Origin of the sequence: Herbaspirillum sp. WKF16, from assembly GCF_028993615.1 — a bacterium.
Lineage (GTDB): Bacteria > Pseudomonadota > Gammaproteobacteria > Burkholderiales > Burkholderiaceae_D > Herbaspirillum.
This window is the reverse complement of record NZ_CP118632.1, coordinates 225,649-339,772: the sequence shown is the minus strand read 5'-3', so window position 1 is coordinate 339,772 and position 114,124 is coordinate 225,649. Positions and strand designations below refer to the sequence as shown.

Annotated in this window: 99 protein-coding genes and 1 other RNA gene (2 of these 100 running past the window's edge); 28 read left to right on the top strand and 72 right to left on the bottom strand. The window is 66.3% G+C overall.

Annotation, left to right across the window (positions count from 1 at the left end; genetic code table 11):
- Positions 1-61 carry the 3' portion of a cell division protein ZapD gene (gene zapD / locus Herbaro_RS01515; protein ID WP_275012086.1) on the top strand. It extends 695 nt beyond the left edge of the window, so 61 of the gene's 756 nt are visible here — the last part of the coding sequence; the start codon falls outside the window, past its left edge; the stop codon is at positions 59-61.
- Between the two features lie 9 nt (positions 62-70).
- Positions 71-256, top strand: a complete 186-nt coding sequence (gene yacG, locus Herbaro_RS01510) for a DNA gyrase inhibitor YacG (RefSeq protein ID WP_275012085.1) — start codon at positions 71-73, stop codon at positions 254-256.
- Between the two features lie 114 nt (positions 257-370).
- On the opposite strand, the gene mutT is transcribed toward yacG, so the two are convergent.
- The 7 genes from mutT to Herbaro_RS01475 form a co-directional block, all read right to left on the bottom strand.
- Positions 371-790 carry an 8-oxo-dGTP diphosphatase MutT gene (mutT, locus tag Herbaro_RS01505; protein ID WP_275012084.1) on the bottom strand — a complete coding sequence of 140 codons (420 nt, stop codon included), beginning with the start codon at positions 788-790 and terminating at the stop codon, positions 371-373.
- Positions 790-1,665 carry an ATP-binding protein gene (locus Herbaro_RS01500; protein ID WP_275012083.1) on the bottom strand — a complete coding sequence of 292 codons (876 nt, stop codon included), beginning with the start codon at positions 1,663-1,665 and terminating at the stop codon, positions 790-792. The genes mutT and Herbaro_RS01500 overlap by 1 nt, the downstream gene beginning before the upstream one ends.
- A 287-nt stretch (positions 1,666-1,952) precedes the next feature.
- Complete coding sequence (argJ, locus tag Herbaro_RS01495; protein ID WP_275012082.1) at positions 1,953-3,188, bottom strand: bifunctional glutamate N-acetyltransferase/amino-acid acetyltransferase ArgJ; 1,236 nt, start codon at positions 3,186-3,188, stop codon at positions 1,953-1,955.
- Positions 3,189-3,234: 46 nt separating this feature from the next.
- Positions 3,235-3,981: an SGNH/GDSL hydrolase family protein gene (locus Herbaro_RS01490; RefSeq protein ID WP_275012081.1), complete on the bottom strand. Its 747-nt coding sequence runs from the start codon at positions 3,979-3,981 to the stop codon at positions 3,235-3,237.
- A 6-nt stretch (positions 3,982-3,987) separates the two neighbouring features.
- Positions 3,988-4,749, bottom strand: coding sequence for a DUF2272 domain-containing protein (locus tag Herbaro_RS01485; protein WP_275013936.1), 762 nt, complete (start codon positions 4,747-4,749; stop codon positions 3,988-3,990).
- Positions 4,750-4,911: 162 nt separating this feature from the next.
- Positions 4,912-7,665 carry a preprotein translocase subunit SecA gene (gene secA, locus Herbaro_RS01480; protein ID WP_275012080.1) on the bottom strand — a complete coding sequence of 918 codons (2,754 nt, stop codon included), beginning with the start codon at positions 7,663-7,665 and terminating at the stop codon, positions 4,912-4,914.
- Between the two features lie 229 nt (positions 7,666-7,894).
- On the bottom strand, positions 7,895-8,872 hold the full coding sequence (locus Herbaro_RS01475) for a M23 family metallopeptidase (RefSeq protein WP_275012079.1): 978 nt from the start codon (positions 8,870-8,872) through the stop codon (positions 7,895-7,897).
- A 95-nt stretch (positions 8,873-8,967) separates the two neighbouring features.
- Here Herbaro_RS01475 and Herbaro_RS01470 point away from each other — a divergent pair, with 95 nt between their 5' ends.
- Entirely contained in the window at positions 8,968-9,477 is a 510-nt protein-coding gene (locus Herbaro_RS01470) for a DciA family protein (protein WP_275012078.1), read from the top strand.
- 141 nt (positions 9,478-9,618) lie between these two features.
- On the opposite strand, the gene lpxC is transcribed toward Herbaro_RS01470, so the two are convergent.
- The 17 genes from lpxC to mraZ form a co-directional block, all read right to left on the bottom strand.
- On the bottom strand, positions 9,619-10,554 hold the full coding sequence (lpxC, locus tag Herbaro_RS01465; protein WP_275012077.1) for a UDP-3-O-acyl-N-acetylglucosamine deacetylase: 936 nt from the start codon (positions 10,552-10,554) through the stop codon (positions 9,619-9,621).
- A gap of 174 nt (positions 10,555-10,728) precedes the next feature.
- Entirely contained in the window at positions 10,729-11,232 is a 504-nt protein-coding gene (locus Herbaro_RS01460) for a peroxiredoxin (RefSeq protein WP_275012076.1), read from the bottom strand.
- A 157-nt stretch (positions 11,233-11,389) separates the two neighbouring features.
- Positions 11,390-12,577, bottom strand: a complete 1,188-nt coding sequence (gene ftsZ, locus Herbaro_RS01455) for a cell division protein FtsZ (protein WP_275012075.1) — start codon at positions 12,575-12,577, stop codon at positions 11,390-11,392.
- A gap of 294 nt (positions 12,578-12,871) precedes the next feature.
- Positions 12,872-14,104 (bottom strand): cell division protein FtsA, encoded by a 1,233-nt coding sequence (ftsA, locus tag Herbaro_RS01450; protein ID WP_209606815.1) that lies wholly within the window; start codon positions 14,102-14,104, stop codon positions 12,872-12,874.
- An 11-nt stretch (positions 14,105-14,115) separates the two neighbouring features.
- Positions 14,116-14,886, bottom strand: a complete 771-nt coding sequence (locus Herbaro_RS01445) for a cell division protein FtsQ/DivIB (protein ID WP_275012074.1) — start codon at positions 14,884-14,886, stop codon at positions 14,116-14,118.
- A 25-nt stretch (positions 14,887-14,911) separates the two neighbouring features.
- Entirely contained in the window at positions 14,912-15,916 is a 1,005-nt protein-coding gene (locus tag Herbaro_RS01440) for a D-alanine--D-alanine ligase (protein ID WP_275012073.1), read from the bottom strand.
- Entirely contained in the window at positions 15,913-17,340 is a 1,428-nt protein-coding gene (murC, locus tag Herbaro_RS01435) for a UDP-N-acetylmuramate--L-alanine ligase (protein WP_275012072.1), read from the bottom strand. Before murC ends, Herbaro_RS01440 begins: the two co-directional genes overlap by 4 nt.
- Positions 17,337-18,419 carry an undecaprenyldiphospho-muramoylpentapeptide beta-N-acetylglucosaminyltransferase gene (murG, locus tag Herbaro_RS01430; RefSeq protein ID WP_275012071.1) on the bottom strand — a complete coding sequence of 361 codons (1,083 nt, stop codon included), beginning with the start codon at positions 18,417-18,419 and terminating at the stop codon, positions 17,337-17,339. The genes murC and murG overlap by 4 nt, the downstream gene beginning before the upstream one ends.
- On the bottom strand, positions 18,416-19,681 hold the full coding sequence (gene ftsW, locus Herbaro_RS01425; RefSeq protein WP_275012070.1) for a putative lipid II flippase FtsW: 1,266 nt from the start codon (positions 19,679-19,681) through the stop codon (positions 18,416-18,418). The genes murG and ftsW overlap by 4 nt, the downstream gene beginning before the upstream one ends.
- On the bottom strand, positions 19,678-21,768 hold the full coding sequence (gene murD, locus Herbaro_RS01420) for a UDP-N-acetylmuramoyl-L-alanine--D-glutamate ligase (protein WP_275012069.1): 2,091 nt from the start codon (positions 21,766-21,768) through the stop codon (positions 19,678-19,680). Before murD ends, ftsW begins: the two co-directional genes overlap by 4 nt.
- Positions 21,769-21,872: 104 nt before the next feature.
- Positions 21,873-23,042, bottom strand: a complete 1,170-nt coding sequence (gene mraY / locus Herbaro_RS01415) for a phospho-N-acetylmuramoyl-pentapeptide-transferase (protein WP_275012068.1) — start codon at positions 23,040-23,042, stop codon at positions 21,873-21,875.
- Between the two features lies 1 nt (position 23,043).
- Complete coding sequence (locus tag Herbaro_RS01410; protein ID WP_275012067.1) at positions 23,044-24,507, bottom strand: UDP-N-acetylmuramoyl-tripeptide--D-alanyl-D-alanine ligase; 1,464 nt, start codon at positions 24,505-24,507, stop codon at positions 23,044-23,046.
- On the bottom strand, positions 24,504-26,030 hold the full coding sequence (locus tag Herbaro_RS01405; protein WP_275012066.1) for a UDP-N-acetylmuramoyl-L-alanyl-D-glutamate--2,6-diaminopimelate ligase: 1,527 nt from the start codon (positions 26,028-26,030) through the stop codon (positions 24,504-24,506). The genes Herbaro_RS01410 and Herbaro_RS01405 overlap by 4 nt, the downstream gene beginning before the upstream one ends.
- Positions 26,030-27,808 carry a peptidoglycan D,D-transpeptidase FtsI family protein gene (locus Herbaro_RS01400; RefSeq protein ID WP_275012065.1) on the bottom strand — a complete coding sequence of 593 codons (1,779 nt, stop codon included), beginning with the start codon at positions 27,806-27,808 and terminating at the stop codon, positions 26,030-26,032. The genes Herbaro_RS01405 and Herbaro_RS01400 overlap by 1 nt, the downstream gene beginning before the upstream one ends.
- Positions 27,805-28,077 (bottom strand): cell division protein FtsL, encoded by a 273-nt coding sequence (gene ftsL, locus Herbaro_RS01395; RefSeq protein WP_275012064.1) that lies wholly within the window; start codon positions 28,075-28,077, stop codon positions 27,805-27,807. The genes Herbaro_RS01400 and ftsL overlap by 4 nt, the downstream gene beginning before the upstream one ends.
- A complete protein-coding gene (rsmH, locus tag Herbaro_RS01390) occupies positions 28,074-29,039 on the bottom strand; it encodes a 16S rRNA (cytosine(1402)-N(4))-methyltransferase RsmH (protein WP_275012063.1) in 966 nt (321 codons plus the stop codon). The genes ftsL and rsmH overlap by 4 nt, the downstream gene beginning before the upstream one ends.
- 12 nt (positions 29,040-29,051) lie before the next feature.
- Positions 29,052-29,480 carry a division/cell wall cluster transcriptional repressor MraZ gene (mraZ, locus tag Herbaro_RS01385; protein ID WP_275012062.1) on the bottom strand — a complete coding sequence of 143 codons (429 nt, stop codon included), beginning with the start codon at positions 29,478-29,480 and terminating at the stop codon, positions 29,052-29,054.
- 683 nt (positions 29,481-30,163) lie between these two features.
- Between mraZ and Herbaro_RS01380 the strand changes: the two genes are divergently transcribed.
- From Herbaro_RS01380 to Herbaro_RS01370, 3 genes are all read left to right on the top strand, one after another.
- The gene (locus Herbaro_RS01380) at positions 30,164-30,448 is read left to right on the top strand and encodes an HU family DNA-binding protein (RefSeq protein ID WP_006465510.1); all 285 of its coding nucleotides are present in this window, start codon (positions 30,164-30,166) and stop codon (positions 30,446-30,448) included.
- Positions 30,449-30,781: 333 nt separating this feature from the next.
- The gene (locus tag Herbaro_RS01375; protein ID WP_275012061.1) at positions 30,782-31,258 is read left to right on the top strand and encodes a nuclear transport factor 2 family protein; all 477 of its coding nucleotides are present in this window, start codon (positions 30,782-30,784) and stop codon (positions 31,256-31,258) included.
- Positions 31,258-31,833 carry a TetR/AcrR family transcriptional regulator gene (locus tag Herbaro_RS01370; protein WP_275012060.1) on the top strand — a complete coding sequence of 192 codons (576 nt, stop codon included), beginning with the start codon at positions 31,258-31,260 and terminating at the stop codon, positions 31,831-31,833. Before Herbaro_RS01375 ends, Herbaro_RS01370 begins: the two co-directional genes overlap by 1 nt.
- Before the next feature lie 85 nt (positions 31,834-31,918).
- Here the strand turns inward: Herbaro_RS01370 and Herbaro_RS01365 are convergent, their stop codons facing one another.
- Positions 31,919-33,100, bottom strand: coding sequence for an enoyl-CoA hydratase/isomerase family protein (locus tag Herbaro_RS01365; protein WP_275012059.1), 1,182 nt, complete (start codon positions 33,098-33,100; stop codon positions 31,919-31,921).
- A gap of 105 nt (positions 33,101-33,205) precedes the next feature.
- An RNA gene (gene rnpB / locus Herbaro_RS01360) (RNase P RNA component class A) lies at positions 33,206-33,539 on the bottom strand.
- Between the two features lie 249 nt (positions 33,540-33,788).
- Here rnpB and Herbaro_RS01355 point away from each other — a divergent pair.
- From Herbaro_RS01355 to Herbaro_RS01345, 3 genes are all read left to right on the top strand, one after another.
- Entirely contained in the window at positions 33,789-35,054 is a 1,266-nt protein-coding gene (locus Herbaro_RS01355; protein ID WP_275012058.1) for a D-amino acid dehydrogenase, read from the top strand.
- A gap of 188 nt (positions 35,055-35,242) precedes the next feature.
- The gene (locus Herbaro_RS01350; protein WP_275012057.1) at positions 35,243-35,995 is read left to right on the top strand and encodes an HpcH/HpaI aldolase family protein; all 753 of its coding nucleotides are present in this window, start codon (positions 35,243-35,245) and stop codon (positions 35,993-35,995) included.
- A 191-nt stretch (positions 35,996-36,186) separates the two neighbouring features.
- A complete protein-coding gene (locus Herbaro_RS01345; protein WP_275012056.1) occupies positions 36,187-36,495 on the top strand; it encodes a hypothetical protein in 309 nt (102 codons plus the stop codon).
- A gap of 72 nt (positions 36,496-36,567) precedes the next feature.
- Here Herbaro_RS01345 and Herbaro_RS01340 read toward each other — a convergent pair whose 3' ends face one another.
- From Herbaro_RS01340 to Herbaro_RS01325, 4 genes are all read right to left on the bottom strand, one after another.
- Entirely contained in the window at positions 36,568-37,575 is a 1,008-nt protein-coding gene (locus Herbaro_RS01340) for an aldo/keto reductase (protein WP_275012055.1), read from the bottom strand.
- Between the two features lie 126 nt (positions 37,576-37,701).
- Positions 37,702-38,700, bottom strand: a complete 999-nt coding sequence (locus Herbaro_RS01335; protein WP_275012054.1) for an AraC family transcriptional regulator — start codon at positions 38,698-38,700, stop codon at positions 37,702-37,704.
- A 28-nt stretch (positions 38,701-38,728) separates the two neighbouring features.
- A complete protein-coding gene (locus tag Herbaro_RS01330) occupies positions 38,729-39,298 on the bottom strand; it encodes a hypothetical protein (protein WP_275012053.1) in 570 nt (189 codons plus the stop codon).
- Between the two features lie 22 nt (positions 39,299-39,320).
- Positions 39,321-40,340 (bottom strand): LysR family transcriptional regulator, encoded by a 1,020-nt coding sequence (locus tag Herbaro_RS01325; RefSeq protein ID WP_275012052.1) that lies wholly within the window; start codon positions 40,338-40,340, stop codon positions 39,321-39,323.
- Positions 40,341-40,685: 345 nt separating this feature from the next.
- Between Herbaro_RS01325 and Herbaro_RS01320 the strand changes: the two genes are divergently transcribed.
- The 5 genes from Herbaro_RS01320 to Herbaro_RS01300 all read left to right on the top strand — a co-directional run bounded on the left by Herbaro_RS01320 (position 40,686) and on the right by Herbaro_RS01300 (position 48,289).
- Entirely contained in the window at positions 40,686-41,615 is a 930-nt protein-coding gene (locus Herbaro_RS01320; protein ID WP_275012051.1) for an alpha/beta hydrolase, read from the top strand.
- Positions 41,616-41,625: 10 nt separating this feature from the next.
- Positions 41,626-42,837 (top strand): efflux RND transporter periplasmic adaptor subunit, encoded by a 1,212-nt coding sequence (locus Herbaro_RS01315; RefSeq protein WP_275012050.1) that lies wholly within the window; start codon positions 41,626-41,628, stop codon positions 42,835-42,837.
- A 95-nt stretch (positions 42,838-42,932) separates the two neighbouring features.
- The gene (locus Herbaro_RS01310) at positions 42,933-46,154 is read left to right on the top strand and encodes an efflux RND transporter permease subunit (protein ID WP_275012049.1); all 3,222 of its coding nucleotides are present in this window, start codon (positions 42,933-42,935) and stop codon (positions 46,152-46,154) included.
- 30 nt (positions 46,155-46,184) lie between these two features.
- Positions 46,185-47,687 (top strand): efflux transporter outer membrane subunit, encoded by a 1,503-nt coding sequence (locus Herbaro_RS01305; protein ID WP_275012048.1) that lies wholly within the window; start codon positions 46,185-46,187, stop codon positions 47,685-47,687.
- Between the two features lie 98 nt (positions 47,688-47,785).
- Positions 47,786-48,289 carry a DUF1993 domain-containing protein gene (locus Herbaro_RS01300; RefSeq protein ID WP_275012047.1) on the top strand — a complete coding sequence of 168 codons (504 nt, stop codon included), beginning with the start codon at positions 47,786-47,788 and terminating at the stop codon, positions 48,287-48,289.
- Positions 48,290-48,411: 122 nt separating this feature from the next.
- Here Herbaro_RS01300 and Herbaro_RS01295 read toward each other — a convergent pair whose 3' ends face one another.
- The 3 genes from Herbaro_RS01295 to Herbaro_RS01285 form a co-directional block, all read right to left on the bottom strand.
- Complete coding sequence (locus Herbaro_RS01295; RefSeq protein WP_275012046.1) at positions 48,412-49,896, bottom strand: SulP family inorganic anion transporter; 1,485 nt, start codon at positions 49,894-49,896, stop codon at positions 48,412-48,414.
- 134 nt (positions 49,897-50,030) lie between these two features.
- Positions 50,031-51,596 carry a COG3904 family protein gene (locus tag Herbaro_RS01290; RefSeq protein WP_275012045.1) on the bottom strand — a complete coding sequence of 522 codons (1,566 nt, stop codon included), beginning with the start codon at positions 51,594-51,596 and terminating at the stop codon, positions 50,031-50,033.
- 266 nt (positions 51,597-51,862) lie between these two features.
- The gene (locus Herbaro_RS01285; protein WP_275012044.1) at positions 51,863-53,536 is read right to left on the bottom strand and encodes an HD family phosphohydrolase; all 1,674 of its coding nucleotides are present in this window, start codon (positions 53,534-53,536) and stop codon (positions 51,863-51,865) included.
- 509 nt (positions 53,537-54,045) lie between these two features.
- On the opposite strand from Herbaro_RS01285, the gene Herbaro_RS01280 reads away from it, so the two are divergent.
- Positions 54,046-54,819 (top strand): MBL fold metallo-hydrolase, encoded by a 774-nt coding sequence (locus tag Herbaro_RS01280; RefSeq protein WP_275012043.1) that lies wholly within the window; start codon positions 54,046-54,048, stop codon positions 54,817-54,819.
- Positions 54,820-54,862: 43 nt separating this feature from the next.
- On the opposite strand, the gene Herbaro_RS01275 is transcribed toward Herbaro_RS01280, so the two are convergent.
- From Herbaro_RS01275 to Herbaro_RS01260, 4 genes are all read right to left on the bottom strand, one after another.
- Positions 54,863-55,624 (bottom strand): FecR family protein, encoded by a 762-nt coding sequence (locus Herbaro_RS01275; RefSeq protein WP_275012042.1) that lies wholly within the window; start codon positions 55,622-55,624, stop codon positions 54,863-54,865.
- A gap of 63 nt (positions 55,625-55,687) precedes the next feature.
- On the bottom strand, positions 55,688-60,361 hold the full coding sequence (locus tag Herbaro_RS01270; RefSeq protein ID WP_275012041.1) for a beta strand repeat-containing protein: 4,674 nt from the start codon (positions 60,359-60,361) through the stop codon (positions 55,688-55,690).
- Position 60,362: 1 nt separating this feature from the next.
- Entirely contained in the window at positions 60,363-62,030 is a 1,668-nt protein-coding gene (locus tag Herbaro_RS01265; RefSeq protein WP_275012040.1) for a ShlB/FhaC/HecB family hemolysin secretion/activation protein, read from the bottom strand.
- Between the two features lie 523 nt (positions 62,031-62,553).
- Positions 62,554-64,827: a CHASE2 domain-containing protein gene (locus tag Herbaro_RS01260; RefSeq protein ID WP_275012039.1), complete on the bottom strand. Its 2,274-nt coding sequence runs from the start codon at positions 64,825-64,827 to the stop codon at positions 62,554-62,556.
- A gap of 191 nt (positions 64,828-65,018) precedes the next feature.
- Here Herbaro_RS01260 and Herbaro_RS01255 point away from each other — a divergent pair, with 191 nt between their 5' ends.
- The gene (locus tag Herbaro_RS01255) at positions 65,019-65,861 is read left to right on the top strand and encodes an aldo/keto reductase (protein ID WP_275012038.1); all 843 of its coding nucleotides are present in this window, start codon (positions 65,019-65,021) and stop codon (positions 65,859-65,861) included.
- A gap of 2 nt (positions 65,862-65,863) precedes the next feature.
- Here Herbaro_RS01255 and Herbaro_RS01250 read toward each other — a convergent pair whose 3' ends face one another.
- Positions 65,864-67,120, bottom strand: a complete 1,257-nt coding sequence (locus Herbaro_RS01250; RefSeq protein ID WP_275012037.1) for an Hsp70 family protein — start codon at positions 67,118-67,120, stop codon at positions 65,864-65,866.
- 198 nt (positions 67,121-67,318) lie between these two features.
- Complete coding sequence (locus tag Herbaro_RS01245; protein ID WP_275012036.1) at positions 67,319-68,065, bottom strand: SDR family oxidoreductase; 747 nt, start codon at positions 68,063-68,065, stop codon at positions 67,319-67,321.
- A gap of 151 nt (positions 68,066-68,216) precedes the next feature.
- On the opposite strand from Herbaro_RS01245, the gene Herbaro_RS01240 reads away from it, so the two are divergent.
- The gene (locus tag Herbaro_RS01240) at positions 68,217-69,110 is read left to right on the top strand and encodes a LysR family transcriptional regulator (RefSeq protein ID WP_275012035.1); all 894 of its coding nucleotides are present in this window, start codon (positions 68,217-68,219) and stop codon (positions 69,108-69,110) included.
- A gap of 25 nt (positions 69,111-69,135) precedes the next feature.
- On the opposite strand, the gene Herbaro_RS01235 is transcribed toward Herbaro_RS01240, so the two are convergent.
- Positions 69,136-69,879 carry a CDP-diacylglycerol pyrophosphatase gene (locus Herbaro_RS01235; protein WP_275012034.1) on the bottom strand — a complete coding sequence of 248 codons (744 nt, stop codon included), beginning with the start codon at positions 69,877-69,879 and terminating at the stop codon, positions 69,136-69,138.
- Between the two features lie 120 nt (positions 69,880-69,999).
- On the opposite strand from Herbaro_RS01235, the gene Herbaro_RS01230 reads away from it, so the two are divergent.
- The 3 genes from Herbaro_RS01230 to Herbaro_RS01220 are packed head-to-tail and all read left to right on the top strand — an operon-like array spanning position 70,000 to position 72,106.
- The gene (locus tag Herbaro_RS01230) at positions 70,000-70,662 is read left to right on the top strand and encodes a helix-turn-helix transcriptional regulator (RefSeq protein ID WP_275012033.1); all 663 of its coding nucleotides are present in this window, start codon (positions 70,000-70,002) and stop codon (positions 70,660-70,662) included.
- Positions 70,663-70,719: 57 nt separating this feature from the next.
- Complete coding sequence (locus Herbaro_RS01225) at positions 70,720-71,700, top strand: threo-3-hydroxy-L-aspartate ammonia-lyase (protein ID WP_275012032.1); 981 nt, start codon at positions 70,720-70,722, stop codon at positions 71,698-71,700.
- 49 nt (positions 71,701-71,749) lie between these two features.
- Complete coding sequence (locus tag Herbaro_RS01220) at positions 71,750-72,106, top strand: 5-carboxymethyl-2-hydroxymuconate Delta-isomerase (RefSeq protein ID WP_275012031.1); 357 nt, start codon at positions 71,750-71,752, stop codon at positions 72,104-72,106.
- 90 nt (positions 72,107-72,196) lie between these two features.
- On the opposite strand, the gene Herbaro_RS01215 is transcribed toward Herbaro_RS01220, so the two are convergent.
- Positions 72,197-72,607, bottom strand: coding sequence for a VOC family protein (locus Herbaro_RS01215; RefSeq protein WP_275012030.1), 411 nt, complete (start codon positions 72,605-72,607; stop codon positions 72,197-72,199).
- Between the two features lie 432 nt (positions 72,608-73,039).
- Between Herbaro_RS01215 and Herbaro_RS01210 the strand changes: the two genes are divergently transcribed.
- Positions 73,040-74,116 carry a sensor domain-containing diguanylate cyclase gene (locus tag Herbaro_RS01210; RefSeq protein ID WP_275012029.1) on the top strand — a complete coding sequence of 359 codons (1,077 nt, stop codon included), beginning with the start codon at positions 73,040-73,042 and terminating at the stop codon, positions 74,114-74,116.
- Positions 74,117-74,266: 150 nt separating this feature from the next.
- Positions 74,267-74,464: a hypothetical protein gene (locus Herbaro_RS01205; RefSeq protein ID WP_275012028.1), complete on the top strand. Its 198-nt coding sequence runs from the start codon at positions 74,267-74,269 to the stop codon at positions 74,462-74,464.
- Between the two features lie 16 nt (positions 74,465-74,480).
- Here Herbaro_RS01205 and Herbaro_RS01200 read toward each other — a convergent pair whose 3' ends face one another.
- The 3 genes from Herbaro_RS01200 to Herbaro_RS01190 all read right to left on the bottom strand — a co-directional run bounded on the left by Herbaro_RS01200 (position 74,481) and on the right by Herbaro_RS01190 (position 76,440).
- The gene (locus Herbaro_RS01200) at positions 74,481-75,380 is read right to left on the bottom strand and encodes a DMT family transporter (protein ID WP_275012027.1); all 900 of its coding nucleotides are present in this window, start codon (positions 75,378-75,380) and stop codon (positions 74,481-74,483) included.
- Between the two features lie 88 nt (positions 75,381-75,468).
- Positions 75,469-75,945, bottom strand: coding sequence for an OsmC family protein (locus Herbaro_RS01195; protein ID WP_275012026.1), 477 nt, complete (start codon positions 75,943-75,945; stop codon positions 75,469-75,471).
- A gap of 30 nt (positions 75,946-75,975) precedes the next feature.
- Positions 75,976-76,440 (bottom strand): RidA family protein, encoded by a 465-nt coding sequence (locus Herbaro_RS01190; RefSeq protein WP_275012025.1) that lies wholly within the window; start codon positions 76,438-76,440, stop codon positions 75,976-75,978.
- A 127-nt stretch (positions 76,441-76,567) separates the two neighbouring features.
- Between Herbaro_RS01190 and gcvA the strand changes: the two genes are divergently transcribed.
- On the top strand, positions 76,568-77,473 hold the full coding sequence (gene gcvA, locus Herbaro_RS01185) for a transcriptional regulator GcvA (protein ID WP_275012024.1): 906 nt from the start codon (positions 76,568-76,570) through the stop codon (positions 77,471-77,473).
- A gap of 24 nt (positions 77,474-77,497) precedes the next feature.
- On the opposite strand, the gene Herbaro_RS01180 is transcribed toward gcvA, so the two are convergent.
- The 18 genes from Herbaro_RS01180 to Herbaro_RS01095 all read right to left on the bottom strand — a co-directional run bounded on the left by Herbaro_RS01180 (position 77,498) and on the right by Herbaro_RS01095 (position 97,350).
- Positions 77,498-78,262, bottom strand: a complete 765-nt coding sequence (locus Herbaro_RS01180) for an enoyl-CoA hydratase (RefSeq protein ID WP_275012023.1) — start codon at positions 78,260-78,262, stop codon at positions 77,498-77,500.
- 94 nt (positions 78,263-78,356) lie between these two features.
- Positions 78,357-79,553, bottom strand: a complete 1,197-nt coding sequence (locus Herbaro_RS01175) for an acetyl-CoA C-acyltransferase (RefSeq protein WP_275012022.1) — start codon at positions 79,551-79,553, stop codon at positions 78,357-78,359.
- Positions 79,554-79,580: 27 nt separating this feature from the next.
- The gene (locus tag Herbaro_RS01170) at positions 79,581-79,946 is read right to left on the bottom strand and encodes an endonuclease domain-containing protein (protein ID WP_275012021.1); all 366 of its coding nucleotides are present in this window, start codon (positions 79,944-79,946) and stop codon (positions 79,581-79,583) included.
- A gap of 126 nt (positions 79,947-80,072) precedes the next feature.
- Positions 80,073-82,460 carry a 3-hydroxyacyl-CoA dehydrogenase/enoyl-CoA hydratase family protein gene (locus Herbaro_RS01165; protein WP_275012020.1) on the bottom strand — a complete coding sequence of 796 codons (2,388 nt, stop codon included), beginning with the start codon at positions 82,458-82,460 and terminating at the stop codon, positions 80,073-80,075.
- Positions 82,461-82,668: 208 nt separating this feature from the next.
- Entirely contained in the window at positions 82,669-84,459 is a 1,791-nt protein-coding gene (locus Herbaro_RS01160; protein WP_275012019.1) for an acyl-CoA dehydrogenase C-terminal domain-containing protein, read from the bottom strand.
- 18 nt (positions 84,460-84,477) lie between these two features.
- On the bottom strand, positions 84,478-85,170 hold the full coding sequence (locus Herbaro_RS01155) for a TetR/AcrR family transcriptional regulator (RefSeq protein WP_275012018.1): 693 nt from the start codon (positions 85,168-85,170) through the stop codon (positions 84,478-84,480).
- A 196-nt stretch (positions 85,171-85,366) separates the two neighbouring features.
- Entirely contained in the window at positions 85,367-85,846 is a 480-nt protein-coding gene (locus Herbaro_RS01150) for a hypothetical protein (protein WP_275012017.1), read from the bottom strand.
- Between the two features lie 78 nt (positions 85,847-85,924).
- Positions 85,925-86,299 carry an Hsp15 family ribosome-associated heat shock protein gene (locus Herbaro_RS01145; protein ID WP_275012016.1) on the bottom strand — a complete coding sequence of 125 codons (375 nt, stop codon included), beginning with the start codon at positions 86,297-86,299 and terminating at the stop codon, positions 85,925-85,927.
- 214 nt (positions 86,300-86,513) lie between these two features.
- On the bottom strand, positions 86,514-87,689 hold the full coding sequence (locus Herbaro_RS01140) for an acetyl-CoA C-acetyltransferase (RefSeq protein ID WP_275012015.1): 1,176 nt from the start codon (positions 87,687-87,689) through the stop codon (positions 86,514-86,516).
- A gap of 197 nt (positions 87,690-87,886) precedes the next feature.
- Complete coding sequence (locus tag Herbaro_RS01135) at positions 87,887-89,050, bottom strand: phospholipase D-like domain-containing protein (protein ID WP_275012014.1); 1,164 nt, start codon at positions 89,048-89,050, stop codon at positions 87,887-87,889.
- A 69-nt stretch (positions 89,051-89,119) separates the two neighbouring features.
- A complete protein-coding gene (locus Herbaro_RS01130) occupies positions 89,120-89,917 on the bottom strand; it encodes an endonuclease/exonuclease/phosphatase family protein (RefSeq protein ID WP_275012013.1) in 798 nt (265 codons plus the stop codon).
- A gap of 36 nt (positions 89,918-89,953) precedes the next feature.
- Entirely contained in the window at positions 89,954-90,457 is a 504-nt protein-coding gene (gene nudB / locus Herbaro_RS01125; RefSeq protein ID WP_275012012.1) for a dihydroneopterin triphosphate diphosphatase, read from the bottom strand.
- A gap of 56 nt (positions 90,458-90,513) precedes the next feature.
- Positions 90,514-91,425, bottom strand: a complete 912-nt coding sequence (locus Herbaro_RS01120) for a LysR substrate-binding domain-containing protein (RefSeq protein ID WP_275012011.1) — start codon at positions 91,423-91,425, stop codon at positions 90,514-90,516.
- A gap of 95 nt (positions 91,426-91,520) precedes the next feature.
- On the bottom strand, positions 91,521-92,753 hold the full coding sequence (locus Herbaro_RS01115) for a metal-dependent hydrolase family protein (protein WP_275012010.1): 1,233 nt from the start codon (positions 92,751-92,753) through the stop codon (positions 91,521-91,523).
- An 8-nt stretch (positions 92,754-92,761) separates the two neighbouring features.
- Entirely contained in the window at positions 92,762-94,063 is a 1,302-nt protein-coding gene (locus Herbaro_RS01110; protein ID WP_275012009.1) for an MFS transporter, read from the bottom strand.
- Between the two features lie 368 nt (positions 94,064-94,431).
- Positions 94,432-96,237, bottom strand: coding sequence for an aspartate--tRNA ligase (aspS, locus tag Herbaro_RS01105; RefSeq protein ID WP_275012008.1), 1,806 nt, complete (start codon positions 96,235-96,237; stop codon positions 94,432-94,434).
- Positions 96,238-96,334: 97 nt separating this feature from the next.
- Entirely contained in the window at positions 96,335-96,970 is a 636-nt protein-coding gene (locus Herbaro_RS01100) for a DUF502 domain-containing protein (RefSeq protein WP_275012007.1), read from the bottom strand.
- Between the two features lie 17 nt (positions 96,971-96,987).
- Positions 96,988-97,350, bottom strand: a complete 363-nt coding sequence (locus tag Herbaro_RS01095; protein WP_275012006.1) for an FmdB family zinc ribbon protein — start codon at positions 97,348-97,350, stop codon at positions 96,988-96,990.
- A 308-nt stretch (positions 97,351-97,658) separates the two neighbouring features.
- Here Herbaro_RS01095 and Herbaro_RS01090 point away from each other — a divergent pair, with 308 nt between their 5' ends.
- A complete protein-coding gene (locus Herbaro_RS01090) occupies positions 97,659-97,922 on the top strand; it encodes a type II toxin-antitoxin system RelB family anti-toxin (RefSeq protein ID WP_275012005.1) in 264 nt (87 codons plus the stop codon).
- Positions 97,922-99,265: a type II toxin-antitoxin system HipA family toxin gene (locus Herbaro_RS01085; protein WP_446719296.1), complete on the top strand. Its 1,344-nt coding sequence runs from the start codon at positions 97,922-97,924 to the stop codon at positions 99,263-99,265. The genes Herbaro_RS01090 and Herbaro_RS01085 overlap by 1 nt, the downstream gene beginning before the upstream one ends.
- Before the next feature lie 19 nt (positions 99,266-99,284).
- Here the strand turns inward: Herbaro_RS01085 and otsA are convergent, their stop codons facing one another.
- The 7 genes from otsA to lptM all read right to left on the bottom strand — a co-directional run bounded on the left by otsA (position 99,285) and on the right by lptM (position 108,156).
- A complete protein-coding gene (gene otsA, locus Herbaro_RS01080) occupies positions 99,285-100,673 on the bottom strand; it encodes an alpha,alpha-trehalose-phosphate synthase (UDP-forming) (RefSeq protein WP_275012002.1) in 1,389 nt (462 codons plus the stop codon).
- Entirely contained in the window at positions 100,673-102,562 is a 1,890-nt protein-coding gene (locus Herbaro_RS01075) for a glycoside hydrolase family 15 protein (protein ID WP_275012001.1), read from the bottom strand. Before Herbaro_RS01075 ends, otsA begins: the two co-directional genes overlap by 1 nt.
- Before the next feature lie 75 nt (positions 102,563-102,637).
- Positions 102,638-103,408, bottom strand: coding sequence for a trehalose-phosphatase (otsB, locus tag Herbaro_RS01070; protein ID WP_275012000.1), 771 nt, complete (start codon positions 103,406-103,408; stop codon positions 102,638-102,640).
- A 202-nt stretch (positions 103,409-103,610) separates the two neighbouring features.
- Positions 103,611-105,068: a high affinity choline transporter 1 gene (locus Herbaro_RS01065; RefSeq protein ID WP_275011999.1), complete on the bottom strand. Its 1,458-nt coding sequence runs from the start codon at positions 105,066-105,068 to the stop codon at positions 103,611-103,613.
- A gap of 279 nt (positions 105,069-105,347) precedes the next feature.
- Positions 105,348-106,277 carry a phage tail protein gene (locus tag Herbaro_RS01060; RefSeq protein WP_275011998.1) on the bottom strand — a complete coding sequence of 310 codons (930 nt, stop codon included), beginning with the start codon at positions 106,275-106,277 and terminating at the stop codon, positions 105,348-105,350.
- Positions 106,278-106,575: 298 nt separating this feature from the next.
- A complete protein-coding gene (lysA, locus tag Herbaro_RS01055; protein WP_275011997.1) occupies positions 106,576-107,859 on the bottom strand; it encodes a diaminopimelate decarboxylase in 1,284 nt (427 codons plus the stop codon).
- A gap of 66 nt (positions 107,860-107,925) precedes the next feature.
- Positions 107,926-108,156, bottom strand: coding sequence for an LPS translocon maturation chaperone LptM (gene lptM / locus Herbaro_RS01050; RefSeq protein WP_275011996.1), 231 nt, complete (start codon positions 108,154-108,156; stop codon positions 107,926-107,928).
- 49 nt (positions 108,157-108,205) lie between these two features.
- Here lptM and cyaY point away from each other — a divergent pair, with 49 nt between their 5' ends.
- From cyaY to Herbaro_RS01035, 3 genes are all read left to right on the top strand, one after another.
- On the top strand, positions 108,206-108,538 hold the full coding sequence (gene cyaY / locus Herbaro_RS01045; RefSeq protein ID WP_275011995.1) for an iron donor protein CyaY: 333 nt from the start codon (positions 108,206-108,208) through the stop codon (positions 108,536-108,538).
- Positions 108,539-108,677: 139 nt separating this feature from the next.
- The gene (gene gspG, locus Herbaro_RS01040; RefSeq protein ID WP_275011994.1) at positions 108,678-109,145 is read left to right on the top strand and encodes a type II secretion system major pseudopilin GspG; all 468 of its coding nucleotides are present in this window, start codon (positions 108,678-108,680) and stop codon (positions 109,143-109,145) included.
- Positions 109,146-109,375: 230 nt separating this feature from the next.
- Positions 109,376-111,541, top strand: coding sequence for a TonB-dependent receptor (locus tag Herbaro_RS01035; RefSeq protein ID WP_275011993.1), 2,166 nt, complete (start codon positions 109,376-109,378; stop codon positions 111,539-111,541).
- Between the two features lie 95 nt (positions 111,542-111,636).
- On the opposite strand, the gene hslU is transcribed toward Herbaro_RS01035, so the two are convergent.
- The 3 genes from hslU to putA all read right to left on the bottom strand — a co-directional run.
- Positions 111,637-112,992, bottom strand: a complete 1,356-nt coding sequence (hslU, locus tag Herbaro_RS01030; protein WP_275011992.1) for an ATP-dependent protease ATPase subunit HslU — start codon at positions 112,990-112,992, stop codon at positions 111,637-111,639.
- Positions 112,993-113,085: 93 nt separating this feature from the next.
- A complete protein-coding gene (gene hslV, locus Herbaro_RS01025; protein WP_275011991.1) occupies positions 113,086-113,622 on the bottom strand; it encodes an ATP-dependent protease subunit HslV in 537 nt (178 codons plus the stop codon).
- 300 nt (positions 113,623-113,922) lie between these two features.
- Positions 113,923-114,124 carry the end of a trifunctional transcriptional regulator/proline dehydrogenase/L-glutamate gamma-semialdehyde dehydrogenase gene (putA, locus tag Herbaro_RS01020; protein ID WP_275011990.1) on the bottom strand. 3,491 nt of this gene lie beyond the right edge of the window, so the window shows 202 of its 3,693 coding nt (coding positions 3,492-3,693); its start codon lies beyond the right edge, outside the window — the gene reads right to left on this strand; it ends in the stop codon at positions 113,923-113,925.

The window sequence follows — 114,124 nt, the reverse complement described above, 5'->3', positions numbered from 1 at the left end:
CGAGAAGCCGCGCTCCTTCGAAGGCGAAGTGCCGTTCGAACTGGCGCTGTGCGGGTTCTGAGGAGGAGCGATGGCTACTGTTGTCGACTGCCCGACCTGCGGCGCCAAGGTGGAATGGGCTGAAAAGAACAAGTTCCGCCCGTTCTGCTCCGAACGCTGCAAGCAAATCGACCTCGGCGCCTGGGCCGAGGAAAAGTACACGATTCCGGCAGTCAACCTGCCGCAGGAGATCGAGGACGACAAACCTCTTCAGTGAACCGAAGGCAAACGTCGATAGTCCCTGGTCAACAAAAAAGCCGCATGCAGCGGCTTTTTTATTTCCCTCTCGCCTCGCGCCGCCGTTCGCGGCGGATAGCCTGAACGGGCACGTTCAGCTCTTGTCCCGTTCGCCGTAGCGCAGCTGGTCCAGCCATTCGATCAGCGGGATGGTGGCCGGCAGCAGCGGCTCCACGCCCACGCCGCCCTGCCAGGCGAAGGCCTGGCCTTCCAGGCTTTGCGGCTCGCCGCGCCAGCTGCGGCTGATGTAGAAATGCAGGCGGACATGCGCGTGCGGGTAGACATGCTCGACGCCGCACCAGCCCTCGCCGTCCAGCACCTCGATGCCCAGCTCTTCCTTGAACTCGCGCTGCAGGGCGGCGAAGATGCTCTCGCCGGCCTCCACCTTGCCGCCCGGGAACTCCCAGTAGCCGGCGTAGGGCTTGCCTTCCGGGCGCTGCCCCAGCAGCACGTCGCCGTTGGGCTGCATGAGGATGCCGACGGCGACGTCGATGGGCTTGGCGGCGTCGCTCATCAGGCCTGCGCCTTGCCGGCGTAGTCGCGGGCGAACTGCCAGGCCACGCGGCCCGAGCGCGAGCTGCGCTGCAGCGCCCAGCGCAGGGCGTCGGCGCGGGCGTCGGCGATCTGCTGCTCGTTGCAGCCGAAATGGCGCAGCCAGTGGGCGACGATCTCCAGGAAGTCGTCCTGCTTGAACGGGTAGAAGGTCACCCACAGGCCGAAGCGCTCGGACAGCGAGATCTTTTCTTCCACCGTCTCGCCCGGATGCAGGTCGCCGTCGTCGGTGTGGGTGTAGGTGCTGTTGTCGGACAGGCGCTCCGGCATCAGGTGGCGGCGGTTGGAGGTGGCGTAGATCAGCACGTTGTCGGATTGCGCCGCGATACTGCCGTCCAGCGCCACCTTGAGCGCCTTGTAGCCGCCCTCGCCCTCCTCGAACGAGAGGTCGTCGCAAAACACGATGAAGCGCTCGGGCCGGGCCGAGACCAGCTCGACGATATCCTGCAGGTCGTGCAGGTCGTCCTTGTCGACCTCGATCAGGCGCAGGCCGCGCTCGGCGTACTGGTTCAGGCAGGCCTTGATCAGAGAGGACTTGCCGGTGCCGCGCGCGCCGGTCAGCAGCACGTTATTGGCCGGGCGGCCGTCGACGAACTGCTTGGTGTTCTGGTCGATCTGCTCTTTCTGCGGGCCGATGTTATGCAGGTCGGACAGGCCGATCTGCGAGATATGGCCGACCGGCTGCAGGTAGCCGGCACGCTGGGCGGTGGCGCCGCGCCAGCGGAAGGCGACGCCGGCGCTCCAGTCCGGTTCGCGGTTGGCGGCATTGGGCAGGATGGCTTCGACGCGCGCCAGCAAGGCTTCGGCGCGCTGCAGGAATTGGTCTAACTGGGTCATGATGCGTTCGTGATGGTGGTGAGAGCCCATTGTGGCGCAAGGCCGCAACTGGCTGGGTGAATTAAATTGACCGAGGGCTCCGGGCATTCATGTTGCCACCACCGCCACGGCACAGCGCCCGACAGGGATGGGTCGGGAACTGCAAACCAAGAGTAAACCTGTCCAAACCTCGTGGACGTCGTACGGGTGTCAGGCGGGATGAGATGCAAGGCGCAAACCGCAGCCAGGCTGGCGCCTGGCGAGGATTTGCAACGCGACAGATCGCCCGCCTGACACCCGTACGACGTTCACGAGCGGTAGTCGGCGTTGATGGTGACGTACTCGTGCGACAGGTCGCAAGTCCAGATCGAGGCCTTGGCCGCGCCGCGCGCCAGCTTCACGCGCACCACGATCTCGGCCTTCTTCATCACGCGCTGGCCGTCTTCCTCGCGGTAGTCGGGATTGCGGCCGCCGTCCTTGGCCACCCAGACGTCGTCCAGCCACAGGTTGAGCTTGGACACGTCCAGGTCCTCCACGCCGGCGTAGCCGATGGCGGCCAGGATGCGGCCCAGGTTCGGGTCGGAGGCGAAGAAGGCGGTCTTGACCAGCGGCGAGTGACCGATCGAGTAGGCGATCTGGCGGCACTCCTCGATGCTCTTGCCGTCTTCCACGGCCACTTCGATGAACTTGGTGGCGCCCTCGCCGTCGCGCACGATCTGGTGCGCCAGGTGCTGCGACAGCGCGGTCACGGCGGCCGCCAGCTCCTTGTACTCGGCGCTGTCGGCGCTGGCGATCTCCAGTTCGCCGGCGCCGGTCGCCATCAGGATGAAGGAATCGTTGGTGGAGGTGTCGCCGTCGATGGTGATGCAGTTGAACGAGTGGTCGGCGGCGTCCTTCACCAGCTGGTTCAGCAGCGCCTGCGGCAGCTTGGCGTCGAAGGCCAGGAAGCCCAGCATGGTCGCCATGTTGGGCTTGATCATGCCGGCGCCCTTGCTGATGCCGGTCATCACCACCTGCTTGCCGCCGATGGTGACGGTGCGCGAAGCCGCCTTGGGCTGGGTGTCGGTGGTCATGATGGCTTCGGCGGCGTTGAACCAGTTGTCGGCCTTCAGGTTGCCGATCGCCTGCGGCAGGCCGGCGATGATGCGCTCCACCGGCAGCGGCTCCAGGATCACGCCGGTCGAGAACGGCAGGATCTGCTTCGGGTCGCAGCCCAGTTGCGCGGCCAGCGCGTCGCAGGTGGCGTGGGCGCGCTTCAAGCCCTCTTCGCCGGTGCCGGCGTTGGCGTTGCCGGTATTGATCACCAGCGCGCGGATCGGCTTGTCGGCCGTGAGCGCTGCCAGGTTGGCCTTGCTGATCTGCACCGGCGCGGCGCAGAAGCGGTTCTTGGTGAACACGCCGGCGACGGTCGCCGTGGGCGCCAGCTTGAGCACCAGCAGGTCCTTGCGGTTGGCCTTGCGCACGCCCGCTTCGGCATGGCCGAGTTCGACGCCGGCGACGGCTTTCAGGTCGGAAGAGACGGGAATCGGGGAATTGACGGCCATGGCGAGCTTTCAGCGTAAAAATTCGGAACGCGTATTTTAAACAAATTCAGTCGCGCCCTGATGACATGCGCATGAACTCGGCCTCGATGATCTCGGCCGCCATGCGCGCCCACCGGGCGTACTGGCCGTGGCCGGGATGGAATTTGTCGATCGCCATCTCATGCGGCAGCGCCCATTGCAGCGAGCAGTAGCGCAGCGCCGGATCCTCTGCGATCCAGGCGCGCAGCGCACGGTCGAGCTTGCGCGCGTAGCGGCCCAGGTACCAGCGTAGCGGCTGCGGCGCCGCCGGCAGCGTGTGCAGCGGCGGCAGGCCGGTGAACACGATGTGCGCGACGCCGGCCTGCGCCATCAAACGGCCGGCCAACAGCTTGAGGTTGGCCACATATTGCCGCGGCGGCATCTGCGAGGTGACGTCGTTGGTGCCCAGCGCCACCACCAGCACCGTGGCCGGGCCGATCTCATGCTGCGCCAGCAGCGCCAGCGCTTCCAGCGAATTGACGCCGCTTTGCGCCACCAGCCGCCAGGCCACCGGCCGGCCGCTGCGGGCGGCCAGGTGGCGCGCCAGCGGCAGGGCCAGCGCCTGCTCCTGGTGCGCGACGCCGACGCCGGCGGCCGAAGAGTCGCCCACCACCAGCAGGTTCAGGGCTTCGCTCGCCGTGGGCACAGCGGCCGGCGGCAGCTCCACGCCCAGGCGCGGGCCGGCCGCCTCTGGCAGGCGCAGCGCAGTCTTGCGCAGCCACTTGCCCTGGGCCAGCAGGATCGGTCCGAGCAGGATCTTGGCCAGCACCAGCATGGCGGCTTACGGCAACAGGTTCTTGACCACCACCAGCCATGGACGCTGGGCGATCTGCAGCGCGCGTCCCTGGTCGTCGACCGGGATCAGCGACTCCGACACCGAGTTGAACACGTTGCCGCCGATGGCGCCGGCCCAGCCTTCATTGGCATGCACCTCGACCACCAGGTCGCAATGCCCGGCCAGGCCGGGGCGGATGTCGTCGAGCGTGGCGGCGTTGTTGTTGCCGCGCGGCGCGCAGATCAGGTCGCCCGGCGCGATCGGCTCAGTCGCGGCCGGGCGCAGCACGAACTGGGGCGAGGGACGCGCTTCGCGCTCCTTGAGGAAGCTCAGGTAGTTGAAGTGCGTCTCGCTGGGCGCGAAGTCTTGCGGCGCGACGTTGGAGGACACCATCAGCCAGGAGATGAATGCGGCCGACCAGGCCTGCTGGCAGTCGGCGCCGGTCAGGTTCTTGCCGACCGCGTGCCAGTATTCGGCCACGCGCTGCACCGCCTCGCCCTCGTCCTCCAGCAGGCCCAGGCGCGGCGCGCTCAGGGTCTCGTGCCGCATGTCGATCTGCTGGTTGCCGAAAAAGTCCCACTCGGCCCTGGCCGCGGCCACCAGCGCGGCGCGCGTGGGCGGCGCGATGCTGATGGCCACCGCCGGCACGGTGCCAGCCTCCTCCACCGGCGCCGCCGCGGCGCGCACCGGGGCATAGCCGGGATCGGAAGATTCGCGCCAGCCGGGCATCGGGCTGGAAGCGCAGCCGGCCAGCATGAGAACGCCCATGACCAGGATGGCGCTGACGATCTTCGTGGGGCCGATGAGATTGATGGCGCGGGTGGCGTTGGCGGCTTGCATCTTGTTGTTCTCCAAAAAACTCGCTCGAAAAAAAGCCGCTCACCAGGACAATGGTGAACGGCCTTTTCCTTCAGGCTGCGGGCGGCTGGATCAGGCCAGCTTGCCGTGGCACTGCTTGTACTTCTTGCCGCTGCCGCAAGGGCAAGGGTCGTTGCGGCCGACCTTCGGGAATTCCGAATCGTCCGCCGGCTCGCTCTGCGCGGTGGGCGCCATCAGTTCTTCCGGCGCGGCGTCGGGATTGAAGTCGGCGTGCTGGTAGTTGACGTTGATGGGCGAGCCGCCGGCCATGCTTTCCTCGGCCGCTTCGATTTCCTCGCGGCTCTGGATGCGTACCGTCATCACGACCTTGATCACTTCGTTCTTGATCAGGTCCAGCATCTGGGCGAACAGCTCGAAGGCTTCGCGCTTGTATTCCTGCTTGGGGTTCTTCTGCGCGTAGCCGCGCAGGTGGATGCCCTGGCGCAGGTGATCCAGCGCGGCCAGGTGTTCGCGCCAGTGGTTGTCGATGCTCTGCAGCATGACGCTGCGCTCGAAGCCGGCGAAGGCCTCGGTGCCGACCACGGCGACCTTGGCTTCGTAGGTCTCGCGGGCAGCCGTCAGCACGCGCTCCAGCAAGTCCTCGTCGGACAGGTCGGGCTCGGCTTCCAGCATGGCGTCGAGCGGCACGTCCAGCTGCCATTCGTTCTTCAGCACGGCCTGCAGGCCGGGGATGTCCCACTGCTCTTCCATCGACTCGGCCGGCACGTATTCGCGGAACAGGTCGGTGAACACGCCTTCGCGCAGCGAGGAAATCATCTCGCCCATTTCGGCCGCTTCCAGCAGTTCGTTGCGCTGCTGGTAGATCACCTTGCGCTGGTCGTTGGCGACGTCGTCGTATTCCAGCAGCTGCTTGCGGATGTCGAAGTTGCGGGCTTCGACCTTGCGCTGCGCCGATTCGATCGAGCGGGTCACGATGCCGGCTTCGATCGGTTCGCCTTCGGGCATCTTCAGGCGGTCCATGATGGCGCGCACGCGGTCGCCGGCGAAGATGCGCAGCAGCGCGTCGTCCAGCGACAGGTAGAAGCGCGAGGAGCCGGGGTCGCCCTGGCGCGCGGAACGGCCGCGCAGCTGGTTGTCGACGCGGCGCGACTCATGGCGCTCGGTGCCGATGATGTGCAGGCCGCCGGCGTTGACCACGTGGTCGTGCAGCGATTGCCATTCGTCGCGCAGCTGCCTGGCGCGCGCGGCCTTGTCGTCGTCGCTCAGGGCGGCGTCGGCTTCGATCAGCTGCACCTGCTTGTCGACGTTGCCGCCCAGCACGATGTCGGTGCCGCGGCCGGCCATGTTGGTGGCGATGGTGATCATCTTGGGACGGCCGGCCTGCGCCACGATCTCCGCCTCACGCGCGTGCTGCTTGGCGTTCAAGACGTTGTGCGGCAGCTTGGCCTTGGTCAGGATGCCCGACAGCAGTTCGGAATTCTCGATCGAGGTGGTGCCCACCAGCACCGGCTGGCCGCGCTCATAGCAGTCCTGGATGTCCTTCAGCATCGCCAGGTACTTCTCCTGGGCGGTCTTGTAGACCTGGTCCTGGCGATCCTTGCGGGCGTTCGGGCGGTTCGGCGGGATCACCACGGTTTCCAGCTGGTAGATCTCCTGGAATTCGTAGGCTTCGGTATCGGCCGTGCCGGTCATGCCGGACAGCTTGGCGTACATGCGGAAGTAGTTCTGGAAGGTGATCGAGGCCAGGGTCTGGTTCTCGTTCTGGATCTTCACGCCTTCCTTGGCTTCGACGGCCTGGTGCAGGCCATCGGACCAGCGGCGGCCGGTCATCAGGCGGCCGGTGAATTCGTCGACGATGGTGACTTCGCCGTTCTGCACCACGTAGTGCTGGTCCTTGTGGTACAGCGTGTGCGCGCGCAGGGCGGCGTACAGGTGGTGGATCAGCGTGATGTTGGCGGCGTCGTAGAGCGAGGCGCCTTCCGGCAGCAGGCCCATCTGGGTCAGGATCTCTTCGGCCTTGTCGTGGCCGGCCTCGGTCAGCAGAACCTGGTGGCTCTTCTCGTCCTTGGTGTAGTCGCCGGGGACTTCGACCTTGCCCTTGCCGTCCGGCGTTTCCTCGCCGATCTGCAGCGTCAGCAGCGGCGGCACGGCATTGATCTTGTGGTACAGCTCGGTGTGGTTCTCGGCCTGGCCGGAGATGATCAGCGGGGTGCGCGCCTCGTCGATGAGGATCGAGTCCACTTCATCGACGATGGCGAAGTTCAGGGTGCGCTGCACGCGGTCGTCGGCGTCGAACACCATGTTGTCGCGCAGGTAGTCGAAGCCGAACTCGTTGTTGGTGCCGTAGGTGATGTCGGCGGCGTAGGCTTCCTGCTTGACGTCGTGTTCCATCTGCGACAGGTTCACGCCGGTGGTCAGGCCCAGCCAGCCGTACAGGCGTCCCATGTCGTCGGCATCGCGCTGGGCCAGGTAATCGTTGACGGTCACCACGTGCACGCCCTTGCCCGACAGTGCGTTCAGGTAGGCCGGCAGGGTCGCCATCAGGGTCTTGCCCTCGCCGGTGCGCATCTCGGCGATCTTGCCGAAGTGCAGCGCCATGCCGCCGATCAGCTGCACGTCGAAGTGGCGCATCTTGAGCACGCGGCGGCTGGCTTCGCGGCAGACCGCGAAGGCTTCCGGCAGCACCGCGTCCAGCGTTTCGCCGCCGGCGATGCGCTCTTTGAATTCGGGTGTCTTGGCTTGAAGTTCGGCGTCCGTCAGTTTCTCGACCGACGGTTCCAGCGCGTTAATCTGGCGGACGATTTTTTGATATTGTTTGAGCAACCGCTGGTTACGGCTACCGAAAATCTTGGTCAGGAATGACATGCTTGGATTCTATAAAAGCGCCGATGAAAGATCCGGCAGGCAGACGTCTGGCACCCGGCCGAAAGAACGCCCAATAATAAACCGCCGATTTTAGCACGCAGGCCCCGTGGCATGGCTTTCCCGGGCCTGCGGCAGGCCGCATCGCCTGTAGATCGGGCCCGATTGCAAAGATTCAATAGAAAAACCCGCCTGCAGGCGGGTTTTGCTTGGGGGATCGGCAAGAAAACGCTCAGCGCCCGGCCACGAACACCGGCAACTGCTTGGGCTGGTTGCCGCCGTTGGCGCCCAGCGCCAGGAACTTGCGCGGATCCTGCGCAATACCGCGGATGCGCACCTCGAAGTGCAGGTGGGCGCCGGTCGAGCGGCCGGTCGAGCCGACGTCGGCCACGTGCTGGCCGCGCTTGACGATGTCGCCCACCTTCACGTACAGCTGCGAGGCATGGGCGTAGCGCGTGATGATGTTGTTGCCGTGATCGATCTCCAGCATGTTGCCGAACTGATAATGGTATTCGGAGGCGATCACCACGCCGGCGGCGGCGGCCACGATGCGGGTGCCGACCGGGGCCGGGAAATCCAGGCCTTCATGGAAGGCGTTGTGGCCGCTGAAGGGATCGAGGCGCCAGCCGAAGCTCGAGGAGTTGTAGGCGACGTTGACCGGCTGGTTGGTCGGCAGCAGGCGCGACTTGATCTTGTCGCCCATCAGCGTGGACTCGACCGCATTCAGGTAGTCGGCGCGATGACCGGCATCGACCAGCAACGAATCGAGCATGCGGCGCAGCTCATCCATGCCGACTTCGCGCCCCGGCCCGGCCAGGCTGGATTGCTCGGCGCCGCCGCGGCCGGGCAGCTCCTTGAAGTTGAACTCCTCGGGGCGGATGCCGGCCAGGCCCTGCACCCGTTCGCCCAGGGCGTCCAGGCGCATCATCTGGGCCTGCATCTCGCCGACCTTGACGGCCATCATGCCCAGGTTTTCCTTGAGGAATTTTTCCTTGCGGTCGTCTTCCTGCTGGCTCATGGACATGGCCAGCTTGCGGAACATCGGCGAGGCGTCGGCCTCGCCCGCATGGCGCAGCACCAGGTAGGACACCAGCGCGGAACAAGCCGCCACGGTGACGGCCAGGAGGAACAGCAGGATGATCAGGTGCTTCGAACCCAGCGTGACGGAGCGCGCCTTGGTGAAACGGGGGTGCAACAGGATAATTTGCATCTTTGCTCCTTGGAACCTGTCATGGAGCGGCATCGCCGCGCGAACAGGTCCCTAGACTCCATCCGCCTGGCAGGCGGATGTGATAAGGTTTAAAGATGAAGCACGCATCCACTTTCACCCCTTATCGGCCGGCTCCCACGAGCGCTCAACGCATGGCGAAGAGCACGAAGGGAGCCTCGGATTTCTTGCGGTCGAATACGACGATGGCGGCGCTGCTGCCCGCGCTGTCGCGCATGGCTGCGCTGCAAAAGGCAGTCGCCGCCGGATTGCCCGCGATGTTCGTCGCGTGCGAAATACTGAACTTCGAAACCGGCGCGCTGGTCATGAGCGCGCCCAACGCAGCATTGGCGGCCAGGCTGAAACAACAGCTCCCCAAGCTGCAAGACCGCTTGCAAAAAGACGGATGGCAGGTTAATTCAATACGAATCAAAGTGCAAGTTGGCAAGATTGCGCCACCGCCCGAGCCCAAGCGCATCGTCGAGCTGACCGACAACGCCCTGAGCTCCTTCGCCGAGCTCAGCAGTTCGCTCTCGGCGCATCCCCGCAGCCAGGGCCTGAAGGATGCCATCGACGCCATGATACGGCGTCGCCAGGGCGGCTCATAAGCCGAACAGGGAAGGGAAAGCGGGGTTATTTCCCGGCGGCAAAGCAAACTTCACGCCGTTCTTGTAAAAAATTTACGCTTCAAATGCAAACGCCCCGGCATGCCGGGGCGTTTGCATTTGCCGCTTCCACGGGCGCGGCGCTCAGTTCAGCGCCCACTCCTGCTTGGCTTGCATCACATAGGTCTGCGGCGCGGTTTCCAGCGAGTCGAAGGTCACCACCTCGTAGGAGTCCGGGTTGTTGAGCAGCTCGCGCAGCAACAGGTTGTTCAGGCCGTGGCCGGACTTGTGCGCGTCGTAACTGGCCAGCAGCGGATGGCCGATGATGTAGAGGTCGCCGATGGCGTCCAGGATCTTGTGGCGCACGAACTCATTGTCGTAGCGCAGGCCGTCGGCGTTGAGGATGCGGTACTCGTCCATCACGATCGCGTTCTCGAACGAGCCGCCGCGGGCCAGGCCCATTCCGCGCAGGGTTTCCACGTCCTGCATGAAGCCGAAGGTGCGCGCGCGGGCGATCTCCTTGACGTAGGAGTCGATGCCGAAGTCGACCTCGGCCACCTGGCCGGTGCCGTCCACTGCGGGATGGTTGAACTCGATGAAGAACTTCAGGCGGAAACCGTTGTAGGGCTCCAGGCGCGCCCACTTTTCCTTGTCGCCGGCGCCTTCGCGCACTTCCACGGGCTTCTTCACGCGGATGAATTTCTTGGCGGCGTTCTGCTCCTGCAGGCCGGCCTGCTGCAGCAGGAATACGAAGGAAGAGGCCGAACCGTCCATGATCGGAATTTCTTCCGCGGTCAGGTCGATGTAGAGGTTGTCGATGCCCAGGCCGGCGCAGGCCGACAGCAGGTGCTCGACGGTAGAGACCTTGGCGCCGTCCTTGGTCAGGGTCGAGGCCATGCGGGTGTCGCCCACGCCGGTGGCGACCATGGGCAGCTCGACCACGGGGTCGAGATCGATGCGGCGGAAAATGATGCCGGTGTCCGGCGCGGCCGGACGCAGGGTCAGCTCGACCTTGGTGCCGGAGTGCAAGCCGACGCCGGTGGACTTGACCAGGCTCTTGATTGTGCGTTGTTTCAACATCCGGCCATTATAGCCAAGGCGCGGGAGCGCAGCCGCCCGGGTGTTGCAAATCTGAAGCGAAGGCGCATTGATTTTATCAATGGCGGTCATTGCCTCGCCCGCCGCCATCGAGGCGCATCAGGCGACGCTGGTTCCGGCTTGCGCCGGGAGCCAGCATCTTCGGGGAACGTCGATTTACAGCTGGCCCAGCAGGGTCTCGGCGTTCGACACTTCGAACTTGCCCGGGGCTTCCAGGTTCAGTTGCTTGACCACGCCGTCTTCGAGCAGCATGGAATAGCGCTGCGAGCGGATGCCCATGCCCTTGGCGGTCAGGTCGAATTCCATGCCCAGCTCCTTGGTCAGCGCGGCGCTGCCGTCAGCCAGCATGCGCACCACGCCGGTGGCCTTCTGCTCGCGGCCCCAGGCGCCCATGACGAAGGCGTCGTTGACCGACAGGCACCAGATCTCGTCCACGCCCTTGGCCTTGAACTGGTCGGCCAGCGCGATGTAGCCCGGCACGTGCTTGGCCGAACAGGTCGGGGTGAAGGCGCCGGGCAGCGCGAACAGCGCGATCTTCTTGCCCTTGACCAGCTCGGACACCTTGAAGGCGTTCGGGCCCAGGCTGCAGCCTTCGGTCTCGGTCTCGATGAATTCGGTCAGGGTGCCTTCCGGCAGGCTCTCGCCGATCTTGATGGTCATGGTGTTTCCTCGTCTGGTTGTCAGTATGTGGGTAGGTCCGTGCCTCCGCGCGGGCGAAAAAACGCCGCGCTCGGGGCGCGGCGTTAGTATGCCCTGTTACTCGCCGGGCTGCTGGACATCGGGCAGCCCGGCGAGACGGCGATGGATCCGCCCGCGATCAGTCGGCCTGCTTGCGCAGGAAAGCCGGGATGTCGTAGGTTTCCATGCCGTTCTTTTCCAGCGCGCGCACGGTGTCGGAGGCCGACTCGCGACGCCACACCGCCGGCGCCTTCAGTCCGCCGAAGGCGGCCGCAGGCTGGGCGGCGCCCTGCATCATGGTGCCGGTGCCGGCCATCATCGGCTCGTTGTGGGTGCCGGTGCGCAGGACCGGGGTCTGCACCAGCTGCACGGTCTTGCGGGCGCGGCCCAGGCCGGTGGCCACCACGGTGACGCGGATCTCGTCGCCCATGGTGTCGTCGTAGGCGATGCCCTGGGCGATGGAAGCGTCGGGAGCGGCGAAGGCGCGCACGGTGGCCATCACTTCCTTGATTTCCTTGCCCTTCAGGCTGCGGCTGGCGGTCACGTTGACCAGCACGCCGCGCGCGCCGGACAGGTCGATGCCGTCCAGCAGCGGCGACGCCACGGCCTGCTCGGCCGCCACGCGCGCGCGATCCACGCCGGAAGCGGTCGAGGTGCCCATCATGGCCTTGCCTTGCTCGCCCATGATGGTCTTGACGTCGTTGAAGTCGACGTTGATGTGGCCCGGCACGTTGATGATTTCCGCGATACCGGCGACGGCGTTGTTGAGCACGTCATCGGCGTGGGACAGCCATTCGATCATGCTGTCGTCTTCGTAGATCTCTTCCAGCTTCTCGTTGAGGATGATGATCAGCGAGTCGACGTGCTGGGACAGCTCTTCCAGGCCGGCGTCGGCGATGTCCATGCACTTCTGGCCTTCGTACGAGAACGGCTTGGAAACCACCGCCACGGTCAGCGCGCCCTGTTGCTTGGCGACCTGCGCCACCACGGGAGCGGCGCCGGTGCCGGTGCCGCCGCCCATGCCGGCGGCGATGAAGACCATGTGCGCGCCGCGCAGCGAGTCTTCGATGCGGGAGCGGGTTTCCTCGGCCAGGCGGCGGCCGACTTCCGGCTGCATGCCCGCGCCCAGGCCGGTCTCGCCGATCTGGATGACGTTATGGGCGCGCGATTGCTTGAGCGCCTGCGCGTCGGTGTTGGCGGCGATGAATTCCACGCCGGACACGCCCTTGTTGATCATGTGCTGCACGGCGTTGCCGCCGGCTCCGCCGACGCCGACGACCTTGATGATGGTGCCGAGCGTCGCATTGTCGACCATATCGATTTCCATGATGACTCCTTTAAATATATGTATCTGCAGCTGGCAGTTGATAGGCATCACGCGGTGTGACGACTAGCAACTGATAACTGCCCGTCTATCCAGTTGATTGATGCTGCTTAATTGAGTTACTGCGTTGCCTGATACTGATGCTGCTGCAATTCCAAAAAACCGATCCTGCCAATCCGCTTCCGAATGCCCTCCGGATGAGCGCTGCCGCAATGAAGCCAAAACTCCCAGAACCGTACTGCCGTTGACGCCCATACCGCCAAAACTTTTACATCCTGATGCACTCCGCCGCTTCGTTCAGAAGTTGCCGAGGAACCATTCCTTCATGCGCTGCCAGACCGCCTTCACCGAACCTTCCTGGCGCGTCACGATGTAGCCGCGCAGGTATTGCTTCTTGGCTTCCTGCAGCAGGCCCAGCACCGTGGAGTAGCGCGGGCTGCGCACCACGTCGGCCAGCTGGCCGCTGTATTCCGGCGTGCCCAGGCGCGCCGGCTTGAGGAAGATGTCTTCGGCCAGCTCGGTCATGCCCGGCATCAGCGCCGAGCCGCCGGTGAGGACGATGCCCGAGGACAGCACTTCTTCGTAGCCCGACTCGCGCACCACCTGGTGCACCAGCGCGAACAGCTCTTCCACGCGCGGCTCGATCACCGCCGCCAGCGCCTGGCGCGACAGGGTGCGCGGGTTGCGGTCGCCCAGGCCGGGCACTTCTAGCGTCTCGGTCGGATCGGCCAGGATCTGCTTGGCCACGCCGTAGCGCAGCTTGATTTCCTCGGCTTCCAGCGTCGGCGTGCGCAGCGCCATCGCGATGTCGTTGGTGATCTGGTCGCCGGCGATGGGGATCACCGCGGTATGGCGGATCGCCCCTTCGGTGAACACCGCCACGTCGGTGGTGCCACCGCCGATGTCCACCAGCACCACGCCCAGCTCGCGCTCGTCGGTGGTGAGCACGGCGTCGGCCGAGGCCATCGGCTGCAGGATCAGGTCCGACACTTCCAGGCCGCAGCGGCGCACGCACTTGACGATGTTCTGCACCGCCGAGACCGCGCCGGTCACGATATGCACCTTGACCTCCAGGCGGATGCCGCTCATGCCGATCGGCTCGCGCACGTCTTCCTGGTTGTCGACGATGAATTCCTGGGGCACCGTGTGCAACAGCTGCTGGTCGGTCGGGATGTTGACGGCCTTGGCGGTCTCGATCACGCGCGAGACGTCGGCCGCCGTCACTTCCTTGTCCTTGATGGCGACCATGCCGCTTGAATTGAAGCTGCGGATATGGCTGCCGGCAATGCCGGTATAGACGTTTCTGATCTTGCAGTCGGCCATTAGTTCGGCCTCTTCCAGGGCGCGCTGGATGGATTCGACAGTGGCCTCGATATTGACCACCACGCCCTTCTTCAGCCCCTTGGATTCGGACTGCCCGAGGCCGATCACCTCGTGGCGACCGTCGGCCAGCACTTCGGCCACCACGGCCACCACTTTCGAGGTGCCGATGTCGAGGCCGACGATCAAATTTTTCGCGTCTTTTGTCATATCGTTGTCGCTTATTTCTTCTTTCCGTTCAATGCCGCCAGCACCATTCCATCCGCCTTGAGCGCCATCCCGTTGGGGTAGCGCATGTCGACGCTCTCGATCTTGCCCTGCAACCTCTCCATCAACTGCGGGTACACCGCCACCAGCCGGTCGATCCGTTCCTTGAGCACCGCTTCGCCCTGGTCGCGCCCGAGCTCGACCGTCATGCCGTTGTCCAGCTTCACCGTCCACGCATAGCGGTTGGACAACACCAGCGACTCCGGCTCCAGCTTCAAGGGCGCAAACCACTGGCGGAACTGCACCAGCCGCGTCACCACCTGCTTCTCGCTGCCCTCGGGGCCGTCGAACTCCAGCAGGTCGCCGTCATCCTCGGCCTCGGCCAGGTTGGCGGTGAAGACGTCGCCCTTCTGCGACAACAGCTTGCCGTCCTCACCCCAGGTGCCCAGGGCCTTGTGTTCCTCTACCTTCACCACCAGCCGGTCCGGCCATTCGCGCCTGACCATCGCCCGGCGCACCCACGGCACCGCCTCGAAGGCCGCGCGCACCGCCGACAGGTCGGTGGTGAAGAAATTGCCATGGATGCGCGGCACCGCCGTGGCCCGCACCGTCAACGCATTGACCTTTTCCAGCGGCAACTCGCCCGCGCTTTCGATGCGTATCGTGTGCAGCGTAAACATCGGCCGCTGCGCCACCCACCACAGGCCCGACGCCACCAGGGCCAGCAGCACCAGCGCCAGCAGCGCGCTGCTGATCGCATTTAGCATCTTGACGTCTTGCCACATTCCTTCGTGCTCTCCCTTGCCGCCTTCAGGACTGGTCCGCCTGCGGCGTCCAGTTGCTCGAAGGCGTCATGTCGAGCGCCGCCAGCTGCAGGATCTCGCAGCACAAATCCTCATAACTCATGCCCAGCGCCTTGGCCGCCATCGGCACCAGCGAATGGCCGGTCATGCCGGGCGAGGTGTTGATCTCCAGCAGGTAAGGCTCGGCCTGGCCGTCCGTCTCGCGCAGCATGAAGTCGACCCGGCTCCAGCCTCGGCAACCGACCGCATGGAAGGCCTGCACCGCCAGTTCCTGCAGGCGCTGCGTCAGCTGCTCGTCGATCGGCGCCGGGCACAGGTACTTGGTGTCGTCGGTGAAATACTTGTTCTGGTAGTCATAGTTGCCTTCCGGCGCGCGGATCTCGATCACCGGCAAGGCGCGCGCGGCGCGGCCGCTGCCCAGCACCGGCACGGTCAGCTCGCGGCCGCGGATGAACTCCTCGGCCAGCACCACGTCATCGTACTTCGCGCACAGGTCGAAGCCGGCCTGCACATCCGAATAGCCGTTGACCCGGGCGATGCCGATGGTCGAGCCTTCGTGCGGCGCCTTGAGCATCAGCGGCAAGCCCAGCTCATCGGGCACGGCGCGCAGCTGTTCGCGCGTGGTTCCCTTGGCGTCGAGCACGGCGAAGCGCGGCGTCGGCAGGCCGTGCGCCAGCCAGATGCGCTTGGTCATGACCTTGTCCATGGCAATCGAGGACGCCATCACACCCGGGCCGGTGTAAGGCAAGCCCATCTGCTCCAGCGCGCCTTGCAGCGTGCCGTCCTCGCCGTAGCGGCCGTGCAGCGCGATGAACACGCGGTCGAACTTCTGCGCCTGCAATTCGCCCAGCGTGCGCTGGCCGGGATCGAAGGGATGCGCATCCACGCCGCGGCTGCGCAGCGCCTGCAGCACGCCGGCGCCGGACATGTTGGACACCTCGCGCTCGGCCGAGCGGCCGCCATAGAGCACGCCGACCTTACCGAATGCCTTGATCTGGTCCTGGCTGATCATGCGGCCCCCTGTTCATTCTTCTCGCCGGCCTGCGCGGTCAGGCGGCCAGGCACGGCGGAGATCGAGCCGGCGCCCATGGTCATCACGACGTCGCCGTCGCGCACCACGTTGCGGATGGTCTCGGGCATGTCGGCGATATCGGCCACGAACACCGGTTCGGCCTTGCCGGCCGCGCGCAGCGCGTGCGCCAGCGAACGGCCGTCGGCGGCGACGATGGGCGCCTCGCCGGCGGAATACACCTCGGCCAGCACCAGCACGTCCGGCTGCGACAGCACCTTGACGAAGTCCTCGAACAGGTCGCGCGTGCGGGTGTAGCGGTGCGGCTGGAACGCCAGCACCAGGCGACGCCCCGGATAGGCGCCGCGCGCCGCGGAAATCGTGGCGGCGGTCTCGACCGGGTGGTGACCGTAGTCGTCGACCAGCGTGAAGTGGCCGGCCGGCTTGCCCTCGGCGTCGAACAGCGGCACCTCGCCGTAGCGGGTGAAGCGGCGGCCGACGCCGTTGAATTCGGTCAGCGCCTTCTGGGTGGCGGCGTCGTCCACGTCCAGCTCGCGCGCGATGGCGATGGCCGCGCAGGCGTTCTGCACGTTGTGCATGCCGGGCTGGTTCAGGCTCACCTGCATCGGCGCATAGCCTTCCTGCACCACGGTGAACTGCATGTGGCCGTCGACCGCCCGGGCGTCCACCGCGCGCACCTCGGCATCCTCATGGAAGCCGTAGGTGACGATGGGCTTGGACACCATGGGCATGATCTCGCGCACGTGCGGGTCGTCCAGGCATAGCACCGCCACGCCGTAGAACGGCAGGCGCTGGGTGAACTCGACGAAGGCCTGCTTCAGGCGCGCGAAGTCATGGTTGTAGGTCTCCATGTGGTCGGCGTCGATATTGGTGATCACCTCGATCACCGGCGTCAGGTTGAGGAAGGACGCATCCGACTCGTCGGCCTCGGCCACGATGAACTCGCCCGTGCCCAGCTTGGCGTTGGCGCCGGCCGAGGTCAGCCGGCCGCCGATCACGAAGGTCGGATCCAGCCCGCCCTGGGCCAGCACGCTGGCCACCAGCGAGGTGGTGGTGGTCTTGCCGTGGGTGCCGGCAATCGCGATGCCCTTCTTCAGGCGCATCAGCTCGCCCAGCATCACTGCGCGCGGCACGATGGGGATATGTTTCTTGCGCGCCGCCAGCACCTCGGGATTGTCGCCCTTGACGGCGGTAGAGGTGACGATGGCGTCAGCGCCGTCGATGTTCTCGGCCGCGTGGCCATAGCGGATGCAGGCGCCCAGCTGCGCCAGGCGCTGGGTCGCGGCGTTGCTGCCCAGATCCGAGCCGGACACGCCGTAGCCCAGGTTCAACATGACCTCGGCGATGCCCGACATGCCGGAGCCGCCGATACCGACAAAATGAATATTCTTGACGCGATGCTTCATGGTGTTACCAGTCCTTCCAGCACGCGCGCGATCGCCTCGTTGGCGTCGCGCCGGCCTTGTTCGTATGCCGCCTGCGCCATGTCCTGGCATGCAGCGCGGTCCAGTGTCTGCAGCAAACCCGCCAGCGCCTCGGCCGTGAGTTCGCGTTGCGGCAAATGGATTGCCGCATTGTTTTGCGCCATCCATTTGGCGTTGTCGATCTGGTGCGAGGTGGTCGAGACCGCCAGCGGCACCAGCACGCTGGCCACGCCGGCGGCGGTCAGCTCCGACACCGTGATGGCGCCGGCGCGGCAGATCACGAGATCGGCCTCGGCGTAGCGGCGCGGCATGTCGTCGATGAAGTCCACCACCTCGGCCTGCACCCCGGCCTGCGCATACGACGCCCGCAACGCGTCGATGTGCTGCTTGCCCGACTGGTGCGTAACCAGCGGACGGCGTTCCGGCGCCAATTTGGCCAGCGCCGCCGGGACGTTGTCGTTCAACACCTTGGCGCCCAGGCTGCCGCCCACCACCAGGATCTTCAGCGGGCCGCTGCGCCCGGCATAGCGCTGCGCCGGTCGCGGCAGGGCCGTGATTTCCTTGCGCACCGGGTTGCCGGTCACCTCGGCCTTGCCGGCGGCGCGGCCGAAATCGGCCGGGAAGCCGAACAGCACGCGATCGGCCAACGGCGTCAAGGTCTTGTTCGACAGCAGCAGCGCGGCGTCGGCGTTGACCAGCACCAGCGGCTTGCCGCGCAGGCGCGCCATGGCGCCGCCCGGCACCGTCACGTAGCCGCCCATGCCCAGCACCACGTCCGGACGGCGGCGGCCGAGGATGGCGAAGCAGCTGAAGAAGCTCGCCGCCATGCGCCACACGCCCTTGAGCGTATGCATTGCCCCCTTGCCGCGCAGGCCGGCGAAGACGATGGTGTCCATCTCCACGCCGTGGCGCGGCACCAGCTCGCGCTCCATGCCGTGCGAGGTGCCCAGCCAGCTGACCTGCCAGCCGCGCGCGCGCATGGTGTCGGCAATCGCCAGGCCGGGGAAGATATGGCCGCCGGTGCCGGCCGCCATGATCAGCAGTTTGCGGGGCGCGCTCATAGCCGTCCTCCCCGCATCAGCACCCGGTTCTCGTAATCGATGCGCAGCAGGATCGCCAGGCCGACGCAGTTGAGCAGCACGCCGGAGCCGCCGTAGCTCATCAGCGGCAGCGTCAGGCCCTTGGTCGGCAAGAGGCCCAGGTTCACGCCCATGTTGATGAAGGCCTGCACGCCCAGCCAGATGCCGATGCCCTTGGCCACCAGGCCGGCGAAAGTCAGGTCCAGCGCGATGGCCTGGCGGCCGATCTCGAAGGCATGCTTGACCAGCCAATAGAACAGCAGCACCACCGTCAGCACGCCGGCGAAACCCAGCTCCTCGCCGATCACCGCCAGCAGGAAGTCGGTATGCGCCTCTGGCAGGTAATGCAATTTCTCCACGCTGCTGCCCAGGCCCACGCCGAACAGCTCGCCGCGCCCGAAGGCGATCAGCGAGTGCGACAACTGGTAGGCCTTGCCCAGCGCGTTTTCTTCTTCCCACGGATTGAGGTAGGCGAAGATGCGCTCGCGCCGCCACGGCGACATCACGATCACCAGGGTGAACACGCCGCCCAGCATGGCGCTGATGCCGCCGAACCAGATGCCGTTGATGCCGCCCAGGAACAGGATGCCCATGGCGATGCAGACGATCACGCCGAACGCGCCCAGGTCGGGCTCCAGCAGCAGCAGCAGGCCGACCAGGCCAACCGCTGCGGCCATGGGCGCGAAGCCCTTGATCAGCTTGTGCATCACGGCCTGCTTGCGCACCGTGTAATCGGCTGCGTACAGCACGATGAACAGCTTCATCAGCTCGGACGGCTGCAGGTTGATGATCTTCAGCGACAGCCAGCGCTTGGCGCCGTTGACGCCCTTGCCCACGCCCGGGATCAGCACCAGCAGCAACAGGATCAGCGTGATGGCGAACAGGTAGGGCGCCCACTTCTGCCAGGTCTCGATGCGCACGCGGAAAGCGACCGCGCCGGCGGTGATCGAGATGACGATGAAGATCGCCTGGCGGATCAGGAAATGATAGTTCGAGTAGGACGCGTACTTGGGCGAGTCGGGCAGCGCCACCGATGCCGAGTACACCATCACCATACCGAACAGCATCAGCAGCAGCACCACCCAGATCAGCGGCTGGTCGTACTCCATCATGCGCGAGCGCGGCTCGAAGCCGACACCGCCGCCGCGCACGCCGGCGCCGGCCTTCAGGCGGCCGGCCGCGGCCGGGGCGGCGTCCTTGACGCTGCCCAGCCATCCGCGCAGTGACGACAGTCCGAGCTTCATGCGATCACCTCGCCGCGCGACAACGCCAGTTCACGCACCGCGTCCACGAAGACGTCGGCCCGGTGCGCGTAGTTGCGGAACATGTCGAAGCTGGCGCAGGCAGGCGACAGCAGGACGATCTCGCCGGCTTGCGCCATGTCGCCGGCCTTTTGCACGGCCTCTTCCAGGGTCGCGCAATCGATCAGCTCGACGCCGGCGTCGGCCACCGCCGCGCGGATCACTGGCGCATCGCGCCCGATCAGCAGCACCGCGCGGCCGTATTTGGCGACCGGCAGCGCCAGCGGCGCAAAGTCCTGGCCCTTGCCCTCGCCGCCGGCGATCAGGAGGATGCGGTTGGGACGCCCGCCCAGGCCCAGCCCGTTCAGGGCGGCCACGGTGGCGCCGACGTTGGTGCCCTTGCTGTCGTCGTAGTAATCGACTTCCTGCACCACGCCCACCAGCTCCACCCGGTGCGGCTCGCCGGTGTAGTCGCGCAGGCCGTGCAGCAGCGGCGCCATCGGCAGCCCGGCGGCGCGGCACAGCGCCAGCGCGGCCAGCGCGTTCATGGCGTTGTGGGCGCCGCGGATCTTCAGCGCGTCGGCCGGCATCAGGCGCTTGAGCGTCACCGGCGGCGGCGCCAGTTCCTTTTGCTTGCGGCGGCGTTTTCCTTCCGGCTGTTCGTCGTCTTCATGCACGAAGGCGTTGGCCAGCCACAGCATGCCGTTGTCGTTGACCAGGCCGAAGCTGTCCGGCGCGGCCGGCTCATCCAGCCCGAAGGTGGATTGCGGCGCGGCCGGCGAGGACATCGCCATCACCCGCGCATCGTCGCGGTTGAGCACGCGCACGGTGCCCTCGCCGAAGATGCGCGCCTTGTCGGCGGCATAGGCGTCCATGCTGCCGTGCCAGTCCAGGTGATCCTGGGTGATGTTGAGGACGGTGGCGGCGTCGGCCCGCAGGCTGTGAGTGGTATGCAGCTGGAAGCTGGACAGCTCCAGCACCCACACCTGCGGCATCGAGCCGCGGTAGGTCGGCTCCGGCGGCGGGGGCGGCGGCACGGCGGCCAGCGCGTCTTCCTCGGCGGTGCGCGAGACTTCCATGAAGTCGCCCAGGTTCAGGGTCTCCGGCGCCACGGCTTCGTTGCCGGCGACGTCGGTTTGCAGGCCTGCGTCATCGACGGCATTCGCGGCTTCGGCCGGGATGTGCTCCGCGCCGCCGACTATTTCCGTGGCGACAGTGGCCGGATGTGGTTCCGGCTCGGCTTGCGCCTGGCCTTCCGGCAAATCGGCGTCGCCCGCCGCGACCTGGCTGTGCGCTTGTGCGTCTTGCACGGCGGCGGCGGCGCTCTCCTGCGCCTGCGGCGCATCGGCGTGTTGATCGTTGGCGGCCGGCGCTGCCGCTTCGGGCACAGGCGCGGGCGCCGCAACAGCGACGGCTTGTTCGATGCGGGCAGCGGCGCGCTTGCGCTTGGCCGCTTCGGCAGCTTGCTGTTCGGCCAGCTCGGCCTGGCGCAATGCTTCGGCCTCGGCTTCGGCTTGCGCCTGGGCGGCGGCGATCGCGTCCTGCTCGGCCAGTTCGACCAGGAACACCTTGTCCCTGATCACCGCCTCGCGTAGCACGTCCAGCGCCGCCGGGCTGATGTTGCCGGCGACCCGCACCGACATGCCGGCGCGCTGGCACAACAGGCCGGTCAGGCTGGTCACGGTGGTCTTGCCGTTGGTGCCGGTGATGGCCAGCACCTTGGGCTTGTACAGCGTCTCTTCGCGCAGGCCGGCCAGCGCCTGCGCGAACAGTTCGATCTCGCCCCACAGCGGCAGGCCGCGCTCGGCCATGGCCGGCATCAGCGGCGCCAGTTCGCCCTCAGGCGCCAGGCCGGGGCTGACGGCGACGAAGTCTACGCCATCGAGTAATTCAGGAGTGAACGGACGGCCCAGCACGGCTTGCGCCTGCGGATCGTCGGCGCGCAGGGCGGCCAGGCGCTCGGCCAGCGCCTCCTCTCCGCGCGTATCGGCCACGCGCACGCCGGCGCCGCAGTAGACCAGCCACCGCGCCATTGCCAGGCCGGACTCTCCGAGTCCGAGCACCAGAACGTGTTTGCCCGAGTAATTCATCCTTGTTTCCAACTCACTTCCAAAACTTCCGGTTCAACCAACCGCCAAGGGCGCCGCCTTGCATCGTTCGCGAGGGGCGCCGTGTATTCATTCTCTTGCCTGCCTCAGCGCAGCTTCAGCGTCGACAAGCCCAACAGCACCAGCATCATGGTGATGATCCAGAACCGCACCACCACCTGGGTTTCCTTCCAGCCCTTCTGTTCGTAGTGATGGTGCAGCGGCGCCATCAGCAGCACGCGCCGGCCGGTGCCGAAGCGCTTCTTCGTGTACTTGAAATAGGCCACCTGGATCATCACCGAGAGCGTCTCCACCACGAAGATGCCGCCCATGATGAACAGCACGATCTCCTGGCGCACGATCACGGCGATGGTGCCCAGCGCGCCGCCCAGCGCAAGTGCGCCGACGTCGCCCATGAACACCTGCGCCGGGTAGGCGTTGTACCAGAGGAAGGCCAGGCCGGCGCCGCCCATGGCGCCGCAGAAGATCAGCAGCTCGCCCGCGCCGGGGATATGCGGGATGAACAGGTATTTGGCGTAGCTGGCGTTGCCGGTCAGGTAGGCGAACAGGCCCAGCGCGGCGCCCACCAGCACGGTGGGCATGATGGCCAGGCCGTCCAGGCCGTCGGTCAGGTTGACCGCGTTGCTGGTGCCGACGATGACGAAGTAGGTCAGCGCGATGAAGCCCCACACCCCCAGCGGATAGCTCACGCTCTTGAAGAACGGCACGATCAGGTCGGCCTTGGGCGGCAGGTCGAGGCTGAAGCCGGACTGCACCCAGGCCACGAACAGGTCGAGCACCTTCATGTTGCTCACCTCGGAAACCGAGAACGCCAGGTAGAACGCGGCCACCAGGCCGATCAGCGATTGCCAGAAATATTTTTCGCGCGAGCGCATGCCTTGCGGGTCGCGGTGGACCACCTTGCGGTAGTCGTCGACCCAGCCGACGGCGCCGAAGCCGAGCGTGACGATCAGCACGATCCAGACGAAGCGGTTGGACAGGTCGGCCCACAGCAGGGTCGAGATGCCGATGCCGATCAGGATCAGCACGCCGCCCATGGTCGGGGTGCCGGACTTGATCAGGTGGGTCTGGGGACCGTCGGTGCGCACCGCCTGGCCGACCTTCATGCGCGTCAGCATGCGGATCACGGCCGGACCGGCGATCATGCCGATCAGCAAGGCCGTCAGCGTGGCGAACACCGCGCGGAAGGTGATGAAGCTGAACAGGCGCAAGAAGCCGAAGTCCTGTTGAAAATTCTGAGCGAGCCAGACCAGCATGCTAATGGGTCTCCTGTTGATGTTGCGTGTTGGATTCAACGTTGACCAGATGCTGTACAACTCGCTCCATCTTCATGAAGCGTGAACCTTTTACCAGTACGGTCGCGCCTTGCGGCGCGGCCTGTTCCACCGCGGCATTGAGTGCCGCGATGTCGTCGAAGTACCGGGCCTGGGCCCCGCCTTCGTCCTGCGTCTCGCCATAGGCCTGCACCGCGTGGCGCATCAGTTCGCCCAGGCCGAACAGGCGCGGGATGCCGCGGCTCTTCGCATAAGCGCCGATCTCGCGGTGGAACTGCGGCCCCTGGTCGCCGACCTCGCCCATGTCGCCCAGCACCAGCGCGCGCGGGCCGTCGATGGCGGCCAGCACGTCGATGGCGGCGCGCACCGAGTCGGGGTTGGCGTTGTAGGTGTCGTCGATCACCAGCGCGCCGCTCCTGGCCACCTTGCGCTGCAGGCGGCCATTGACCGGCGCGAAATTCTCCAGCCCGCGCACCACGGCCTCGACCGCGATGCCGGCGCCCAGCGCGCAGGCCGCCGCCGCCAGGGCGTTGCGCACATTGTGTTCGCCCACCGCGGCCAGCTCGACCCTGAACTGCGCCGGCGGCGCCGCGATGCCCTTGACGGTGACCTCCAGCGTGCTGCCGAAGGCGCCGGCCGCATAGGTGGCGCCGACGTCGGCCTGCGGGTTCAAACCGAAGGTAAGGACACGACGCGCTCCGGCTTCCTCGCGCCACAGCGCGGTGAAGTCGTCGTCGGCCGGGAACACTGCCACGCCAGCGGCCGGCAGGTGGCGGATCACCGCGCCGTTCTCGCGCGCCACCGCTTCCACGGTGGCCATGAATTCCTGGTGCTCGCGCTGGGCGTTGTTGACCAGGCCCAGCGTCGGCGCGGCGATACGCGACAAGACAGCGATCTCGCCCGGATGGTTCATGCCCATCTCGATCACCGCGGCCCGATGTGCGGCGCGCAGGCGGAACAAGGTCAGCGGCACGCCGATTTCATTGTTGAAGTTGCCGCGCGTGCCGAGGTAGCCCTCGTCGCCGAAGGCGGCCGCCAGGATCGAGGCGATCATTTCCTTGACGGTGGTCTTGCCGTTGCTGCCGGTCACGCCGATCACCGGCACCTGGTGCAGCGTCCGCCAGCCGTGGGCGATCTGCCCCAGCGCGGCGCGGGCGTCGGGCACCACGATGGCCGGCGCCGCCAGTCCCGGCGGCGCGCGTTCGACCACTACCGCGGCGGCGCCCTGGGCTACCACTGCCTCGAGGAAGTCATGCGCGTCGAAGCGTTCGCCGCGCAGCGCCACGAAGACATTGCCGGGCTTGACGGCGCGGCTGTCGGTGACGACATCATTGAGCTCCAGCACGCCGGCCGGCGCATTGAGCACCGCCGGCACGGCATGGGCCGAGGCCGCGGCCTCGGCTGCGCGGATCCACTCCAGCATCTGCGCGAATTGGAATTTCATCACGCGCCTCCCATCATGGTCGAGCGCGCGGCCAGGGCCAGCGCGACGTGGTCGGCGTCGAGGAAGGGCAGTTTCTTGCCGGCGATCTCCTGGTAGGCCTCATGCCCCTTGCCGGCCAGCAGCACGACGTCGGCGCGGGTGGCATGGCGGATGGTCCAGAGGATGGCGCCGGCGCGGTCTTCCAGCACCACCGGTTCGATGCGGCCGATGCCGGCGCGGATCTGGTCGATGATGGCCTTGGGATCTTCGCTGCGCGGGTTGTCGCTGGTCAGCACCACGTGGTCGGCCTGCTCGGAGACCTGGCCCATCTGCGGCCGCTTGCCCGGGTCGCGGTCGCCGCCGCAGCCGAACACGCACCACAGCTCGCCGCCGCGTTGCGCGGCGACCTGGCGCAGCGTGCCCAGTGTCTTGTCCAGGGCGTCCGGGGTATGCGCGTAATCGATGACGATCAGCGGCACGTCCGGCCCGCCGAACTGCTGCATGCGGCCGGGCGCCGCGGTCAGCGCGCCGGCGGCGGCCACCGCGGCATCCCATGCCACGCCCTTGGCCAGCAGCACGCCCATGATGCCCAGCACATTGCTGACGTTGAAGCGGCCCACCAGTTGCGTCTTGACCTGGCCGCTGCCGAACGGCGAATCGACCTGGAACACGGCGCCGGCCGGGCTGCTGCGGATATTGCTGGCGCGCAGCGTGGGCACGCCGGCGGCCGCGGCGTCGATCTCGTCTTCCAGCGCGTAGCCGATGACCGGCACCTGGCGCGCCTGCAGCAGCGGCAGCAGCCGCACGCCCATGGCGTCGTCCAGGTTGACCACCGCGTGCTTCAGGCCGTCCCACTCGAACAGCTTGCGCTTGGCGGCTTCATAGGCATCCATGTCGCCGTGGTAGTCGAGGTGGTCGCGGGTGAAATTGGTGAACAGCGCGACGTCCACGTGCATGCCGTTCATGCGGCCCTGCGCCAGCCCGATCGACGAGGCTTCGATGGCCAGGCCGGCCACCTTGGCCTTGGCCAGCATGGCCAGGTTGCGCTGCAGGAGCACCGCGTCGGGCGTGGTGTAGCCGGTAACGTCGAAGGCTTGCGCGCGGCCGGCCAGGAAGGTGCCTACGCCCAGCGTGCCGATCACGCCCGCCAGGCCCGCACCCGGCAGGCGCGACAGCGCCGCGCCCAGCCAGTACGAGCAGGAGGTCTTGCCGTTGGTGCCGGTGATGGCGACGGTGAACATGTCGCGGTCGGGCTTGCCGTACCAGGCGGCGGCGATCTCGCCGGCCGTGGCCTTGAGGTCGTCCACCGCGAGGTGGGGCAGCTCCAGCTGGTCCGGCCATGCGAAGCCGGCCGATTCGAACACCACGGCGGCGGCGCCGCGCTCGACCGCGTCGGCGATATAGGAGCGGCCGTCGGCGTCGCCCACGTAGGCGAAGAACACGTCGCCTTGCGTTACGCGGCGCGAGTCGGCGGTCAGCTGGGCCTCGGGCGCTACCGAGCGCAGCCAGTCCAGGATGTCGTCAATGCTTGGAACGCGCCCGGGCATCACATGCTCTCCTCAAGCGGTTCTTTGGGGATGATGATGTTGGTCACGCTCGAGTCCGGCGGCACGTTGAGCGCGCGCAGGGCGTTGGCGGCCACGTTGGCGAACACCGGGCCGGCCACCGGCCCGCCGTAGTGCTGGCCTTGCGGCTCATCGATCATCACCGAGATGATCAGGCGCGGGTCCGACATCGGAGCGATGCCGGAGAACGACGCCACGTACTTGCGCACGTACTTGCCGCCTTCGATCTTGTAGGCCGTGCCGGTCTTGCCGCCCACGCGATAGCCGGGCACCTGGGCCTGCGGCGCGGTGCCGCCGGGGGCGACTACGGTTTCCAGCATGCGGCGCATCTGCAGCGCGGTGTTCTCGGAAATCACGCGCTGGCCGATCGGCGAATCGTTCACCTTGGTGAAGGACAGCGGGATGATGTCGCCGTTGCGGGCGAAGATCAGGTAGGCGTGCGCCAGCTGGATCAGCGACACCGAAATGCCGTGGCCGTAGCTCATCGTGGCCTGCTCGATCGGGCGCCAGGACTTGTACGGCCGCACGCGGCCGGCCACCGCGCCGGGGAAGCCGAACTTGGGCTGCTGGCCGAAACCGACCGTGGTAAACATCTCCCACATCTCTTCGGGCGGCATGCCCAGCGCGATCTTGGCGGTGCCGATGTTGGACGACTTCTCGATGATCTGCGCCACCGTCAGCGGGCCGTGGGCGTGCGAGTCGCCGATGGTGGCAGTGCCGATGGTCATCTTGCCGGGAGCGGTCTGGAACACGGTGGACGGGGTCACGCGGTGGGTGTCCAGCGCCAGCGCCACAGTGAAGGGCTTCAGGGTCGAGCCAGGCTCGAAAGTGTCGGTGACCACGCGGTTGCGCAACTGCGCGCCGGTCAGCACCGAGCGGTCGTTGGGGTTATAGGTCGGCATGTTGGCCAGGGCCAGCACTTCGCCGGTCTTGGCGTCGACCACGATGATGCCGCCGGCCTTGGCCTTGAATTTATCGACCGCCTCCTTCAACTGGGTGAAGGCGATGTACTGGATCTTGCTGTCGATGGACAGCGTCAGGTCGCGGCCGTCGTGCGGATCGCGGATGGACTCGATGTCCTCGACCACGCGGCCCAGCCGGTCCTTGATCACGCGGCGGCTGCCGGTCATGCCGGCCAGCGTCTTCTGGGCGGCCAGCTCCATGCCGTCCTGGCCGGCGTCTTCGATGTTGGTGAAGCCGACCACGTGCGCCATCACCTCGCCTTCGGGATAGAAGCGCTTGTATTCCTTGCGGGTCTCGATGCCGGGGATGCCCAGCTTGGCGATCTTGTCGGTGACGTCCTGCTCGACCTGGCGCTTGAGGTAGACGAAGCTGCGGTCGGAGTCGAGCTTCTTGCGCAGCTCGGCGTCGCTCATCTCCAGCAGGGCGGCCAGTTCGCGCAGCTTGTCCTTGGGCGCGGCCTGCACGTCCTCGGGAATCGCCCAGACCGCCTTGACCGGCACCGACGAGGCCAGCACCTGGCCGTTGCGGTCGGTGATCTTGCCGCGCGTGGCCGGCAGCTCCAGCGTGCGCGCGTAGCGCGACGCGCCCTGCTTTTGCAGGAAATCGGTCGATACGCCCTGCAGCCACAGCGCGCGCGCCACCAGCGCCAGGAAGGCGGCGAACAGCACGAACAGCACGAAGCGCGAGCGCCAGGCCGGCAACTTCACCTGCAGGATGGGATTGGAGGAGAACGCGACGCCCTTGGAAGCCGCAACGCGGCCGCCGGGGACATTGGTGCGCGGGGGCATCCGGGTCATTTGCCCCCCACGGTCAGGTATTGGGTGCGCGCCGCGGTCAGCGGCATCATGCCGAGGTCGCGCCGGGCGAGCTCTTCGATGCGGGCGTTCTTGCCCAGCGTGGATTGATCCAGCTGCAATTGCGCCCAGTCGACGTCAAGCTGGCGCGCCGCGGTCTGGGCGCGCTCCAGTTCGATGAACAGGCTGCGCGCGCGGTACTGCGCGCTCACCACCGAGAGGGCGCAGCCCACCAGCAACATGCTCAGGAAGATGCACAGGCGGCCGGTCATGGGGATGCCCCTTCCGCCGCCAGGAGTTCGAGGCCGCGCATCACCGCCGAGCGGGCGCGCGGGTTGGCCGTCACTTCGGCCTCGCCGGGCATGACCCGCGACAACAGGCGCGCGGGCGCGCGCGGCAGGTCGATCGCACGAATCGGCAGGCGGCGGTCAGGCTGCGGCGCATGGGCTTTGGATGCCATGAACTGCTTGACGATGCGGTCTTCCAGCGAGTGAAAGCTGATCACGACCAATCTCCCGTGCTGCGCCATCTGCCGAAACGCTTTCTCCAGTCCTACTTCGAGTTCTTCAAGCTCTTGATTGACGAAAATCCGTACAGCCTGAAATGTACGAGTGGCCGGGTCTTTGCCTTTCTCGCGGGTTTTGACGGCTTGTGCCACGAGCGCGGCAAGCTGTCGTGTGCTTGAAATTGGCTCGATTGCCCGGCCAGCAACAATCTTCTTTGCAATCTGAACAGCAAACCGTTCTTCCCCATAATCTCGAATCACCTTTGCAATCGTCTGTTCGTCCGCCGTTGCCAGCCAATCCGCTGCCGACACGCCGCGCGTGGTATCCATGCGCATGTCCAGCGGGCCATCCAAGCGAAAACTGAAGCCGCGCGCGGCGTCATCCACCTGCGGCGACGAAATACCCAAATCCATCAATACCCCGTCGACCTCGGCGATGCCGCGTGCGGCAAGCGCCTCGTCCAGCGTGGCGAAGCTGTCGTGGACGATCTCGAAGCGAGCGTCGTCGATCTTCTCCGCCGTGGCGATGGCCAACGGGTCTTTGTCAAATGCGATCAGCCTGCCGCGCGGTCCCAGCTTGGCCAGGATGGCGCGGCTGTGGCCGCCGCGTCCGAACGTACCGTCCAGATACACGCCGTCGGCACGCAGGCCTTCGATGGCCAGCATGTCCACGGCTTCTTCCAACAGCACGGTGCGGTGCTGCAGCTCGGGCACCGGTTGCAGATTCATCTCGACCGACCGTCAGAAGGAAAAATTGCTCAACACATCGGGCATGCCGCCCGCCACGGCCTCGGCTTCGCTTTCGGCCAGCTTGGCGGCATCCCAGATTTCGAAATGGCTGCCCATGCCCAGCAACATCACGTCGCGCTGCAGGCCGACCGCGCCACGCAGCTCCGGCGCCACCAGGATGCGGCCGGCGCTGTCGAGCTCCACGTCCTGGGCATTGCCCAGGAAGATGCGCTGCCACGCGCGGGCCGACATCGGCCAGGCGGCGATCTGGTCGCGGTGCGCCTCCCAGGTCGGGCGCGGGAAGAACAGCAGGCAGCCGTGCGGGTGGCGCGTCAGCGTGGCGCGCCCTTCGCACTGCACAATCAAGGCGTCACGATGCTTGGCCGGAATGGTCATCCGTCCTTTGGCATCGAGATTGAGTGCTGAAGCGCCCTGAAACACTGTGTTTTTTCCTTCGCCTGCGGCGAGTGAGATTGCTGATCGCGTGCTCTTCGATGGCGGTGCAATGCAAACGAATTTGCAAAATTCCCCACAAAAAAACACTTTTTGACACTGCCGCCCACTTTAGAGGATGCACTAATACAGGTCAAGCGGTATACGCAGGGAAAAACCGGGATTTTGCCAATAAAGTCAAAGACTTAGCGCACATCCTTAAAACCGCGTCGCAAGCAGTTTCCTGAAGAAAATGAAGGACTTAGAATTGTCATTGAAAGTGCAACCTGAGATATACACATGTGTTTATCGCCAAATTGCGTAACGGCGCGGATTTGCGCGCGGTCGCCGGGCTTGTCGGGACGGCATGCCCCGGGGTGGAACAGCGGCCGGCGATTTTTGCGAGCCGATGAAATGCGCAGAGGATTTTGCAGCGCAACCTGCGCTCGCCAAATTGTGTAACCGGCGCGTTTTTGCTTTGACTTGGATGCCGACCTACTTTTACTATCCGGTGTTTTGGAAATGTCGATTCAAAAAGCGACCTTTGCAGGCTCGCTCGAAACACATCGATATTTTTCAATCGAGGGGGGATTCAAGCAGGTCAGATCGGCTGAAAACGCAGATAGGGCTTGCTGATCCGCCGCATTACAGTGCTAAAATCTCGGCACCTTAACAGTGAAAGGAATTTTAAAGTGAACAAATCTGAATTGGTTGACGTTATCGCCGCCGACACCGAGATCTCCAAGGCTGCAGCTCAGCGCGCGCTGGACTCCGTCATCGAGAACATCATCAAGGCCGTGACCAAGGGCGATACCGTGCAATTGGTTGGCTTCGGTTCCTTCTCGACCGGCAAGCGCGCTGCCCGCACCGGCCGTAACCCGCAAACCGGCGAAGAAATCAAGATCGCCGCTGCGACCACCGTCAAGTTCTCGGCTGGCAAGGCTTTCAAGGAAGCCGTGAACAAGAAGAAGAAATAATTCATGAATTTGAATGCCATGAACCAGGTTCATGGCATTCAAATGCCGCAGCACCCGCCTCTCCCCTCGGCAGTTCCCTTCCCCGCAGTCCCTCCTCAGCAGTTCCATCGTCATTTCAGCAGTGCATGACCGCACCGGTTCGAGCCCGGCAACGGCACAGTTGCATCCCCAGGCAAGGCATACAGCCCGTCATGCTCCGCAAATGCGCACCCGGCTGCGCACGCCGGCCGAAAACTCGGTAGAATAATTTTTGTACCCATCGGTACAAAATTATGTAAACCCATCCCGGACCAGGGACCGGCGCCGCTCGCCGGCCATTCAAGGAGCCTAGCCATGACCACCGCACAACGCCCGCCGCTGCCGCCATTCACCCGCGAAACCGCGATCCAGAAGGCGCGCGCCGCCGAGGATGCGTGGAACTCCTGCGATCCCCAGCGCGTCTCGCTGGCCTATACCGAGGACAGCCGCTGGCGCAACCGCGCCGACTTCGTCAACGGCCGCGCCGAGATCGTCGGGTTCCTGAGCCGCAAATGGAAGCGCGAGCAGGAGTACCGCCTGATCAAGGAGATCTGGGCCTTCGAGGGCAATCGCATCGCCGTGCGCTTCGCCTATGAATGGCGCGACGACTCCGGCAACTGGTTCCGCTCCTATGGCAACGAGAACTGGGAATTCGATGAGAACGGCCTGATGCGCGCGCGCCATGCCTCGATCAACGACCTGCCGATCGCCGCGTCCGACCGCAAATTCCACTGGGACCGCTCGGCGCCCCGCCCGGCCGACCATCCCGGCCTGTCCGAACTGGGACTCTGATGGCGCCAGCGGCAAACGGCAAGACCGCGGCCGAACGCGCCGCCCTGGTGCCGGTGCTGGCCGAGGTGTTCCGCGCCCACGGCTACGACGGCGCCAGCCTGGCGCGCATCACCGAGGGCACCGGGCTGGGCAAGGGCAGCCTGTACCACTACTTCCCCGGCGGCAAGGAGGAGATGGCGCAGGCGGTGCTGGCCCACATCGACCACTGGTTCGAGCTCAACGTGTTCGCGCCGCTGCGTGACGAGGCCGACCCCGCGGCCGGCGTGGCGCGCATGTTCGACGAGTGCGCCAACTACTTCCTGTCGGGCCGCAAGGTGTGCATCGTCGGCGTGTTCGCGCTCTCGTCCACGCGCGACCGCTTCGCGCTGGCGGTGAAGAACTACTTCACCGCCTGGGCCGGATCGCTGCACGGCGCCCTGCTGCGCGCCGGCCACGCCGAGCTGCCGGCGGCGGAGCTGGCCGAGGACACCGTGGGCGCCATCCAGGGCGCGCTGGTGCTGGCGCGCGCGGTGGACGACCCTGAGGTCTTCATGCGCACGCTGGCGCGGCTGCGCGCGCGGGCGCTGCGCGCCTGAACCGGCCCGTCCGCCCATGCAAAACGCCGCCGCAACGGAGCGCTCCGTTGCGGCGGCGTTTGTCTTGCCGGGCCGGGATTGCGCCTCAGGCGCCGAGGTCGGCCAGCGGGTGCCGCTGCGGGCTCCAGGGATCGTCGAAGAAGCCCTCGACCCATGCCGGCGTCGCCTCGGCCAGGGTGGCCGGCTGCCACTTGGGCTTCTGGTCCTTCTCGATGATCAGCGCCCGGATGCCCTCGACGAAGTCGGGACGCGCCGCGCAGTGCAGCGACACCACGAACTCCAGGCGGAACACCTCGGCCAGCGACAGGTGGCGCACGCGCTTTTGCAGCGCGTAGCCCAGCCAGGCCGAACCGGGCGCGCCGGCGCGCAGCGTGGCCATGGCCTTTTGCAGCCAGGCGTCGTCGGTCTGCAGCGCGAGGATGCCCTCGACGATCTCCGGCAGCGTGGGCTTGCGGCACAGCGCCTCGATCTGGTCGAAGTGCGACAGCAGGTTGGACGGAGCGAACGCGGTGACGCCGTCGTTGGCCGAGGCCAGCTGGGCGCCGGCCAACACGCGGTCCAGCAGTTCGGCGTCGCGCCCGCTGCCCCATTCCTGGGCCAGCAGCGCGTCGATCACCGACTGCTTGGCGGCGTGCGCAATGCGGTAGTCGGCCAGGCCGGCGAAGAGCGCGTCGCCGGCGTTGAGCTGCGCGCCGGTCAGCGCCAGGAACACGCCGGTCTTGCCGGGCATGCGCGCCAGGAACCAGCTGCCGCCGACATCGGGATACAGGCCGATGGTGATCTCCGGCATCGCCAGGCGCGACTTCTCGGTGGCCACGCGATGGCTGCAGCCGGCCATCAGGCCGATGCCGCCGCCCATCACGATGCCGTGGCCCCAGCACAGGATGGGCTTGCCGAAGGTGTGGATCAGGTAGTCCAGCCGGTATTCATGCTCGAAGAATTCCGCCGCGTAGCGGTTGCCGCGGATGTCGCCGCGCTCGGGCGAGGCGTGGTGCTCGCGCATGGTGCGGTACAGCTGCTGCAGGTCGCCGCCGGCGCAGAACGCCTTCTCGCCCTGCGCCTGCAGGATCACCATGGCCACCTCGGGATCGGCCTGCCATTTGCGCAGCTGGGGCGTGAGCAGGTTCACCATCTCCAGCGAGATGGCATGCAGCGTCTTTTCGGAAGCCAGCGTGGCCACGCCGATGCGGCGGCCGTTGGCGCTCTCCAGTTCCTCGAACAGGACCGGCTGGGTGGCGGTGGATGGGGGCGCGGACGCTTGTGTCATGGAGCTCCTGGGTGTCTCTTGCGAGACCCGCAGTCGCCCGCGGGCCGCAGTATTGTTATGGGTGGTGGCCGCATGCGCCGGACGTGGCCGGGCGCATGGGAAATTCAATGAAGCAGGCCGGTAGGCCGGATTCTGTTACGGCGGTTGCCCGCTATGACAGCCATTCCTCTAGGCGCCGGATTGCTCCGGCGCTCAAGCTTTCTACCCGCACGCTCCGCGAGCAACATCATCGCGTGCCTATTTGAAATTGCTCCGGGTGGAGGTTACCGCGTTTCACCGTAACTTAATACGCTCGTCTCTGTGGCCCTATTCCTCGCCTTATGCCGGTTTGCACCGGGGTTCGGCGGACGGCCGTTAACCGTCACCCTGCTCTGTGGAGTCCGGACCTTCCTCCCGCCGCGTCCTTGCGAACGCGGCCAGCGGCTGTCTGGCCTGCATCAGCCGCTATTGTAGCGCAGCATGGCGCGCCGCTCGCCGAATGCCTGCGCAAAACGGTTTTGCGCAGGCGCACAGCGCGCTCGGCCTTCCCACGCCGCGGCAATCATGCCGATTCGGCATGTGACACCCCGGTGAATCTTCGTATAGTCTGCCGCCATAAGGGATGGGAGGCGCAGCGCGTGCTGGCGCCGATCTCAGGCAAACACGGGGAAGGCGCCGCGGCGCGTCCCGACGAATTCGACAGCACACCATGCATATCTGCGTATTGGGCGCCGGCGTGATCGGCGTCACCACCGCCTGGCGCCTGCTGCAGGACGGCCACCAGGTCACCCTGGTCGACGGCCGCGAGCAGCCCGGCGAAGGCACCAGCCTGGGCAACGGCGCCCAGCTGAGCTACTCCTATGTGGCGCCGCTGGCCGACCCCACGGTCTGGTCCAAATGGGCCTACTACATGTTCAGCAGCGAATCGCCGCTGACCTTCAAACCCACCCTGGATGCCACGCAATACCGCTGGCTCTATGCGTTCCTGCGCTGCTGCAACGCCGATCGCGTGCGCCGCACCACCATCGACCTGCTGCAACTGGCCTTCTTCAGCCGCGACCAGTTGAAGCAATGGAACGCCGCGCTGGACCTGCAATTCGACTACCAAAGCTCGGGCAAGCTGGTGATGTACACCGACCCGGCCGGCCTGGACGGCGCGCGCAGGCAGGTGCAATTCCAGTCGCAGTTCGGCTGCGAGCAGCAGGTGCTGGACGCGGCCGCCTGCGTCGCCATCGAGCCGGCGCTGGGCCAGTCGCAACGCGATTGGGCCGGCGGCGTCTACACCCCCGGCGAGCAAGCCGGCGACTGCCCGCAGTTCTGCCGCGCACTGGTGGCGGCGATGCGCGCCAACCCGGCGTTTCGCTTCATCGGCGCCGTGCAGGTGCGCCAGGTGCGCGCCGAAGCCGGCGCCCTGCGCGCCGTGCAGGCCGGGACCGAGTGGATCGACGCCGAGCGCTTCGTGTTGTGCTTCGGCCCCGAGAGCGCGGAGTTCGCCCGCCTGGTCGGCCTGAAGCTGCCGCTGTATCCGCTCAAGGGCTACAGCATCACCGTGCCGCTGCAGGACCAGGCCAGCCGCGCCGCCGCGCCGCAGGTCTCGATCACCGACATCTCGCGCAAGATCGTCTACGCGCGCCTGGGCGAGCGCCTGCGCGTGGCCGGCCGCGTCGAGCTGGTGGGCATGGAGCGCAGCATCCCGCAACGCGCGGTGGACGAACTCAGGAACGGCGTGCGCGAGTTGTTCCCCGGCTGCGCGCTGGCCGAGGACGCCGCGCTCTCGCCATGGGCGGGCTTTCGCCCCGCCACGCCCAGCGGCGTGCCCATCGTCGGCGCTTCGCCGGTCAAGAACCTGCACCTCAACCTCGGCCAGGGCGCGCTGGGCTGGACCCTGGCCTGCGGCAGCGCGGCGCTGGTGGCCGACCAGATCGCCGGACGCAAGAGCGCCATCGAGGACGCCGCCTTCGGTTACGCCGCCTGAAGCGGCGCGGCTGAAGAAGTTTCATGCCCGCCTGAGAAGCTTTCACCGTGAACCGCAATGGCGCACCGCGACTGGCGGCGCGCCATTTTCTTTGGCGCCGGCGCGCTGCAGGCGCCACGGCTTCGGTCTACCATAGGTCGAGCGGCTGCCGGCGCGGCCGCACCAGATCACAACCAATGGAGACTGACATGCGGGAAAACCGGCTGCGCACCCTGTTCGCGCAAAACAAGCTGGCCTTGAGCGGCTGGGTGTCGATGGGCAATTCGCTGCTGGCCGAAGTGGTGGCCAACACCGGCTACGACGCCGTGACGGTGGACCTGCAGCACGGCCTGTTCTCGGTCGAGTCGGCCATCCCCATGCTGCAGGCCATCTCCACCACCGACGCCGTGCCGCTGGTGCGCTGTTCGGAAAACAGCCTGGGCGAGATCAACAAGCTGCTCGACGCCGGCGCCTACGGCGTGATCTGCCCGCTGATCAACACCGCCGCCGATGCCGAGCGCTTCGTGCGGGCCTGCCACTACTCTCCGCGCGGCGGGCGCAGCTACGGCCCGGCGCGCGGCTTCATGTACGGCGGCGGCGACTACTTCACGCATGCCAACCGCACCATCCTGACGCTGGCCATGATCGAGACCAACGAAGGCTTCGCCAACGCCGAGGCGATCCTCGGCGTGCCCGACCTGGACGGCATCTTCATCGGCCCGGCCGACCTCGCCATCGAGATGGGGCTGGCGCCGGACGCCTACGAGACGCGCGAGCTCAACGACGCCATCCGTTCGCTGGTGGCCCTGGCCAGGAAGATGGGCAAGTACGTCGGCATCTTCGCCGGCACCATGGACATGGCCCAGCGCATGAAGGAGTTCGGCATGGACCTGGTGGTGCCCGGCACCGACATCCAGCAACTCAAGGCCGAAGGCGGCCGCCGCATCGCGTCGCTGCGCTGAGCCGGCGGGCGCCATCGGGGATTTGTTGGGATCGATGGCGCCAAACGCCGCAGGAAAGCCTCGAAGCAACACCGAAGGCGATGCGCAGTTAATTTGAGAACAATCCTATATATGCCCGCCCCCTCGCGCCGGATAATCCACCGGATGCGAGGGAAGACGGCCGGGTGGCTGCTTCCCGCCAAGGAACAGCCATGCCCGTCGACACCTCCCCCTTCTTCCGCAACTCCCGCAACTCCCACAATGCGCGCCGGCGCCTTCTGCAGGCCGGCTGCGCGCTGGCGATCATCGTCGGCGCACAGGCGCCGGTCATGGCCGCCGCGCGCCCTGCGTGCCATGGGATGCCTCGCACCGCCGAACTGCGGCAACGCCTTCCCGACACCGCCATGCAGCCAGCCCCGGCCCGCCGCAGCCGCTACCTGCTGCTCAAGCTCTGCGTGGCCGGGCATGCCTGCGCGATGACGCCGGCGGCGAAGCGCAGGCCCATGCGGCCGTCCTCCTGAACCCGCACCCGGGACCGGGTAAAAAAAACCGCGGCATCGGCCGCGGCTTTCTTCACTCCATCGCGTCGGCGGTCAAGCCTTCGCCACGCGCCCGAAGAACGGGTAGTTGGGATCGTTGTAGCCGTGCGTGGACGCATGGCCCGGCGTCACCAGCCCATCCACCAGCGCCTCTTCCTCGGCGCTGATCCTGAGCTCGACGGCGTCGTAGTAGTCCTCCATCTGCGCCAGCGTGCGCGGGCCGGCGATGACGCTGCTGATGGCCGAATTGGCCAGTACCCAGGCCGTGGCGAACTGGCCCAGCTTGACGCCCCGCGCCTCGCAATGCTGCTGCAGCTTCTGCGCGATCAGCAGCGACTCCTCGCGGAATTCGGTTTCCATCATGCGCTTGTCGCCGCGGCCGGCGCGGGTATCCTCGGCCGGCTTGGCGCCCGGCTGGTACTTGCCGGTCAGCACGCCGCGCGCGATCGGGCTGTAGGGCACCACGCCCAGGCCGTAGTTGGCGCAGGCCGGCAGGATCTCCACTTCCGGCTGGCGGTTCAGCAGGTTGTAATAGGGCTGGCACACCAGCGGCAGCGGCACGTTGTTCTTCTCGCACAGGCGCACGATCTCGGCGATGCGCCAGCCGCGGAAATTGGACACGCCGAAGCCGCGGATCTTGCCGGCGCGGATCAGGTCGCCCAGCGACTGCACCGCCTCTTCCAGGTTTTCATCCTGGAAATCGCGGTGCATGTAGAGGATGTCGAGGTAGTCGGTATCCAGGCGACGCAGGATGTTGTCGGTCTCGCGCATGATCCAGCTGCGCGAATAGTGCGACTGGTTGGGCGCGCCGCCCATCGGGTTGCCCAGCTTGCTGGCCAGCACCCAGTCGTGGCGCTGCCCCATGAGCAGCTTGCCGACGATCTCTTCCGACTTGCCCTTGGTGTAGACGTCGGCGGTGTCGATGAAGTTGACGCCGCGCTCGCGCGCCGACGCGACGATGCGGCCGGACTCTTCGATGTCGGTCTGGTCGCCGAACATCATGGAACCCAAACACAATGCAGAAACCTTGAGATTGCTCTTGCCGAGGCGACGATATTGCATGCTGTCTCCGTTGAAATGGATGAGGGAAGGAAAACCCGACGACGCAAGCGCCGGGCTTTTCTCGAATGAAATTGGTGAATGGCGCGACAGGGATTCTAGCGCCGCGCGCCGCAACGCGCTGGCGCCCTACAGGACCGGCGCCTCTTCCTCCAGCCAGCGCCGCTTGTCGCGCAGCGGCGGCGAGCCGAACAGGCGGCTGTATTCGCGGCTGAACTGCGAGGAGCTCTCGTAGCCGACCGTGTGCGCGGCCAGCGCCACGCTCATGTCGGCGGTCAGGATCAGCTTGCGCGCTTCCTGCAGGCGCAGGTTCTTCTGGTATTGCAGCGGGCTCATCGCCGTCACCAGCTTGAAGTGATGGTGCAGCGAGGACACGCTCATGTGCACGTCGCGCGCGATGTCTTCGACCCGCAGCGGCTGGTCGTAGCCGTCGCGCATGAGGCGGATGGCCTTGGCGATGCGGTTCATCTGGCTGTCCTGCAGCACGGTCTGGCGCAGCAGCGCGCCCTGCCCGTTCATCAGCAGGCGGTAGAGGATCTCACGCCGCACCATGGGCGCCAGGATCGGGATGTCGCGCGGCGTCTCGTGCAGCCGCAACAGGCGCAGCACCGCGTCCAGCAGTTCGGCGTCGAGCCGGTTGACATACATGCCGCGCGCGGCGGTATCGGCGGCGATGGCCTGCGGCAGGTGCTCGTCGCCGATCAGCGCGCCGATCTCGCGGGTATCGAGCTCCAGGCGCAAGCCCAGGTAAGGTTCTTCCGGGCTGGAGACGGTCACCTTGCCGACCACCGGCAGGTCGACCGAGGCCACCAGGTAATGCATGGGATCGTATTCGTAGACCTCGTCGCCGATGAACAGGCGCTTGGAGCCCTGGGCGATGACCGCGAACACCGGCTTTTGCACCGCGTGCTTGGGGCCGGTGGGACAGGTGATGCGATAGATGTCGAGGCCCTCGATGGCGGTGGCCAGCGTGCCCTCGACCCCTAGCGTGTAGCGACCGATCAGGTGCAGCAACTCCTGCTGCATGGCGACGAAGCGGGCATCGTCGTGGGCCGGTGGCGTGGCGGCTTGCTGCGGCTCGGCCGCCCCGGCGGCAGGTTCGAAGACGGCATGTTCGTTCAGGTCCATGGAGGCTCCCTTTCAATGAGGCGCCAGCTTAGCGCAACTCGTCGGCTTGCCCGATTCTACGCCAAAAGACTTGCAGGAATAGGCAAAAAATTAGCAGGATTAGGTATGCTCGCGATCCGCCTGGGCGAAAAACCTGCCGCTGCAAGCCGCCAAAAGCATAAACGAAGGGGAGGCGGCTCGGGATCGCGCTGCGGCTGAAAATTGCCTGATTATCGCCAGTTTGCAGAATCAGGCAGAAATCCAGCAGATTCCGGCACGAAAATTTTGCTGCGACCGCGCATAATCCATCCCACGCCAAGAGCGATTGATCCACGATGGATTTCGTGCCGGCGCCGCCATCGATGCGAGCGCCGCAGCCACACCGTCGACCCCGGCCATGACGGCCGCCGCGCAACACCCGCAAGACCGCAGTACCCGCATCCGGCGCAAGGCAGCGCGCCGCTTCTTCAACACCCGATTTCCTATCGATCTTCACCGACATCGCGCCGGCGGGGATGACGCTTTCCGAGTCACGCAGGCCGCCGCGCGCAGCCTGCGCGGAGCAGTGCCGGCGCGAAAAACCTGAAGCGCAGAGAGAAAGGCCAGCGATGAAGTGCACCAGCCTTATTGAAGACCACCCGTCAGAACACGCTCTCGGCGATGTTGTGCTGCTCGACCACGTTGCGCACGGTGGTCGGCTCGTCCTTGGCGACGAAGCGGCATTCGCCCTCGATCATTTCCATGCCCATGGTGCAGGCCTTGTGCAGCGGACAGGTGGAGAACAGTTCGGCCACCCAGTCGACGAAGGCGCGCACCTTGGGCGAGAGATGGCGGTTGTGCAGGTAGACCACCGAGATGGGCAGCGCGGACGGCTTCCATTGCGACAGCACCTCGACCAGGCGGCCTTCCTCGATGTGGCGCATCACCATGTACAGCGGCGCCTGCACCATGCCGAAACCTTGCAGCGCGCATTCCACGTAGGCGTCGCCGTCGTTGACGGAGAGCTTGCCGTCCATCTTGACCTCGCGCGTGACGCCTTCGACCACGAAGTCCCAGTCGATGGTGCGGCCGGTGCGGCTGGAGAAGTAGTGCACCGACTTGTGCTGCTGCAGGTCTTCGATGGTGTGCGGCACGCCGTGGCGCTCCAGGTAGCTGGGCGCCGCACAGGTGACGGTCTGGAAGGTGCCGATGCGGCGCGCCACCATGGACGAATCCTGCAGCTCGCCGATGCGGATCACGCAGTCGACCGCCTCCTGGACCATGTCCACCGGGCGGTCGCCCATGCCCATCACCAGCTCGATGTCGGGGTACTTGGTGTAGAAGTCGCACAAGTTGGGCAGCAGCATCAGGCGGCCGATGGACGCCGGCACGTCGATGCGCAGGCGGCCCTGCGGGCCGCGCGTCACGTTGCTGAAGGACTGCTCGGTCTCGGCGACGTCGGCCAGGATGCGCACGCAGCGCTCATAGTAGGCCGCGCCGTCGGGCGTGAGGCTGATGCGGCGCGTGGTGCGATTCAGCAGGCGCACGCGCAGCAGGCTTTCCAGCCCCTGGATGATGGTGGTGACGGTAGTGCGCGGCAGGGTCAGGTTATCTGCCGCTCGCGTGAAACTGTTGGCGTCCACCACGGCGGTAAACACCTGCATGGCCTGAAAACGGTCCATCGCTCTCTCCTTTCAACCGCGAATCGGGGCGAAACCGATGCGGCAAGCGGGGGCGCATGCAATGCCGGTATGCACAACGCGCCACCCCCGGCGCGCCGGCTTGCCCTGCCTGGATGGTTCAACGCCTATCTCGGCGAAAACCATGGCAATTCCATACAAATTACGCCAACGGTGGGAAAAATCAAGTTTCCCGCTCAGGGCTGGGACCGGCTGGCGAAGGCCCTGACCGACGGCTTCGACCTTGTCTTTTCGGCCCTGTTGGGCCGCATTCTGGCGAATATCGATACCGCGATTGTTCGGAGTTGGCGAACAGTGTTGTTGGATTATATGTGTTTATTTGAGACCGTGCTGTGGCGCACAATCCGCTTCAACTTAGGACAGGTGGCTTCGGCCCAGGCGCTCATCATGCAAGGCTCGCATTCCCTCAACATCCGCAATTTCTTCGTCCCCGGCCCGCTGGGACGCATCCCCGTGCGTCTCTACGATCCGGCGCAGGATGGCGCGCAAGCCGGCCCGAAGCGCCCCCTGGTGCTGTATTTCCACGGCGGCGGCTTCGTCAGCGGCTCGCTGGACGACGCCGATGCGACGGCCGGCTTCATCGCCCGCTATAGCGACAGCGTGGTGCTCTCGGTGGGCTACTCGCTGGCCCCGGCCAAGCCTTTCCCGGCAGCGCCGGAAGACGCTTACGCCGCCGCCGTCTGGGCCTGCAAGAACGCCGCTGAACTGAATGTGGACGTCGACCGCATCGTCGCCGCCGGCGACGATGCCGGCGGCGGCCTGGCGGTCAGCCTGACGCTGATGACGCGCGACCGCTGCCACAAGCCGCTGGCGGCCCAGGTGCTGATCAGCCCGATGCTCGACCCCAGCATGCGCATGGTGGGCGATGCCGCGCGCCTGAAGTCGGACCTGACCGTCGAGAAATGCGCCGCCTTCTATCGCCAGTACCTGCCGCAGACCATGCAGCGCCTGCACCCGTATGCCGCGCCACTGGAAGTGAGCCGGCTGGCGGGCCTGCCGGCCGCCTTCATCGCCACGGCCGAGCGCGACGTGCTGTGCCCGGAGGCCGAGAAGTACGCATCGAGCCTGATCCTGGCCGGCGTGCACACCCAGGTGTCGCGCTTTGCCGGCATCACGCACGGCGCGCTGCGCACGCATATCCCGCTGCTCAAAGAGATCGTGAATTTCCTGCGCTGCCGTTTTGCCCGGAACCATCGCGACGATGACAACAACACCGATTACTCCCCGTTCACCCTTCAACCTACTCCAACACTCTGAGGACAAGAACATGAACAGCCCCACTACCTTACGCAAGCGCTTCGCACTCACCGCCACCGTGCTGGCCGTCATCGCCCTGACGGTCGGCGGCGCCATTTCCGCCGTCGGCATCTCGGCCAGCTCGGACGCCCACGCCGCCCCCGCGCCGCAAGCCGCGCCGGTCGACGTGGCCGAAGTGGTCAGCCGCCAGATCATCGACTGGCAAGCCTATTCCGGCCGCATCGAAGCGGTGGACCGCGTCGAAGTGCGTCCGCTGGTCGGCGGCACGCTGACCCAGGTGCACTTCAAGGACGGCGCCCTGGTCAAGAAGGGCGAGGTGCTGTTCACCATCGACCCGCGCCCCTACGCCGCTGAAGTGGCCCGCACCGAAGCGCAGCTGGCCGGCGCCGAAGCCCGCGCCGGCTACACCTCCACCGACCTGGCGCGCGGCCAGCGCCTGCTGGGCGACAACGCCATCGCCAAGCGCGACTTCGAGGAAAAGCAGAACGCCGCCCGTGAAGCCGCCGCCAACGTGGCCGCCGCCAAGGCCGCCGTGCGCGCCGCCCGCCTGAACCTGGAATACACCCAGATCACCGCGCCGGTGTCGGGCCGCATCTCGCGCGCCGAAGTCACCGTGGGCAACGTGGTCAACCCGGGTTCGGCCAATGCCCCGCTGACCACGCTGGTCTCGGTGGCCAAGGTCTACGCCTCGTTCGATGTCGACGAGCAAAGCTTCCTGAAGTACGTGAACCCGGCGCGCGCCTCCGGCACCACGGTTCCGGTCGACCTGGGCCTGGCCAATGAAGACGGCTACTCGCGCCGCGGCCGCGTCGGCTCGATCGACAACCGCCTCGACACCGCCTCCGGCACCATCCGCGTGCGCGCCGTGTTCGACAACGCCGACGGCCAGCTGATCCCCGGCCTGTACGCCCGCGTGCGACTGGGCGGCGGCGCTCCGCACGACGCCGTGCTGATCGATGAAAAGGCGCTCGGCACCGACCAGGACAAGCGCTTCGTCATGGTGGCCGACAAGGACAACCACGCGAACTATCGCCAGGTCCACGTAGGCGCCGGCCAGGATGGCCTGGTGGTGATCGAAAGCGGTTTGAAGTCGGGTGAACGCGTGGTGGTCAACGGCTTGCAGCGCATCCGTCCGGGCGACGCCATCGCCCCGACCGTGGTGCCGATGCAGCCCGAGGCCAAGAGCGCCGATGCCGGCAAGCCGGCCGACGGCAAGGCCTGATCGCCCCACAGCAGTTCTCGCATTCAGGAAAAACAAGCTGCGGGATGCCCGCCGCCAGGATCGTTGCATCCCCGAAAAGCTGACAAGGAACCCTCATGAACATCTCTAAATTCTTTATCGACCGCCCGATCTTCGCGGGCGTGCTGTCGATACTGCTGCTGTTGGGCGGCGTGCTGGCCATGTTCCAGCTGCCCATTTCGGAATACCCCGAAGTGGTGCCGCCCTCGGTGGTGGTGCGCGCGCAGTATCCCGGCGCCAACCCCAAGGTGATCGCCGAAACCGTGGCCTCCCCGCTGGAAGAGCAGATCAACGGCGTGGAAAACATGCTGTACATGCAGTCGCAGGCCAACAGCGACGGCAACCTGACCATCACCGTCAACTTCCGCCTGGGCGTCGACCCCGACAAGGCCCAGCAGCTGGTGCAGAACCGCGTCTCGCAAGCGCTGCCGCGCCTGCCGGAAGACGTGCAGCGCCTGGGCGTGACGACCCTGAAGTCGTCGCCCACGCTGACCATGGTGGTCCACCTGATCTCGCCCGACAACCGCTACGACACCACCTACCTGCGCAACTACGCGGTCCTGAACGTCAAGGACCGCCTGGCGCGCATCCAGGGCGTGGGTGAAGTGGGCCTGTTCGGCTCGGGCAACTACGCCATGCGCGTCTGGCTGGATCCGAACAAGGTGGCGCAGCGCGGCCTGACCGCCTCCGACGTCATCAAGTCGATTCGCGAACAGAACGTGCAGGTCGCCGCCGGCGTGATCGGCCAGTCGCCCAGCTCGCCCGACACCCCGCTGCAATTGTCGGTGAATGCGCAAGGCCGCCTGAAGACCGAAGCCGAGTTCCGCGACATCATCCTCAAGGCCCAGCCCAACGGCTCCACCACCAAGCTGGGCGACGTCGCCCGCGTGGAGCTGGCCGCGTCCGAATACGGCCTGCGCTCGCTGCTGGACAACAAGCCGGCGGTGGCCATCCCCATCTTCCAGGCGCCCGGCGCCAACGCGCTGGACGTCTCCACCCAGGTGCGCGCGGCGATGAAGGAATTGTCGGCCGACTTCCCCAGCTCGGTGCAATACAGCATCGTGTACGACCCGACCCAGTTCGTGCGCGCTTCCATCGAAGCGGTGGTGCACACCCTGCTGGAAGCCATCGCGCTGGTGGTGATCGTGGTGATCATCTTCCTGCAGACCTGGCGCGCCTCGGTGATTCCGCTCCTGGCGGTGCCGGTCTCCATCATCGGTACGTTCTCGCTGATGCTGGGCTTCGGTTACACCATCAACGCGCTGTCGCTGTTCGGCATGGTGCTGGCGATCGGTATCGTGGTCGATGACGCCATCGTGGTGGTGGAAAACGTGGAGCGCAACATCGGGGCGGGACTCTCGCCGCGCGATGCGACCTACCGCGCCATGCAGGAAGTGTCGGGCCCGATCATCGCCATCGCGCTGACCCTGGTGGCCGTGTTCGTGCCGCTGGCCTTCATGACCGGCCTGACCGGACAGTTCTACAAGCAGTTCGCCATGACGATCGCGATCTCGACCGTGATCTCGGCCTTCAACTCGCTGACCCTGTCGCCGGCGCTGGCCGCCATGCTGCTCAAGGGTCACGGCGACAAGCCGGACTGGCTGACCCGCGTGATGGACCGCTTCCTGGGCGGCTTCTTCATCCGCTTCAACCGCTTCTTCAACCGCGCCTCGGACAAGTACGGCCACGGCGTGACCGGCGTAATCAAGCGCAAGGGTTCGACCATGGGCGTGTACGTGCTGCTGCTGGCCGCCACCCTGGGCATCTCCTACATCGTGCCGGGCGGCTTCGTGCCGGGCCAGGACAAGCAATACCTGGTGGCCTTCGCCCAGCTGCCCAACGGCGCCTCGATCGACCGCAGCGAAGAAGTGATGCGCAAGATGAGCGACATCATGCTGAAGGAACCCGGCGTGCAGAGCGCCATCGCCTTCCCCGGCCTGTCGATCAACGGCTTCACCAACAGCTCCTCGGCCGGCATCGTCTTCGTGGGCCTGAAGCCCTTCGAGGAACGCAAGGGCAAGGAACTGTCGGGCAACGCCATCGCCGCCTCGCTCAACAAAAAGTTCGGCGGCATCAAGGAAGCCTTCACCGCCGTGTTCCCGCCGCCGCCGGTGATGGGCCTGGGCACCCTGGGCGGCTTCAAGATGCAGATCGAAGACCGCGACGCCGTCGGCTATGCCGAGCTGGACAAGGCAGCCAAGGCCTTCATGGCCGCCGCCGCCAAGGAACCGGCGCTGGGCCCGATGTTCTCCAGCTACCAGATCAACGTGCCGCAGCTGGACGTCGACCTGGACCGCGTCAAGGCCAAGCAGCTCGGCATCCCGGTGACCGACGTGTTCAACACCATGCAGATCTACCTGGGTTCGCTGTACGTCAACGACTTCAACCGCTTCGGCCGCGTCTATCAGGTACGCGCCCAGGCTGATGCGCCCTTCCGCGCCAAGGCCGAGGACATCCTGCAGCTGAAGACCCGCAACGACGCCGGCGAAATGGTGCCGCTGTCGTCGGTGGTGAAGGTCAAGCAGACCTTCGGCCCCGAAATGGTGGTGCGCTACAACGGCTACACCGCCGCCGACATCAACGGCGGCCCGGCGCCGGGCTACTCGTCGGACCAGGCGCAAGCCGCGGCCGAACGCGTGGCCGCAGCCACCCTGCCGCGCGGCGTGAAGTTCGAATGGACCGACCTGACCTACCAGAAGATCCTTGCGGGCAATGCCGGCGTGTGGGTGTTCCCGATCAGCGTGCTGCTGGTGTTCCTGGTGCTGGCCGCGCTGTATGAAAGCCTGACCCTGCCGCTGGCGGTGATCCTGATCGTTCCCATGAGCATCCTGGCGGCGCTGGCCGGCGTCTGGCTGACCAAGGGAGACAACAACATCTTCACCCAGATCGGCTTGATGGTGCTGGTGGGCCTGTCGGCGAAGAACGCGATCCTGATCGTGGAATTCGCCCGCGAACTGGAAATGCAGGGCCGCACCGCGGTGCAGGCCGCGATCGAATCCAGCCGCCTGCGCCTGCGTCCGATCCTGATGACCTCGATCGCCTTCATCATGGGCGTGGTACCGCTGGTGACCTCCTCCGGCGCCGGTTCGGAAATGCGCCATGCGATGGGCATCGCGGTGTTCTTCGGCATGCTGGGCGTGACGCTGTTCGGCCTGTTCCTGACCCCGGTGTTCTACGTGCTGCTGCGTACCATCGACCGCCGCGCGCTGCATTCGGCCTCGCATCATGAGGCGCCGATGACCGCCGGCTCGCACGTGCCGCAAGCGGCGCATGCCCCGGGTTCGCAGGACCACCGCTGATCCCCGCCAGACGATTATTGGAGCAAGAAAATGAATGCACTCAACATGAACTCCCTGCTGCGCCCGGTGCGCATCGGTTCGGCCCTGCTGGCGGCGCTGCTGGTGCTGGCAGGCTGCTCGCTGGCGCCGACCTACGAGCGCCCCGCGGTCGACACCCCGGCCGCCTTCAAGGAAGCCGGCCCGCAGGCCGGCGAGAACGGCAGCCAGTGGAAGGCCGCCGCGCCGTCGGAAGACATCGCCCGCGGCGAATGGTGGAAGATCTTCGGCGACGACAGCCTGAACGCGCTGGAAGACCGCGCCCAGCAAGCCAACCAGGACCTGAAGGCGGCCGCCGCGCGCCTGGGCCAGGCGCGCGCCCTGACCAAGGATGCCCGCTCGGGCTACTTCCCGCAGGTGGACGCCGGCCTGGGCGCCACCCGCCAGCGCCCGTCGCCGGCTTCGCAAGGCTTGCCGGCCGACGCCAACACCCAGCCCTCGACGCTGTATCGCGCCCAGGTCAACGTGTCGTATGAGGTCGACCTGTTCGGCCGCGTCGCTTCCAACGTCGACGCCGCCACCGCCGACGCCCAGCGCAGCGAGGCGCTGTTCCACTCGGTGCTCCTGGCGCTTCAGGCCGACGTCGCCCAGCAATACTTCCTGGTGCGCGAGCTGGATGCGGCGCTGGAGCTCTACAGCGGCACGGTGAAGCTGCGCGAGGAATCGCTGCGCCTGGTGCAGCGCCGCTTCGATGCGGGCGACATCAGCGAGGTCGATGTGGCGCGCGCCAAGTCCGAGCTGGCCTCGGCCCAATCGGAAGCGCTCGGCATCACGCGTCAGCGCGCCACCGCCGAACACGCGCTGGCGATCCTGCTGGGCAGCACCCCGGCCGAGTTCTCGCTGCCGGCGCGCGCGCTGACCCGCCTGAGCCTGGCGGTGCCGGCCGGCCTGCCCTCGACGCTGCTGGAGCGCCGCCCCGACATCGCCGCCGCCGAGCGTTCGATGGCGGCGGCCAACGCCCGCATCGGCGTGGCCAAGTCGGCCTTCTTCCCGGCCCTGAACCTGACCGGCGGCCTGGGCTACGAGTCGGCGCAACTGGGCGATTTGTTCAACTGGTCCAGCCGCACCTTCCTGCTGGGCCCGCTGGTGGGCACCGCGCTGTCCATGCCGCTGTTCGATGGCGGCCGCCGCCAGGCCGGCGTCGACCGCGCCCGCGCCAGCTATGAAGAGCAGGTGGCGACCTATCGCGGCACGGTCCTGAACGCCTTCCGCGAAGTGGAAGACAACCTGGCCAACCTGCGCATCCTGGGCGACCAGAGCCGCGCGCAGGACGACGCCGTCGCCGCCTCCGCGCGCGCCGCCAAGCTGTCGCACACGCAGTACCAGGAAGGCGCGGTCAGCTACTTCGCCGTGATCGACGCCGACCGCACCGTGCTGCAGCAGCAGCGCGCCTCGGTCACGCTGGATGGCGAACGCGCCCGCTCCACCGTGAACCTGATCCGCGCGCTGGGCGGCGGCTGGGGCGCGGCGGCGCCGACGCAGCTGTCGTCGAAGTAAGACCGATGCGCCATGCCGCCCTCCCGACGCGATCCGCCGGGAGGGCGGCGGCAAAAACCAAGCAGTCCATCCACGAGATAGAGAAGAGAGAGAACGCCATGTCCATCACCCTGCACCAAGCCAGCATCCCGCTCCTGATCCGCGGCCTGCAAACCCTTTCCACCCTGCTCGATAAGGCCGAACAGCACGCCGACGAGCACCAGCTGGAACCCGCCGAGCTGATCGGCGCGCGCCTGTTCGACGACATGTATCCGCTGTCGGCCCAGATCCAGCGCGCCAGCGATACCGCCAAGGCCACCGCCAGCCGGCTCTCGGCCCTGGCCGCGCCGAACTTCCCCGACGACGAGACCAGCTTCGACGAACTGCAGGCGCGCATCGACAAGACCATCCGCTTTCTCGAGGGCATTCCCGCCGACGCCATCGACGGCCAGGAAACGCGCGAAGTGAAGATGATGCTGCGCGGCGAAGAGCAGCTGATGAGCGGGCAGACCTACCTGACCCACTTCGGCCTGCCCAACTTCATGTTCCATGTGGTGACCGCCTACGGCATCCTGCGCCACAAGGGCGTCAAGCTGGGCAAGCTGGATTATCTCGGCCTGTGATGAATACGCAATGAGAAACGGCCCGCGTCTTGCGATGCGGGCCGTGCGTGAAAAGTGTTTCCCGTGGTACTTGCCCGCCTCCGGCGGGTTTTTTTATGGCCGCGGCCGATAGCGCCGCAGGCTCATGCCGGCTCGACGCCGGCGCGCTGCAGCAGCTCGCGGCAACGCGCGGACAGGCCGGTCACGCGCAGGCCCTTGCCGGCGCGCGCATAGCGCTCGCACAGCGTCTGCACCGCCGCGATCGCCGAGTGGTCGGCCAGCCGCAGGTGGCGGCAATCCAGCACCGCCTGGCGCGGGTCGCCCTGCGGATCGAACAACTCCAGGAAATGCGCGCTGGAAGCGAAGAACAAGGTGCCGTGCGGCAGGTAGGTGCGCACCCGGCCTTCGCCCTCACCGGCGTCGGCGACATCGGCGCGAATCTCGCGCGCATGCTGCCAGGCGAAGTTCAGCGCGGCGATGACGATGCCGCACAGCACCGCCACCGCGAGATCGGTGAAGACCGTGATGACGGTGACGGCGACGATCACGATGGCGTCGTTCTTCGGCACCCGCCCCAGCACCCGCAACGAGCCCCAGGCGAAGGTTTCCTGCGCCACCACGAACATCACCCCGGCCAGGGCTGCCAGCGGAATGCGCTCGATGGCCGGCGACAGGAACAGGATGAAGAGCAGGATCATCACTCCCGCCACCACGCCCGAGACGCGCGAGCGGCCGCCCGAGCCCAGGTTGATCATGGTTTGGCCGATCATGGCGCAGCCGCCCATGCCGCCGAACAGGCCCGACACCACGTTGGCCGCGCCCAGCGCCAGGCATTCGCGGTTGGGCTGGCCGCGGGTGGCGGTGATCTCGTCGGTGAGGTTGAAGGTAAGCAGGGTCTCCAGCAAGCCGACGATGGCCATCAGCAGCGCGTAGGGCGCGATGACCTTGAACGTCTCCAGGTCCAGCGGCACCTTGGGGAATTCGAACATGGGCAGGCCGCCGGCGATCTTCGCCATGTCGCCCAGGGTCGGCGTGTCGATGCCGGCGAGCTGACTCAGCAGGCCGACACCGACGATGGCCGCCAGCGCCGGCGGCACCGCCTTGGTCACGCGCGGCAGCAGCCAGGTCACCAGCATGGTCAGCAGCGTCAGGCCCAGCATGATGGCCAGCGGCGCGCCCCGCAGCCATTGCGGGCCGGCGGCGGTGTCGTGGCGGAAGTGCTCCAGCTGCGCCAGCGCGATCACGATAGCAAGGCCGTTGACGAAGCCCAGCATCACCGGATGCGGCACCATGCGCACCAGCTTGCCCAGCCGCAGCGCGCCGAACAGCAGCATGATCAGGCCCGACAACACCACGGTGGCGAGGAAGTACTGCGCGCCGTGCTGCGTCACCAGCGCCACGATCACCACCGCCATCGAACCGGCGGCGCCCGAGATCATGCCGGGGCGGCCGCCGAAAACGGCGGTGATGGTGCAAATGAAGAAGGCCCCGTACAGGCCCATCAGCGGATTCAACTGCGCCACCAGGGCGAAGGCGATGCACTCGGGCACCAGGGCGAAGGAAGTAGTCAACCCGGCGAGGACGTTCTGGCGCAGGTCGCGCGGGGAGAATGAGGCGGCGATGGTCATGGCGGCGGGGACCCGCTTTGGCAGCGGCTCCGGGCATATTGGGTCTGGCGGGAAGCAAGGCCGGCGGACGCCGGCATGCGGTGAAGCCGCTATTTTACCGCAGCGCAGCAACGCGGACTGCCGCGCCGCGTCCTTTACCCGCGCGAGTACAGCACCCGCAACGCGGTGCGACGCTCGTCGGGATCCAGCTGGTTGACCACGCGCAGGTAGGCGATCGAGGCATCGCAGGCGGCCTCGGGATCGGCTGCGCGGCGCTCGGCCGATGACAGCAGCTTCAGCTGTTCCTGCGACAGCGGCGCCAGCGCGCGGCGGATCACGCGGGTGCGCTCGGCCAGCGTGAAGCGGCCGGCGTTGGCGGGGTCGGCGTCGCGCAGCAGGTGCTGGGTCATGGCCAGTTCGCGATTGGCGAACTCTTGCGGCAAGGCCGCCTGCGGCGCCTCGCGGCCGGACAGCGCGTCATCCCGCGAGCGCGGATACAGCAGCTCGCCGCAGGCCGCGGCGCTGATGCCGCGCAGCGCCACGGCCTGGTCCAGCAGCAGCTGCTGGAATTCGGCCAGCGAGGCATCGGAGGCCACCGGCAGCAGCTTGCGGCTGAGGATGCCGACCTGCTCGCGCCCCACCGCCAGGATCTCGGCGTCGCTGGCATGGGCCTGCGCGCGCGCCCAGGCCAGGTCGATCATGCGCGCGAACTCCGGCGGGTGGAAGCGCGCCATGATGTCGAACAGCGCGCCCTTCTTGAATTCTTCCTCCAGGATATCGCGCGAGACGGCGATGGTGGCCAGCTGCGCAGTCTCGCCGCCGGGCGCCAGGCGGGTCAGCACGCCGGCCTGCAGCAGTTGGCCCAGCTCGGGATACCAGCTCTTGTCGGAGGGCGTGTCGGCGATGCGCTCGACGAAGTCGCGCGGCAGGCCCAGCTTGCCGTAGGTGTCCTGCGTCAGCTTGCGGTCGAAGCTGCGGTTGATGCGGTCATCGCCGCCCACCGTGTAGAGGGTATGGAAACCGATGTGCGCGCGCGGATCCATGGCGCGGTCGCGCCCGGCCATGAAGGCCAGCGTGCAGGAGGACGAGCACTCCTGCTCGACGTAGGTGTTCAGGCCGCGGCGGCCGATCACCTCGCCCACCAGCTTGCCCTCGCGCACCCAGCCGCCGGCCGAGTACAGCACCACGGTGGTCACCGTGGGCGCTGCCTGCAGCGCGCGCTCCAGGCCCTCGGCGGCGCCATCGTTCATGCCGCCCTGCAGCAGGATGGATTTGCCGTCGGCGCGCAGCTGGTAGCTCACCGGCGGCCCCAGCTGCTTGCCGCGCGCGATGTCGAACTGCTCGCGCAGCGAGTGCGAGGCGCGCAGCGAACTGGAGACCAGGCTGATGGCGCCGCACACGATCAGGAACTTGACCACCACCTCGGCCCAGCGCCGTCCGCCGCGCGCCACATGCCGGCTGGCCGACATCCAGCAGCCGCGCACGCCCCAGGTCCAGGCCAGGTAGCTGAAGGCGGCGATGCCCAGCACCCCGGCCACGCCGTAGCGCGCCGGCATGTCGTTGGTCAGGCGCGCCAGCACCGAGATCGAGAAGGCCGGCAGCAGCGACGACAGCAGCACCGTGTGCAACCAGTAGGAACGGCCGAGCGAATAGTCGCCGCGCCAGTGGCGGCTGAAGAAGTTGCCTTTGGATGGGGAGTTGCGGGTTACTGCCTGGGACACGTGATGCGGTTCCTTGCTGGACTGGAGCTGTCGGGTTCGGGTGGCCAGGCGTCAGGATAACCCAGTTGGCGGCGGGGGCACAGTGGCGCCGGTTGATCGCTGAACGCCACTGGGCCCCTGCTTTCGCAGCAACGACAGGTTGCCTTTGATCCGCATCTTCGTCGCCCCTGCGAAAGCAGGGGCCCAGTGGCGTTTGGCGCGCATCGGAGGTGCTTGAACGACAGTCAGGCGATGGCGCGATCGCCTCCGGTCGCATCCCGGCAGCGTCAGGACCAGTCGCCCGGGATCCTCGACAAATCCACCTCGTCGATCTGGCTCGGATGCATGAACTTCTCGGCGTACTTCTCGTAGACGCGGTTCTTGACGAAGATGTCGAACAGGTCCGGATCGATATGGTTGCGCGCCTTGAAGCCGGCCAGGATGTCGACCGCCTCGTTGAGCGTGTTGCCGCGCTTGTAGGGGCGGTCGGCGGCGGTGACCGCCTCGAAGATGTCGGCCACGGCCATGATGCGCGCCTGCACCGACATCTGCTCGCGCGTGAGTCCCTTGGGGTAGCCCTTGCCGTCCATGCGCTCGTGGTGGCCGCCGGCGTATTCGGTGACGCGCGCGAGCTGCTTGGGCCAGGGCAGGGACTCCAGCATCTTGATCGTGACGACGATGTGGTTGTTGATGATCTGGCGCTCGGCGTCGTTCAGGGTGCCGGCGCGGATGCGCAGGTTGCCGGCCTCCTCGTCGTCCAGCAGCTTGCGCATCTGGCCGTCCGGGCCGCGCCACTGGCGCTCGGCGATCTCCAGCACGCGTTGCTGGTCTTCGGGCTTCATGCCCTCGGTGCCGACGTTGCTCTTGTGCAGGAAGGCACGCTCGTCGTGCATGCGCTCCACCTCGGCCTGCAGGCCGGCGTCCAGCTCGGCGCTCTTTTCCGGCGTCAGGGCGGCGCCCAGCGCCAGCTTCTCCTGCAGCACGCGGATCTCGGCGTCGCGCTTCAGGACCTCATAGCGGGTGTCGATCACGTGGATGCGGTCGAAGATGGTTTCCATCTTGGTCGCCTTCTCCACGATATGGGTCGGCGTGCTGATCTTGCCGCAGTCGTGCAGCAGGCCGGCCACCCACAGCTCGCGGCGGTCGGCCTCGGTCATGCGGAAGTCGGCCAGCGGGCCTTCGGTGGCGTTGTGCGCGGCCTCGGCGATCATCATCGCCAGTTCCGGCACCTGCTCGCAGTGGCGGCCGGTGTGCGGCGACTTTTCGCCGATGCCGATGTTGATCAGGCGGATCAGGCTTTCGAACAGGATTTCCAGGCGCTGGATCAGCTGCTGGTTGGCCATCGCCATGGCCGCCTGCGAGGCCAGCGCCTCGATGAAGTGCTGGTCGGTCTCGGAGAACGGGATCGGCGCGCCGGTGGCCGGGTCGATGGCGTTGATCAGCTGCAGCACGCCCACCAGTTCGCCCTCGTGGTCCTGCATGGGCACCGTCAGGAAGGACTGCGAATGGTAGCCGTACTTCTCGTCGAACATCCGCATGCCGTTGAAATTGAAGCCGGTGGCCTGGTACACGTCGGGGATGTTGACCGATTCGCGCGTGTTGGCCGCATAGGCCGCCACGGCCGCCAGGTTGGGCTGGCCGTCGGCCAGCGCCAGCGGGATGTTGGGAATCGAGATCGCCTGGCCGCTGCTGCCGCCCTGGTGCATCTTCAGGGTGTCGTTCACCGAGATGTAGAACATCAGGCTGTTGCCGGCCTCGTCGATGCGGTACAGCGTGCCGCCGTCGGCCTGGGTGATGTCCTTGGCGGTGAGCAGGATGCGCTCCAGCAGCAGCGGGATGTCGCGGCTGGTGCCCAGGGCGCGGCTCAGCTCGGTGAGGCGGTCAAGGCGATAGGAGATGTCGCGATGCTGGCCGGTTTCGCCGGCAGGTGCGGCATTGGTGGTGATGTCGGGTGCGTTCATGCGGCATGCTCTGCTGCGCACGGGAAAAAGCAGGCGCAGGCCAGCGTCGGCGCGGCTGGTTGGCGCGCGGTGCTGGCTGGTTGGCTGACTGCTGCTGGCATGCTTTCCCCTGATGCGTTGCGTTTGGTTCTTTTCCCGCACGATTGCGGTGCGGAAGTTGGCGGTTGTTCAAGATGCTCTGAGGGCATCCTGCGGATTGTAAGTCGCCCTGTGCGGGCCGATTGCGGCGAGCTTGTGCCTAAATGGCCTGCAATTCTTCGGCTTGCGGGCGACGATGTTTCCGCAAGGATCCGTTTGTCGCAAAAACAGCAGCGGCAGTTACGCGCAGCGGGTATCTCCCGATTGATTTAGAGGCGCGAATCACTTACCATCAACTACTGTTGCAAAATTTGCTACACATTGCGCAAATCCAGTCCCGACGGGGGTTTCCGGGCTGCAACCGATGCCATGAAAACGTTTTTCCGCGCGGCATCGCGGGGGCATATAACTATATTGAACGGCAAGTCACGATGCGTGTAGAAATTCTCGGGTGCAGCGGCGGTATCGGCGGAAACGGCATGCGCACCACTTCCCTTCTGGTCGACGGCGACATCCTGATCGACGCCGGCACCGGCGTGGGCGACCTGTCGCTGGAGCGCCTGGCCGCCATCGATCACGTCTTCATCACGCATGCCCACCTGGACCACATCGCCTGCCTGCCGCTGATGGTCGACAGCGTGGGCGAGATGCGCGAACGCCCGATCACCATGTACGCCACCGCCGAGACCCTGGAGATCATCCGCCGGCACATCTTCAACTGGCAGATCTGGCCCGACTTCAGCGTCATCCCCACGCCCGAGAATCCCTTCCTGCGCTTTGCCGTCATCGAAGTCGGCCAAGCGGTGGAGATCGGCACGCGCAGCATCGTCCCGCTGCCGGCCATCCACACCGTGCCGGCCGTCGGCTTCCACCTGCACGAGCGCAGCTCCGGCGCCTCGCTGGCCTTCAGCGGCGACACCAGCATCTGCGAACCGCTGTGGGAGGCCGTCAACGCCATCGGCGACCTGCGCTACCTGATCATCGAAGCCGCCTTCGCCAACCGCGAGCGCGAGCTGGCGTTGCTGTCCAAGCACCTGTGTCCCAGCCTGATGCTGGACGAACTGGGCAAGCTGCAATCGCGCCCGGAAGTACTGGTCACGCACGCCAAGCCGAGCCAGCTGCAACAGATCGCCGAAGAGATCACCGCCGGCGACGGCCCGCACCGGCCGCGCATGCTGGCGCCGGGGACCATCCTCGAATTCTGAACGGCGCCAGACGCTTCGATCCGCAAGCCGGCGCCGGCCTCACTTACTGAACAATACAGTCGACGGCGCTCGCCTTGCTGGCGCCGCCGGAGGCGGGCGCATTCTTGCTGATCGACTGCGGCATCGTCACCGGCACGCCCTGGGTGGGCGGGACGATCAGCGGCGCGGTATTGAGGTTGGCGACGAAGCCGAACTGCCCGGCCTGGAACACCTGCGCCCCGCCAGGGTTAGTCAGGATCACCGCGCCTTGCGAGACGTCCACGTGCAGGCCGTTGGGCGGTGCGCTGCCCGATGGCGTCGGTACGCCGCCGCAGTCGTTCTGGCAGAACAGCGCACCGAAGTTGGTGCCGCGGATGCCGATGGTCGCCGTCGGCGTATCGAAGTTCACCGCATCGTGGTTGCGTTTGCCGACAAGGCCGGTCACCGCGCGCAGGCCGCCCTTGACCAAGCCGATCGCCACCGAGTCGTTCTCGGGCTTGTCCTGTTCATACACATACTTGGACACCACGACCTCGGTGCCTGGGCGCAGCACCATCTCGGCGTTGTCCATGAATTTCACCCGTGTGAAGGTCTCGCGCTCGGTGATGAGCGTATCGCCCTGCAGGATCTCGGACTTTACCGCCAGTGCGTTGCGCGTGCCGTCGGCGTGGCGCGCGGTCAGCAGACCGGACAGGTGGGTGACGGTTCCCACGACCTTCGATTGAGCATTGGCGGCGCCGGCCGCAGCCAGCATCGCCAGCGCCATGCACAGCATGGCCAGGCTGCGCCCGGCGTGGGTCCAATGATTTTTTTTCAACGATTTCATACTCGATCCTGAAGACCGGCGCCATTGGCGGCGCCGGCAAGTCATGTCATGTCATGCGGCTTATCAGCTGCAATACATCTTCGCGCTGGACTTCGCCTTCGCCGGCCCCTCTTCGCCATCCCCTCCGCCGAAGGTGCCAGGCTCGCCGCCGGTAGTCTGCTTCTCCTTGGAGACCTGGCTGACGCCGCTGTCGGTCGATGTCGTCGACGACACCGTGGCCGTATTGACCGAGTTTTGCAGCGTCTGGGTCTGCTGACCTTGCTGTTGCTGGATCGCTTGCGAGTTCGAGGCGACAGGGTTGGCGTTGGGGTTGGGCGCGGCCGGATTCGGAATGAAGGGAACGCCAGCGATATTGAGGACGACTCCCGGGCCGAAAGTTGGGACCGGATTGGTCGGCTGGACCCACGAAGCCGCCACGATATTGGCATTGACCGCCACGCTATTGCCCACCGTGCTGAGCGCGCCGGAGGTCGACAAGAGGCCATTGATCACCAGCGCGCTGCTCGGGTCGCCGACCGTACCGGCGGTCAGCGAGATTCCACCAGTGGCGCTGATGCCGCCGGCGCCGATGGTCAACGGGCTGTGCGTCCTCAGGGTAGCGGCGCCGTTGGTGACACTGATCTGGCCACTGCCGTTGATGCCCAGCACCGCCAGCTTGCTCGCCGCGCTGGCCTCGGTTCCGGTCGAGCTCATCGGCAAGCCGCCCAGGAAGTCGGCATTGCTGCCGATGGCCGCTGTGCGCATGCCGCCATAGTTCTCGATGTTGATGCTGCCGTTGGCGGTACTGGCGCCGTTGATCGTCACCACGCTGGCGTCGTCGGTGTTGAGATGGTTGATCAACGTGATGTCGCCGGCGCCGCTATTGCTGGCGGCGAATGCGGCGATGTAGTTTTCCGGACCTGGAACTTCGGTGTATTCAAACCCCGGCCGCCCGAGGTCGATGCCGGTCACCGCCGAGGCGATCAGCTGCTTCTTCACGCGCAGGGACGTGGCGTCGGCCTGCACGATCTTGCCGTTGCGCGCCTCCAGCACCAGGTTGTTGGCGGTGATATTGCCCACAGTCATCTGGTCCTGGCCGGTACTGAAGGCGGCGCTGTCCACGTTGATCGTACCGCCGCCCTGGTAGAAGTTCTCCGCCACGTTGAGTTTGGAACCTGCCGCGCCGGTGACGTTGCCGCTGTACACCGTCATCTCGCCCAAGCGCACCGACCCGGTGTAGTTGAAGTCGCCATCCATGACCTGCAGACTCAGGTCGGACAAGGCATTGGCCATGGTGAGGGTCTTGGCGGGTCCGTCGGTGACGACGAAACCGTTGAAACCTTCGCCTCCTCCTTCTTCGCCGCCCCCACCCGCCGTCATGGTGATATAGCCGCTGCCGGTGGTGGTGCCGGCCAGCGTCAGGTTACCGCCTGAGAGGTCGATTTCGCCGTTGACCGATGCATTGGACATCGTCATGTTGCCGGCATTGACGAACAGGCGAGTGCTGTTGCCGATCGACGTATTGCCCAGGCTCATGTTGCCGCTGTTGAGGCTCAGCCTGGCGCTGTCGGTGAGGCTGGTGCCGGTGCTCACCGTCAGGTCGCCGCCGTTCATGTTCAGCCTGCCGGTGCCGCTGACGACCAGCGAATCGACGGTGTCGCTACCCGAAGCGTGGCTGGCGGTGACGTTGTTGATGACCACGTTGTCGATCTGGGTTGGCAGGTATGCCACCGATATGTCGGGATTCGTCGCGCTGCCCGACCAGGATTCACGGTCGACCCAATCGCCGCTGCCGCGGGCGTAGAACGTGGCCGCGCCCAGCATCGTCAGCTTCATGCCTTCGCCGTCGTCGCCATAGGTCGCCTTGAGCATCTGCTTGGCGCCGCTGACCGTGCGCACATCGCCGGTGACGGTGTGGAAATAGCTGTTGTCGAGCGAACCCACACCGCCCACCAGCGTGAACGGCGTGAAGGTGTCGCCCAGCGCCGGCTGGTAGCCGCCCAGCAGTCCGGTGCGCAAGGTACCGCCCAGGTGGACGAAGGACGTGTTGAAGACGATCTGGTCGGTGTCGGCGGCGCCGACATCGATGCGCATCTCGCCGCTGTCGTTCTGGGTGAAGCCGCCGCCGTTGATGGTCAGGCTGCCGAGGGTGCCGGTGCCGCCGGGCGTCAGGATGCCATCGTTGATGAAGCCATTCACCGAGCCGATGCTGCCGTTGCCCGTGATGGAACCGGTCGGGCCATTGTAGACATCCTGGAACGACATCGAACCGCCGGCCAGCGTGATGATGCCATTGTTGGTCAGCGCCGCTGCTTCGATGCCGTTCACCGCGCCACTGCCGGTGACGGTGATGTTGCCGTCATTGGAGAAGCTCCCGGCCGCGCTGCTCCAGGTGGTCTGGTCGGCTACGTTCAGGGCGCCGCTGTTGTGGATCGTGCTGCCCGAGGTGGTTACGGAGCCGCTGACATTGAGCGTTCCGGAGTTGTTCAGCAGGCCGACACGAAGGCCGTCGGCATTGTAGAGCTGCAGGGTGCCCTGGTTGTCGATCGCCTTGAGCTGCTGGACGCCATCGGCGTTGGTGCCGCCCAGGGAGGCATGCAACTTCAGGACGCCGCCCGCGAGGTTGGTCAGGGCATCGCTGGAGAACCTGCGGAAGATGTTGGAGATATCGAGCGTGCCGGCGTTGTTGATGGCCGTCATCGTACCGGTGGTGTTGGCCAGGGTCGATACGCCCGTGGCCGTGGTGTTGAAGGTCGCGGCATTGAAGGCCGCGTTCTGCAACGTCAGGTTGCCGCTGTTCTCCAGCGTGCCGGTCAGGTTCACGACGACGTTGTATGTGCTCGTCAGGTTGCCATGCGCGGCGATCGACAGGTTGCCGGCGGTAATGTTGCCGCCTTGGCCGAGGTCGATTTTGCCGTTGACCCCGATGGTGACGTTGCCCGCGTTCACGGTGCCGCCCTGATCCAGTTGGGCTACGCTGTTAAGGCCGTCGATGGTGAGGTTGCCTGCGGTGACCGTGCCTGCGTTCGTGAGATTGAGCGTACTGCCGCCCACGATGCTCACGTTGCCGGCATTGAGCGTGCCGTAGTTCGAGAGATCGAGCGTGCCGCCTGCCGCGATGCTCAGGTTGCCATTGCCGTTATTGGTATTGATCAGGCTGCTGCCGTCGCTGACGTTGAAGGTGCCGCCGTTGAGCTTGATCGAACCGCCGTTGACGAGGACATCATGGCTGCCGCCCACGTTGCCGTTGTAGTTGGTGCGCAGGTCAAGGTTCAACGCACCGAGGAAGCCGGCGTCGATGTTGGCGTTGATGAGGATATTGCGGTCGGCCTTCAGGCTCAGCGTCGGACCGACGCCGACGCTGAAGATGTCCGCATTGATCGTGATGTTGCCGCCGCTGGCCGAGCCTCCGGCGCCGGTTGCGAGGTACACGCTGGTATTGAGTCCCAGCAACGTGTTGATCGTGCCGTTGGTGATCAGCGAAGAGCTTCCCGAAGAAGTCACCGCGTTGGTACCGCAGAAGGTGACGTCGGAGTTGCCCACACCAGGCAGGCCCGCCACGACGGTCAGGTCATAGGGATCGATGTACCACGTGCCGCCCGAACCGACGGTCGGCACCTTGACCACATCCAGCGAGCCCAGCCCCGACGTCTCGACGAAACCGCCCTGGCCCGGCGCGCCGGTAGCCGAGACATCGCCGTCAATGTACGCCTTGTTATCGGCGAACAGCGTGATGTTGCCGCCGGCCGTGCCGTCGGCGGTGATGCTGGAATTGGCGGTAGTGGTGAGATTCGACGACGCCCGCAGGAAGATCCGTCCACCCTCGCGCACCACGCTGGATGCGCTGATGTTGCCGCTGTTGGTGATCAAGCCAGCGGCGATGCCGATGCGACCGGCTTCGGCCGTGATGGCGCCGAGATTGGTGACGCTGCCGGCGCCGCCGGTGACGCTCACCGTCACGCCCGGCGTGGCGGTATCGGCCAGCGTCACGGTCTCGCCGGCGGCCAGGATCACCTCGCCGCGCGGACTCTGGATGATGCCGCCGTTGGTCACGCTGCTGCCAATCAGGTAAACGCTGCCGCCGGTGGCGGACTTGATGGTGCCTTGGTTTTCGACCGAGCCGGCCACACCTTGCCTGGCGAAGGTCAGCTTGCCGGCCAGGAAATCGTTGTCGTTAATATTGAGCGTGGTGGCGACGAAGCGGCCCACGTCGACCACGCCGCCGGCGCCGATCAGAACGCCGTTGGGGTTGAACAGCACCACCGAGCCCGGCGCGGTCAGCTTGCCGTAGATCTGCGAGATATCGCCGCCGGTCACCTTGGCCAGGAAGGCCGCCGCCGCGCTGGGCTGGCTGATGTTGACCACGGCGTCCGAGCCGATGCTGAAGGACAGGAAATTGGCGATGGCCTGCGGCGACAGCTGGTTGATGTTGAGCGTATTGCCGTTCTGCGTGAACACCACGTTACCGTTCACCACGCTCCAACCGCTGGGCAGCGTGCCCGGCGCGGGCGCGGCGGCCAGCGCCTGTGTCTGCCAGGCGCCGCATACTGCGGCGGCGACGACCGAGACGCGCAACGTCGGCGCGAGCACCTGTCGCCATGAACGACGCAGCAGGCCGCTCAACAACGTGGACAAGCGCTTTCGCGGACGCCAGCTCATGGTCAGGCGGCGATTGCCGATGCGCACCGTGATCGAAGGAGGCGTCAGTTCGACGTTGGCTCGCGCCGACTTGGTGGATGCTTGTTCGATGTTTTTCATGTCAGAACCCCAGGGTAGCGCTCAGGTGAGCGTTCAAGTCGCCGCGTTTTTCCGTTGTGGACGTGCCCGACAGCGACACCCGCGCGACATCGAGGCGCAGGTTGAAGTCGCGTCCCAGCGCATAGCGCGCGCCCACGCCCAGGCTCGCCACGGTGGTGGTCGACGGGATCAGCGTGCTCCCGCCGGCGTTGTTGTTGAAGCCCCGCCCTGCATCGAAGAAAGCCAGCAGGCGCAGGTTGCCCTTGAGTTCGGTCTTGGCCAGCAACTCGGGCGTATAGACTTCGGCGTTGACGATGGCGCCGCTGTCGGTGGCCACCGCGCGTTCCGACAGGCCACGCACCGTGGTCGCGCCGGCCAGTCCGAACTGCTCGGCGGGCACCAGCGCGTTGGAGGTAGCCTGACCGGTGATGGCCAGACGCATCTGCCAGTCGCTCGCAAATCCCTTGAACAGCGAAGCGCCGCCGCGCAGGATCACGAAGTAGTCGGCCGCGCTGCGGCCGCTGGCCACCGCCGAGTAACGGTCGGAAAGGCCCAGCGCGGAGCTGCTGTGCGCTTGTCCCATGGCGATGTTGCGCGCCACGCCGATGTTGTAGTCGACCATTTCACCCACGCTTTGGCGCTGGCCGCTGTAGGTCAGGCTGACCGGCATGGTGGAGTACGGCTGGCAGGTCTCGAACAGGCCGTTGAAACCATTGATGCTGCACGTGGAGTCGAGCTTCTTGTAGTCGATGCCCGTCACCAGCCTGCTGGTGGACTCACCCTGGCGCGCGAAGAAATGATTCCAGCGCAGCGCGTAGATATCGCCTTTGCCGGTGATGGCCAGCGTCGATCCCAGCGTCAGTGACTTGCCGCTGCTGACGTTGGACTTGCCGTAGATAAAATCAAGGCTGTCGCCGACGCTGTACAACGGCACTCGGTAGCCGAGCGAGTACACGTCCACCTTGGAGCCCGATGGGTTGTCGGGCGAGGTGGTATAGGCCACGGTAGCGACATGGTCGCGGTTGAACAGGTTGGAATGCTGCAGGGCCACGCCGGTGCGCCAATTGCCGGTATCGGCCGAGCCCGTGTTGTCCAGGGTGAGGATCACGCGCACCGGGTTGTTGTCGGTCACGGCAATGTTGGCGTCGACCGCTTTGTCATCCTCGCCCGAAACCAGCGTGACGTTGACCTGTTTGGCCGGATTGTCGTTGGCCAGTTGTACCGATTCGGATATCTTGCGCAGGTTGGGCGCAGCGCCTTCCTTGAGCGCGGGAATGCTGGCGCGGATGTTTTGCTCGCTGAAATACTTGTTGTCGGCAACGGTGACCTTGCCAATCACGGTCTCGGCGACCTGGATATGCACCACGCCCGACGTCAATTCCTGTTCCGGCACATAGACCTGCACCGCGCTGTAGCCGGCACCGCCGTATGCGTTTTCCAGGGCTTCCAGCGCGCGCTGCACGTCGCCGTAGACGCGGCCGGGGCCGCTGTAGGGCGCCACCAGTTGCTCGATCTGCTGCGCTGGCAACAGGGTGTTGCCGTCGACCTGAAAGCGCTTGATCTCAAAGCGTTCGTCGGCGCTCGTCGCCACTGCGGCCGCAGGCGCCTGCGGCGCGGCTTGCGCCGCAGCGCCCAGCGCCGTCGTCGCCAGCGCCATCCCCATGAAGTAATGCTGAAAACCTTGTTTCATCGTATTTGCGGACGGTTGCCTGTCGGCCCCGTCTCCCCGTTTCTCTTTTTGCCCATGCGCCGGCCGCCGCGTGTCGGCGTCCCTGCCCGTTCATTGCGCTTGTCATTGCTCGCCGCGCGAGATCAACCTTCGCCGACCTCCACGCCAGACGGGCGCGCACGCGGCACGCTCCGTAGCGACGGATATCTGACTGAAAACGATGGATTCCCCTGAAGCGAAACGTCCTTGCCGACTGCCGATAGTGATGGCCCGAGGCCTTCGCCGGCCGGCTGAAACGGCTACCCTTCCCTACAACTGCAAAGCCGTTTCTTGACGTGAGTAAAGTATAGGGATTCGGCTGTGCGGCGTCGACAAAAATCGCGCAAAAAGCACGCCCAGTCTGGCTTGCGGGGCTTTTTTCCACCCGGAATTTTTCCGCATGGAAATTTATTCTGTGCAATGACGCAAAGGTTCCAGACGACCGCGCCGGCGTGAACGTTTGCAAGTTCAGCGCCGGCGCGGTTGTCCTACACAGCAATGTTGTCTACTTGGTCTCGAAGGTGGTCACGCCGTCCCAATCGGCCGGCGGCGGATCGCTGCGGTAGCGGCTGATGCGTTCCAGATACAGGTCATACAGTCCGCGCGCCTGATTTTCCCGCAGGGCGATAATGGCTTGCTCAGCCTCGTCCCAGCGCTGCGCGCGCAGCGTCGCCAGGGCGGCATGCCATTGGTCGACCTCGGCGCGCAGGCCGGCGTCGAGTTCGGTTTCCAGCGCCAGCGGCTCGTAGATCGGCACCGGCTCGTTCTTGCCCTTCACCCGCACCCGGTCCAGTTCGCGATACGCGAACTGCGGCGCCGCCTCGCACGTGGCGTTGCCGACCAGCACGCCTACGCCGTAGACCTTGGTGATCGATTCCAGGCGCGAGGACAGGTTGACCGCGTCGCCCATCACCGTGTAGGCCTTGCGAATCTTCGAGCCCATGTCGCCCACGCGCATCTGCCCGGTGTTGAGGCCCACGCCGATCTTCAGCGGCGGCCAGTTGCGCTTGGCGAATTCCTCGTTGAGCAACAGCGTGGTCTGCTGCATGCGCAGCGCGGTGGCCACCGCGCGCGCGGCGTGGTCGGGCACTTCCAGCGGCGCGCCCCAGAACGCCATGACGGCGTCGCCGATGTACTTGTCGAGCGTGCCGCGGTCGTTGCGGATGTCTTCCGACATGGCCGTCAGGTAGGCGTTGATGTACTCGCGCAGCTCGTTGGGCGGCAAGCTCTCGGAGATGGAAGTGAAGCCGCGCACGTCGGAGAACATCACGGTCAGCTCGCGGATCTCGCCTTCCATGTTGTAGCTGGCGGGGTTGGCCGCCATTTCCGCCACCAGCTCGGGCGCCACGTATTCGCCGAACAGGTTGACGATGGCCTTGCGGTTGCGATACTCGAACAGGTAACCCCAGCCGAGGTTGCTGATGAACAGCGCGGCGATCAGCAGCAAGGCGGTGGCCAGCGGCAGCACCAGCCCGCCGGCGTTGTACAGCCAGAAGTTGAAGGCGCCGATGCCGAAGGCCGAGGCCAGCGTCAGCACGATCGACCACAGCGGACCCAGCAGCGGCAGCAGCAGCCCCAGCAGCAAGCCGACCGTCAGCACCTGGATCAGGTCGAAGCCGACCGCGAACTCGGGGCGGGCCTTGAAGTCGCCGTCGATGATGGAGGCGATCAGGTTGGCGTGCACTTCCACCCCCGGGTACACCGGGCTGACCGGGGTCGCCCGCAAATCGTTCAGGCCGGGCACCGTGGTGCCCACCAGCATGATGCGACCGTCCAGCTTGTCGTGCGGATAGGTGCCGCGGATCACGTCCACCGCCGGCACGTAGCGGAAGGCGCCGCCGGCGGGGCCGCCGTGGCCGCGATAGGTGACCAGCGTGGTCAGGTGGCGCTCGACGGGGATGAACAGCGGATCGGGCTTGACGTCGACGGCGATGGAGTCGAGCGCGCCGTAGTCGCGCAGCTGCTCGTCGGACAGCACGGCGTCGTTCTTCAGGAACACCGGCTTGATGCGCTTGCCGTTCAATGCCACGCGGGCCGTGGCCAGCGCCAGCGATTCATAGAAGTTGTCGCCCACCTGGGCCACCAGCGGCACGGTGCGGATCAGGCCGTCGTCGTCGGGCAAGGGATTGAAGAAGCCGCCGCTGCGCGCCGCCTGCTGCAGCTGCGGCAGGTTGGCGCCGTAGGCGCGCCAGTGCGTCACGTCCAGCCGGCGCCCGCCGAGGTCGGCCACGGTAAAGGCCGGCGGCGGCAGCTGGCCCTTGGCAATGGCGTTGGCCTCGTTGGAGAGGTTGTAGCCCATCACCACCGGCTGGCCCACCAGCGCCTCGGCCAGGCGCGCGTCGTAGTCCATCTCGGGCTTGAGGCTTTGCAGCTGGCGCGCGAACTGCGGCACATCCTTCAATTCGCCCTTGGCCAGTTGCTCCAGGCGGCTGTAGCCGGAGCTGGTGTCGGGCTCGGCGAACACCACGTCGAAACCGACCGAGGCCGCCTGGTAGTTCTGCGTCATCTGCTTGACCAGCTGCGCCACCACGTCGCGGCTCCAGGGCCAGCGGCCGAGTTCGGCGATGCTGCGCTCGTCGATGTCGACGATGACGATGCGCGGGTCCAGCTCGGCCTTCACCACGCGCATGCGCAAGTCGTAGAAGAACAGGTCCAGCCGCCCTACCGATTCGCCCGGCAGCAGGCCGACCACCTGCGAGGCCGCCACGCCGGTCAGGGCGAGCGCGAGCAGCCAGCGTGCCCAATACTTGGCCAAGGCCTGACGCAAACGACGCAACATGAATTTTCCCCCGGGATTTTTTCTTGGCTGCGATCATGCCAGCACTTGCCCCGGCCCACAATCGCCGCGCACGTGTTGCCGCAGCGCATCGCCGGAAGCGCTGATGTGCGCCGCCCGATGAACCCGGCGCGCAAATGCGTTCTAATGCCATTCCACGCGAAGCCAATCGCGACACCCACGAAGGAGGAAGCATGCAGGCCATTCCCACCATCAAGCTGCGCAACGGCGACGCATTGCCGGCCCTGGGCCAGGGCACCTGGAACATGGGCGAATCGCCTGGCGCGGCGGCGGCCGAGGTGCGCGCGCTGCAGGCCGGCATCGCGCTGGGCATGACGCTGATCGATACCGCCGAGATGTATGCCGACGGCGGCGCGGAAAAAGTAGTGGGCCGCGCCATCGCCGGCCGGCGCGACGAGGTGTTCCTGGTCAGCAAGGTGTTGCCGCACAACGCTTCCAGGCGCGGCACCATCGCCGCCTGCGAGGCCAGCCTGAAACGCCTGGGCACCGACCGGCTCGACCTCTACCTGCTGCATTGGCGCGGTTCGCACCCGCTGTCGGCCACGGTGGAGGCGATGCAGGCGCTGGCGGCGCAGGGCAAGATCCGCGGCTGGGGCGTGAGCAACCTCGACACCGACGACATCGACGAATTGCTGGAGCAAGAGAACGGCGAGCGGTGCCTGGTCAACCAGGTGCTGTACAACCTGTCGCGGCGCGGGATCGAATATGACCTGCTGCCGCAATCGCTGGAACGCGGCATGCCGGTGATGGCCTATTCGCCCATCGAGCAGGGTCGCATCCTCAGGCACCCGGCGCTGGCGGCGGTGGCGCAACGCCACGGCGCGACGCCGGCGCAGATCGCGCTGGCCTGGGTGCTGCGCCGGCCCGGCGTGGTCGCCATCCCCAAGGCCTCCGACGAGGCCCACGTCAAGCTCAATCGCGCCTGCCTGGAGTTCGCGCTGACCGAAGCCGACCTCGCGGAACTCGACGCCGCCTTCCCGCCGCCGCGGCGCAGGCAGCCGCTGGCGATGCTGTAGACCTAGCCGAACTTGCGCGCGGCGTCGATCGCCAGCCCGCTGCCGATGCTGCCGAACAGGTCGCCTTCGACATGCCGCGCCTCGGGCGCCAGCGCGCCGATGCGCTGGCGCAGCAGCTTCACGCCGGAGGAGCCGCCGGTGAAGAACACGCTGTCCAGGTCGGCCGCCCGCAGGCCGGCCTGCCTCAGCAGCGAAGAGACGGTGTCTTCCACCGAGCGCACCAGGTGGTCGACGGCGAGGTCGAAGTCGGCGCGCCTGAGCTCCAGCGTCTCGGGCGGGCGCAACCGGCTCAGGTCCAGCACCGTGCTCTCTTGCGAGGACAGCGCGATCTTGCCGCCTTCCACCTGCAGCGCCAGCCAGTGGCCGCAGCGCTGCTCGACCACATCGAGCAGGCGGGCGAAGCGGTCGCGGTCGGCCACTTCGCGCGAGACGTCCTGCAGCTGCTGCCAGACCTTGCGCGTGTAGAGCTGGTTGATGGTGTGCCAGGTGGCCAGGTTGAAGTAGTAGCTGGAGGGCACCTCGGCGTTGCCGCCCAGGCGGCCGCCCAAGCCCAGCAGCGGCATCACGCAGGACAGGCTGAAGTACTTGTCGAAGTCGGTGCCGCCGATGTGCACGCCGCCGTTGGCGAGGATGTCGTCGCGCCGCTCGGCGCGCGCGGCGCGCTGCGGCGAGAGCCGCACCAGCGAGAAGTCGGAGGTGCCGCCGCCGATGTCGACGATCAGCACCAGCTCCTCGCGGTCGATGCGCGATTCGTAGTCGAAGGCGGCGGCGATGGGTTCGAACTGGAAGGCGATTTCCTGGAAGCCGACGCTGCGCGCGATCTCTTCCAGCGTGTCTTGCGCCAGCCGGTCGGCGTCGGCGTCGTCATCGACGAAATGCACCGGGCGGCCCAGCACCACCTTGGAGAATGAGGCGCCGGCGGCGCGCTCGGCGCGCTTTTTCAGTTCGCCGATGAATTGCGAGAGCAACCCGCGATAGGGCAGCGCGCGGCCTCCGACTTCGGTCTGGCCGTCGATGGCGCCGGAGCCCAGCAGGCTCTTGAGCGAGCGCATCAGGCGGCCCTCGTAGCCGGCCAGGTAGTCGCCCAGCCCGGCCCGGCCGTAGCTGAACTCGTTCTCGTCGGCGTTGAAGAACACCACCGAGGGCAGCGTGGCCTTGCCGTCTTCCAGCGGCAGCAGCAGCGACGCGCCCGCATCCGGGCGCATCCAGCCGACCGTGGAATTGGAGGTGCCGAAATCCACACCGCACGCATTGGCCATCGATCACTCCTTCATTTTGGGCCGGCAATCATATAGAAAAGGGCGCGGCTTGTCTGCCCGCCCGCGCTGCCGCGTTTGAAGCAAACAACATGCCTTGCCGAAGCGACAAGCTCCGTTCCCGCATGCGCCGGCAATGAAAAAACGCCGCAACGGCATCACTGCCGCTGCGGCGTCCGGGACGATGAAGAAGAACCGGAATCAGAACTCCTGCGCCACCGGGCGCAGCACGATCTCGTTGATGTCGACATTGGCCGGCTGCTCGATGGCGTAGGCGATGGCGCGCGCCACCGAGTCGGCGGGGATCTCATTGGCCTGGTAGAAGGCCTGGACCGCGGCGGCGGTGTCGGCGTCGGAGCTGTGGTGCTTGAGCTCGGAGGCCACCGCGCCCGGCGAGATGATGGTGGCGCGCACGCCATCCGGCGCTTCCATGCGCAGGCCTTCGGTCAGGGCTCGCACGGCGTACTTGGTGGCGCTGTAGACGGTGCCGATGGGGGCGAACACCTTGATGCCGGCCACCGAGGCGACGTTGATCACATGGCCCGAGCCCTGCGCGGCGAAGCGCGGCAGCACCGCGGCCACGCCGTACAGCACGCCCTTGATGTTGACGTCGATGGTGCGGTCCCACTCGTCGACCTTGAGCTTGGCCAGCGGCGACAGCGGCATGGTGCCGGCGTTGTTGACCAGCACGTCGACGCGGCCGAAGCGCTCCACGCCGCGGGCCACCAGGGCTTCCATGTCTTCGCGGCGCGAGACGTCGGTGGTCACCGCGATGGCGGCGCCGCCGGCGCCTTCGATCTCGGCCACCAGCGCGGCCAGGCGGTCGGCGCGACGGGCGCCCAGCACCAGTTTGGCGCCCAGCGCGCCGAGATGGCGCGCGGTGGCTTCGCCCAGGCCGCTGCTGGCGCCGGTGATGATGACGACTTTGTCCTTGATGTTCGCATTCATGATGATTTCCTTTGCAATGGGTTCGGTGGGTTGCCGTTGTTGTCCGCCCCTGCCTTGCGGATCGCGGCGACAGGGAAAGTATGGCGGCCGGCACTATGCCAAACAATGGAAATGATAAGATTTCAGAATTCCAACGAAAGGAAGCGTCGCCATGCTCAACCGCCTGGAAATGATCCGCATCTTCTGCGCCGCCGCCGATGCCGGCAGCTTCAAGGAAGCCGCCGTGCGCCAGGGCATCTCGCCGCAGGCGGTCACCCGCGCCATCAAGGAGCTGGAACGGTTGCAGGGCGAGATGCTGTTCCATCGCAATACGCGCCAGGTGCGCATCACCGCCTACGGCGAGGCGCTGGCCGAGCGGGCGCGGGCCAGCCTGGACCAGCTCGACGGCCTGTTCGAGCGCGCCGGGGCGGTCCCGGAAGATCCGATGAACGGGCTGGTGAGGCTGGCCGCGCCCTCGGTGCTGGGCCGGCGCTACCTGCTGCCGCTGATCGAAAAGCTGGCCACCGAGCATCCCGGCCTGCGCTTCGACCTGCGCTTCAACGACCAGCTGGCCGACGTGGTGGGGGACAAGATCGACATCGGCATCCGCATCGGCGTGCTGCGGGAGAACCGCTTCGTGGTGCGCAGGCTGGAGAAGGCTCGCCTGTACACGGTGGCGACCCCGAAATTCCTGCGCAAGCATGGCCGGCCCAACAGCATCGAGGAGTTGCAGGCCCAGCCGCACACCGGCATCCTCGACCGCGACACCGGTCGCCTGTGGCCATGGATGTTCTCGCGCGAGCGCCAGATGAACGCCGCCGGCGCGCGCTTCCTGTGCGACGATTCGGAGACCGAATACCTGATCGTGAAGAGCGGCCAGGCCGTCGGCCAGATCGCCAGCTTCCTGGTCGAGCGCGACATCGCCGAGGGCAAGCTGGTGCCGGTGATGGAAGTCTTCGAGCCGGAGCCCTGGGAGATGTACCTCTACCGCCCGCAGCGCGGGCCGATGCCGCCGCGGCTGCGCCTGGTGTTCGACACGCTGGCGCGCGAGCTGGCCTCGCGCTAGCGCAGAACGTAGACCGCCCCGCCGCCTACCAGCGGCAGTCGTGATCCATCAATACCTCGGCGCTGCCGCGTTCGCCCAGGTCGAAGTTGACCGGCATGTTGACCAGGAAGAACCCGGCGCCGCCGTCCACGAAGCGGGCGCCGGTCAGCAGCAGCGACTGCGTGCCCATGGCCGATGCCGCAAAGGCGCTGCGCGCGGCGGCCAGCTTGAACGGATCGCCGGTGTGCAAGGCATCGGCCGGCAGGCGCATCACCCAGTAGCGGTTCCCCTCGAAATTCCATGGCATCCATTGCCGCAGCGGATCCTCGCGATGCGCGACCAGGCTGGCGGCGACGTCGCGCCGCATGCAGTCGATGTGGATGTGCAGGTGCAACTGCGAACGCCCGGCGGCGGAGTTCACCTCCAGGCCCAGCTGCTCGTCGCGCAACGGCCGGCCCAGCGCCTGCGCCACGCGGAAGCGCTGCTGCCAGGCATAGCCCCAGTAGTTGGGCGCATCCGGCGCCAGCAGCTCGGGACTCTCGATGCCGGCCAGGCGACGCGTGGGCATCAGCAGGTATTGCGCCGGACCGACCAGGTCCTTGAGCACCACGAAGCCGCGCTCCAGGTCCACGGTGGCGCAAGGCTTGGGGTCGCCCTTGTCCTGCATGTGCGGCACGCATTCCTGGCTGACGATTTCCCACAGCTTGTGCGGGTTGGCGGCATGGGCGCCGGCGGCGATCAGCATGCCGGGCAAGGCGAGGAGCAGGGAGAAGACGGCGGTCGGTCGCATGATAGGGTCGGACTCGGGCGATGCAGGCAAGGACGGCAGGATCAGCTTGCCAGTCGCGTATGTCAACGCGATGACAGGAAAGTATACACAAAATCTAATTTTAGATAATATGTATCAATCATGAAAACCGCCGCCCGCAAGAAAAAAGCCGTCCAGCCTCCCCGCGCCGACCATGCGCTGCTGATGTCGCAGCTGCAGCAGGTCGCGCTGGGACTGGGCGAGACCTTCGCGCCGTTCTGCGAGGTAGTGCTGCACGACCTGCGCGACGCCGACCATTCCATCGTGGCGATCCACAACAACCTGTCCGGGCGCGAGGTGGGCGACGCCACCACCGAGCTGGGGCTGGCGCGCATCGCCGACGAGTCCTACCCGCAGGTGCTGACCAACTACGCCAACACCCTGCCCGACGGCCGCCAGGCCAAGAGCACCTCGATCGGCATCAAGGACGCCGACGGCAAGTACCTGGCCGCGCTGTGCATGAACGTCGACCTGACCCTGTTCGGGGCGCTGCAGGGCATGCTGCGCCAGTTCGGCGGCATCGACGGCAGCGTGCGCGTGGCCGAGACGCTGGAGCCGGCCGGCGCCGAGGCTATCCGCCGCCGCATCGACCAGTTCGCCACCCGCCTCTCCACCGCGCCGCGCAGCCTCAAGGCCGAAGACCGCCGGGCGCTGATGCGCGAGCTGCGCGAGTCGGGCTGCATGGATGTGCGGCGCGCGGCGGAGATCGTCGCCGCCCACCTGGGCGTGTCGCGCGCCACCGTCTACAACGACGAGCGGGACTGAGTCCCCTCGCCCGCCTTGCCCGCTTTGCCGACTCATTCCACCCAGAAGGAACCCGCCATGATCCCCCTCTCCAGCGCCACCGAGCTGCCCACCTTCGCCGACGTCCTGCTGGCCGCCGAACGCCTCAAGCCCTGGGCGCACCGCACCCCGGTGCTGAGTTCGCGCACCGCCGACGCCGAGGTCGGCGCCAGCCTGTTCTTCAAGGCCGAGAACTTCCAGCGCATGGGCGCCTTCAAGTTCCGCGGCGCGATGAACGCGCTGTCGCAGTTCGACGCGGCGCAGCGCAAGGCCGGCGTGGTCACCTTCTCCTCCGGCAACCATGCGCAGGGCACGGCGCTGGCGGCGCAGCTGCTGGGCATCCCCGCCACCATCATCATGCCGCTCGACGCGCCGGCGGCCAAGGTCGCCGCCACCCGCGGCTACGGCGCCAACATCGTCACCTACGACCGCTACAAGGAAGACCGCGAACAGATCTGCGCGCGCCTGGCCAGCGAGCATCAGATGACCGTGATCCCGCCCTACGACCACCCGCACGTGATCGCCGGCCAGGGCACGGCCACGCTGGAACTGCTACAGGAGACCGGCCCGCTGGATGCGCTGTTCGTCTGCCTGGGCGGCGGCGGGCTGCTGTCGGGCGCGGCGCTGGCGGCGCGCGCGCTGTCGCCGCAATGCAAGATCTACGGCGTCGAGCCCGAGGCCGGCAACGATGGCCAGCAATCGCTGCGCGCCGGCAGCATCGTCAGCATCGACACGCCCAAGACCATCGCCGACGGCGCCCAGACCCAGCACCTGGGCAAGTTCACCTTCGGCGTGATCCGGCGCGACGTGGACGACATCCTCACCGTGAGCGACGACGAACTGGTGGCCTGCATGCGCTTCTTCGCCGAGCGCATGAAGATGGTGGTCGAGCCCACCGGCTGCCTGGCCTTCGCCGCGGCGCGCAAGCACCGCACGCAATGGCAGGGCAAGCGCGTGGGTGTGATCATCAGCGGCGGCAACGTCGACCTCGGCAAGCTCGCCGGATACCTGGCAGGCTGAGCGCCGCGCTTCATTTAGCTTTCATTCACCCGCAACGACAGGAACCGACATGCCCCATCTCTTCTTCGAGTACACCGACAACCTCAAGATCGATACCAAGCAAACCCTGCTCAGGCTCAATGAAGCGCTGGTCGGCAGCGGCCACTTCGACGAGAACGCGATCAAGGCGCGCGCCATCAAGCTCGACGACTACGTGGTGGGCACCCAGCCGCAGGCAAGGCGCGCCTTCCTGCACATGCGCCTGACCATCCTCTCCGGGCGCACGGCGGAAGTGAAGAAGCAGGTGGCCGAGCTGCTGGTGGCCACGGTGCAGAAGGGGCAGGCCTGGCCCGAGGACACGCAGGTGCAGATCACCGCGGAGCTGATCGACATGCAGCGCGACATCTACGGCAAGCAGGTCCTCTGAACGGGGCAGGCGCCAGGACAAACAGCGGCCCGCGGGCCGCTTTTTTTTGTGCCGTGCGCGAGCGCGCCGGAAGGGAAGGATAAGCTCGGGTCAGGACGCGAGCGCCGCCGCGGGCTGCGCCTCGCGGAACTGCACCACGTTGCCTTCGGGATCGAAGCCGTCGCAGGCGCGGAAATCGGCCGCGCCCCACTCCGCCTCGACCGGCTTGAGGCCGCCGCCCAGGCCGTGCGCGCTGATGCGCGCCTGGGCCAGCGAGCGCACCGGGAGGAACAGCTTGACCGGCACGTTCTCGCGCAGCACCGGCGGCGAGACGATTTGCAGGTTGGCGGAGACGGCCGGCGGGATGGCGTGGATCACCAGCAGGAAATCCTGCGCCTCGATCACGACCTTCTCCGCTTCGGCATGTTTGGGAACCACCGCCAGGACCTGCGCATAGAACGCGGCGAGACGGGCTACATCTTTGGCGAACAGGACTGCACCTGCTTTGGGCTGGGTCGACATCTCTGCTTTCAAAAACGTTGGAACAACACGAAACGGCAGAGTTTATTTTCGCTTTCGGCGCTTGGCAAGCACTTGATGCGTCGCCGTCCGGCGACACATCGACGTCGCCATAAAACGACGGAAAACGGCCGCCGGCGCGGCGCGTAGCAAAACGCCAATTGTCACGATGATCAGGCAACGTCAGTTATTGTGATGGGAATGACATTGTTTCTGCTACAGCGGCGTTTAAATTGTAAGCGGATGTTTTAAACCGGTTTACTTCGGAACCCGATCTGTTAATTTGGTGTCGCAGGGCAACAAAGCGTGAGCATGTGAAAACACGAAAAATAAAAAACAGGCGCACCGACAGACCCTCAGCCGTCCTCCCCTCCCGCGCGCAGAAATGCGCGCAGACGGCCCACCAAGACCAACTATCGAAGCCTGAGCGCCATCATGACCATTCGCAACCTGCACAACCCCTACAAGGCCGGCGCCGCCCCCCAGGCGCGCGGCATTGCCGGCTCCAGGATCCAGCTCGCCAACATGGGCGGCGAAGCCGACGCCTGGCTGGAGCCGATGCTGGCCGACTTCCTCTCGCTGGCCGCCAACCTCTGCAATACCTCCATCGGCATGATGAGCCAGTTGCATGCCGACCTCGGCCTGCAGCATCCCTTCGTCTCGGTGAACAAGGGCCGCGGCGACGTGCGCAACCAATGGTGGCGCTTCCCCGGCCAGACCGGCGTGTCGCGCACGGCGGTGGATTTCTCGCTGTGCGAATACGCCGCGCGCCGTCCGCGCGAGCTCACCGAGATCGCCGACCTGCAGGCCGACCCGCGCTTCGCGGGCAGCGCCTTGTCCGACGGCACGCCGCATGTGCGCTTCTACGCGGCGGTGCCGCTGGTGGCCGCCAACGGCGAGGTGATGGGCACGCTATGCGTGATGGATCGCGCAACCAAGACGCTGGACAGCCGGCAGCGCGACGCCTTCATCAAGCTGGGCCGCCAGCTTGAGACCCAGTTGGAAAGCCGTCGCACCATGCAGAAGCTGGAGCAGCAGACCTTGACCGACGGCCTCACCGGCATCGGCAACCGCCGCAGCTTCGACCTGCGCCTGCGCGAGGAGTGGACGCGCCACTTGCGCAATGCGCGCCCCTTGTCGATGCTGATGGTGGACGTGGACTACTTCAAGCAATACAACGATACCTACGGCCACCCGGCCGGCGATGCCCTGCTGACGCAGCTGGCGCGCGTGCTGCGTTCGCCGCTGCGCGCCAGCGATTTCCTGGCGCGTTACGGCGGCGACGAGTTCTCGCTGATCCTGCCCGACACCGAAGAGGTCGGCGCGCACCAGGTGGCCGAACGCATCAAGCGCGCGGTGGCGATGGTGAAATGGCCGCACGCAGAGATCGAGATCAGCCTGGGCGCGGCCACGGTGACGCCGTCCGAGATGTGCGATTTCCACGCGCTGCTGCAGGCGGCCGACAAGGCGATGTACCTGCGCAAGCACGGCCGCAACCAGCCCCACGCCTGAACGCAGGCCAGTTCCGCTCCCGCGCCAATGCCGCTGCCGCCGCAGCGGCATTTTTCTTTGCGCGCGCAAATGCGAACCGTTTGAGCTGCATCAACGAGCCCGGCGGCCGATCGGCACAAGCTGACCGATCAACCACCCAAGGAGATCGACATGAGCAACGACACAGGAAACTGGCTGTCCGCCGAACAGGCGGTGCTGCCCGACGGCACCCTGCGCGAGGACCTGCCGCTGATCAACAAGAAACTGCCGGCGCTGGCGCCGGTGGCCGAGGTCTGCTCCTGCGGCGGGATCGGCTGCGGCAACAAGCAGGCCGCTGCGGCCGACGACGCGCAGGACCAGCGTCCTTGAAGACGCCCGGCGGCGCTCAGGCCGTCCCGGCCGGATCGACGGCCGGCGCCGCCGCGCGGCCGCCCCGGGCTTCGCGCCAGATGATGAAGATGCCGGAGCAGATGACGATGGCGCAGCCGGCGACCATGTTGGCGGTCAGCACCTCGTCGAACACGAACACGCCGATCATGCACACCAGCACGGTCTGGATGTAGTACATCGGCTGCACCACCACCGCGTCGAGATAGGCCAGCGAGCGGATCAGCAGGTAGTGCCCGCAGGTGCTGCTCACGCACAGCACCAGCATCCAGAACCAGTCGCCCAGGGTCAGGTTGGTCCAGTAGAACGGGCCCACCACGCTGATGGCCACGGCGCCGGCCACGCCGGTGTAGAGAAAGGCCGTGCCGGGAGAATCGGTGCGGCTGGCCAGCCGGGTCATGACCGAATACGCGGCGAAGAGCATCATCCCGAACACCGGCAGCGCGATCTTCGCGTCGAAGGACGCGTGCAGCGGATTGACGATCAGCAGGATGCCGATGAAGCCGATGCCGGTCGCAGCCCAGCGTTCCCAACCCACCTTCTCGCCCAGGAAAGGCATCGACAGGCAAGCCACGACCAGCGGCGTGCCGGCGTACAGCGAATGGGTGGCGGCCAGTCCCACCTTGGAAAACGACAGGATGGAGACCACGATCTGCGTGGCCAGCAGCACGCCGCGGGCGATCTGCAATCCACGCCGCCTGGCTGCCGCCGTCGCCCGCAAGCCGACCGAGGAACGGCTGGCCAGCACCAGCGCGAAGCCGGCGAATACCCAGAAACGGATCATTGCGATGAAGACCGGAGGATAGGCGCCGCCCAGGTGCCTGGAGATGCCGTCCTGCATGGCGAAGATGAAGATGGCGGAAAGCGCGAAGCTGAGGCCGGTGGCCCGGGGTGTCATCGATGTCGCCTTGTCGTCGGTTGGCCGGGCGCGGGATGCGCCGCATCAGGAGCCTTATTGTAGTTCCTGGGGCCAACCGGCGCAGGCCTCAGCCGGGAGCGGCGACGATCTCGGCTTCGCAGCGGATCGGGAAATTCACCGAGTTCGCGATATAGCACTGCGCATGCGCGCCGTGGTGCAGCCGCAGCGCCAGCTCGCTGTCGTCGCCGGCGCGGATGGTCACGCGCGGGCGCAGCACGATCCCGGTAAAGCGCCCGTCGCCCGGCCGGTCGACCATGGCGCCGCAGGCCTGGTCGGCATAGGCCAGCACATGGATGCCGGCATCCGCGCACAGGTGCAGGTACCACAGCTTGTGGCAGGCGCTGGCCGCAGCCACCATCAGATCCTCCGGATTCCAGCGCGCGGCGTCGCCCAGGAAGGCGGCGTCGGCCGAGCCGGCGATGTCGGGCTTGCCCTCCGAACGGATGACATGCTCGCGGCCGTAATCGCGATAACCCGAGGTGCCGCCACCCCGGTTGCCGGTCCATTCCACCTCGACGCGATAGTGATGTTCACCGTATGCCATGCCTGCCTCCTGTGTCCCGAAGATGGGATTTTAATCCTCCAGCGCCGCCACGATGTCGAGCTCGACGCAGGCGTTGCGCGGCAACTGGGCGACGCCCACGCTGGTGCGCGCGTGGCGCCCGAGTTCCGGGCCGAACAACTGGTAGATCAGCGCCGAGGCGCCATCGGCCACGGCGCTCTGCTGGCTGAATTCGCCGGTGCTGTTGACGTAGACGTTGAGCCTCAGGATGCGGTCGATGCGGGTGAGGTCGCCCACCGTGTCTTGCAGCGCCGCCAGCGCGCGGATGAGGGCGATGCGCGCGCCCTCCTGGGCCTGTTCGACCGAGACGTCCTGCCCCAGCTTGCCCGGCACCAGCACGCGCTCGCCCTCGCGCGGCAGCTGGCCGCTGATCCAGGCCAGCCCGCGATGCGCCACGCCGGTTGCGTATTGGGCGCCGGGGGCGGCCGAGGCCGGCAGGACGATGGCGAGTTCGGCGAGGCGTTGTTCCAGGTTCATGATGGTGTTCCTTGTGGATGGACGGGGATGTCGCGGAAGCGATCTATAATAATTTTTCCCGGTCCTGCACCGCAAAGCATCGTTTCTCAGGCTAGCCCCAATCCTCCTCATACCCGTCCGGATCGCCATGGCCGCCCGCAAACTCCCTTCACTCAACGCCCTGCGCGCATTCGAGGCGTCCGCGCGGCACTGCAGCTTCACGCTGGCCGCGCAGGAGCTGCACGTCACCCAGGGCGCCGTCAGCCACCAGGTCAAGGCGCTTGAGGAGGAACTCGGCTTGCCGCTGTTCGAGCGCCAGGCCAACCAGCTGCGCCTGACCCGGGCGGGGCAGCAATACATCGAGGCGGTGCGCGATGCCTTCGACCGCATCGAACGCGCCACCGCCCAGTTGCTGCAGCCGGAGGGCCGGCCGCGGCTGGCCATTTCGGCCTCGCCCAATTTCGCCGCCAAATGGCTGGCGCCGCGCCTGGGCGGCTTTGCCGCGCGGCATCCCGGGCTCGAACTGCGGCTGGAGCAAAGCGAGCGCCACGCCAACTTCATCCGCGACGACATCGACGTCGCCGTGCGCTACGGCCTGGGGCCGTGGCCGGGGCTGGAATGCCTGCGCCTGGGCGACGAGTTCCTGTTGCCGGTGTGCGCGCCGTCGCTGGCCGTGCCGGCGACGCCGGGCGAACTGGCGGCGCTGCCGCTGTTGCATGTGGATGGGCGCGACGCCTGGGCCGCCTGGTTCGCAGCGCAGGGGCGGGCCGCGCCGGCCGCGGCGGGGATCGTCTTCAACCATGAGAGCGCCGCCATCGACGCCGCCGTGTCCGGGCAAGGCGTCACCCTGGCGCGCGCCTCGCTGGTGTCGCTGGCCTTGCGGCAAGGGCTGCTGGTCGCGCCGCTGCCGCCATCCGCGCCGCTGGCGCAGGCCTACTGGCTGGCCTGGCCGCAGGAGCGCGCGGGCGATGCCAAGGTGGACATGTTCGCGCAATGGCTGCGCGAGTCATTTGAACTGGACCGGCAATTCTGGTCGGCGCGGGCGTCCGCCTAAGACGGCCGCACCGGTCCGCCGGGCTCAGGCGAACTTGCTGAAGTCCGGCTTGCGCTTCTCGAAGAAGGCGGTGAACGCCTCCTTGGCTTCCGGCGCCGTCAGCATCTGCGCGAAGTGCTCGATCTCGGCGGCCATCTGCTGCTCGGTGGCGGCGACGCGGTTCTTCTTCATCAACTGCTTGGTGACGCGCACCGACGCCGCCGGCAACGCGGCCAGCCTGGCCGCCTGCTTCTGCGCCAGCGGCAGCAGCTCCTCCGGCGCGACCACGCGGTTCACTATGCCCATCTGCAGCGCCTCGTCGGGGCCGAAGGCCTCGCCCAGCAGCAGCTTCTCGGCGGCGCGCTGGTAGCCGGCCACATGCGGCAACAGCAGCGAGGACGCCGCTTCCGGACACAGGCCCAGCTGGGTGAACGGCATCGAGAACCTGGCATTGTCGGCAGCGTAGACCAGGTCGCAGTGCAGCAGCAGCGTGGTGCCGATGCCGACCGCCACGCCGGCGACGGCGGCCACGATGGGCTTGGCCGCATGGCTGATCTGCCACAGGAACTGGAACACCGGCGCGTCCTTGCTGTTGGGCGGGTTCTTCAGGAAGTCTTCCAGGTCGTTGCCGGCCGAGAAGGCCTGGGCCTTGCCGGTGAAGAGGATGGCGCGCACCGCGCTGTCGGCCTCGGCATCCTTGAGCGCGTCGGCCAGTTGCTGGTACATGGCGGCGGTCAGCGCGTTCTTCTTGGCCTCGCGGTCGAAGTGGATCGTGAGGATGCCGTTGTCCTTGCTCAGTTGGATATCCATGGGTCTCCTGCTGTGTCTTTGTTGTTCATCGATAGCGAAAAAAAGCCGCACGGCGTGAGCGGTGCGGCTTTGAGAGTGCTTGCTCCGGCGACGCTTACACGCGCTCGAAGATGCCTGCCGCGCCCATGCCGGTGCCCACGCACATGGTCACCATGCCGTACTTCAGGTTCTTGCGGCGCAGCGCATGGATGGTGGTAGCTGCGCGGATGGCGCCGGTGGCGCCCAGCGGGTGGCCCAGCGCGATAGCGCCGCCCATCGGGTTGACCTTGGCCGGATCCAGGCCGAGGTCGCCGATCACGGCCAGCGCCTGTGCGGCGAAGGCTTCGTTGAGCTCGATCCAGTCGATCTGGTCCTGGGTCAAACCACCGGCCTTGAGCGCCGCGGGAATCGCTTCCTTGGGGCCGATGCCCATGATCTCCGGCGGCACGCCGCGCACCGCGAAGGAGACGAAGCGCGCCAGCGGCGTCAGGTTGAATTGCTTGAGGATCTTTTCGGAAACGATGATCAGCGCGCCGGCGCCGTCCGAGGTCTGCGAGCTGTTGCCGGCGGTGACGCTGCCCTTGGCCGCAAACACCGGCTTCAACTTGGTCAGCGCGGCGATGCTGGAGTCGGCGCGCGGGCCTTCGTCCAGGCTCACGGTGCGGGTCTTGATGTCGATCTCGCCGCTGCCCAGGTTGGGGAAGCGCTCGACGATCTCGAAGGGCGTCATCTCGTCGTTGAACTCGCCGGCCTGCTGGGCGGCGATCGCCTTCTGGTGCGAGGCCAGGGCGAACTCATCCTGCGCTTCGCGCGAGACCTTCCACTGCTGCGCCACCTTCTCGGCGGTCAGGCCCATGCCGTAGGCCATGCCCACGTTCTCGTCCTTGAAGGCGTTGATGTTGATGGAGGGATGGAAGCCCATCATCGGCACCATCGACATCGACTCGGCGCCGGCGGCGATCATGACGTCGGCTTCACCGACGCGGATGCGGTCGGCCGCCATGGCGATGGCGGTGATGCCCGAGGCGCAATAGCGGTTGATGGTGACGCCGCCGATGGTGTTGGGCAGGCCGGCCAGCAGCACGGCGTTGCGCGCCATGTTCAGGCCCTGCGCGCCTTCGGGGAAGGAGCAGCCGACGATGGCGTCCTCGATCAGCTTCGGATCCAGGCCGGGCACTTGCGCCACGGCCGACTGGATGGCGCGCACCAGCAGGTCGTCCGGGCGCGTGTTCTTGAACATGCCGCGCGGGGCCTTGCCGATCGGGGTGCGGGTGGCGGCGACGATGTAGGCGTCTTGCAGTTGTTTGCTCATGTCAAATCTCCTTGGACTCCCTCCCCTTCAAGGGGAGGGCTGGGGTGGGGATGGGTTCAAGGCATTCCAGATTGCCTGAACGACCTCATCCGTCTCATTCAATACTTCGTTATTCCAAAAGCGCAGAACCGTGAAGCCTGCCTGATGCAATTGCGCGGTCCGTTTCTCGTCTTGCTCGTTATCGAGATGTTGCGAACCGTCTACTTCAATCACCAGGCGTCGTTCAAGGCAAACAAAATCCAGTACTGCATTCTCAAAGGGATGCTGGCGGCGAAACTTCACGTCAAGTTGCTGGCCACGCAGCCGATGCCATAACTTGCGTTCGGCATCGGTCATCGTCTTGCGCAATTCCTTTGCTGCGAGTTGCGTGAAAGCCTTCGTTTGCCCTTGCATTTAAGCCCATCCCCGCCCCGGCCCTCCCCTTGAAGGGGAGGGGGAATTCTTTTCTTGCAGACGCATTCCAGATCTCCTTGAACGCTCCCTCCCCTTCAGGGGAGGGTGGGGTGGGGATGGGCTTTCTTAATTGCGAACCGGCTTACCCGTTTGCATCATGCCCATGATGCGCTCCTGGGTCTTGGGGTTGTTCAGCAACTCCATGAAGAACTTGCGCTCGATATCGAGCAGCCACTGTTCGTTGACGATGCTGCCCTCTTCCACTTCGCCGCCGGCCACGGTCTCGGCGATCATCTTGCCCAGCTTGTAGTCGTGCGCCGAGATGAAGCCGCCGTCGCGCATGTTGACCAACTGCGCCATGATGGTGGCCAGGCCGTTGCGGCCCACCACCGGCACTTGCGGCGGCAGCGGCGCGCGGTAGCCGGCGTCGAACAGCGCGCGCGCCTCGACCTTGGCCACGTGCAGCAGTTCGTAGGGGTTGAAGACGACCACGTCGTTGTCCTTGAGGTAGCCCAGCTTCCGGGCTTCCAGCGCCGACTTGGAGACGTTGGCGGTGGCCGCGGCCAGCATGTAGTCCTTCAGGAATTGCAGGATGTCGTTACCACGGGCTTCCTTGGCTGCGCGCACCGCCGCTTCCTTCAGGCCGCCGCCGGCCGGGATCAGGCCCACGCCCACTTCCACCAGGCCGATGTAGGACTCGATCGAGACCACCCGCTTGGCTGCGTGCAGCAGCAGCTCGCAGCCGCCGCCCAGGGCCAGGCCGGCCACCGCGGCGATCACCGGCACGTTGGCATACTTCAGGCGCTGGTGCGCCTGCTGCAGCTGGTGCACCACCGGCTCGATGGCCTTGACGCCGCCCGACATGAACAGCGGCAGCATCGACTGCAGGTCGGCGCCGGCCGAGAACGCGCCGCCTTCGGCCGCGTCCGGATGCCAGATCACCAGGCCCTTGAAGTTCTTCTCGGCTTCATCGACGGCCTTGTTCATGCCGTCGATCACGCCTTGGCCGATGACGTGCATCTTGGTCTTGAACGACAGGATCAGCACCTCGTCGTCCTGGTGCCAGACGCGCACCGATTCGTCTTCGAAGAAGGTGGTGCCGGCGCTCTTGCCGTCGGCCGCGCCTTCGCCCACCAGCGGCGCGCGGAAGGCCTGGCGCTGGTAGACCGGAAGTTCGGAGCGGGCCACGTCGCCCTTCTTCGAGGGCGAGTACGAGCCCTTGGCGCTGTGCACGCCTTCGCGGCCGTCGAATACCCAGGCGGGCAGCGGGGCGTTGGACAAGGCGCGGCCGGCGTCGATGTCTTCCTTGACCCACTCTGCGATCTGCTTCCAGCCGGCGGCTTGCCAGGTCTCGAAGGGACCGACGCTCCAGCCGAAGCCCCAGCGCATGGCGAAGTCGAGGTCGCGCGCGTTGTCGGCGACCGACTCCAGGTGCACCGCGATGTAGTGGAAGGCGTCGCGGAAGATGGCCCACAGGAACTGGCCTTGCGGGTTGGTCGAGTCATGCAGCGCCTTCATGCGCTTGACCGGATCCTTTTCCTTGAGGATGCGGGCGATGATGTCGTCGGCCTTGCCGCCGCCGGGCACGTAGTCACCCTTGGCCGGGTCGATGCGCAGGATATCCTTGCCCACCTTCTTGTAGAAGCCGGCGCCGCTCTTCTGGCCCAGCGCGCCCTGCTCGACCAGCTTGGCCAGCAGCGGCGGGGTGGCGTAGGACGAGAAGAACGGGTCGTCCTTCAAATTGTCCTGCATGGTCTTGATGACGTGGCCCATGGTGTCCAGGCCCACCACGTCGGCGGTGCGGAAGGTGCCGGACTTGGCGCGGCCCAGCTTGGCGCCGGTCAGGTCGTCGACCACGTCCACCGAGAGGCCGTACTTCTCGGCTTCGATGACGGTGGCCAGGATGCCGAACACGCCGACGCGGTTGGCCACGAAGTTCGGGGTGTCGAAGGCGCGCACCACGCCCTTGCCCAGGGTGGTGGTGAGGAAGGCTTCGAGCTTGTCCAGGATGTCGGGCTGGGTGGACCTGGTCGGGATCAGCTCGACCAGGTGCATGTAGCGCGGCGGGTTGAAGAAGTGCACGCCGCAGAAGCGCGCCTTCAGTTCGGCGTCGAAACCGTCGGACAGCGCGTTGATCGACAGGCCGGAGGTGTTGGAGGCGAAGATGGTGTTGGCGCCGATGTGCGGCGCGACCTTCTTGTACAGGTCGTGCTTCCAGTCCATGCGCTCGGCGATGGCTTCGATGATGAGGTCGCAGCCGGCCAGCTTGGCCAGGTCGTCCTCGTAGTTGCCGACTTCGATCAGGGCGGCGTCGTCCTTGTTGCCCAGCGGCGCCGGGCTGAGCTTCTTGAGGTTCTCGATGGCGCGCAGCACGATGCCGTTCTTGGGGCCTTCCTTGGCCGGCAGGTCGAACAGCACGACCGGCACGCGGGCGTTGATGCAGTGGGCGGCAATCTGGGCGCCCATGACGCCGGCGCCGAGCACGGCCACTTTTTTGACGATGAAATTGGACACGCAAGTCTCCTTTTTTGCTGATGCTTCAAATGTGAATTCGGGACAGAGCAAGGCAAGTGCCGGCGGATGGCGTTGCGCTACTGTACGCCTCCGCGGCCCTTTTTACAGCATGCCGTGCCGGGGTGACATGGGCGTGACGCCATGTCCGGCCTTATTGCGGCAGATCAACGAGGCGGGACTTCGGCCGTGGCCGGCATCCCGCCCCGCTTCAGAACAGGTCGGCGTCCAGCGCCATCAGGTTGGCCGAGCCGGAACGCGCCTGGCGGATCAGCATCGCGGTTTCCGGCAGCAGGCGCGCGAAATAGAAGCGCGCGGTGGCCAGCTTGGCGGTGTAGAACGTATCGCCGGAGTCCTGCTTTTCCAGCGCGATCTTGGCCATGCGGGCGAACAGGTAGGAGAACACCAGATGGCCCACCACGCGCAGGTAGGGCACGGCGGCGGCGCCGGCCTCGTCCTGGTTGGCGAAGGACTTCATGCCGATCTCCATGGTCAGCTTGCTGACCTTGTCGCCGATGTCGGCCAGCGGCGAGACGAACTCGGACATGGCTTCATCGGTGCCGTGCTCTTCCACGAAGGCCTGGATCAGCGCGCCGAACTTCTTCAGCTTGGCGCCGTTGTCCATCAGGATCTTGCGGCCCAGCAGGTCGAGCGACTGGATGGTGTTGGTGCCTTCGTAGATCATGTTGATGCGGGCGTCGCGCACGTACTGCTCCATGCCCCATTCGGAGATGTAGCCGTGGCCGCCGTAGACCTGCAGGCACTCGGAGGTGGCGGTCCAGGCGTTGTCGGTGAGGAAGGCCTTCACCACCGGGGTCAGCAGGGCCACGATGTCGGCCGAGTCCTTGCGCACTTCCTCGTCCGGGTGGGACAGTTCCTTGTCCAGCTCCAGCGCGATGTAGGAGGTGAAGGCGCGGCCGCCCTCGGCGTAGGCCTTGGCGGTGAGCAGCATGCGGCGCACGTCGGGGTGCACGATGATCGGGTCGGCCGGCTTGTCGGCGGCCTTGATGCCGGACAGGCTGCGCATCTGCAAGCGGTCCTTGGCATACACCAGCGCATTCTGGTAGGCCACTTCGGTCAGGCCCAGGCCTTGCATGCCCACGCCCAGGCGGGCCGCGTTCATGAACACGAACATCGCCTGCAGGCCCTTGTGCGGCTGGCCGATCAGCCAGCCGGTGGCGCCGTCCAGGTTCATCTGGCAAGTAGCGTTGCCGTGGATGCCCATCTTCTCTTCGATGGCGCCGCAGAAGATCGGGTTGCGCGCGCCCAGCGAGCCGTCGGCCTGGGGCAGGAACTTGGGCACGATGAACAGCGAGATGCCCTTGGAGCCTTGCGGCGCATCCGGCAGGCGCGCCAGCACCAGGTGCACGATGTTCTCGGAGACGTCGTTTTCGCCGGCCGAGATGAAGATCTTGTTGCCGGTGATCTTGTAGGAGCCGTCGGCCTGAGGCTCGGCCTTGCTGCGCAGCAGGCCCAGGTCGGTGCCGCAGTGCGCCTCGGTCAGGCACATGGTGCCGGTCCATTCGCCCGAGACCAGCTTGGGCAGGTACAGCGCCTTCTGCTCGTCGGAGCCGTGCGCGTGCAGGCACTCATAGGCGCCGTGCGACAGGCCGGGGTACATGGTCCAGGCCTGGTTGGACGAGTTGAGCATTTCGTAGAACGAATTGTTCAGGGTCAGCGGCAGGCCCTGGCCGCCGAACTCGGTATCGCAGGACAGCGCCGCCCAGCCGGCTTCGACGTATTGCTTGTAGGCTTCCTTGAAGCCCTTGGGCGTGGTCACGGCCTTGGTCTCGCGGTCGAAGTGGCAACCCTCGCGGTCGCCCGAGTGGTTCAGCGGGAACAGCACCTGCGAGGTGAACTTGCCGCCCTCCTCCAGCACCTGGTCGATCAGCTCGCGGTTGGTCTCCGCGTGCGGCGGCAGGTCCTTGAACACGTCTTCGACCTTGAGCAGTTCGTGCAGCACGAATTGCATGTCGCGCAGGGGTGCGTTGTATTGGGGCATGAATGTCTCCGGGACGGGTTACGCTGCTTTCTTTGCAGCGGATTTGGAATTCTTGGGGGCGCCTGCGCTGTCGCTGCCCTGCGGGCGGTAGCTCTCGATCAGGCGGCGGAAGCTGGCTTCGGCGCGCTCGACGCTGCCCGGGATGTGCAGGAAGCGGGCGTCGTGGTGCAGCGCCAGGATCAGGCCGTACATCTCGAAGACCATCTGGCCCACATCGATGTCGGCGCGCATGTGGCCGGCTTCCATGGCCTGCTTGATGCAACGCTCCAGCGCATCGCGCCAGGCCTGCACCATGGCCACCAGGTGGTCGCGGATGGCGCCGGGACGGTCGTCGTATTCCACCGCGCCGCTGATGTAGATGCAGCCCAGCGCGATTTCCACGGTCACCTGCTTGACCCAGCGCGCGAACATCGCCTCCAGGCGCGGCAGGCCGCGCGGCTCCTTGATGGAGGGATAGAACACGTCCTGCTCGAAGCGGGTGTGGTAGAGCCGCACGACCTCGATCTGCAGGTCCTCGCGCGAGCCGAAATGGGCGAACACGCCGGACTTGCTCATCTTCATCTTCTCGGCCAGCAGGCCGATGGTGAGCCCTTCCAGGCCGTCGCGGCTGGCCAGTTCCAGCGCCACATCCAGGATGGCGGCGCGGGTCTGTTCGCCTTTGCGCAGGAATTTGGGGCGGGCGGCGCCAGCCGCCTTGCTTGTCTCTGTCATCGTTGTCTCTTTGGTATCCGCCGCATTGGCCGACGGCGGGGTCGGTCCGGACAAGCAGGCCCTCTTGTGCCGGGGCTGCTTTTCTGCGAACGTCTAACTGTTCCCAGAACTTATTCGAACGATCGTACTATTATTCATCGCGCCGCAAAAGTCAAACAAAAAATCGGCGGACGGCGCAAGGGTGCGAAGCTTGCCCTCAGGCAAGCGGCAGGGTGGAATTCACGGGCGGCGGCGCGGCCGGCGCCGATGTCGCGGGAGCGGCGGCAGGGCCCAGCAGGTCGTGGGCGTCGAGGATGGCGTAGACGATGGCGGGATGGTTTTCCAGGCACTTGCGGATCGCCGCCGGGATGGTCTCCCGGGTCTTCTTGCACAGGCCGGGCTGGTCGGCCAGCCGGATCTGCAGGCCGCGCACGGTGCGCACCTCGACCGCGGAGGGGCTGATCTGCAGCACGATGCCGAGGTTCTTCTGCAGCAGCCTGCCCACGTGCAGCAGTTCTTCATACGATGCGATGCGGCCGATGCGCTCGATCAGGCGCTTCTCTTCCTCGCGCGTGAGCAACAGGATACGCGCAGCGTCGGAGCCGAGCCGGTCCAACAGCTGTTCGCGCTCGCAGGCGCACGCGCCTGGCGGGCATTCCTTGCGGATCGGCGGCTGGAACAGGACTGCCTGGGACATCTGCACCTTCGAAGGGGAAAAGACGGGCCGGGGAAATCTCCCGCCATCTTACAACGAGGCGCCGGGGCGCTGCAGCGCTCAGGAAGAGGAGCGGTCGAGCAGGCGGCGGTCGCGCTTGGTCGGGCGGCCCTTGATCTCGGACGATGGCTCGCGGAACAGGCGATGACGCTCGGCCTCGGCGTCGCGCCGGCGCACGCTGTCCTCGGTCTCGCTGTAGAGCGTGGCGGCGATGGCCGCCGAGCCGCGCTTGTCGGCGATGCCGGTCACCAGCACTTCCCATTCGGTGGCGCCGTTGTCGATCTTGAGGCGATCGCCGACCCGCACGTTGTGCGAGGGCTTGGTGGCGTCGCCGTTGAGCTTGACGCGGCCGCGGTCGATCGCGTCGGTGGCCAGCGAGCGCGTCTTGAAGAAGCGCGCGGCCCAGCACCATTTGTCGATGCGGGTGGTGTCCATGGTGGTTCTGCTGCTGTTGGTGAAGAATTGATTGTACGGATTCGCGGCGTGATGCGTGCTGCGCTCGTCGGCGGGACGGGCGCCACTAACGACACGGGATCCCGGCCTGCGCCGGGATGACCGAGGTTTCTGCCGGGATGGCAGAATTTTTACAGCCAAGAAAAAACGCCGGCAAACGCCGGCGTTCTTCATTGCATCATGGCGCAACAGGCGATCAGCGCTCCACCGCCAGCGCCACGCCCATGCCGCCGCCGATACACAGGCTGGCCAGGCCGCGCTTGGCGTCGCGGCGGACCATTTCGTGCAGCAGGGTCACCAGCACACGGCAGCCGGAGGCGCCGATCGGGTGGCCCAGCGCGATCGCGCCGCCGTTGACGTTGATCTTGCTGGTGTCCCAGCCCATCTGCTTGTTGACCGCGATGGCCTGGGCCGCGAAGGCTTCGTTGATTTCCATCAGGTCGAGGTCTTGCGGGGTCCAGCCGGCCTTCTTCAAGGTCAGCTGCGACGCCGGCACCGGGCCCATGCCCATGATGCTGGGATCCAGGCCGGCCGAGGAGTAGGACTTGATCCTGGCCAGCACCGGCAGGCCCAGCTCGGCGGCCAGCTTGGCCGAAGTCACCACCACCGCGGCGGCGCCGTCGTTGATGCCGGAGGCGTTGCCGGCGGTCACCGAGCCGGCCTTGTCGAAGGCCGGGCGCAGCGTGCCCAGCGCTTCGGCGGTGACGCCGTGCTTGACGAACTCGTCGGTGTCGAACACCACGGTTTCCTTCTTGCCCTTGATCTCGATGGGGACGATCTCATCCTTGAACTTGCCGGCCTTCTGCGCGGCTTCGGCCTTGTTCTGCGAGGCGGCGGCGAAGGCATCCTGCTCCTCGCGCGAGATCTCGAACTTCTTGGCCACGTTCTCGGCGGTGATGCCCATGTGGTACTGGTTGTAGACGTCCCACAGGCCGTCGACGATCATGGTGTCGGTCAGCTTGGCGTCGCCCATGCGGAAGCCGTCGCGCGAATTGTTGAGCACGTGCGGCGAGGCGCTCATGTTCTCCTGGCCGCCGGCGATGACGATCTGGGCGTCGCCGCACTTGATGGCCTGGGCCGCCAGCTGCACCGCCTTCAGGCCGCTGCCGCAGACCTTGCCGACCACGAAGGCCGGCACCATGTCGGGCAGGCCGGACTTGATCACGGCCTGGCGCGCGGGGTTCTGGCCCACGCCCGCCGTCAGCACCTGGCCGAGGATGACTTCGCTGATGGCTTCCGGCTTGATGCCCGTCTTGGCCAGCAGGGCCTTGATGACTTGCGCACCGAGATCGGCCGCGGCGATCTTCGACAGGGAACCGCCAAATTTGCCGATGGCAGTTCTCTGTGCTGCGACAATGACGACATCATCCATAACTCGCTCCTTGATTGAATTGGCAGGAAGACCCTCTGCGGTCTTCCATCGGAAACCCGGACGGCCATCTTAGTCCATTTCATCATCGAATGCGATACGGTGGATTTTCGGTACGGCGGCGCTGCCGGGGCAGAATTGCGGGCGCCTCGATCCTGCGCCAACTGCTTACATCTGCCGCCAACGCGGCGACATTTCCCTCAGGCGTCCTGGCCCAGCGTGATGACGTGGATGACCGTGCGGTAGAGCAGGAACGCCGCGCCGTAGGCGGCGCGCCGGTACCACGGCACATGCTGGAAATCGGACAGGTGCACCACCCGCCCGCCGGCCGCGCCGGCCTCGATCTCCTCGCGCAGGTATTGCGAGAAGGCCTGGTCCTCGACCACCACGTTGGCCTCCTGGTTCACGAACAGCGACAGGCCGTCGTAGTTGCTGGATCCGACCGTGGACCACTTGTCGTCCACCACCGCGACCTTGGCGTGCAGCTGGGTCTTGGTGTATTCGACGATGCGCACGCCGGCGCGCAAGAGCTTGGGATAGAAGTGATGCGCTACCGCGTCCTGCATGGTGAACTGGCCCACGCCCAGCAGCAGCGTCACCTTCACGCCGCGCAATGCGGCTTCTTCCAGCGCGCGCCGCATCTTGCGCCCGGGCGCGAAATACGGGTTGGCGAGGAAGGCGCTCTCGCGCGCGCGTCCCAGCGCCTGCAGGTAGGCGCGCTGGATGGTGCGGCGGTTGCGAAAGTTGTCGCGCACCACCAGCCCGGCCTGGGTCTGGCCGTGCACCGGCATCGGCGAGCCGTGGCGCAGGCGTTTGAAATTCTCCCAGCGCGCCTTGATCTTCATGTGACCCACGCGCAGCCACTGCGCTTCCATCTCGCGGTAGATCTCGTGCACCAGCGCGCCGGTGATGCGCACGGCAAAGTCCCAGCGCGGCGCCGGCAGCGGGATTGCATGGCCGCTGTCGGAAATGAAATCGTCGTTGATGTTGAGGCCGCCGACGAAGGCCACCTGGCGATCCACCACGCACAGCTTGCGGTGGCTGCGCGCCACGCCGCGCCGGAACCAGGGGTTGAAGGCGCGGTGCTGCACGCCGGCCGCGCCCAGCGTCTGCTTGAGCTGCCTGGTCTGCACGCGGCCGGTGCCCAGCCAGTCGTTGATCACGTACACCACCACCCCGCGCGCGGCGGCGCGCTGCAGCGCGTCGCGCACCAGGATGCCGGTGTCGTCGATGGCGAAGATGTAGGTCTCCAGGTAGATCTCGACGCGCGCCGCATCGAGCGCGGCAATCAGGGCCGGATAGAAGCCGGCGCCGCTGTGCAGCAGCGCGATCTCGTTGCCGTCGGTGAAGTTGACATGGCGCATGCAGGACTTTTTCTGGTGTTATGGGGCAGTCGGGATGTGCCGGCGACGCGAACCGCGGGCAGGCGCAGTCTACGCCAGCTGCAGTTCGCTGACGATGGGCGCGTGGTCGGACAGGCGGGCCCACGGGCCGTCGCTCAGGACCTGGGCGGTGTCGACCTTGAAGCCGCGCAGGTAGATGCGGTCCAGCCGCAGCCACGGCATCATCGCCGGGAAGGTGCGGGCCGGGCGGATCGGCGCCGACAGCCCGCCCATGCGGCGCAGGCCGTTCATCACGCCCTTGGCCTTGGCCAGCGGCTGGTCGAACACCTCGACCACGCCGATGCTCTGGTAGAGCGTCTTGCTGAGCTGGTTGGTCCAGTCGTTGAAATCGCCGGCGATGATCAGCGGCGCGTCCGGCGGCGAGGAACTGCGCACCGCCTCGATGAGCGCCTCGATCTGGCGCCGCCTGCCGCCCGCGAACAGGCCCAGGTGGATCACGTAGCAATGCACCTCGGCGCCGTCCAGCGGGACCACGCAGTGCAGGATGCCGCGCGACTCGTAGGCGTGGTCGGAGACGTCCTGGTTGCGGAAGGAGGCGATCTCGAAGCGCGAGATCAGCGCGTTGCCGTGGTGCCCGTGGTCGTACACCGCGTTCATGCCGTAGGCGGCATGGTGGGTCTCGCCGGCCAGGTATTCGTGCTGGCCCTGCTGCGGCCAGTTGGAAGCGTGGCGCAGGGCGTTGAGGTCGTGCCGGCCCTGCACTTCCTGCAGGAACAGGATGTCGGCGTCGAGCTGGGCCAGCGCCTGCTTCAACGCCAGGATGCGCGGCCGCCCGCCGAACGAGGTCACGCCCTTGTGGATGTTGTATGTCGCCACGCGCAGCTTCATCTGTGCAACCTTTCTTCTGTTCTTCCGGCGCCCGCCCTACGCCTGCATGTAGCTCGGCAGCTGCAGGATCGCCTCCGCGTTGGAGGGCGAGAAGCAGCGATCCGCCGCCTCGCGCAAGGGCAGCCATTCATGGCGCGTATGCTCGCGCGGCGCCAGCGTGATCGGGATGTCGCGCGGCACCAGCAGGCCGAAGACGTGCTCGGTGTTCTTCGTCACGCCCGGGGCGTAGCGGTGCCGCCAGACGGGGTAGATCTCATAGATGTTGGAAAGTTGCCAGTCGCGCAAGTTCTCGGCCGGCAGCCGCCTTCCCTCGCCATGTCCCGATTCTACGCCGGGGGCGCGCACCAGAATGCCGGTCTCTTCCTGTACTTCGCGTCGGGCGGTCTCCGACAGGTCTTCTTCCGGCGTATCCTTGGAGCCGGTCACCGATTGCCAGAAACCGGGCTTGTCGGCGCGCTCGATCAACAGCACCTCGCGCTGGGCGGTGTGGATCACCACCAGCACCGATTCCGGAATCTTGTAGGGCTTGGTTTGCGTCATCTGCCTGGTCCGTCTGCAAAACGGACATTGTATCGGCATGCGCCGCATCGGCGCCGTTATGCCGGCGCATCCGGCATCTCGCTCTCGGCCACCAGCCAGTTGCGAAAGCTGCGCGCGGCGGCGTGCTCGATGCGGTCGCGCGGCCACACCGCGTAGTAGCCGCCGCCCAGGCTGGCGCTGGCCGGACAGGCGCGCACCAGCAGCCCGGCGCGCATGCAGGCGTCGATCATATGGCGCCAGGCCAGCACGATGCCGTGCCCTTCCATGGCCAGCTGCAGCAGGATCGGGTACTGGTTGGAGAGGATCTGGTGTTCGATGCGCGTCTCCGGCAAGCCGTTGTGGGCCAGCCAGTTCTGCCACGACATCCACTGGCGCTGGCCGTCCTCCAGCAACAGCAGCGTCTCGTCCTGCAAGTCCTTGGGCGCCAGGCTGCGTCCGGCCAGGTACGCGGGCGAGCACACCGGGAACACTTCCTCGTCATACAGCCGGCGCGCGGCCATGCCCGACGGCGGGCCGTCGCGCAGGAAGTAGATGCCCATGTCGAAGTCGGTCTCGGAGAGGAAGGCCAGGCGGTCGTTGACGATCAGCCGCAGGTGGCAATCCGGGTGCAGCGCGCGAAAACGCGCCAGGCGCGGCGTGAGCCACAGCACGGCCACGCCCGAGGAACAGGCCACCGTCAGTTCCTGGTGGCCCTTGCGCTTCATCACGTCCTCGGTGCCTTCGGCGCAATCGACCAGGAGGCGCTGCACCAGTTCTGCGTAGCGCTGGCCGCTGACGGTCAGGCGCAGCGCGCGCGGCTCGCGCAGGAACAGCTTCTTGCCGAGGAAGCGTTCCAGCTGGGCGATCTGGCGGCTGACGGCGCTTTGCGTGAGGTGCAGTTCGGCGGCGGCGCGCGTGAAGCTGCCGTGCCGCATGGCGGCTTCGAAGGCGATCAGCGAAGGCAGTGGGGGAAGCGGGGAAATACGCATGGATGACGCTCCAACATGACTCGGGAATACCCAGATGTTAGAGCGAAAAGCATGCCCGCCGGGAGCGGGATCGAGATTGTCCCGGCGGGCAGGAATTACGCGCGGCTGCGGTGGATGTGGCCGGCCTGCATCACCAGCGACAGGTGCTCGCCCTGGCCGGTGAGCAGCGTGATGTCTTGCAGCGGGTTGCCGTCGACCACGATCAGGTCGGCCTGGGCGCCGGCGCGCACCGTGCCCAGCACGCCTTCGCGCTGCAGGATGGCGGCCGCCACCGAGGTGGCCGAGCGGATGGTCTCGAGGTTGCCGAGGATCTCCGCGCGGATGATGAATTCGTGCGACTGGTCCTGGTGCATCTCGCCCAGCAGGTCGGAGCCGAAGCCCATCTGCACGCCGTGCTCGGCATAGATGCGCAGCGAGTCGCGCCCGGCCTGGCGCACCGACTCGATCTTGGCCACCGAATCGGCCGGCAGGCCCAGGCGCGCGCCGTCGCGCGCCAATGAATCGTAGGTGACCAGGGTCGGCACCACGAAGGCGCCGTGCTCGCGCATCACGCGCGCGGCATCGGCGTCCACCAGGTTGCCGTGCTCGATGGTGCGCACGCCGCAGCGCACCGCGCGCGTGATGGCGCGGCCGGTGTAGGCGTGCGCCATGACGTAGGTCTGGGCCGCTTCGGCTTCGGCCACGATGGCGCGGATCTCATCCTCGCTGTACTGGGTGTTGCCGATCGGATCGGTGGGCGAGGCCACGCCCCCGGAGGCCATGATCTTGATCTGCGTGGCGCCCTTCTGCAGCTCTTCGCGGGCCGCCAGGCGCACCGCGTCCACGCCGTCGGCCACGCGCGCGATGGCGCCGGCGCGGAAGGCGCAGGAGCATGGCTCCAGCACATCGGAACGCGGGCGGAAGTCGCCGTGGCCGCCGGTCTGCGACAGGGCCTTGCCGGATGGGAAGATGCGCGGCCCCGGCACCAGGCCGATGGCGATCGCCTGCGCCAGGCCCCAATCGGCGCCGCCGGCGTCGCGCACGCTGGTGAAGCCGCGGTTCAACATGGCCTCGACGATGGGCAAGGCGCGAATCGAGGTCAGCGAACCCGGCTGCAGCGCGTTCAGGCCGAGGTTGGCCAGCGAGGCCAGCACGTGCACGTGGCAGTCGATCAGGCCCGGCATCACGGTCTTGCCGGAGACGTCGATGCGGCGCGCGCCGGGGACGTCCAGCGGCGTGGCCGAGACGTCGATGATGCGGTCCTTTTCGATCAGGACGTCATGGCGTGGGAACAGGCTGCCCAGCGCGGGGTCGAGGACGTTGCCGCCCTGCAGGAGAATCTTGGTCATGGATGAAATCAACGGGGTTGCAGGTATTGGGGCTCACGCACGAAGCGCGTGCCGACGAAGCTGATGGCGGCGGCGATCATCACGTAGAAAGCCGGGGCCATGGCGCTGCCGGTGGCGGCGATGAACCAGGTGATGATGAACGAGGCGAAGCCGCCGAAGATGGTCACCGCCAGGTTGTAGGCCACCGACAGGCCGGTCGACAGCACCTTGGCCGGGAACAGCTCGGAGAAGGCCGCCAGGATCGGACCGGTGTAGGCCGCGATCAGCACGCCGAACACCAGCTGGAACAGCAGCAGCGAACCCAGGCCCGGCGCCATGTTGATGTAGGCGAACATGGGATAGGCCAGCAACAGGATCAGCAGCGACGCGCCGGACAGGAACACGCGGCGTCCCAGGCGATCGGCCAGGCGGCCGACGATGGGCGCGAACACCATGATGCACAGGCCGCCCACCATGCCGGCGATGAAGCCGGTCGACTGCGGCAGCTTGAGCACCTTGATCGAATAGGTCGGCATGTAGAACAGCAGCACGTAGGTGCAGACCGTCCACAGGATCACCATCGAGAAGCTGGCCGCGGTCTCGCGCGGGAAGTTGCGGATCACTTCCTTCAGCGGCGAATCGGTCTTGTCCTTCTCTTCCAGGAAGGCGGGGGTTTCATCGAGGTGGTTGCGGATGTAGTAGCCGACCGGGCCGATCACGATGCCCAGCAGGAACGGCAGGCGCCAGCCCCAGCTCGCCAGCGATTGTGCATCCAGGCTGGAGGTGACGAAGGTGCCGACCGCGGCGCCCAGCAGCACGGCCACGCCGATGCTGGCCTGGATCCAGCTGGAGTAGAAGGCGCGCTCCCTGACCGGCGCGTACTCGGTCAGGAAGGCGGTGGCGCTGCCCATCTCGCCGCCGGCGGAGAAGCCTTGCAGCAGGCGCGCCACCACGATGAGCAGCGGCGCGAACAGGCCGATCTGCTCATAGGTGGGGGCCAGGCCGATGATGGTGGTGCCCAGCGCCATCAGCAGGATGGTGACCGACAGCGCCGCCTTGCGGCCGACGCGGTCGGCGTAGATGCCGAGCAGGATGCCGCCCACCGGACGCATGAAGAAGCCCACGCCGAAGGTGGCCACCGCCAGCAGCAGCGAGGTCAGCTCGTTGCCGGTCGGGAAGAACAGCTTGGCGATGATCACCGCGAAGAAGCTGTAGACGGTGAAGTCGAACCATTCGAGGCCGTTGCCGATGACGGTGGCGACGATGGCGCGCCGGCGCTGGTTATTGCTTACCTGCGGAATGCCGCTGGCCTGGATGGTGTTGGCTTGCATGATCTCCCCTTGGAACGCATTTCATGGATGGACGCGAATTCGACCGATGATAGGGGGAGCGGCAAGCGAGCCGGAAATGATATCTGCGCATGTCGCCATGATCGCCGCGCATGCATGCGTAAATTATTTTCAGGAACGGCCCGCAAGAAACCTGGCCGCGCGTCTTGCGAACGCTGGCATTGATCGCACAAAACCTGCCGTTCGTCCTGAGTAGTCGCCTTGCGGCGTATCGAAGGTTCGCCGTCCGTGATCCTTCGATACGGCCTGCGGCCTACGCAGGACGAACGGCAACTGCGTGCTCCTTGCTCGGACAAAAAAAAACGCATGCATTGCTGCATGCGTTTTTCCCGGGATGGCTTGATCGACGATCAGGCCTTCACTGCCGGCTCCGCATTGCGCAGGCGAATGTGCAGCTCGCGCAGTTGCTTCTCGTCGACTGCCGACGGCGCCTGCGTCAGCAGGTCCTGCGCGCGCTGGGTCTTGGGGAAGGCGATGACGTCGCGGATCGACTCGGCGCCGGCCATCATGGTGACCAGGCGGTCCAGGCCGAAGGCGATGCCGCCGTGCGGGGGCGCGCCGTATTGCAGCGCGTCGAGCAGGAAGCCGAACTTCAGGCGCGCTTCCTCGTCGTCGATCTTGAGCGCGCGGAACACCTTGCTCTGCACGTCGGCGCGGTGGATACGCACCGAGCCGCCACCCATTTCCCAGCCGTTCAGGACCAGGTCGTAGGCCTTGGCGATGGCCGCGCCCGGGTTGGTCGAGATGAAGTCCTCGTGGCCGTCCTTGGGCGAGGTGAACGGGTGGTGCAGCGCGACCCAGCGCTGGTTGTCCTCGTCGTACTCGAACATCGGGAAGTCGACCACCCACAGCGGACGCCACTGGTCGTCGAACAGGCCGTTCTTCTTGCCGAAATCGCTGTGGCCGATCTTCACGCGCAGCGCGCCGATGGCGTCGTTGACGACCTTGGCGCGGTCGGCGCCGAAGAAGATCAGGTCGCCGTCCTGGGCGCCGGTCTTCTCGACGATGGCGGCCAGCGCGGCGTCATGGATGTTCTTGACGATGGGCGACTGCAGGCCGTCACGTCCCTTGGCCTTTTCGTTGACCTTGATGTAGGCCAGGCCCTTGGCGCCGTAGATAGCGACGAACTGGGTGTAGGCGTCGATTTCCGAACGCGGCATGTCGGCGCCGCCCGGCACGCGCAGGCCGACCACGCGGCCGCCTTCGCTGTTGGCCGCGCCCGAGAAGACCTTGAAGTCGACGTCCTTCATGACGTCGGTCAGCTCGGTGAACTCGAGCTTGACGCGCATGTCCGGCTTGTCGGAACCGTACATGCCCATGGCGGTGGCGAAGTCCATCACCGGGAACGGGTTCGGCAGGTCGATGTCCAGCACGTTCTTGAACACCAGGCGGATCATGCCTTCGAACAGGTCGCGGATTTCCTGTTCCGAGAGGAACGAGGTTTCGCAGTCGATCTGGGTGAACTCAGGCTGGCGATCGGCGCGCAGGTCTTCGTCGCGGAAGCACTTGGTGATCTGGTAGTAGCGGTCGAAGTTGGCCACCATCAGCAGCTGCTTGAACAGCTGCGGCGACTGCGGCAGCGCGAAGAATTCGCCGGCGTTCACGCGCGAGGGCACCAGGTAGTCGCGCGCGCCTTCCGGGGTCGACTTGGTCAGCATCGGGGTTTCGATGTCGATGAAGCCTTGCGCGTCCAGGAACTTGCGCACTTCCATGGCCACCTTGTAGCGCAGGCGCAGGTTGTTCTGCATCTGCGGGCGGCGCAGGTCCAGCACGCGGTGCGTCAGGCGGGTGGTTTCCGACAGGTTGTCGTCGTCCAGCTGGAACGGCGGCGTCACCGACGGGTTCAGCACTTCCAGCTCATGGCACAGCACTTCGATCTTGCCCGACTTCAGGTTGGCGTTGCCGGTGCCTTCCGGGCGGCCGCGCACCACGCCGGTGATGCGCAGGCAGAATTCGTTGCGCACCGATTCGGCGTTCTTGAACACTTCGGCGCGGTCCGGGTCGCACACCACCTGGACCAGGCCTTCGCGGTCGCGCAGGTCGATGAAGATCACGCCGCCGTGATCGCGGCGACGGTGCACCCAGCCGCACAGGCTGACGGTTTGGCCGAGCAGTGCCTCGGTAGTGAGGCCACAGTATTGGGTTCGCATGGACATGGTTCTGATTCCGTTGACAGTGTTCTTGTTTGATTCGTAATGGGGATGATGACGGCGGAGGCGGGGCTGGCCGGCAAGCGATGCGCCGGCCGCCCCGTCAATTGTTCGGCCCCGCCGTCTCGGTGATGATTTTCTTGTCGGCCGCCATCTCGGGGGCCACCACGCCCATCGAGACGATGTACTTCAGGGCCTCGTCGACGGACATGTCGAGCTCGATCGAATCGGCGCGCGGCAGCATCAGGAAGAAGCCCGAGGTCGGGTTCGGCGTGGTCGGCACGTAGACGCTGATGAAGTCGCCCTGCAGGTGGTTCTTCACCTCGCCGCCGGGAGTGCCGGTGAGGAAGGCGATGGTCCAGGAGCCCTGGCGCGGATACTGGATCAGCACCGCCTTGCGGAAGGCGTTGCCGGAGGACGAGAACAGCGTGTCCGAGACCTGCTTGACGCTGGAGTAGATCGACTTCACCACCGGGATGCGGGTCAGCATGCCTTCCCACAGCGAGACGATCTGGCGGCCGATGAAGTTGCGCGCGGCCAGCCCGGTGAGGAAGATGATCAGCAGCGTGAGGATGGAACCCAGGCCCGGGATGTAGAAACCCAGCAGCGCTTCCGGCCGCCAGCTCGGCGGCAGCAGCAGCAGCGACTGGTCCATGGTGCTGATGATCAGGTTGAGCACCCACAGGGTGATCGCCAGGGGCACCAGGATCAGCAGGCCGGTAATGAAGTATTTGCGCATGGGTCGGTGCAGGCCTCTCAGCTGGTGCTGGATGTGGTCGTCGAAGTCGTCGATGCGGCCGGGGCGGAAGCTGCGGCCGCAGGTGCCGCAGGGGTGGCGGCGGCCGGCGCGCTGGCGGGCGGCGTGCCGGCGGTGGAAGCGTCGCTCGCGGCCAGGCCGGTGCCGGTGGCGCCCTTGCTGTTGGCGCCGCCGCTGCCGTTGCCGCGGAAATCGGTCACGTACCAGCCGGCGCCCTTGAGCTGGAAACCTGCCGCGGTGAGCTGCTTCCTGAAACTGTCCTGATTGCAGGACGGGCAAACGGTCAACGCATCGTCAGACATCTTTTGCAAGACATCCTTGGCAAAACCACACGCTTCGCAGCGATACGCGTAAATCGGCATGACACACTCCGCAAAAAACTTCCAAAACCCTGAATTATAAAGGCTTTTGGCGAGGCTTTTGCGAATTCACGATAGACTTCGGTGTACTTGCGCGTCGATGCGCGCAAGCACTGTTGCCGTGTGGATGCACACCGAGGACGACTGCGGGAGTTGCACAAGAAAAATTGCGCTACGACCACCCGCATACAGTTTTTAATATGTTTTCTTATTTTACAAATTAAAAACTGTTTATGAAAAATACAAATCAAATTGAGTAAATTAAAAAAACAAACTAAAATTTGTAGACATTGACCGCCGCCGAGACCCGCATGCCCGACTATCACGTTCGCACCGCCAGCCAGTTGACCGCCCTGCTGCAGGCTTATCGAAAACAAGCCGGCCTGACTCAGGCCGAAGCCGCCGCGCGGCTTGGCGTTACTCAGCAGACCTTGTCGGCACTCGAACGCAATGCCGACAAAGCTGGCGCCGACCGCTTGCTGGAACTGCTCAACGTCCTCGGCGTGGAGGTCATCCTGCGCAAACGCACCCCCTCCGAATCAGGAGCGCCGTCGCCAGACAAGCCGGTGTGGTGATGGGACGCAGCTCTCACAGCCGGTCGCAAAGCCTGTGGATGAACGGTCAGTTCGTCGGCACCTGGACGCTCTCGCCGCAAGGCGAACAATTGCAGTACGCCGACGCATGGGTCAACGCTCCCGGTGCCCGCCCGCTCTCCCTGTCGCTGCCCTTTATGCCGGGCAACCTGCCACACCGGGGAGAGGTGGTGCATAACTACTTCGACAACCTGCTCCCGGACAGCAAAGCCATTCGAGAACGTATCGCTCGCAAATACCGTACGAAGACATCGGACGCCTTCGGACTGCTGGCGGAAATCGGCCGCGATTGCGTCGGTGCGCTCCAGATCTTGCCGCAGTCCGCAGCATCAACCGGTATCGTACCGATCGAAGCCACCGCATTGTCGGACGATGAGGTGGCCCAGCTGCTGCGGGATACATTGACGCCTGCGGCGCCCGGCCTCCCCGATTCCGACGACTTCCGTATTTCCATTGCCGGCGCACAGGAAAAAACCGCCTTGCTGCGCTACCGGGACCGATGGTGCATGCCGCACGGCCCGACACCCACCACGCATATCCTCAAGCTGCCGCTCGGCCTGGTCGGCGGCCAGCGATACGATATGCGCCATTCCGTCGAGAACGAATGGCTGTGCGCACAAATCCTGGCCGCTTACGGCATGCCGGTCGCGTCATGCGACATCGCCAGGTTCGGGGACATGACCGTGCTGTCGGTCGAACGGTTCGACCGCACCTGGTGGCAGGCACCAGAAGGAGATCTGCGCCTGCTCAGGCTGCCGCAGGAAGACATGTGCCAGGCCACCGGGGCGCCACCCTGGCTGAAATACGAAGCGGATGGCGGCCCCAGCATGGACGCCATCATGCGGCTGCTCAGCGGATCGATCGACCGGGTCGCTGCCCGGCGCCGCTTCTTCGAGGCGCAAGTGCTGTTCTGGATGCTGTGGGCCACCGATGGCCACGCCAAGAACTTCTCGCTCTTCCTGCGCGCCGGCGGCGCCTACGAACTTACGCCACTGTATGACGTGCTGTCGGTGTATCCGATACTGGGCGAGGGTCCCGGGAAATTGTCGCCGTTCAAGGCAAAGATGGCCATGGCGGTGCGCTCCAGGAACGATCATTGGAAAATGCGCGAGATCGTGCGCCGCCATTGGATCGCCGTCGGGGAGAAATACGGGATCGTTTCACCGGACGGCCAGGATCCTGAGCAGATACTCGCCGAGCTGGCGGCAAAAACGACCGGGGTGATTGCGAGCGTGCGCTCGGTGCTGGCTTCGGATTTTCCTTCAAGCGTCAGCGAACCCATTTTCGATGGCCTGGCAAGCGCCGCGGAAAAGCTCGCCGCATAGCCTCACCCGATCATTCGATCTAAACACTGGCCGCTCGTGTCGCCTTCAAAGTATCGAGGAACGCACTGCACCACCAATGCACATCAAACTCACGGATGTTCTCCATCAGCGCCGCATGCCGCTCGCGCCGCTCGGTGAGCGACATCTGCAGCGCCTGCTGGATCACGTTGGCGGCGCCGTGGGTATCGTAGGGATTGATGATGAGGGCCTGCTTCATCTGCTCGGCGGCGCCGGCGAAGCGCGACAGCACCAGGACGCCGGGATCCTCCTCGTCCTGGGACGCCACGAACTCCTTGGCCACCAGGTTCATGCCGTCGCGCAAGGGCGTCACCAGGGCCACCGCGCAAGCGCGATACAAACCCGGCAGGCGCTTACGCGCCACGGTGCGGTGGATGTAGCGGATCGGCATCCAGTCGAAATCGCCGAAGTCGCCGTTGATGGAGCCGCACAGGCTTTCCAGCTCGCGCTGGATGTCGCCGTAGGCTTCCACGTCCTCGCGGCTGGGCGAGGCGATCTGCAGCAGCGTGGCGCTGTGGCGGTTCTCGGGATACAGGCGCAGCAGTTCGCGGAAGGCGCGGATGCGCTGCGGCAGGCCCTTCGAATAGTCCAGCCGGTCGACGCCGATCAGCAGGCGCCGGCGCGAGTATTCGGCCTTGGTGCTTTCGTAGGTGTCGCGCGCCTCCTTGGCGCGGCCCAGGCGCTGGAAGTCGGCGACGTCGATGCCGATCGGGAAGGCGCCCGCATGCACCGTGCTGTTGAAGGCGCGGTACTGGTTCGCGCCGACCGGCTCGGCGGTGGCTTCGGCCTGCACGTACTGGGCGAAGTGCTGCAGGTCGGCGTGGTTCTGGAAGCCCACCAGGTCGTAGGCGAACAACGCGCGCATGAGCCATTCGTGCGAGGGGATCGCGGTCAGGATGGGCGGCGGCGGCAGCGGGATGTGCAGGAAGAAGCCGATGCGCGCCTCGCAGCCCATCGCGCGCAGCTCGGCGGCCAGCGGGATCAGGTGGTAGTCGTGGATCCAGATGATGTCGTCGCGCTTCAACAGCGGGAACAGCTTGCGCGCGAACAGCTGGTTCACGCGCCGGTAGCCGCCCAGGTGGCCCGACTCGAAATGCGCCAGGTCCAGCCTGTAATGGAACACCGGCCACAGCACGCCGTTGGCGTAGCCGCGATAGTAGGCGTCGTGGTCTTCCTGGCTCAGGTCGAGTTCGGCCAGGGTCACGCTGCCGGCCTGGTGCACGTGCAGCTCGCCCTCGCCGGGGGTGCCGCCCTCCACCACCTTGCCGCTCCAGCCGAACCAGAGGCCGCCGGTCTTCTTCAATGTCTCGCCCAGCGCCACCGCAAGGCCGCCGGCCGCGGGCTTGCGCGGGTCGGCCAAGCGGTTCGATACCACTACCAATCTACCCATCAGATCACCGCCTCCCATGATGCCGACAAGCGCATCGCACAATTGATGATGCCCACCATCGAATAGGTCTGCGGGAAGTTGCCCCACATCTGGCGCGTGACCGGGTGGGTGTCTTCGGACAGCAGGCCGAGGTGGTTGCGGGCGTCGAGCATGTCCTTGAAGATCTCGCGCGCCTGCTCCTTGCGGCCGATGCGGGCCAGCGCGTCGATGCGCCAGAAGGTGCAGATGTTGAACGCCGTCTCGGGCCGGCCGAAATCGTCCGGCGCCTCGTAGCGGCGCATGTAGGGGCCGTCGCACAGCGACTTCTCCAGCGCGTCGACCGTGGCGATGAAGCGCTTGTCGGTCGGCGCGATCAGGCCGACCTCCACCATCAGCAGCACGCTGGCGTCGAGGTCGCGCCCGCCGAAGCTCTCGGCGTAGGCCTGGCGATCTTCGTTCCAGGCCTCGGTGAGGATGCGCTCGCCGATCTCCTTGGCGCGGTCGCCCCAGTGCCGGGCGCGCTCGGGCAGGTCCAGCCGCGCGGCGATCTTGCCCAGGCGGTCGCAGGCGGCCCAGCTCATCAGCGCCGAGGAAGTGTGGATGCGCGAGCGCGTGCGCAACTCCCACATGCCGGCGTCGGGCTGGTTGTAGACCTCGTAGGCGCGCTCGCCGACCGCCTCCAGGTGCTGGAAGTGCTCGGCGCCGGCGCGATGGTGCAGACGCATGTCGTGGAAGGCCTGCGCCGCGCCCAGCACGATGTTGCCGTAGACGTCGTGCTGGAAGTGCTCGTAGGCCTGGTTGCCCACGCGCACCGGGCCGAAGTTCTGGTACCCGGGCAGGTGGTCGAGGATCTGCTCGGGCAGCGCCTCTTCCAGGCCGATGCCGTACAGCGGCTGGACGTGGCCGCCGGCGGAGCGCACCACGACGTTGGTCATCCAGCGCAGGTAGTCTTCCATGGTGCCCAGCTCGGAAAGGCTGTTCAGGGCGCGCACCACGAAGAAGGCGTCGCGCAGCCAGCAGTAGCGGTAGTCCCAGTTGCGCTGGCTGCCCGGCGCTTCGGGCACGCTGGTGGTCATGGCGGCGATGATGGCGCCGGTGTCTTCGAACACCGAGAGCTTGAGGGTGATGGCGGCGCGGATCACGGCGTCCTGCCATTCCAGCGGCGTGGCCAGGGCGCGGCTCCAGTTGCGCCAGTAGGCCAGGGTCTCCTGCTCGAAGTCGCGCGCGGTGTCGTTGATGCCGGCGTGCAGGGTCTCGTCGGGGCCGAGGATGAAGTTGTAGGGACGGCTGACCACGAAGGCGGTCTCGCCGACGATGTAGCTGATCGGCGCGTCGGTATTGAGGCGCAGCGTCTGCTCCTCGCCGACGAAGCGGATGTGGTTGCTGCCGCGCGTCTCCAGCGGCTCTTCGCGGCCCCAGTTGAACTTGGGGCGCAGGACCACGCGCATGCGCGGCGCGCCCGACAGCGGATGCACACGCCGCACCAGCTGCAGCGGCCGGAAGAAGCGACCGCGGCTGGCGAAGCGCGGCGCGAAGTCGGTGATCTCCACGCCCTGCCCCAATGTGTCGTACAGCCGCGTGCGCAGCACCGCGGTATTGGGTTCGTACCACTGCTCGCTGTGCGAGAAGTTCTCCAGCTGGAAGGCCCACAGGCTGCCGTTGTCGCCGGGGTCGAGCAAGGCGTTGAAGACCGGGTCGCCGTCGAAGCGCGGCAGGCAGCACCAGACGATGCGGCCCATCTTGTCGACCAGCGCGGAGAACGCGCAGTTGCCGATCACGCCGAGCTCGAGCGTCGAGGTGGACGGATTGTCGTGCGCCTGCGCCGCCAGGTGCGGCTGTTCGGATTGCTGGGTCTGGGAATGCGGCTGGGGCTGCGGTTCCTGCTGCGGGTCGGTGCTGGGCTGGCTCATGGTTCCCTCATGTTCTGTTGGACAGATTTCTTGGAAGGCGTGGTGCTTCGAAAGAATGGCGGGGCGGGCGCGGCGCTAGCCGGCGGCTTGCTCCCGCGGGCGGCGGCCGGCCAATCCGGCGTCCAGCGCCTGGCGCAGCAGCGCCAGCACCGAGGCCGGATCGGCCACGCGCGCACGGGCCTGGCTGGGGCCGGCGCCGACCTTGATGCCGAGCCCTTTCATGGACTCGGACTGCGCCACGGCGAAGCCGGCCTCGTCGGTGACGTCGTCGCCGATGAAGACCGGCCGGCGGCCCTGGAACGGCGCCTCCCTCAGGAAGGCGGCGATGGCGTCGCCCTTGTTCACGTGGGGCTTGGCCTCGACCACCATCTTTCCGTGCAGCATGGAGAAACCCGGCTCGTGCTTGAGGGCCTCCATCATGGTCTCGACGCAGCGCTGTTCGAGCTGGGGCGCATGGCGGTAGTGCAGCGCCAGCGCGCCGCGCTTGAGTTCCAGCTGCAATCCGGGATGGGCGGTGACCAGCGGCAACAGGCGTTCGCGCAGGTGATGCACGTCAGCCACCGGCAGCGCGATGATGCGGCCGTCAGCGGTGCGCCGCTCGGCGCCGTGCACGCCCGCCATCGGCAGGCGCAGCGGCGCCAGGAAGAAATCGAGCTGATCCAGGGGGCGGCCGCTGACGATGGCCAGCGCGCCGTCCGACTCCTGGTGCAAGCGCTGCAGGAGCGTGATCAGTTCCGGCGGCACCACCACGTCTTCGGGTTGTGGCGCGAGTTCGACCAGGGTGCCGTCGAAGTCCAGAAATAACGCATCGGCAGCAAAATCGTAATGTCGAGTTTGCTCAGTCATGGTCAGTCAGGTTGATGAAAAGCAAATTAGTTCCGATTGCCTGTCCGGCAACTTGTCCGTCTGACATCGGAGACGCATGGAAAAGCCAATGCGCGAATTGGCTTTGACAGCAAAGGCGGCGGCAGTTCTGCCGTACTGCCGCCGCAAAGGAAAAACGGCCGCGCGGCGATGCCGGGCGGCCGTTGCATGCGCCAGGGAACGCTCAGGAGCGGGCACCGCCCTCCGGCGCGCCGGCCAGGATGGGCGGGACCGGCGCCAGCACCTGCGGCATCAGTGAACCGACCACCATGCCGCCGATGGAGAACAGCAAGCCCGCCAGTTGCGGCGGCCAGAAGCCTTCCGGCGCGGTGTACTCCAGCGTGATCCAGGACAACAGTCCGAGCACCATGGCCATCAGCGCGCCCTGGCGGGTGGCGCGCTGCCAATAGACGCCGAAGGCCAGCGGCACGAAGGCCGCGACCAGGGTCACCTTGTAGGCGTTCTCCACCATCTCATAGATGCTGGACTGGCTGTTCAATGCCAGCGCGGTCACGCCGACGGTGAAGACCAGCACCACCGCGCGCATCGAGAACAGGAACTCGCGGTCGCTCTTCCAGGGGCGGATTTCCTTCAACACGTTTTCGGTGAAGGTCACCGACGGCGCCAGCAGCGTGGCGCTGGCGCAGCTCTTGATGGCCGAGAGCAGCGCGCCGAAGAACATCACCTGGGCGAACACCGGCATCTTCTCCATGATCAGCGTGGGCAGCACCAGTTGCGAATCGGTCTCCAGCAGGCGCGACACCATGGCCGGATCGATCAGCGTGGCCGAGTAGGCCAGGAAGATGGGGATGAACACGAAGCAGAAATAGATCACGCCGCCCAGGATGGAGGCGTTGCGCGCCACGGTCTCGTTCTTGGACGACATCACGCGCTGGAACACGTCCTGCTGCGGGATCGAGCCCAGCATCATGGTGATCCACGCGGCGAAGAACCACAGCACGTCCCTGATGTTGGCTTGCGGCCAGAAATCGAACTTGCCGGCCTCGGCCGCGTGCTGGATCACCACCGCCGGGCCGCCGACCATGCCGGAGACTTCCCAACCGATGTAGAACATGCCGACCACCACGATGATCATCTGCAGGAAGTCGGTGATGGCCACCGCCCACATGCCGCCCATCAGTGTGTAGATCAGCACGCTGCCGGCGCCGATGATCATGCCCCAGTGCATCGGGATGTAACCGCCCGAGACCACGCTGAACACCAGGCCCAGCGCCTTGATCTGCGCCGCCACCCAGCCCAGGTAGGAGATCACGATGCAGATCGTGACCAGCATCTCGGCGGCGCGGCCGTAGCGCTTCTTGTAGTAGTCGCCGATGGTGAGCAGGTTCATCCGGTACAGGCGCTTGGCGAAGAACACGCCGACCAGGATCAGGCACAGCGAAGAACCGAAGGGGTCGGCGACGATGCCGCCCAGCCCCTCCTTGAGGAAGGTGGAGGACACGCCCAGCACCGCCTCCGAACCGAACCAGGTCGCAAATACCGTTGCCGTCACCACCGACATCGGCAGCGAACGGCCGGCGACGGCGTAGTCCTTCGAACTCTTGACGAACCGGGTGGCATACAGGCCGATGCCTACCGAAATGACCCAATAGAGGACGACGAACCAGAGGAGAGCATTCATGCCTTGTTCCTTGCAGTGAGGCCTGGGAGTGGGAGAAAAACGCGCATTATAGCGGCAACTTCGGCCCGCAAAAGCGCTTGCCGCGTGACATTTACGCACCCGGCCGAGGCCGGCCGCGGATGCGCGCGCACGCCGTTACCGGCAAGCAAGAAATGCTCCCGCCGGCATGGCTTCTATCAGGGAAATCACGGTGTGAGGAAGGGCGGGCGCCGCGCGACAAGCAGCGCCCAAACGACACGGCCGCCTGACGGCGGCCGCATTGGCGGGGGCAAACGCCGCTCAGGCGCCGCCGCTGTTTTGCTCGTAGGACGGGCAACCGTTCTTGCCCCATTGCCCATTGCACAGTTTCCACAGGCACGATTCGCGGGAGAACAGCGACAGCGCGCGGCATTGCTGGACCTGCTCGGCCAGGGAGGGCGCCGGCGCCACCTCCACCACCTCGGGCTGCGGCAGCGCCGCGGCCTGGGCGCGTTCGGCCTTGGCGCGCGCGGCGGCCAGTTGCGCCTCGGCTTGGCTGCGGCGCTGCTCGCGCAAGGCCAGGGCGGCGTCTTCGCGGCGATGGCGCGCTTCGGTCGCGGCGCGCTTTTGCGCCAGCAGCTGCGCCCGGTCTTCGGCCTCCTGCTGCAGGATGGCGATCTCGTCGCGCAGCGGCGCCGGCTCGGCATCGGCCGCGGCCACTGCGGCAGCGGGAGCAGGTACGGCCGGCGGCGGCGCGACAGGTTTCCTCAAGGAGGGCAGTTCGCGCACCATGGGCTTGAGCGCGCGCTGCGGCCACGGCCATTGCGCGCTCCACCACAGGGCCAGGCCGATGGCCGCCAGCGTCAGCAGCGAGACCGGCCAGGCGGCGCGCGGCGATCCGCTGACCTCGTGGGCGGCGTCGGTGAATCCGGCGCTGCGGGCGCGCGGCTGGAGTTCCGGCTGCGGCTGCCGTTGCACGTCAGGCAACGGCAATGCGGCCGGCAAGGCATCCTGGGCGGGGAGCGGTTCACGCAGCGCGTCGGCGGCTGCGGCGGCCGCTTCGGTGACTACGGCCGCGGTGACCGAGGCCGCGGCCACGGCGGCGGCGGTGATGTGCGACGCGCGTATTTCAAGCTCGTCGTCGGCGATGATGTTTTCTTCAGGAACGGGGGGCGCAAGCGCGGCGGAACCGGCATCGGGCGACGCCTGGCGTTGTTCGCAATCTTCCCCTTTGCGATGCAGGACCTGCATGGACTTCCCCTGTGTTTCGGTGCTGACCGCCGTCCCGGCGGATCGGTATCTCTCCCATGCGTCTGATTGTGCGTCTGCCCGGTCTCCGTTGTCGCCATCTTCCGGCGTTTTATTCAGGCGTATTTTTTTCGACGAAGGGCTATTCTGCGCCCAAATTTCTGAAAGGAAAATCAAAGAATGCGTTTGCCGTGAAAATTCTGCGGGCCAGCGCCGGCGCGTATTGCCGGGCGACCAACAAAAACAAAACGGCAGCCGCGTTTCCACGGCTGCCGTCCTGCCGGAACGTCAACAGATCACATCAGTCGGCGATGCTTTCCAGCGCAAACAGGTCGGACGGATTCTCACGCTTGCGGATCAGATGTGCACGCACGCCGTCCACCAATACCTCGGCGGCGCGGCCGCGGGTGTTGTAGTTGGAAGCCATGGTCATGCCATAGGCGCCGGCCGAGGCGAACGCCAGCAGGTCGCCCGGCGCGATGGCCAGTTCGCGTCCGCGCGCCAGCCAGTCGCCCGATTCGCAGACCGGGCCGACCACGTCGTAGACCTGGGCGCGGCCGGCGTCTTGCCTGACCGCCTGCACGCCGTGCCAGGCTTCGTACATGGCCGGGCGCATCAGGTCGTTCATGGCAGCATCCACGATCGCGAAGTTCTTGCTCTCGCCGTGCTTCAGGTATTGCACTTCGGTCAGCAGCACGCCGGCGTTGCCGACGATGGAGCGGCCCGGCTCGAACATCACCTGGATCTGGCGGCCGCCGTACTTTTCCTTGCGCCAGGCGTCCACGCGAGCGAACACGCGCGCCAGGTAGTCGCCCACGGCGACCGGCTGCTCGTCGTCATAGCGGATGCCGATGCCGCCGCCGATGTCGAGATGATGGATCGGGATGCCCTCGGCCTCCAACGCGTCGACCAGCTCGATCACCTTGTCCAGCGCTTCGAGCAGCGGCGAGTCGTCCAGCAGCTGCGAGCCGATGTGGCAGTCGATGCCGACCACCTCGATGTTGGACAGCGCGGCGGCGGTGCGATAGCAGTTCAGCGCATCTTCATAGGCCACGCCGAACTTGTTTTCCTTCAGGCCGGTGGAGATGTAGGGATGGGTCTTGGCGTCGACGTTGGGATTCACGCGCAGAGAGATGCGCGCGCGCTTGCCCAGTTCGCCGGCCACTTCGTTGAGGCGCGCCACCTCGGGGATGGACTCGACGTTGAAGCACAGGATGTCGTGCTCCAGGGCCAGCTTCATCTCGTCGCGGCCCTTGCCCACGCCCGAGAAGATGACCTTGCGCGCGTCGCCGCCGGCGGCCACCACCCGCAGCAGCTCGCCGCCGGAGACGATGTCGAAACCCGAACCCAGGCGGCCCAGCAGGTTCAGCACCGCCAGGTTGGAGTTGGACTTGACCGAGTAGCACACCAGCGCGCCGGCGTCGGCGCGGCCGGCCTTGCGGCAGGCGTCGGCATAGGCCGAGTAGTTCTCGACCAGGGCCGCCTTGGAGTAGATGTAGAGCGGCGTGCCGAATTGCGCGGCCAATGCCTGCAGGGACACTTGTTCAGCGTGCAGCACGCCGTTGCGATAGGAAAAATGGGACATGGAAGTCGACGTTGCAAGATCGTTGGTCGGTGCACGGCCTGTCAGGTCCAGGCCGGCTGGAAGCGCTTATTTGTCGCCGGCGGCCGGTTTGGACTGGGTTGCTCCCGCATCGGATGCGGCAACGCCGGCGGCGTCGGATTTGGACGTCGCCGGTTTGGGCGCGGTCTGCGCCAGCGGATCGGGAGGGACCCTGGGCATGTAGAGCGGCCCCTTCTGGCCGCAACCGGCCAGCATCAACAGCGGCGCGGCGGTGGCCAGGAGAACGGCGAGGCGGGCGGGAGAAATATGTGACTTCACGATAAAATGGCGGATTGCGATGAAATCTTAGAATGACTTGGAGTTTAGCATGACGGAATCGGAATTCCTGGACCTGGCCGACGCCACGCTGGCCGCCATCGAAGGCGTGCTTGAAAAGGCCTGCGACGAAGGCGACCTGGATGTCGAGTGCAGCCGCAGCGGCAATGTCCTGGAGATCGAATGCGTGAACAACGGCGCCAAGATCATCATCAACAGCCAGGCGCCGATGCAGGAGATGTGGGTGGCGGCGCGCTCGGGCGGCTTCCACTACAAGTACGACGGCCAGCGCTGGCGCAACACCCGCGACGGCTCCGAGCTGTACGCGGCGCTGTCGGACATCGTCAGCGGCCAGAGCGGCGTGCAGGTCACCCTGCAGCCCTGAACCGGGCTCGCCCCGTGTCCGCAATCCGCCGCGCCGGCGCACTGCCGGCCTGCCGCGGCGCGTGTCGCTTTTTGAGCGGCGCGGCGCTTATACTTGCGTGTTTCCACTTTCACCAGCCGATTTGAAGCCAGCAGCACCCATGCGCCGTTCCCTCTTGCCCTCCAGGCGTCACCCCGCCTTCCTGTTCCTGCAACGCGGCTTGGCGCGCCTGCGCTGGATCATCGTGCTGGCGGCGCTGGCGGTGATCGCCGCGCTCGGCCTGCCGCAGCTGGTTGCGCGCATCAGCCACGATCACAGCCCGCAGACCCGCGCCGTCGAAACCGACCTGCGCGCCATCGCCGCGGGCCTGGAGCAATACCGCCGCGACAACGGCCGCTATCCCAGCACCCAGCAGGGATTGCAGGCGCTGGTGATCAAGCCGGCGCGCGGCCCGGCCGCCAATAACTGGCAGACCGGCGGCTACGTCGAGCGCCTGCCGCGCGACGCCTGGGGCAACAGCTACCAGTACGGCGCCGATGAAGACGGCGGCAGCTTCCAGCTGTTCTCGTTCGGCGAAGCCGGCCCCGACGGCGGCGAAGACGATCCACACGCGATTCGCCTGCACTAATCCCCTCCCCTGCCACGCAATTCCCCGCCCTTTCCCATGCCCCGGGGAAAGGCGCCTCTGCGCGCCGCCCCGGCTTTCATCGACGGCAGTTCCTGCCGGCAAGATCCACTGTTGTTCCGGCGCACAGGCCGGGTGAAACCTGTCATTTTCCTTACATGAATTTACATTTGGTGGTTAAATATAAATAGAAACAATTCCTATTAACTAGAATAGTAACGAGAGCCCGCCTCATGAAGTTCCGCCTCAAGCCGCTCAGCCTGGCTGTGATCGCCGCCTTTTCCGTTTCCCCCGCCGCCGTTTCTCCGGTCTTCGCTCAAAGCACTGACAACCTGCCCCAGGTCCAGGTCAGCGGCTCGCGCGCCAATGACAGCTACGTCGCCCCGACCGCGGTGTCCGGCACCAAGAGCGAAGCGCCGCTGCGCGACATCCCGCAGACCATCAACGTGGTGCCGGCGCAGGTCATCAAGGACCAGAACGCCACCTCGATCCAGGACGTGCTCAAGAACGTGCCCGGCCTGGGCCTGTCGACCGGCGACGGCCAGCGCGACCAGGTCTTCATCCGTGGCTTCACCGCCATCGGCGACCAGTTCGTGGACGGCTTCCGCGACGACGCGCTGTATTTCCGCGACCTCTCCAATGTCGAATCGCTGGAAGTGATCAAGGGCCCTGCCGCCGTGCTGTACGGCCGCGGCTCCTCGGGCGGCCTGATCAACCGCGTGACCAAGAAGCCGGGCATCGACGTCTCCGACGTCAGCTTCACCGCCAACAGCACCGCCGGCCGCCGCGCCGAGCTGGACCTGGGCCGCGGCGCCGGCGACGGCGTGGTGTCGTGGCGCCTGACCGGCGCGGTGGAGCGCGGCGACGGCTTCCGCGCCCAGCAATTCATCGACCGCACCGCCATCGCTCCCTCGATCGAGCTGCGCTTCTCTGCGGACACCAAGCTGCTGTTGCAGGCCGATTACCTGGAAGACCGCCGCGTGATGGACTTCGGCATCCCGGCCTATCGCGGCCGTCCGGTGAACGTGGACCCGGGCACCTACTACGGCGCCCGCAATGCGCGCGAGGCTGACTTCGTGCAGTCGCGCGTAGCCTCGACTACTGCCACTTTCACGCATCGCTTCAACGATGAATTCTCGTTCCGTAACGGCTTGCGCTATTACGACTATCACCTGAACCGCAATAGCACCAATATCAGCGGCCGAGTCAATGAAGTGGCCGGCACGATGGCGCTGCTGCACGGCTCGCTAGCCCGCGATGAGAACGGCTGGTTCAACCAATCCGAGCTGACACAAAAACTGCGTCTGGGCGAAACCAAACACGAGATTCTGTACGGCGTCGAATTCGGCCGCCAGAGCAAGAATTCGCTGCAAGCGTCGGCCCTGGCATCGAACACGGTATCGATCTTCAATCCCGTCCTGCCCCAGATCAATCCTGCGCAAGTACTCACCAGCAATTACACGGTCGGCAGCTACGACACGTTCGGCGCGTACCTGCAAGACACCGTTGCCTTCAGCGAGCAATGGAAGGCGTTGCTGGGAGTGCGCTACGACAGCTTCAGGCAAAAGGCCAACGGGGCCAATATCAATGTCAACAACGGCGTCGTCACCCCGTTCAACCTGGCGCGCACGGACACCGCCTACAGCCCGCGCGCCGGCCTGGTATGGCAGCCGACGGAAACCCAGTCCTACTATCTGTCGTGGAGCAAATCGTTCCAGCCGTCAGGTGAAAACTTCGCGCTGGCCGCCAGCAACGCCGACCTGGCGCCGGAAAACACTCGCAACACGGAAGTCGGCGCCAAATATGATTTCTGGGATAACCGCGCCAGTGCCACGGTCTCGGTGTTCCGCCTGGAACGTGACAACATCAAAACGACCGACCCCACTACCAACCGTGTCGTTCCGGTCGGCAAGCAACGTACCGACGGTATCGAACTGACCTTCAATGCCGACCTCAAGCAAGGCTGGAAAGTGGTGGCCGGCTACGCCTATCTGGATGCGAAGATCACCGATTCCATCGCCGTCGACGGCACCACCAACGTGCCCGGCACAGCAGGTACACAGCTCAACGTCCCCATCCAGGGCAAGAACGCCACCCTGACGCCCAAGCACAGCGCCAACCTGTGGGTGACCAAGGACCTGGGCAGCGGCTTCACCGTCGGCAGCGGCGCCAATGCCGTCGCGGCGCGCGCGGCCAACCCGGGCAACACGGTTCTGCTGCCGGGTTATGTGACCGCCGACGCCATGGCTGCCTACCGCACCGCCAAGTACGAGCTGCAGTTCAACGTCAATAACATCTTCAACACCGGCTACATCATCTCCGGCCACGGCTCCAGCCCCAACCTGAGCCTGCCGGGCGCGCCGCGCAGCTTCGCGCTGACGCTGCGCTACCACATGTGACGTTTTCCCTAGGCCGTAAAAAAACCTCCGCGGGAGCAATCCCGCGGAGGTTTTTTCTTTGCGCCGGAGACAACCCGGCGGCGCCGGCGCCTGGCTTACAGCACGTAGCGCGACAGGTCCTCATTGACCGCCAGCTCGCCCAGGCGCAGGTTCACGTAGGCGTCGTCGATCACCAGCGCGTTGTCCGCGCCGGCCTCGCCGGCGGTGAAGGAGATCTCTTCCAGCAGCTTCTCCATCACCGTGTACAGGCGGCGCGCGCCGATGTTCTCGGTCTTCTCGTTGACCGAGTAGGAGATCTCCGCCAGGCGCTTGATGCCGCTGTCGGCGAACTCGATCTTCACGCCTTCGGTCGCCAGCAGGGCCTCGTACTGCTTGGTCAGGCAGGCGTCGGTGCCGGTCAGGATGCGCTCGAAGTCGGCGATCGACAGCGAGTCCAGCTCGACCCGGATCGGGAAGCGGCCCTGCAGCTCGGGGATCAGGTCGGACGGCTTGGCCAGGTGGAACGCGCCCGAGGCGATGAACAGGATGTGGTCGGTCTTGATCATGCCGTACTTGGTATTGACGGTCGTGCCCTCCACCAGCGGCAGCAGGTCGCGCTGCACACCGGCGCGCGAGACGTCGGCGCCGCCGTTCTGCGAACGCGTGGCGATCTTGTCGATCTCGTCGAGGAACACGATGCCGTTCTGCTCGACGTTGGCGATCGCCTTTTGCTTGAGCTCTTCCTCGTTGACCAGCTTGCCGGCCTCTTCCTCGATCAGCAGCTTCATCGCTTCCTTGATCTTTACCTTGCGCGCCTTCTTGCGCTGGTTGCCCAGGCCCGAGAACATGGACTTGATCTGCTCGGTCATTTCTTCCATGCCCGGCGGCGCCATGATGTCCATCGACGCCGCGCCTTCGGCCAGCTCCAGCTCGATCTCGCGATCGTCCAGCGCGCCCTCGCGCAGGCGCTTGCGCAAGGTCTGGCGGGTGGTGTTCTTGTCGTCCTTCTCGCCGGCGACGGCGTTGCCGCCGTTGTCGGGCGTAAAGCCGAAATCGCGCGCCGGCGGCAGCAGCACGTCGAGGATGCGGTCTTCCGCCGCGTCCTCGGCGCGGGCGCGCACCTTGCGCGTTTCCACCTCGCGGGTCTGCTTGATGCCGATGTCGATCAGGTCGCGGATGATGGTGTCGACATCGCGGCCGACATAGCCGACCTCGGTGAACTTGGTCGCCTCGATCTTGATGAAGGGCGCGTCGGCCAGCCTGGCCAGGCGGCGAGCGATCTCGGTCTTGCCCACGCCGGTGGGGCCGATCATGAGGATGTTCTTGGGCGTGATCTCATGGCGCAGCGGCTCGTCGATCTGCTGGCGGCGCCAGCGGTTGCGCAGCGCGATGGCCACCGCGCGCTTGGCGCGGCCCTGGCCGACGACGTGCTTGTCGAGTTCCGAGACGATCTCTTTGGGGGTCATGTTCATGGCAGTGTTCCAGTGTTCTTTTGAGGTTGCGGCCGGAGGGATAAAAAAGAGCCGGGTTCCGATGTCGGGTCGCCCGGCTCAAGCTCTCACCACTTACTCCAGCGTCTCGATGATGTGGTTCAGGTTGGTGTAGATGCACAGCTCGCCGGCGATGGTCAGCGATTTCTTGACGACCTCGGCGGGCGACAGGTCGGTGTTCTCCTGCAGGGCCTTGGCGGCCGACTGCGCGTAGCTGCCGCCCGAGCCGATGGCGCCGATGCCGTCGTTGGGCTCCAGCACGTCGCCGTTGCCGGTGATGACCAGGGTGACGTCCTTGTCGGCGCACAGCAGCATCGCCTCCAGGCGGCGCAGCATGCGGTCGGTGCGCCAGTCCTTGGCCAGCTCGACGGAGGCGCGCATCAGGTTGCCCTGGTGCTTCTCCAGCTTGGCCTCGAACAGGTCGAGCAGCGTGAAGGCATCCGCGGTGCCGCCGGCGAAACCGACTAGGACCTTGCCGTGGTAGAGCTTGCGCACCTTGCGCGCGGTGCCCTTCATGACGATATTGCCGAGCGTCACCTGACCGTCGCCGCCCAGCGCGACCTGGTTGCCGCGACGGACGGAAAGGATGGTGGTGCCGTGAAATTGTTCCATGCTTGCCTCTGTTCAATATGTGCGTTGTGTCCTGCCTGCGGGCGGCGCTTGCGCCGGCCGGGAGAGCCGCGCCTGCCTGCCCGCGTTTTGTCGAGATGGGGTTGCTCGGGCGGATTGCAAGGCGCGGCCATTGCCGGAGGGTATTTTACGTCCGGCGCGGTCAAGCGCGGCCAAGCGGCCTTGGCGGCGTTCTGCGAAAAGCCACGGACGACGCGTCCCGACAGCCGTTGCCCCCGCAGGCAAGGGAGCACAAAAGAAAACGGGCGCCAAGGCGCCCGTCTCGAACAGCAAGGATGACGATTACACCGAGATCGTCATCAGGCTGGCATTGCCCCCCGCCGCCGTGGTGTTGACGCACAGGGCGCGCTCCGCCACCAGTCGCCAAAGCGGGATGACAACGTCCTCGCTGCACACCACCATCGGCACCAGCGCGCCTTCCCGCGCCGCCAGCCGCGCCCGCCACTCCAGCGCCAGATGGCTGTCCACCAGCGCCGCCTGCAAG

Excerpts from the sequence above, each read along its gene's own strand:
- Herbaro_RS01265 (WP_275012040.1), bottom strand. The coding sequence starts at position 62,030 with ATGAAACAAGGTTTTCAGCATTACTTCATGGGGATGGCGCTGGCGACG.
- ftsA (WP_209606815.1), bottom strand. The coding sequence starts at position 14,104 with ATGACAAAAGACGCGAAAAATTTGATCGTCGGCCTCGACATCGGCACC.
- Herbaro_RS01065 (WP_275011999.1), bottom strand. The coding sequence starts at position 105,068 with ATGAATGCTCTCCTCTGGTTCGTCGTCCTCTATTGGGTCATTTCGGTA.
- gspG (WP_275011994.1), top strand. The coding sequence starts at position 108,678 with ATGCGCCGTTCCCTCTTGCCCTCCAGGCGTCACCCCGCCTTCCTGTTC.
- Herbaro_RS01240 (WP_275012035.1), top strand. The coding sequence starts at position 68,217 with ATGCTCAACCGCCTGGAAATGATCCGCATCTTCTGCGCCGCCGCCGAT.
- ftsL (WP_275012064.1), bottom strand. The coding sequence starts at position 28,077 with ATGACCGGCCGCCTGTGCATCTTCCTGAGCATGTTGCTGGTGGGCTGC.
- Herbaro_RS01175 (WP_275012022.1), bottom strand. The coding sequence starts at position 79,553 with ATGAGCAAACAACTGCAAGACGCCTACATCGTCGCCGCCACCCGCACC.
- Herbaro_RS01400 (WP_275012065.1), bottom strand. The coding sequence starts at position 27,808 with ATGACCCGGATGCCCCCGCGCACCAATGTCCCCGGCGGCCGCGTTGCG.
- Herbaro_RS01180 (WP_275012023.1), bottom strand. The coding sequence starts at position 78,262 with ATGGATATCCAACTGAGCAAGGACAACGGCATCCTCACGATCCACTTC.
- Herbaro_RS01475 (WP_275012079.1), bottom strand. The coding sequence starts at position 8,872 with ATGCAAATTATCCTGTTGCACCCCCGTTTCACCAAGGCGCGCTCCGTC.
- Herbaro_RS01135 (WP_275012014.1), bottom strand. The coding sequence starts at position 89,050 with ATGCGCCATGTCAACTTCACCGACGGCAACGAGATCGCGCTGCTGCAC.
- Herbaro_RS01470 (WP_275012078.1), top strand. The coding sequence starts at position 8,968 with ATGAAGCACGCATCCACTTTCACCCCTTATCGGCCGGCTCCCACGAGC.
- Herbaro_RS01315 (WP_275012050.1), top strand. The coding sequence starts at position 41,626 with ATGAACAGCCCCACTACCTTACGCAAGCGCTTCGCACTCACCGCCACC.
- Herbaro_RS01275 (WP_275012042.1), bottom strand. The coding sequence starts at position 55,624 with ATGAAATCGTTGAAAAAAAATCATTGGACCCACGCCGGGCGCAGCCTG.
- Herbaro_RS01490 (WP_275012081.1), bottom strand. The coding sequence starts at position 3,981 with ATGCTGGTGCTGGCCAAGATCCTGCTCGGACCGATCCTGCTGGCCCAG.
- Herbaro_RS01255 (WP_275012038.1), top strand. The coding sequence starts at position 65,019 with ATGCAGGCCATTCCCACCATCAAGCTGCGCAACGGCGACGCATTGCCG.
- mraY (WP_275012068.1), bottom strand. The coding sequence starts at position 23,042 with ATGCTGGTCTGGCTCGCTCAGAATTTTCAACAGGACTTCGGCTTCTTG.
- Herbaro_RS01155 (WP_275012018.1), bottom strand. The coding sequence starts at position 85,170 with ATGACAGAGACAAGCAAGGCGGCTGGCGCCGCCCGCCCCAAATTCCTG.
- yacG (WP_275012085.1), top strand. The coding sequence starts at position 71 with ATGGCTACTGTTGTCGACTGCCCGACCTGCGGCGCCAAGGTGGAATGG.
- Herbaro_RS01335 (WP_275012054.1), bottom strand. The coding sequence starts at position 38,700 with ATGGACCTGAACGAACATGCCGTCTTCGAACCTGCCGCCGGGGCGGCC.
- otsA (WP_275012002.1), bottom strand. The coding sequence starts at position 100,673 with ATGGGTAGATTGGTAGTGGTATCGAACCGCTTGGCCGACCCGCGCAAG.
- Herbaro_RS01310 (WP_275012049.1), top strand. The coding sequence starts at position 42,933 with ATGAACATCTCTAAATTCTTTATCGACCGCCCGATCTTCGCGGGCGTG.
- nudB (WP_275012012.1), bottom strand. The coding sequence starts at position 90,457 with ATGACGCAAACCAAGCCCTACAAGATTCCGGAATCGGTGCTGGTGGTG.
- gcvA (WP_275012024.1), top strand. The coding sequence starts at position 76,568 with ATGGCCGCCCGCAAACTCCCTTCACTCAACGCCCTGCGCGCATTCGAG.
- Herbaro_RS01060 (WP_275011998.1), bottom strand. The coding sequence starts at position 106,277 with ATGCAGGTCCTGCATCGCAAAGGGGAAGATTGCGAACAACGCCAGGCG.
- aspS (WP_275012008.1), bottom strand. The coding sequence starts at position 96,237 with ATGTCCATGCGAACCCAATACTGTGGCCTCACTACCGAGGCACTGCTC.
- hslV (WP_275011991.1), bottom strand. The coding sequence starts at position 113,622 with ATGGAACAATTTCACGGCACCACCATCCTTTCCGTCCGTCGCGGCAAC.
- Herbaro_RS01440 (WP_275012073.1), bottom strand. The coding sequence starts at position 15,916 with ATGATCAGCCAGGACCAGATCAAGGCATTCGGTAAGGTCGGCGTGCTC.
- Herbaro_RS01110 (WP_275012009.1), bottom strand. The coding sequence starts at position 94,063 with ATGCAAGCCAACACCATCCAGGCCAGCGGCATTCCGCAGGTAAGCAAT.
- Herbaro_RS01190 (WP_275012025.1), bottom strand. The coding sequence starts at position 76,440 with ATGAACCTGGAACAACGCCTCGCCGAACTCGCCATCGTCCTGCCGGCC.
- Herbaro_RS01210 (WP_275012029.1), top strand. The coding sequence starts at position 73,040 with ATGACCATTCGCAACCTGCACAACCCCTACAAGGCCGGCGCCGCCCCC.
- ftsZ (WP_275012075.1), bottom strand. The coding sequence starts at position 12,577 with ATGGAAATCGATATGGTCGACAATGCGACGCTCGGCACCATCATCAAG.
- Herbaro_RS01350 (WP_275012057.1), top strand. The coding sequence starts at position 35,243 with ATGCGGGAAAACCGGCTGCGCACCCTGTTCGCGCAAAACAAGCTGGCC.
- rsmH (WP_275012063.1), bottom strand. The coding sequence starts at position 29,039 with ATGAATCTGCAACCGGTGCCCGAGCTGCAGCACCGCACCGTGCTGTTG.
- argJ (WP_275012082.1), bottom strand. The coding sequence starts at position 3,188 with ATGGCCGTCAATTCCCCGATTCCCGTCTCTTCCGACCTGAAAGCCGTC.
- Herbaro_RS01095 (WP_275012006.1), bottom strand. The coding sequence starts at position 97,350 with ATGCCGATTTACGCGTATCGCTGCGAAGCGTGTGGTTTTGCCAAGGAT.
- Herbaro_RS01295 (WP_275012046.1), bottom strand. The coding sequence starts at position 49,896 with ATGACCATCGCCGCCTCATTCTCCCCGCGCGACCTGCGCCAGAACGTC.
- Herbaro_RS01115 (WP_275012010.1), bottom strand. The coding sequence starts at position 92,753 with ATGACCAAGATTCTCCTGCAGGGCGGCAACGTCCTCGACCCCGCGCTG.
- Herbaro_RS01305 (WP_275012048.1), top strand. The coding sequence starts at position 46,185 with ATGAATGCACTCAACATGAACTCCCTGCTGCGCCCGGTGCGCATCGGT.
- Herbaro_RS01260 (WP_275012039.1), bottom strand. The coding sequence starts at position 64,827 with ATGTTGCGTCGTTTGCGTCAGGCCTTGGCCAAGTATTGGGCACGCTGG.
- Herbaro_RS01280 (WP_275012043.1), top strand. The coding sequence starts at position 54,046 with ATGCGTGTAGAAATTCTCGGGTGCAGCGGCGGTATCGGCGGAAACGGC.
- Herbaro_RS01365 (WP_275012059.1), bottom strand. The coding sequence starts at position 33,100 with ATGACACAAGCGTCCGCGCCCCCATCCACCGCCACCCAGCCGGTCCTG.
- Herbaro_RS01345 (WP_275012056.1), top strand. The coding sequence starts at position 36,187 with ATGCCCGTCGACACCTCCCCCTTCTTCCGCAACTCCCGCAACTCCCAC.
- Herbaro_RS01285 (WP_275012044.1), bottom strand. The coding sequence starts at position 53,536 with ATGAACGCACCCGACATCACCACCAATGCCGCACCTGCCGGCGAAACC.
- Herbaro_RS01500 (WP_275012083.1), bottom strand. The coding sequence starts at position 1,665 with ATGACCCAGTTAGACCAATTCCTGCAGCGCGCCGAAGCCTTGCTGGCG.
- Herbaro_RS01245 (WP_275012036.1), bottom strand. The coding sequence starts at position 68,065 with ATGAATGCGAACATCAAGGACAAAGTCGTCATCATCACCGGCGCCAGC.
- secA (WP_275012080.1), bottom strand. The coding sequence starts at position 7,665 with ATGTCATTCCTGACCAAGATTTTCGGTAGCCGTAACCAGCGGTTGCTC.
- Herbaro_RS01225 (WP_275012032.1), top strand. The coding sequence starts at position 70,720 with ATGATCCCCCTCTCCAGCGCCACCGAGCTGCCCACCTTCGCCGACGTC.
- Herbaro_RS01250 (WP_275012037.1), bottom strand. The coding sequence starts at position 67,120 with ATGGCCAATGCGTGCGGTGTGGATTTCGGCACCTCCAATTCCACGGTC.
- Herbaro_RS01355 (WP_275012058.1), top strand. The coding sequence starts at position 33,789 with ATGCATATCTGCGTATTGGGCGCCGGCGTGATCGGCGTCACCACCGCC.
- Herbaro_RS01195 (WP_275012026.1), bottom strand. The coding sequence starts at position 75,945 with ATGGCATACGGTGAACATCACTATCGCGTCGAGGTGGAATGGACCGGC.
- Herbaro_RS01485 (WP_275013936.1), bottom strand. The coding sequence starts at position 4,749 with ATGGGCGTTCTCATGCTGGCCGGCTGCGCTTCCAGCCCGATGCCCGGC.
- Herbaro_RS01460 (WP_275012076.1), bottom strand. The coding sequence starts at position 11,232 with ATGACCATCAAGATCGGCGAGAGCCTGCCGGAAGGCACCCTGACCGAA.
- Herbaro_RS01235 (WP_275012034.1), bottom strand. The coding sequence starts at position 69,879 with ATGCGACCGACCGCCGTCTTCTCCCTGCTCCTCGCCTTGCCCGGCATG.
- Herbaro_RS01375 (WP_275012061.1), top strand. The coding sequence starts at position 30,782 with ATGACCACCGCACAACGCCCGCCGCTGCCGCCATTCACCCGCGAAACC.
- Herbaro_RS01445 (WP_275012074.1), bottom strand. The coding sequence starts at position 14,886 with ATGTGGCAAGACGTCAAGATGCTAAATGCGATCAGCAGCGCGCTGCTG.
- Herbaro_RS01340 (WP_275012055.1), bottom strand. The coding sequence starts at position 37,575 with ATGCAATATCGTCGCCTCGGCAAGAGCAATCTCAAGGTTTCTGCATTG.
- Herbaro_RS01130 (WP_275012013.1), bottom strand. The coding sequence starts at position 89,917 with ATGAAGCTGCGCGTGGCGACATACAACATCCACAAGGGCGTGACCTCG.
- Herbaro_RS01075 (WP_275012001.1), bottom strand. The coding sequence starts at position 102,562 with ATGAGCCAGCCCAGCACCGACCCGCAGCAGGAACCGCAGCCCCAGCCG.
- cyaY (WP_275011995.1), top strand. The coding sequence starts at position 108,206 with ATGACGGAATCGGAATTCCTGGACCTGGCCGACGCCACGCTGGCCGCC.
- Herbaro_RS01300 (WP_275012047.1), top strand. The coding sequence starts at position 47,786 with ATGTCCATCACCCTGCACCAAGCCAGCATCCCGCTCCTGATCCGCGGC.
- murC (WP_275012072.1), bottom strand. The coding sequence starts at position 17,340 with ATGAAGCATCGCGTCAAGAATATTCATTTTGTCGGTATCGGCGGCTCC.
- Herbaro_RS01085 (WP_446719296.1), top strand. The coding sequence starts at position 97,922 with ATGGGACGCAGCTCTCACAGCCGGTCGCAAAGCCTGTGGATGAACGGT.
- Herbaro_RS01325 (WP_275012052.1), bottom strand. The coding sequence starts at position 40,340 with ATGGACCGTTTTCAGGCCATGCAGGTGTTTACCGCCGTGGTGGACGCC.
- Herbaro_RS01090 (WP_275012005.1), top strand. The coding sequence starts at position 97,659 with ATGCCCGACTATCACGTTCGCACCGCCAGCCAGTTGACCGCCCTGCTG.
- Herbaro_RS01230 (WP_275012033.1), top strand. The coding sequence starts at position 70,000 with ATGAAAACCGCCGCCCGCAAGAAAAAAGCCGTCCAGCCTCCCCGCGCC.
- otsB (WP_275012000.1), bottom strand. The coding sequence starts at position 103,408 with ATGACTGAGCAAACTCGACATTACGATTTTGCTGCCGATGCGTTATTT.
- ftsW (WP_275012070.1), bottom strand. The coding sequence starts at position 19,681 with ATGAAGCTCGGACTGTCGTCACTGCGCGGATGGCTGGGCAGCGTCAAG.
- Herbaro_RS01370 (WP_275012060.1), top strand. The coding sequence starts at position 31,258 with ATGGCGCCAGCGGCAAACGGCAAGACCGCGGCCGAACGCGCCGCCCTG.
- Herbaro_RS01140 (WP_275012015.1), bottom strand. The coding sequence starts at position 87,689 with ATGGATGATGTCGTCATTGTCGCAGCACAGAGAACTGCCATCGGCAAA.
- Herbaro_RS01120 (WP_275012011.1), bottom strand. The coding sequence starts at position 91,425 with ATGCGTATTTCCCCGCTTCCCCCACTGCCTTCGCTGATCGCCTTCGAA.
- Herbaro_RS01100 (WP_275012007.1), bottom strand. The coding sequence starts at position 96,970 with ATGCGCAAATACTTCATTACCGGCCTGCTGATCCTGGTGCCCCTGGCG.
- murD (WP_275012069.1), bottom strand. The coding sequence starts at position 21,768 with ATGAATTACTCGGGCAAACACGTTCTGGTGCTCGGACTCGGAGAGTCC.
- mutT (WP_275012084.1), bottom strand. The coding sequence starts at position 790 with ATGAGCGACGCCGCCAAGCCCATCGACGTCGCCGTCGGCATCCTCATG.
- murG (WP_275012071.1), bottom strand. The coding sequence starts at position 18,419 with ATGAGCGCGCCCCGCAAACTGCTGATCATGGCGGCCGGCACCGGCGGC.
- Herbaro_RS01405 (WP_275012066.1), bottom strand. The coding sequence starts at position 26,030 with ATGCCCGGGCGCGTTCCAAGCATTGACGACATCCTGGACTGGCTGCGC.
- Herbaro_RS01220 (WP_275012031.1), top strand. The coding sequence starts at position 71,750 with ATGCCCCATCTCTTCTTCGAGTACACCGACAACCTCAAGATCGATACC.
- Herbaro_RS01200 (WP_275012027.1), bottom strand. The coding sequence starts at position 75,380 with ATGACACCCCGGGCCACCGGCCTCAGCTTCGCGCTTTCCGCCATCTTC.
- Herbaro_RS01205 (WP_275012028.1), top strand. The coding sequence starts at position 74,267 with ATGAGCAACGACACAGGAAACTGGCTGTCCGCCGAACAGGCGGTGCTG.
- Herbaro_RS01145 (WP_275012016.1), bottom strand. The coding sequence starts at position 86,299 with ATGGACACCACCCGCATCGACAAATGGTGCTGGGCCGCGCGCTTCTTC.
- Herbaro_RS01160 (WP_275012019.1), bottom strand. The coding sequence starts at position 84,459 with ATGCCCCAATACAACGCACCCCTGCGCGACATGCAATTCGTGCTGCAC.
- lysA (WP_275011997.1), bottom strand. The coding sequence starts at position 107,859 with ATGTCCCATTTTTCCTATCGCAACGGCGTGCTGCACGCTGAACAAGTG.
- Herbaro_RS01270 (WP_275012041.1), bottom strand. The coding sequence starts at position 60,361 with ATGAAAAACATCGAACAAGCATCCACCAAGTCGGCGCGAGCCAACGTC.
- lpxC (WP_275012077.1), bottom strand. The coding sequence starts at position 10,554 with ATGTTGAAACAACGCACAATCAAGAGCCTGGTCAAGTCCACCGGCGTC.
- Herbaro_RS01035 (WP_275011993.1), top strand. The coding sequence starts at position 109,376 with ATGAAGTTCCGCCTCAAGCCGCTCAGCCTGGCTGTGATCGCCGCCTTT.
- Herbaro_RS01215 (WP_275012030.1), bottom strand. The coding sequence starts at position 72,607 with ATGTCGACCCAGCCCAAAGCAGGTGCAGTCCTGTTCGCCAAAGATGTA.
- hslU (WP_275011992.1), bottom strand. The coding sequence starts at position 112,992 with ATGAACATGACCCCCAAAGAGATCGTCTCGGAACTCGACAAGCACGTC.
- Herbaro_RS01150 (WP_275012017.1), bottom strand. The coding sequence starts at position 85,846 with ATGTCCCAGGCAGTCCTGTTCCAGCCGCCGATCCGCAAGGAATGCCCG.
- Herbaro_RS01170 (WP_275012021.1), bottom strand. The coding sequence starts at position 79,946 with ATGCAAGGGCAAACGAAGGCTTTCACGCAACTCGCAGCAAAGGAATTG.